Origin of the sequence: Bradyrhizobium elkanii USDA 76 (genome assembly GCF_023278185.1) — a bacterium.
In the GTDB taxonomy this organism is placed as follows: Bacteria; Pseudomonadota; Alphaproteobacteria; order Rhizobiales; family Xanthobacteraceae; genus Bradyrhizobium; species Bradyrhizobium elkanii.
Genome location: NZ_CP066356.1, coordinates 8197932 through 8310588, shown reverse-complemented (window position 1 = coordinate 8310588; position 112657 = coordinate 8197932). Strand labels below are relative to the sequence as shown.

111 protein-coding genes and 1 riboswitch (2 of these 112 only partly in view) are annotated in these 112657 nt (G+C 65.1%); of the genes, 79 read left to right on the top strand and 32 right to left on the bottom strand.

The features are described from left to right. The 4 genes in view from JEY66_RS39385 to JEY66_RS39370 are tightly spaced (at most 4 nt apart) and all read left to right on the top strand, a layout consistent with a single transcriptional unit that may run on beyond the window. Positions 1-517, top strand: partial view of a branched-chain amino acid ABC transporter permease gene (locus tag JEY66_RS39385; protein WP_018269575.1) — the 3' portion only. Its footprint begins 401 nt before the window's first position; the window shows 517 of its 918 coding nt (coding positions 402-918); its start codon lies off the left edge, out of view; it ends in the stop codon at positions 515-517. After that, on the top strand, positions 514-1461 hold the full coding sequence (locus JEY66_RS39380) for a branched-chain amino acid ABC transporter permease (protein WP_016841108.1): 948 nt from the start codon (positions 514-516) through the stop codon (positions 1459-1461). Before JEY66_RS39385 ends, JEY66_RS39380 begins: the two co-directional genes overlap by 4 nt. A 4-nt stretch (positions 1462-1465) precedes the next feature. Beyond that, positions 1466-2233 carry an ABC transporter ATP-binding protein gene (locus tag JEY66_RS39375; protein ID WP_026192159.1) on the top strand — a complete coding sequence of 256 codons (768 nt, stop codon included), beginning with the start codon at positions 1466-1468 and terminating at the stop codon, positions 2231-2233. Beyond that, positions 2226-2939, top strand: coding sequence for an ABC transporter ATP-binding protein (locus tag JEY66_RS39370; RefSeq protein ID WP_018269577.1), 714 nt, complete (start codon positions 2226-2228; stop codon positions 2937-2939). Before JEY66_RS39375 ends, JEY66_RS39370 begins: the two co-directional genes overlap by 8 nt. Positions 2940-3095: 156 nt before the next feature. Here the strand turns inward: JEY66_RS39370 and JEY66_RS39365 are convergent, their stop codons facing one another. Continuing rightward, positions 3096-4532, bottom strand: coding sequence for a glutamine synthetase family protein (locus JEY66_RS39365; protein ID WP_016841105.1), 1437 nt, complete (start codon positions 4530-4532; stop codon positions 3096-3098). A gap of 211 nt (positions 4533-4743) precedes the next feature. Beyond that, positions 4744-6102, bottom strand: a complete 1359-nt coding sequence (locus JEY66_RS39360; protein ID WP_018269578.1) for an aromatic ring-hydroxylating dioxygenase subunit alpha — start codon at positions 6100-6102, stop codon at positions 4744-4746. 112 nt (positions 6103-6214) lie between these two features. Here JEY66_RS39360 and JEY66_RS39355 point away from each other — a divergent pair, with 112 nt between their 5' ends. Then, a complete protein-coding gene (locus JEY66_RS39355; RefSeq protein ID WP_016841103.1) occupies positions 6215-7000 on the top strand; it encodes an IclR family transcriptional regulator domain-containing protein in 786 nt (261 codons plus the stop codon). Between the two features lie 153 nt (positions 7001-7153). Here JEY66_RS39355 and JEY66_RS39350 read toward each other — a convergent pair whose 3' ends face one another. Then, positions 7154-8128: a helix-turn-helix transcriptional regulator gene (locus JEY66_RS39350; protein ID WP_259171272.1), complete on the bottom strand. Its 975-nt coding sequence runs from the start codon at positions 8126-8128 to the stop codon at positions 7154-7156. Positions 8129-8226: 98 nt separating this feature from the next. Between JEY66_RS39350 and JEY66_RS39345 the strand changes: the two genes are divergently transcribed. The 4 genes from JEY66_RS39345 to boxB all read left to right on the top strand — a co-directional run bounded on the left by JEY66_RS39345 (position 8227) and on the right by boxB (position 14154). Then, the gene (locus JEY66_RS39345; RefSeq protein WP_018269580.1) at positions 8227-9759 is read left to right on the top strand and encodes a benzoate-CoA ligase family protein; all 1533 of its coding nucleotides are present in this window, start codon (positions 8227-8229) and stop codon (positions 9757-9759) included. Between the two features lie 146 nt (positions 9760-9905). After that, on the top strand, positions 9906-10715 hold the full coding sequence (locus JEY66_RS39340) for an alpha/beta fold hydrolase (protein WP_016844050.1): 810 nt from the start codon (positions 9906-9908) through the stop codon (positions 10713-10715). Between the two features lie 176 nt (positions 10716-10891). Continuing rightward, the gene (boxC, locus tag JEY66_RS39335) at positions 10892-12580 is read left to right on the top strand and encodes a 2,3-epoxybenzoyl-CoA dihydrolase (protein ID WP_016844051.1); all 1689 of its coding nucleotides are present in this window, start codon (positions 10892-10894) and stop codon (positions 12578-12580) included. Between the two features lie 122 nt (positions 12581-12702). Next, on the top strand, positions 12703-14154 hold the full coding sequence (boxB, locus tag JEY66_RS39330) for a benzoyl-CoA 2,3-epoxidase subunit BoxB (protein WP_026192160.1): 1452 nt from the start codon (positions 12703-12705) through the stop codon (positions 14152-14154). Positions 14155-14453: 299 nt separating this feature from the next. Here boxB and JEY66_RS39325 read toward each other — a convergent pair whose 3' ends face one another. Beyond that, positions 14454-15254, bottom strand: a complete 801-nt coding sequence (locus JEY66_RS39325; RefSeq protein ID WP_026192161.1) for an SDR family NAD(P)-dependent oxidoreductase — start codon at positions 15252-15254, stop codon at positions 14454-14456. A gap of 169 nt (positions 15255-15423) precedes the next feature. Continuing rightward, complete coding sequence (locus JEY66_RS39320; protein WP_016844054.1) at positions 15424-16482, bottom strand: polysaccharide deacetylase family protein; 1059 nt, start codon at positions 16480-16482, stop codon at positions 15424-15426. A 169-nt stretch (positions 16483-16651) separates the two neighbouring features. Between JEY66_RS39320 and JEY66_RS39315 the strand changes: the two genes are divergently transcribed. From JEY66_RS39315 to phoB, 13 genes are all read left to right on the top strand, one after another. Beyond that, entirely contained in the window at positions 16652-18046 is a 1395-nt protein-coding gene (locus JEY66_RS39315; protein WP_026192162.1) for an OmpA family protein, read from the top strand. A 2-nt stretch (positions 18047-18048) separates the two neighbouring features. Continuing rightward, positions 18049-18345, top strand: coding sequence for a hypothetical protein (locus JEY66_RS39310; protein ID WP_016844056.1), 297 nt, complete (start codon positions 18049-18051; stop codon positions 18343-18345). A gap of 108 nt (positions 18346-18453) precedes the next feature. After that, positions 18454-19044 carry a TetR/AcrR family transcriptional regulator gene (locus JEY66_RS39305; protein ID WP_016844057.1) on the top strand — a complete coding sequence of 197 codons (591 nt, stop codon included), beginning with the start codon at positions 18454-18456 and terminating at the stop codon, positions 19042-19044. Continuing rightward, the gene (locus JEY66_RS39300; protein ID WP_016844058.1) at positions 19041-19949 is read left to right on the top strand and encodes a haloalkane dehalogenase; all 909 of its coding nucleotides are present in this window, start codon (positions 19041-19043) and stop codon (positions 19947-19949) included. The genes JEY66_RS39305 and JEY66_RS39300 overlap by 4 nt, the downstream gene beginning before the upstream one ends. An 18-nt stretch (positions 19950-19967) precedes the next feature. Next, positions 19968-20198: a SelT/SelW/SelH family protein gene (locus JEY66_RS39295; protein WP_016844059.1), complete on the top strand. Its 231-nt coding sequence runs from the start codon at positions 19968-19970 to the stop codon at positions 20196-20198. A 330-nt stretch (positions 20199-20528) separates the two neighbouring features. Beyond that, a complete protein-coding gene (locus JEY66_RS39290) occupies positions 20529-21584 on the top strand; it encodes a putative bifunctional lysylphosphatidylglycerol flippase/synthetase (RefSeq protein ID WP_026192163.1) in 1056 nt (351 codons plus the stop codon). 84 nt (positions 21585-21668) lie between these two features. Next, positions 21669-22982 (top strand): ATP-binding protein, encoded by a 1314-nt coding sequence (locus JEY66_RS39285; RefSeq protein ID WP_026192164.1) that lies wholly within the window; start codon positions 21669-21671, stop codon positions 22980-22982. Positions 22983-23118: 136 nt separating this feature from the next. Continuing rightward, positions 23119-24129: a phosphate ABC transporter substrate-binding protein PstS gene (pstS, locus tag JEY66_RS39280; RefSeq protein ID WP_016844062.1), complete on the top strand. Its 1011-nt coding sequence runs from the start codon at positions 23119-23121 to the stop codon at positions 24127-24129. A 229-nt stretch (positions 24130-24358) separates the two neighbouring features. Continuing rightward, positions 24359-25348: a phosphate ABC transporter permease subunit PstC gene (pstC, locus tag JEY66_RS39275; RefSeq protein ID WP_016844063.1), complete on the top strand. Its 990-nt coding sequence runs from the start codon at positions 24359-24361 to the stop codon at positions 25346-25348. Between the two features lie 4 nt (positions 25349-25352). Next, the gene (pstA, locus tag JEY66_RS39270; RefSeq protein WP_016844064.1) at positions 25353-26198 is read left to right on the top strand and encodes a phosphate ABC transporter permease PstA; all 846 of its coding nucleotides are present in this window, start codon (positions 25353-25355) and stop codon (positions 26196-26198) included. Continuing rightward, complete coding sequence (gene pstB, locus JEY66_RS39265; protein WP_016844065.1) at positions 26195-27013, top strand: phosphate ABC transporter ATP-binding protein PstB; 819 nt, start codon at positions 26195-26197, stop codon at positions 27011-27013. The genes pstA and pstB overlap by 4 nt, the downstream gene beginning before the upstream one ends. A 102-nt stretch (positions 27014-27115) precedes the next feature. Beyond that, on the top strand, positions 27116-27832 hold the full coding sequence (gene phoU, locus JEY66_RS39260) for a phosphate signaling complex protein PhoU (RefSeq protein WP_016844066.1): 717 nt from the start codon (positions 27116-27118) through the stop codon (positions 27830-27832). 145 nt (positions 27833-27977) lie between these two features. Beyond that, the gene (gene phoB / locus JEY66_RS39255; protein WP_016844067.1) at positions 27978-28688 is read left to right on the top strand and encodes a phosphate regulon transcriptional regulator PhoB; all 711 of its coding nucleotides are present in this window, start codon (positions 27978-27980) and stop codon (positions 28686-28688) included. 239 nt (positions 28689-28927) lie between these two features. Here phoB and JEY66_RS39250 read toward each other — a convergent pair whose 3' ends face one another. Then, on the bottom strand, positions 28928-29440 hold the full coding sequence (locus JEY66_RS39250) for a GcrA family cell cycle regulator (protein ID WP_018269585.1): 513 nt from the start codon (positions 29438-29440) through the stop codon (positions 28928-28930). 487 nt (positions 29441-29927) lie between these two features. Here JEY66_RS39250 and JEY66_RS39245 point away from each other — a divergent pair, with 487 nt between their 5' ends. The 3 genes from JEY66_RS39245 to JEY66_RS39235 all read left to right on the top strand — a co-directional run bounded on the left by JEY66_RS39245 (position 29928) and on the right by JEY66_RS39235 (position 33255). Next, positions 29928-31136, top strand: a complete 1209-nt coding sequence (locus tag JEY66_RS39245) for an aspartate aminotransferase family protein (protein WP_018269586.1) — start codon at positions 29928-29930, stop codon at positions 31134-31136. Then, positions 31136-32062, top strand: a complete 927-nt coding sequence (gene argF / locus JEY66_RS39240; protein WP_016844071.1) for an ornithine carbamoyltransferase — start codon at positions 31136-31138, stop codon at positions 32060-32062. The genes JEY66_RS39245 and argF overlap by 1 nt, the downstream gene beginning before the upstream one ends. 191 nt (positions 32063-32253) lie before the next feature. Then, positions 32254-33255, top strand: a complete 1002-nt coding sequence (locus JEY66_RS39235; protein ID WP_016844072.1) for an Hsp33 family molecular chaperone — start codon at positions 32254-32256, stop codon at positions 33253-33255. A gap of 144 nt (positions 33256-33399) precedes the next feature. Here JEY66_RS39235 and apaG read toward each other — a convergent pair whose 3' ends face one another. After that, positions 33400-33798, bottom strand: a complete 399-nt coding sequence (apaG, locus tag JEY66_RS39230; RefSeq protein WP_026192166.1) for a Co2+/Mg2+ efflux protein ApaG — start codon at positions 33796-33798, stop codon at positions 33400-33402. Positions 33799-34071: 273 nt separating this feature from the next. On the opposite strand from apaG, the gene JEY66_RS39225 reads away from it, so the two are divergent. The 8 genes from JEY66_RS39225 (at position 34072) to JEY66_RS39190 (ending at position 43906) form a co-directional block, all read left to right on the top strand. Continuing rightward, positions 34072-35331 (top strand): OpgC domain-containing protein, encoded by a 1260-nt coding sequence (locus JEY66_RS39225; protein WP_026192167.1) that lies wholly within the window; start codon positions 34072-34074, stop codon positions 35329-35331. Further along, on the top strand, positions 35328-36110 hold the full coding sequence (locus JEY66_RS39220; protein ID WP_018269587.1) for an SGNH/GDSL hydrolase family protein: 783 nt from the start codon (positions 35328-35330) through the stop codon (positions 36108-36110). Before JEY66_RS39225 ends, JEY66_RS39220 begins: the two co-directional genes overlap by 4 nt. A gap of 18 nt (positions 36111-36128) precedes the next feature. Beyond that, positions 36129-37127 (top strand): SGNH/GDSL hydrolase family protein, encoded by a 999-nt coding sequence (locus JEY66_RS39215; protein WP_026192169.1) that lies wholly within the window; start codon positions 36129-36131, stop codon positions 37125-37127. A gap of 268 nt (positions 37128-37395) precedes the next feature. After that, complete coding sequence (gene glpK, locus JEY66_RS39210) at positions 37396-38898, top strand: glycerol kinase GlpK (protein WP_016844077.1); 1503 nt, start codon at positions 37396-37398, stop codon at positions 38896-38898. A 247-nt stretch (positions 38899-39145) separates the two neighbouring features. Further along, entirely contained in the window at positions 39146-41590 is a 2445-nt protein-coding gene (locus JEY66_RS39205) for a penicillin acylase family protein (protein WP_016844078.1), read from the top strand. Between the two features lie 371 nt (positions 41591-41961). After that, positions 41962-42219: a hypothetical protein gene (locus tag JEY66_RS39200; protein WP_125459323.1), complete on the top strand. Its 258-nt coding sequence runs from the start codon at positions 41962-41964 to the stop codon at positions 42217-42219. Between the two features lie 210 nt (positions 42220-42429). After that, a complete protein-coding gene (locus tag JEY66_RS39195) occupies positions 42430-43023 on the top strand; it encodes a GNAT family N-acetyltransferase (protein WP_016844080.1) in 594 nt (197 codons plus the stop codon). Positions 43024-43279: 256 nt separating this feature from the next. Further along, positions 43280-43906: a glutathione S-transferase family protein gene (locus tag JEY66_RS39190; RefSeq protein ID WP_016844081.1), complete on the top strand. Its 627-nt coding sequence runs from the start codon at positions 43280-43282 to the stop codon at positions 43904-43906. A 167-nt stretch (positions 43907-44073) separates the two neighbouring features. Here the strand turns inward: JEY66_RS39190 and maiA are convergent, their stop codons facing one another. The 3 genes from maiA to metF form a co-directional block, all read right to left on the bottom strand. After that, a complete protein-coding gene (maiA, locus tag JEY66_RS39185; protein ID WP_018269590.1) occupies positions 44074-44733 on the bottom strand; it encodes a maleylacetoacetate isomerase in 660 nt (219 codons plus the stop codon). 306 nt (positions 44734-45039) lie between these two features. Next, positions 45040-48894 carry a methionine synthase gene (gene metH, locus JEY66_RS39180; RefSeq protein ID WP_026192170.1) on the bottom strand — a complete coding sequence of 1285 codons (3855 nt, stop codon included), beginning with the start codon at positions 48892-48894 and terminating at the stop codon, positions 45040-45042. Positions 48895-48897: 3 nt separating this feature from the next. Further along, positions 48898-49812 (bottom strand): methylenetetrahydrofolate reductase [NAD(P)H], encoded by a 915-nt coding sequence (gene metF, locus JEY66_RS39175; protein WP_016840922.1) that lies wholly within the window; start codon positions 49810-49812, stop codon positions 48898-48900. Positions 49813-50202: 390 nt separating this feature from the next. On the opposite strand from metF, the gene JEY66_RS39170 reads away from it, so the two are divergent. Beyond that, positions 50203-51219 (top strand): LLM class flavin-dependent oxidoreductase, encoded by a 1017-nt coding sequence (locus JEY66_RS39170; RefSeq protein WP_016840923.1) that lies wholly within the window; start codon positions 50203-50205, stop codon positions 51217-51219. A gap of 148 nt (positions 51220-51367) precedes the next feature. On the opposite strand, the gene JEY66_RS39165 is transcribed toward JEY66_RS39170, so the two are convergent. Together JEY66_RS39165 and JEY66_RS39160 are read right to left on the bottom strand one after the other, a co-directional pair. After that, positions 51368-52228 (bottom strand): prephenate dehydratase, encoded by an 861-nt coding sequence (locus JEY66_RS39165; RefSeq protein WP_018269592.1) that lies wholly within the window; start codon positions 52226-52228, stop codon positions 51368-51370. 21 nt (positions 52229-52249) lie between these two features. Continuing rightward, positions 52250-52990: a 3-deoxy-manno-octulosonate cytidylyltransferase gene (locus JEY66_RS39160; protein ID WP_026192171.1), complete on the bottom strand. Its 741-nt coding sequence runs from the start codon at positions 52988-52990 to the stop codon at positions 52250-52252. A gap of 200 nt (positions 52991-53190) precedes the next feature. On the opposite strand from JEY66_RS39160, the gene JEY66_RS39155 reads away from it, so the two are divergent. The 6 genes from JEY66_RS39155 (at position 53191) to JEY66_RS39130 (ending at position 61671) form a co-directional block, all read left to right on the top strand. Next, positions 53191-53739, top strand: coding sequence for a c-type cytochrome (locus JEY66_RS39155; RefSeq protein WP_016842622.1), 549 nt, complete (start codon positions 53191-53193; stop codon positions 53737-53739). Positions 53740-54002: 263 nt separating this feature from the next. Then, positions 54003-55859, top strand: a complete 1857-nt coding sequence (locus JEY66_RS39150) for an extracellular solute-binding protein (RefSeq protein ID WP_016842623.1) — start codon at positions 54003-54005, stop codon at positions 55857-55859. 17 nt (positions 55860-55876) lie between these two features. Next, the gene (locus JEY66_RS39145; RefSeq protein WP_026192173.1) at positions 55877-57745 is read left to right on the top strand and encodes an extracellular solute-binding protein; all 1869 of its coding nucleotides are present in this window, start codon (positions 55877-55879) and stop codon (positions 57743-57745) included. Positions 57746-57748: 3 nt separating this feature from the next. Continuing rightward, positions 57749-58858, top strand: a complete 1110-nt coding sequence (locus JEY66_RS39140; protein ID WP_016842625.1) for a microcin C ABC transporter permease YejB — start codon at positions 57749-57751, stop codon at positions 58856-58858. Continuing rightward, a complete protein-coding gene (locus tag JEY66_RS39135; protein WP_018269594.1) occupies positions 58858-60042 on the top strand; it encodes an ABC transporter permease in 1185 nt (394 codons plus the stop codon). The genes JEY66_RS39140 and JEY66_RS39135 overlap by 1 nt, the downstream gene beginning before the upstream one ends. 3 nt (positions 60043-60045) lie before the next feature. After that, positions 60046-61671: an ABC transporter ATP-binding protein gene (locus JEY66_RS39130; RefSeq protein ID WP_018269595.1), complete on the top strand. Its 1626-nt coding sequence runs from the start codon at positions 60046-60048 to the stop codon at positions 61669-61671. Positions 61672-61850: 179 nt separating this feature from the next. On the opposite strand, the gene JEY66_RS39125 is transcribed toward JEY66_RS39130, so the two are convergent. Then, positions 61851-62693 carry a C40 family peptidase gene (locus tag JEY66_RS39125; protein ID WP_016842630.1) on the bottom strand — a complete coding sequence of 281 codons (843 nt, stop codon included), beginning with the start codon at positions 62691-62693 and terminating at the stop codon, positions 61851-61853. After that, on the bottom strand, positions 62686-64065 hold the full coding sequence (locus JEY66_RS39120) for a leucyl aminopeptidase family protein (protein ID WP_016842631.1): 1380 nt from the start codon (positions 64063-64065) through the stop codon (positions 62686-62688). Before JEY66_RS39120 ends, JEY66_RS39125 begins: the two co-directional genes overlap by 8 nt. Positions 64066-64271: 206 nt before the next feature. On the opposite strand from JEY66_RS39120, the gene JEY66_RS39115 reads away from it, so the two are divergent. Then, positions 64272-65069, top strand: a complete 798-nt coding sequence (locus JEY66_RS39115) for a tetratricopeptide repeat protein (protein WP_016842632.1) — start codon at positions 64272-64274, stop codon at positions 65067-65069. A gap of 356 nt (positions 65070-65425) precedes the next feature. Here the strand turns inward: JEY66_RS39115 and JEY66_RS39110 are convergent, their stop codons facing one another. The 9 genes from JEY66_RS39110 to JEY66_RS39070 all read right to left on the bottom strand — a co-directional run bounded on the left by JEY66_RS39110 (position 65426) and on the right by JEY66_RS39070 (position 74177). Further along, positions 65426-66400 carry a type II secretion system F family protein gene (locus JEY66_RS39110; protein ID WP_016842633.1) on the bottom strand — a complete coding sequence of 325 codons (975 nt, stop codon included), beginning with the start codon at positions 66398-66400 and terminating at the stop codon, positions 65426-65428. A gap of 9 nt (positions 66401-66409) precedes the next feature. Continuing rightward, positions 66410-67387, bottom strand: coding sequence for a type II secretion system F family protein (locus tag JEY66_RS39105; protein ID WP_018269597.1), 978 nt, complete (start codon positions 67385-67387; stop codon positions 66410-66412). 11 nt (positions 67388-67398) lie between these two features. Then, a complete protein-coding gene (locus JEY66_RS39100; protein WP_026192174.1) occupies positions 67399-68862 on the bottom strand; it encodes a TadA family conjugal transfer-associated ATPase in 1464 nt (487 codons plus the stop codon). Between the two features lie 24 nt (positions 68863-68886). Further along, positions 68887-70155, bottom strand: a complete 1269-nt coding sequence (locus tag JEY66_RS39095) for a CpaE/TadZ family protein (RefSeq protein WP_018269598.1) — start codon at positions 70153-70155, stop codon at positions 68887-68889. After that, positions 70152-70904: a CpaD family pilus assembly protein gene (locus tag JEY66_RS39090; RefSeq protein WP_018269599.1), complete on the bottom strand. Its 753-nt coding sequence runs from the start codon at positions 70902-70904 to the stop codon at positions 70152-70154. Before JEY66_RS39090 ends, JEY66_RS39095 begins: the two co-directional genes overlap by 4 nt. Before the next feature lie 8 nt (positions 70905-70912). Further along, positions 70913-72391, bottom strand: a complete 1479-nt coding sequence (locus JEY66_RS39085; RefSeq protein ID WP_085964768.1) for a type II and III secretion system protein family protein — start codon at positions 72389-72391, stop codon at positions 70913-70915. 2 nt (positions 72392-72393) lie between these two features. Next, a complete protein-coding gene (gene cpaB, locus JEY66_RS39080; RefSeq protein ID WP_016842640.1) occupies positions 72394-73188 on the bottom strand; it encodes a Flp pilus assembly protein CpaB in 795 nt (264 codons plus the stop codon). A gap of 127 nt (positions 73189-73315) precedes the next feature. Continuing rightward, entirely contained in the window at positions 73316-73840 is a 525-nt protein-coding gene (locus JEY66_RS39075) for an A24 family peptidase (protein WP_016842641.1), read from the bottom strand. Positions 73841-74012: 172 nt separating this feature from the next. Further along, a complete protein-coding gene (locus tag JEY66_RS39070; protein ID WP_016842642.1) occupies positions 74013-74177 on the bottom strand; it encodes a Flp family type IVb pilin in 165 nt (54 codons plus the stop codon). Between the two features lie 279 nt (positions 74178-74456). On the opposite strand from JEY66_RS39070, the gene JEY66_RS39065 reads away from it, so the two are divergent. The 5 genes from JEY66_RS39065 to JEY66_RS39045 all read left to right on the top strand — a co-directional run bounded on the left by JEY66_RS39065 (position 74457) and on the right by JEY66_RS39045 (position 78820). Further along, a complete protein-coding gene (locus JEY66_RS39065) occupies positions 74457-75287 on the top strand; it encodes a sterol desaturase family protein (protein WP_026192176.1) in 831 nt (276 codons plus the stop codon). A gap of 15 nt (positions 75288-75302) precedes the next feature. Continuing rightward, positions 75303-76748, top strand: coding sequence for a hypothetical protein (locus JEY66_RS39060; protein ID WP_018269601.1), 1446 nt, complete (start codon positions 75303-75305; stop codon positions 76746-76748). 195 nt (positions 76749-76943) lie between these two features. Continuing rightward, positions 76944-77450, top strand: a complete 507-nt coding sequence (locus JEY66_RS39055) for a pilus assembly protein N-terminal domain-containing protein (RefSeq protein ID WP_016842645.1) — start codon at positions 76944-76946, stop codon at positions 77448-77450. Between the two features lie 162 nt (positions 77451-77612). After that, a complete protein-coding gene (locus tag JEY66_RS39050; protein ID WP_016842646.1) occupies positions 77613-78182 on the top strand; it encodes a TadE/TadG family type IV pilus assembly protein in 570 nt (189 codons plus the stop codon). An 8-nt stretch (positions 78183-78190) separates the two neighbouring features. Further along, on the top strand, positions 78191-78820 hold the full coding sequence (locus JEY66_RS39045; protein WP_026192177.1) for a TadE/TadG family type IV pilus assembly protein: 630 nt from the start codon (positions 78191-78193) through the stop codon (positions 78818-78820). Positions 78821-78940: 120 nt separating this feature from the next. Here the strand turns inward: JEY66_RS39045 and JEY66_RS39040 are convergent, their stop codons facing one another. The 3 genes from JEY66_RS39040 to JEY66_RS39030 form a co-directional block, all read right to left on the bottom strand. Continuing rightward, positions 78941-79153: a cold-shock protein gene (locus JEY66_RS39040; protein WP_016842648.1), complete on the bottom strand. Its 213-nt coding sequence runs from the start codon at positions 79151-79153 to the stop codon at positions 78941-78943. A 279-nt stretch (positions 79154-79432) separates the two neighbouring features. Continuing rightward, positions 79433-79726, bottom strand: a complete 294-nt coding sequence (infA, locus tag JEY66_RS39035) for a translation initiation factor IF-1 (protein ID WP_016842649.1) — start codon at positions 79724-79726, stop codon at positions 79433-79435. 24 nt (positions 79727-79750) lie between these two features. Continuing rightward, positions 79751-81211, bottom strand: a complete 1461-nt coding sequence (locus JEY66_RS39030) for a DEAD/DEAH box helicase (protein ID WP_016842650.1) — start codon at positions 81209-81211, stop codon at positions 79751-79753. 522 nt (positions 81212-81733) lie between these two features. Here JEY66_RS39030 and urtA point away from each other — a divergent pair. The 18 genes from urtA (at position 81734) to JEY66_RS38940 (ending at position 99173) form a co-directional block, all read left to right on the top strand. Continuing rightward, positions 81734-83029 carry an urea ABC transporter substrate-binding protein gene (gene urtA, locus JEY66_RS39025; RefSeq protein ID WP_016842651.1) on the top strand — a complete coding sequence of 432 codons (1296 nt, stop codon included), beginning with the start codon at positions 81734-81736 and terminating at the stop codon, positions 83027-83029. 172 nt (positions 83030-83201) lie between these two features. Then, positions 83202-84743, top strand: coding sequence for an urea ABC transporter permease subunit UrtB (urtB, locus tag JEY66_RS39020; RefSeq protein WP_085964905.1), 1542 nt, complete (start codon positions 83202-83204; stop codon positions 84741-84743). A 235-nt stretch (positions 84744-84978) separates the two neighbouring features. Continuing rightward, positions 84979-86148, top strand: coding sequence for an urea ABC transporter permease subunit UrtC (gene urtC / locus JEY66_RS39015; protein WP_016842653.1), 1170 nt, complete (start codon positions 84979-84981; stop codon positions 86146-86148). Positions 86149-86152: 4 nt separating this feature from the next. Continuing rightward, positions 86153-86914 carry an urea ABC transporter ATP-binding protein UrtD gene (gene urtD / locus JEY66_RS39010; protein ID WP_016842654.1) on the top strand — a complete coding sequence of 254 codons (762 nt, stop codon included), beginning with the start codon at positions 86153-86155 and terminating at the stop codon, positions 86912-86914. A 4-nt stretch (positions 86915-86918) separates the two neighbouring features. Continuing rightward, on the top strand, positions 86919-87614 hold the full coding sequence (gene urtE / locus JEY66_RS39005; protein ID WP_018269603.1) for an urea ABC transporter ATP-binding subunit UrtE: 696 nt from the start codon (positions 86919-86921) through the stop codon (positions 87612-87614). Between the two features lie 49 nt (positions 87615-87663). Then, complete coding sequence (locus JEY66_RS39000) at positions 87664-88500, top strand: urease accessory protein UreD (RefSeq protein WP_018269604.1); 837 nt, start codon at positions 87664-87666, stop codon at positions 88498-88500. A gap of 28 nt (positions 88501-88528) precedes the next feature. Continuing rightward, positions 88529-88831: an urease subunit gamma gene (locus JEY66_RS38995; protein WP_016847281.1), complete on the top strand. Its 303-nt coding sequence runs from the start codon at positions 88529-88531 to the stop codon at positions 88829-88831. A 9-nt stretch (positions 88832-88840) separates the two neighbouring features. Next, entirely contained in the window at positions 88841-89146 is a 306-nt protein-coding gene (locus tag JEY66_RS38990) for an urease subunit beta (RefSeq protein ID WP_016847280.1), read from the top strand. 156 nt (positions 89147-89302) lie between these two features. Beyond that, positions 89303-89857, top strand: coding sequence for an HD domain-containing protein (locus JEY66_RS38985; protein WP_026192180.1), 555 nt, complete (start codon positions 89303-89305; stop codon positions 89855-89857). Position 89858: 1 nt separating this feature from the next. Continuing rightward, positions 89859-91574: an urease subunit alpha gene (gene ureC, locus JEY66_RS38980; RefSeq protein WP_018269605.1), complete on the top strand. Its 1716-nt coding sequence runs from the start codon at positions 89859-89861 to the stop codon at positions 91572-91574. A gap of 49 nt (positions 91575-91623) precedes the next feature. After that, a complete protein-coding gene (locus JEY66_RS38975) occupies positions 91624-91923 on the top strand; it encodes a putative quinol monooxygenase (protein ID WP_016847277.1) in 300 nt (99 codons plus the stop codon). 24 nt (positions 91924-91947) lie between these two features. Then, complete coding sequence (locus JEY66_RS38970; RefSeq protein ID WP_016847276.1) at positions 91948-92247, top strand: putative quinol monooxygenase; 300 nt, start codon at positions 91948-91950, stop codon at positions 92245-92247. A gap of 7 nt (positions 92248-92254) precedes the next feature. Continuing rightward, on the top strand, positions 92255-92872 hold the full coding sequence (locus JEY66_RS38965; protein WP_016847275.1) for an urease accessory protein UreE: 618 nt from the start codon (positions 92255-92257) through the stop codon (positions 92870-92872). Then, a complete protein-coding gene (locus tag JEY66_RS38960; RefSeq protein ID WP_016847274.1) occupies positions 92853-93590 on the top strand; it encodes an urease accessory protein UreF in 738 nt (245 codons plus the stop codon). The genes JEY66_RS38965 and JEY66_RS38960 overlap by 20 nt, the downstream gene beginning before the upstream one ends. Positions 93591-93744: 154 nt before the next feature. Beyond that, positions 93745-94383, top strand: a complete 639-nt coding sequence (gene ureG, locus JEY66_RS38955) for an urease accessory protein UreG (protein ID WP_016847273.1) — start codon at positions 93745-93747, stop codon at positions 94381-94383. Between the two features lie 434 nt (positions 94384-94817). Continuing rightward, complete coding sequence (locus JEY66_RS38950; RefSeq protein ID WP_016847272.1) at positions 94818-96479, top strand: CHASE domain-containing protein; 1662 nt, start codon at positions 94818-94820, stop codon at positions 96477-96479. A 179-nt stretch (positions 96480-96658) separates the two neighbouring features. Beyond that, complete coding sequence (locus JEY66_RS38945) at positions 96659-97687, top strand: cytochrome-c peroxidase (RefSeq protein WP_016847271.1); 1029 nt, start codon at positions 96659-96661, stop codon at positions 97685-97687. Between the two features lie 502 nt (positions 97688-98189). Beyond that, a complete protein-coding gene (locus JEY66_RS38940) occupies positions 98190-99173 on the top strand; it encodes a hypothetical protein (RefSeq protein ID WP_016847269.1) in 984 nt (327 codons plus the stop codon). Between the two features lie 20 nt (positions 99174-99193). Here the strand turns inward: JEY66_RS38940 and JEY66_RS38935 are convergent, their stop codons facing one another. Then, positions 99194-99559 (bottom strand): methylamine utilization protein, encoded by a 366-nt coding sequence (locus JEY66_RS38935; RefSeq protein ID WP_016847268.1) that lies wholly within the window; start codon positions 99557-99559, stop codon positions 99194-99196. A gap of 217 nt (positions 99560-99776) precedes the next feature. Here JEY66_RS38935 and JEY66_RS38930 point away from each other — a divergent pair, with 217 nt between their 5' ends. Beyond that, entirely contained in the window at positions 99777-102686 is a 2910-nt protein-coding gene (locus JEY66_RS38930; RefSeq protein WP_018269609.1) for an EAL domain-containing protein, read from the top strand. A gap of 87 nt (positions 102687-102773) precedes the next feature. On the opposite strand, the gene JEY66_RS38925 is transcribed toward JEY66_RS38930, so the two are convergent. Continuing rightward, the gene (locus JEY66_RS38925) at positions 102774-103322 is read right to left on the bottom strand and encodes a sigma-70 family RNA polymerase sigma factor (protein ID WP_016847265.1); all 549 of its coding nucleotides are present in this window, start codon (positions 103320-103322) and stop codon (positions 102774-102776) included. After that, a complete protein-coding gene (locus JEY66_RS38920; protein WP_018269610.1) occupies positions 103322-103525 on the bottom strand; it encodes a NepR family anti-sigma factor in 204 nt (67 codons plus the stop codon). Before JEY66_RS38920 ends, JEY66_RS38925 begins: the two co-directional genes overlap by 1 nt. 271 nt (positions 103526-103796) lie before the next feature. On the opposite strand from JEY66_RS38920, the gene JEY66_RS38915 reads away from it, so the two are divergent. Then, on the top strand, positions 103797-104609 hold the full coding sequence (locus tag JEY66_RS38915) for a response regulator (protein WP_016847263.1): 813 nt from the start codon (positions 103797-103799) through the stop codon (positions 104607-104609). 85 nt (positions 104610-104694) lie between these two features. Here the strand turns inward: JEY66_RS38915 and JEY66_RS38910 are convergent, their stop codons facing one another. Next, positions 104695-105918 (bottom strand): cytochrome P450, encoded by a 1224-nt coding sequence (locus JEY66_RS38910; protein WP_018269611.1) that lies wholly within the window; start codon positions 105916-105918, stop codon positions 104695-104697. 114 nt (positions 105919-106032) lie between these two features. Here JEY66_RS38910 and JEY66_RS38905 point away from each other — a divergent pair, with 114 nt between their 5' ends. The 3 genes from JEY66_RS38905 to JEY66_RS38900 all read left to right on the top strand — a co-directional run bounded on the left by JEY66_RS38905 (position 106033) and on the right by JEY66_RS38900 (position 107406). Beyond that, positions 106033-106755, top strand: a complete 723-nt coding sequence (locus JEY66_RS38905) for a TetR/AcrR family transcriptional regulator (protein WP_100213855.1) — start codon at positions 106033-106035, stop codon at positions 106753-106755. Positions 106756-106879: 124 nt separating this feature from the next. Next, on the top strand, positions 106880-107170 hold the full coding sequence (locus JEY66_RS45330; protein ID WP_334452720.1) for an EamA family transporter: 291 nt from the start codon (positions 106880-106882) through the stop codon (positions 107168-107170). Further along, a complete protein-coding gene (locus tag JEY66_RS38900; protein ID WP_016844399.1) occupies positions 107080-107406 on the top strand; it encodes a hypothetical protein in 327 nt (108 codons plus the stop codon). The genes JEY66_RS45330 and JEY66_RS38900 overlap by 91 nt, the downstream gene beginning before the upstream one ends. Before the next feature lie 26 nt (positions 107407-107432). On the opposite strand, the gene JEY66_RS38895 is transcribed toward JEY66_RS38900, so the two are convergent. Then, entirely contained in the window at positions 107433-107675 is a 243-nt protein-coding gene (locus tag JEY66_RS38895; RefSeq protein ID WP_016844398.1) for a hypothetical protein, read from the bottom strand. Positions 107676-107854: 179 nt separating this feature from the next. Between JEY66_RS38895 and JEY66_RS38890 the strand changes: the two genes are divergently transcribed. From JEY66_RS38890 to crcB, 4 genes are all read left to right on the top strand, one after another. Next, complete coding sequence (locus JEY66_RS38890) at positions 107855-108031, top strand: hypothetical protein (RefSeq protein ID WP_016844397.1); 177 nt, start codon at positions 107855-107857, stop codon at positions 108029-108031. Positions 108032-108068: 37 nt separating this feature from the next. Further along, on the top strand, positions 108069-108191 hold the full coding sequence (locus JEY66_RS45230; protein ID WP_256438828.1) for a hypothetical protein: 123 nt from the start codon (positions 108069-108071) through the stop codon (positions 108189-108191). A 61-nt stretch (positions 108192-108252) separates the two neighbouring features. Next, positions 108253-108313: riboswitch (Fluoride riboswitch) on the top strand. Between the two features lie 68 nt (positions 108314-108381). Further along, complete coding sequence (locus JEY66_RS38885; RefSeq protein WP_157183410.1) at positions 108382-108555, top strand: hypothetical protein; 174 nt, start codon at positions 108382-108384, stop codon at positions 108553-108555. Further along, positions 108552-108938, top strand: coding sequence for a fluoride efflux transporter CrcB (gene crcB, locus JEY66_RS38880; RefSeq protein WP_026192182.1), 387 nt, complete (start codon positions 108552-108554; stop codon positions 108936-108938). The genes JEY66_RS38885 and crcB overlap by 4 nt, the downstream gene beginning before the upstream one ends. A gap of 84 nt (positions 108939-109022) precedes the next feature. Here crcB and JEY66_RS38875 read toward each other — a convergent pair whose 3' ends face one another. Next, complete coding sequence (locus JEY66_RS38875; RefSeq protein WP_016844393.1) at positions 109023-109277, bottom strand: hypothetical protein; 255 nt, start codon at positions 109275-109277, stop codon at positions 109023-109025. 211 nt (positions 109278-109488) lie between these two features. On the opposite strand from JEY66_RS38875, the gene JEY66_RS38870 reads away from it, so the two are divergent. The 6 genes from JEY66_RS38870 to JEY66_RS38845 form a co-directional block, all read left to right on the top strand. Beyond that, positions 109489-109710, top strand: a complete 222-nt coding sequence (locus JEY66_RS38870) for a hypothetical protein (RefSeq protein WP_016844392.1) — start codon at positions 109489-109491, stop codon at positions 109708-109710. 167 nt (positions 109711-109877) lie between these two features. Next, positions 109878-110558 carry a transglutaminase-like domain-containing protein gene (locus JEY66_RS38865; RefSeq protein WP_018269613.1) on the top strand — a complete coding sequence of 227 codons (681 nt, stop codon included), beginning with the start codon at positions 109878-109880 and terminating at the stop codon, positions 110556-110558. 43 nt (positions 110559-110601) lie between these two features. After that, a complete protein-coding gene (locus tag JEY66_RS38860) occupies positions 110602-111528 on the top strand; it encodes a DMT family transporter (protein WP_016842984.1) in 927 nt (308 codons plus the stop codon). A gap of 83 nt (positions 111529-111611) precedes the next feature. Next, positions 111612-111794 carry a hypothetical protein gene (locus tag JEY66_RS38855; RefSeq protein ID WP_016842983.1) on the top strand — a complete coding sequence of 61 codons (183 nt, stop codon included), beginning with the start codon at positions 111612-111614 and terminating at the stop codon, positions 111792-111794. 135 nt (positions 111795-111929) lie between these two features. Further along, entirely contained in the window at positions 111930-112103 is a 174-nt protein-coding gene (locus tag JEY66_RS38850; protein WP_016842982.1) for a hypothetical protein, read from the top strand. 336 nt (positions 112104-112439) lie between these two features. Beyond that, positions 112440-112657, top strand: partial view of a hypothetical protein gene (locus JEY66_RS38845; RefSeq protein ID WP_016842981.1) — the 5' portion only. The gene runs 178 nt beyond the window's last position; the window shows 218 of its 396 coding nt (coding positions 1-218); it begins with the start codon at positions 112440-112442; the stop codon falls past the right edge of the window.

The window sequence follows — 112657 nt, the reverse complement described above, 5'->3', positions numbered from 1 at the left end:
CGGCGTCTACTATCCGGCCTACCGCCTCATGATCATCGTGGTCGCGCTGGCGGTCGCAGCAATGCTCTATCTCGTCGTGATGCGCACCCGCATCGGCATGCTGATCCGCGCCGGCGCCTCCAACCGCGAGATGATCGGGGCGCTCGGCATCAACATCAAGCTGCTGTTCACGCTGGTGTTCGGCCTTGGCGCGGCGCTCGCCGGCCTCGCCGGGCTGATGCAGGCGCCGATCCTCACCGTGCAGATCGGCATGGGCGAGAACATCCTGATCCTGGCCTTCGTCATCATCGTGATCGGCGGCATCGGCTCGATCCGCGGCGCGTTCATGGCCGCGATCTTCGTCGGCATCATCGACACGATGGGCCGGGCCTTCCTGCCCGACCTGCTGCGCAAGGTGCTGAGCGGGGCGGCGGCGTCCACCGCGGCGCCGGCGCTGTCCTCGATGCTGATCTACCTCCTGATGGCCATCATCCTTGTGCTGCGGCCCGAGGGGCTGTTCCCGGCGGCCAAACGATGATGCCGAAGTTCAACGCCTCCAATGCGGTCGCGGCGCTGATGTGTGCCGCCCTGATCCTGCTGCCGCTCTATTCGGCGGTCACCGGCAACATCTTCATCCTCACGCTGTTCACCCGGATCGTGATCTTTGCGCTCGCCGCCGCGAGCCTCAATCTGATCATGGGCTATGGCGGCATGATGAGCTTCGGCCACGCCGCCTATCTCGGCATCGGCGGTTATGCCGTCGGCATCCTTGCCGCCGAGGGCATCGGCTCCGGCTTCATCCAGTGGCCGGTGGCGCTCGCCGTCTCGGCGCTGTTTGCGCTGCTGATCGGCGCGCTCTCGCTGCGCACCCGCGGCGTCTATTTCATCATGATCACACTGGCCTTTGCGCAGATGGCCTACTACATCGCCTCGGCGCTGTCGCGCTACGGCGGCGACGACGGCCTCACCGTGTACAAGCGCAGCGATTTCGCCGGCCTGATCAACCTGTCGGATCGCAACCAGTTCTATTACCTCTGCCTGGCCTGCCTGTTCGGCGGCCTCTATCTGATCTGGCGCATCGTCAATTCGCGCTTCGGCCTCGTGGTGCAGGGCGTCCGCTCCAACGAGCAGCGCATGCAGGCGATCGGCTTCCATGCCAACCGCTACCGCCTGGTCTGCTTCGTGATATCAGGCACCATCTGTGGCCTGGCCGGCGCGCTGCTTGCCAACAACACCGATTTCGTCAGCCCCGCCGTGATGTACTGGACCCGCTCCGGAGACCTCATGGTGATGGTGATCCTTGGCGGCATGGGCTCACTGTTCGGTCCCGTCATCGGCGCGATCGTCTATCTCCTGCTCGAGGAGCTGCTGTCGCAGTTCACCGAATATTCGGGGCTGATCCTCGGTCCGGTGCTGCTCCTGATCGTGCTGTTCGCGCGCGGCGGCATCATGGGCCTGCTCGGGAGGATGCGCCGTGTTTGATTCCTTGCCTGATCCCTTGCTCCGCGTCGACAATCTGGTCCGTCGCTTCGGCGGCATCACCGCGACCGACAACCTCTCGATGGAGGTGGTGCCCGGTGAACTGCACGCGATCATCGGCCCCAACGGCGCCGGCAAGACCACGCTGATCAGCCAGCTCACCGGGCAGGTGATGCCGAACTCCGGCACCATCCGCTTTGCCGGCCGCGACGTCACGAACCTGCCGTCCTACAAGCGCAGCCGGCTCGGGCTGGCGCGCTCGTTCCAGATCACCTCGCTGCTGAAGGATTTTTCCGCGATCGACAATGTCGCGCTGGCGGCGCAGGCGCATGACGGCCACTCGTTCCGCTTCTGGGGCAATGCGCGCAAGGAACGGCATCTGCGCGAGTCCGCGCGTGCGGCGCTGGAGCGCGTCGGCCTCGGCGCGCGCGCCGATATCGTGGTCTCGCAATTGAGCCACGGCGAGCAGCGCGAACTCGAACTCGCGGTCGCGCTTGCCACCAGGCCGCAACTGTTGCTGCTGGACGAGCCGATGGCCGGGCTCGGCGTCACCGAATCGGCGCGGATGGTCGCGCTGCTGAAGGAGCTGCGCAAGGAAGTCACCATCGTGCTGGTCGAGCACGACATGGAGGCGGTGTTCGCGCTGGCCGACCGCATCACGGTGCTGGTCTATGGCCGCGTCATCGCCTGCGACGTGCCGGACGCGATCCGCAAGCACGACGAGGTCAAGCGCGCCTATCTCGGCGAACAGCATGCGGTGACGCGCCATGGCTGAGACACTGCTTGAAGTGGATGGCATCGAGACTTGCTATGGCTTGAGCCAGGTGCTGTTCGGCCTGTCGCTCAAGATCAAGTCGGGCGAGATGGTCGCGCTGATGGGCCGCAACGGCATGGGCAAGACCACGACGATCCGCTCGATCATGGGCCTGACGCCGGCGCGATCGGGTGCCATCCGCTTCGCCGGCGAGGCGGTGCGCGGCCTGCCGTCCTACAAGATCGCAAAGCTCGGGATCGGCCTGGTGCCGGAAGGCCGCCAGATCTTCCCCAACCTCACGGTGCGCGAAAATCTCGTCGCCGCGTCAGGCAATCGCCTCGGTGCCTCCGATCCGTGGACCATCGACAAGATCCACGCGCTGTTTCCGCGGCTCGCCGAACGCACGGGCAATATGGGCGTCACGCTGTCGGGCGGCGAGCAGCAGATGCTCGCGATCGGCCGCGCGCTGATGACCAACCCGAAGCTGCTGATCCTCGACGAGGCGACCGAAGGCCTTGCGCCTCTGATCCGCGACGAGATCTGGAGCTGCCTGTCGATGCTGAAGGGACGCGGGCAGTCGGTGCTGGTGATCGACAAGAATGTCGGCAACCTCGCCCGCATCGCCGATCGCCACTACATCATCGAGCGCGGCAAGACGGTGTGGAGCGGGACGAGCGAGCAGCTGATCGCCGAGCCGGATCTGCAGCACAAGTATCTGGGGATTTGAGGCGGGAGCAGGTGCGCTCACTCCATCCCCGTCATCCTGAGGAGCGCGTCTTCGCGCGTCTCGAAGGATGCACGGCCCGGCTGGTGGCCGTCGACCCTTCGAGACGCGCTTCGCGCTCCTCAGGGTGACGGGTCCAAGGGTGGTGCCGCGGCGAGGTCAAAACATCTCGAAATATTCGCGGTGCTCCCAGTCCGACACCTCGGCCTGGAAGCGTTCGATCTCCGCGTTCTTGATGAAGACGTAATAGTCCACGAACTCCGGCCCGAGCGCCTGGCGGAAGAACGGATCGTCGTTGAGCGCGAACACAGCCTCGCGCAGCGACTTCGGCAGCAGCGCGGCTTTGGTCTCGTAGGGCGTGTCGGCGGATGGACCTGGATCGAGCTTGCGATCGACGCCATCGAGGCCGGAAAGAATTTGCGAAGCCATATAGAGATACGGATTCGCCGCCGGCTCGCCGATCCGGTTCTCCAGCCGGGTTGCCGGATCATTCGTGCCGCCGAGCACGCGGATCATCACGCCGCGGTTGTCGCGGCCCCAGATCGCGCGGTCCGGCGCCAGCGAATAGGAGCGGTAGCGTTTGTAGCCGTTGATGGTCGGCGTCGTGAACACTGTCGAGGCCCGGGCGTGCTCAATCAGACCCGCCAGCCAGGCGCGGCCGAGCGCGCTGAGCGGCTCGCCCGTCTCCTTGGCCATGAAGACGTTCTCGCCACTCCCGCGCGACACCAGCGACTGGTGCAGGTGCCAGCCGCTCGCGAACACGTTCGGCAGTTTCGGCCGGCACATGAAGGTCGCGTGATAGCCGTGGCGGCGCGCGATCTGCTTCACCGCCGAGCGGAACAGCACCATGGTATCGGCCGGCTCGAGTCCCACGGTGGGTGCGAAGGTGAATTCGCACTGGCTGGGGCCGAACTCGACCTCGACCGAGCGCAAGGGCAGGCCGAGCGCGAGGACGTCGCGGCGGATGATCTCGAGCGCCGGCTCCATCAGATCGTAGCGCTGCTCGGTGAGGTATTGATAGCCGTGCGACAGCAGGCTGACCGACGGCGGCCGGCCGGGCTGGCCGGCATCCTCCGGCGCCATGTGGGCGTCGTCGAGCTTGAACAGATGGAATTCGACCTCGAGGCCGGCGACGAAATCGTAGCCGCGGCCGCCGAGCTGATCGAGCACCTTGCGATAGAGGTTGCGGGTCGCGAACGGCACCGGCCGGCCGTCGCTGAAATAGAGGTCGCAGAGCAGCCAGCCGGTGTTTTGCGCCCAGGGCAGCACGCGGAACGTGGTGGGGTCGGCGACCATCAGCACGTCGGCCGCGCCCTCCATCTCCTTCATGCCGAAGCCGCCGCCTGATGTGAACACCGGAAACACCGTCTTGTGCGAGGTGTCCTTGGCGAGCATCGTCGTGGTGATGGAGCAGCCGCCCTCGAGCGAGCGCACCGCTTCGCCGGCGATCAGCGTCTTGCCGCGCAGGATGCCGTGCTGGTCGGGGAACGACAGGCGGATGACTTCGAGGTTCGTCTCCTCGACGAGGCGGCGGAGGCGCTGTGCGGCCTCCTTCTGCTCATCCGACCACAGGCCGTGACGCTCGACGAAACTCACCGCATCACTCCTTTGTTTCTCCCTCGCCTCGCTCTTCGCGGGGCCGCGACGAGCAAAGCTCGCCCTGAGAGGGTCGGGGTGAGGAACTCTCTCCGCCGATTCGATCTATCGATAGACCTGTACCCCCTCACCCGGATCGCTGACGCGATCCGACCTCTCCCCGCAAGCGGGGCGAGGTGAAGGATATCGTGCCGCGTCACCGAAACCATCATCACTCCGCCGCCGTCAGATGATGCACCTTGCCGGCGATCTCGCGCGGCACGGGAGCGGCCCACGGCGCGCCGCGGCGGCGCTTGACGTCGACCTCCATCCAGTAGAGCTCCCAGCCCTGGGTCGGCCCGATGCCGTCCATCGTGGCCGGGCCCTGGATGCTGCGCGCGGAGGCCTCGTCGAGGAACAGCATCGGCTTCTCGCCGCCAGCAACCTTCTCGATCTCCTGCCGCAGCAGGCGGCGGTACTGCACGATCGCCTTGTCGCTCTGGCCGAGATGCTCGTTGGTGCGGTCCTGGATCGGGCCCATCGATTCCACCGCCCACTGGTCGTGCACGTTGATGTCGGTGCCCATGCCGGTATAGGTCTCGGTCGCCTGCTCGTGCGGATCGAAGCCGTAATCGTTGCTCTTGTTCTTGCGCGACTTGTAGTCGGGCAGCGTATAGAGCTCGAGCCGCTGGTCGCGCATCTTCTGCTTGTCGACCGGGGCCGCGTAGCTGGTGAAGATCGCATACCAGTAGCAATTCTCGTCGTCGACCGGCACGTGCCACTGCGTGATCGTCATCTCGGTCGACATCGGGATGACGAAGCCGTGCGGGAACAGCTGGTTGGTGACGCGCACATGGGTGCGCTCCGCGTCGAGCTCGCGCAGCGCAATCAGGCGCAGGCCGTATTCGGTGTGCTCGACATTGATGATCGGCCGGTCGTATTCGCGCAGGATCTTGGTCATCGGCATGTCGCTGCCGGCCGAGGCGCCGCGGAATTGCTTGCCGTACGCCGCCGAGGTGTCCTCGTCCTCGAAGAAGCGATGCAGGTAGGAGGCGTGCGCCGGATCGATGCCGACCTCGAGCGCCTGCAGCCAGTTGCAGTTCATGTGGCCCTTGAACGCGAACGTGTGGCTGCCGGGCGCGACGAAGCAGTCGAGCTCCGGAAAGGCGGGCGGGGCGCCTTCGCCCAGATAAGCCCACAGGATGCCGCTCTTCTCGACCACGGGATAGGAGCGCTGTTTGATGCCCTTGCAGAGCTGCGAGCCGGCCGGCTCCGCCGGCGTCTCGATGCACTGGCCGCTCGTATCGAACAGCCAGCCATGGAAGGCGCAGCGCAGCCCGCCATTCTCCAGCCGGCCGAAGGCGAGGTCGGCGCCGCGATGCGCGCAGTGGCGATCGATCAGCCCGTAGCTTCCGTCCTCGCCGCGGAACAGCACCAGATTTTCGCCGAGCAGCCGGACCGGCCGTACCGGGCGCGGCCCGTCCAATTCATCCACCAGCGCCGCCGGCTGCCAGTAGCTCCGCATCAGCTTGCCGCAGGGGTCCTTGCGCCCGGTGCGGGTGATCAGATCGTTCGCTTCCTGGCTCATCATGGCGGCGTCTCCCGGACTTGGATTTGTTCGCCTATTGAACGAATGTGCGAATTATGCCATGTCTGTTTCGGACAGCAAGCGCAATTTTTGAACCGTTCAAAAGCCGAGCCTCATGCCCAAGCTGAAACGGACCGACCAGGACGAGCGCGCCACCGATTTCGTCGAGGCGCTCGATCGCGGCCTGCGCCTGCTGCAGGTGTTCGGCACCGTGTCTGGCCCGGCAACGCTGAGCGATCTGGCGCGTGCCGCCGATCTGCCGCGCGCCACCGCGCGCCGCATCCTGTTCACGCTCGCGCATGGCGGCTTCGTTGCCACCGACGGCAAGCTGTTCACCTTGACGCCGCATGTGCTGACGCTGGCGGGCTCGTTCCTGCAATCCAACCAGGTGGTGACGGTGTTGCAGCCGGTGCTCGACCGCATCGCGACCGCAGCGCAGGAGATCGCCTCGCTGGCCTTGCTCGACGGCGACGACGTGGTGTTCGTGGCGCGCTCGAGCCCGACCCGGGTGTTCTCCGCCGGCCTCGACATCGGCTATCGGCTGCCGGCGTTCTGCACCTCGGTCGGCCGCGCGATGCTCGGCCGGCTCACCGATGCCGAGCTCGCGGCGCGGCTGAAGGCGATGCGCCGCGATCCGGTGACGTCGCAGACCGTCACCGATCCGAAGAAGCTGCTCGCCACCATCATCGCCGATCGCGCGCAGGGCTATTCACTGGTCGATCGCGAGGCCGAGCCGCATTTCCGCTCGATCTCGGTGCCGGTGCACCGCTACGACGGCACCATCGTCGCCGCGATCAACATGGGCGCGCATGTCGATCGTGTGCCGGCCAAGGAATTGATCGACCGCTTCCTGCCGTTGCTGCGCGAGGGCGCTGAGGATGTGAAGAGCCGGCTGCTGTAGGTCCATTGCGTTGGAGATCCCTCATGGTGAGGAGCGCGAAGCGCGTCTCGAACCATGAGGCCCGGCTAGTGGCCTCGTCCTTCGAGACGCTTGCTGCGCAAGCTCCTCAGGATGAGGGGATGAAGCGGTTGTGACGCGGTAGTGGTTGTCCGCTTACAGCGCCACGCTGCGCAGGCCGAACGAGCGCGCCTCGTTCTGCAGCACCGGCCGCACCGAATCGATCAGCCGCGCGGCGGCGGCGTCGACCGAAAGCCCGGCGGTGTCGACCACCGCGGATGCGCGGGCGTAGAGCGGCTCGCGGCTGACCAGGATGTTGCGCAATTCCGCCATCGCCGAGCGGTCGTCGGCCATCGGGCGCAGATCGCCCTGGCGGCGGACGCGGGCCATGTGCTCTTCCGGCTCGGCCTTCAGCCAGATCGTGTAGAACGACGACAGGATGAGGTCGAAGGTCAGCGCCTCGGAGACGATGCCGCCGCCGGTCGCCAGCACCATCAATTCCTTCCGCGCCAGCAGCTGCGTCAGCGCGGCCTGCTCCATGCGGCGAAAGCCTTCCTGGCCGTACAGCGCGATGATCTCGGCAACCGAGAGGCCGTTCTGCGCCTCGATCTCCTTGTTGAGCTCGACAAAGCTCCAGCCGATCTTCTTCGCCAGCATCCGCCCGAGCGTGGTCTTGCCGGCGCCGCGCAGGCCGATCAGCGCGATCCCGGAGAAGGAGGCGCGGCGTGGCGCCAGCGGGCTGCTGCCGGCCAGCATGTCCTTGGCCTGCGCGATCTGGTTCGGCGATGCCTTGCGGAGGAGGTCGCGGATCACGGCCCAGTCCGGCACGGGCTCGCTGGAGGGGATCAGGTCCTCGAGATGCGCGCCCATCGCGCCTGCGACACGGCGCAGCAGCACGATCGAGACATTGCCTTTGCCGCTTTCGAGCTGGGCGATGTAGCGTTCGGAAATGCCGGAAACCTTGGCGAGCACCTTGCGCGACATGCCGCGCAGGGCGCGCATGGTGCGCACGCGCTGGCCGAGCTGTTCGAGGAAGTCGGTTTCCGGGTCGTTGGCTGCGGTCATGATCCCTGTGCGACGCGCGGTCCTGACTGAATCAGACCGAGGTTCTAGGAAACATAGTGCCGACAAGGATTGACAGCAAGCCAACGTAGTGGCTTTGTATGAATTATAATTCTTAAATTCACAGGAGAGGGAAGCGTGGCACGTCCGGGTGCGAGGAGCGGAGCATGACTTACAACGCGGTCTCCTGGCTGCTCGACCGCAACGTCGATGAAGGCCGCGGCGACAAGGTCGTGTTCGACGATACGGTGTCGCGAATCACCTATGGCCAGTTGCAGCAGCAGACCCGCCGCGTCGGCAACATGCTGCGCCGGCTCGGCGTCCGCCGTGAGGAGCGGGTCGCCATGATCATGCTGGACACGGTCGATTTCCCGATCGTGTTTCTGGGCGCGATCCGCGCCGGCGTGGTGCCGGTGCCGCTCAACACGCTGCTGACCGCCGAGCAATACGCCTACATCCTCGGTGATTGCCGAGCCCGCGTGCTGTTCGTGTCGGAGGCGCTGCTGCCGGTCGTGAAGGACATCATCGCGCGGATGCCCGACCTCGAGCATGTCGTGGTCTCCGGCAAGGATGCGCACGGCCACAACAAGTTGTCCGACGAGATCGCGCGCGAGAGCGACGTGTTCGCCACCGCGCCGACCCATGCCGATGAGCCGGCATTCTGGCTCTATTCGTCGGGCTCGACCGGCATGCCGAAGGGCGTGCGCCATCTGCATTCCAATCTCGCGGCCACCGCGGAAACCTACGCCAAGCAGGTGCTCGGGATCCGCGAGGATGATGTCGGCCTCTCGGCGGCAAAGCTGTTCTTCGCCTACGGGCTCGGCAATGCGCTGACCTTCCCGATGTCGGTCGGCGCCTCGACGGTGCTAAATTTCGAGCGGCCGACGCCGGCGGTGATGTTCGCGCTGATGAACAAATATCATCCCAGCATCTTCTTCGGCGTGCCGACGCTGTTTGCGGCGATGCTCAACGACGAGGCGATGAAGGCGCAAGCCGCGGGCAATCGCCTGCGCGTCTGCACCTCGGCCGGCGAGGCACTGCCGGAATCGGTCGGCAATGCCTGGCGCGCGCGGTTCGGCGTCGACATCCTCGACGGCGTCGGCTCGACCGAGCTGTTGCACATCTTTCTGTCGAACGCGCCCGGCGACATCAAATACGGCTCGTCCGGCCGTCCGGTGCCCGGCTACAAGGTGCGGCTGGTCAACGAGCTTGGTGCCGACGTCGCGGACGGCGAGGTCGGCGAGCTGCTGGTCGATGCGCCCTCGGCCGGCGAGAGCTACTGGAATCAGCGCGCCAAGAGCCGCGCCACCTTCGAGGGCGCGTGGACCCGCACCGGCGACAAGTACACACGCGATGCCGACGGCCGTTACACCTTCTGCGGCCGCGCCGACGACATGTTCAAGGTCTCGGGCATCTGGGTCTCGCCGTTCGAGGTCGAGAGCGCGCTGATCACCCATCCTGCGGTGCTGGAAGCCGCCGTGGTGCCGGAAGCCGATCCGGAAGGCCTGCTGAAGCCGAAGGCCTATGTGGTGCTGCGGCCCGAAAGCTCGGCCGCCGGCCTGCACGAGGCGCTGAAGGAACACGTCAAGCAGAAGATCGGCCCGTGGAAATATCCGCGCTGGATCGATGTGGTCGACAATCTGCCGAAGACGGCGACCGGGAAGATCCAGCGATTCAAGTTGCGGGAACACGAGCACTAGCTCCTCGCGTCGTCCCGGCGAAGGCCGGGACCCATACGCCGCGGCCTTCGTTTCGAGAGACGCTGTTCAACGGCTTTGCGCAACAACTAACGCCTGTGGTTATGGATCCCGGCCTTCGCCGGGACGACGATGAGGAAGGTTCCAGCATGCAAAACCTAACACCCTCACGCTTCCTCAGCATCGACGGCGCCGAGCTCGAATACCGCATGATCGGTCCCTCGCCGGACGCGGCGCCGACCATCGTGATGCTGCACGAAGGCCTCGGCTCGGTCGGGCTGTGGGGCGACTTCCCCGAGAAGCTGCAGGCGGCGACCGGCGCCGGCGTGTTCGCCTATTCGCGCGCAGGATATGGCGCATCAACGCCGGCGAAGCTGCCGCGTCCGGTCGACTACATGCATCGCGAGGCGCTCGACGTGCTGCCGAAGCTGCTCGATCGGATCGGCTTCCGCCGCGGCTTGCTGCTCGGCCATTCCGACGGCGCGTCGATTGCGGCGATCTATGCCGGCGCGCATCAGGATCATCGCCTGCACGGCCTTGCGCTGCTCGCGCCGCACTTCATCGTCGAGGACATTTCGGTGACGTCGATCGCCGAGATCAAGACGGCGTATGAGACCACCAATCTGAAGGAGAAGCTGGCGCGCTGGCACAAGGACGTCGACAACGCCTTTTATGGCTGGAACGGTGCCTGGCTCGATCCGGCATTCCGCGACTGGGATATCTCCGACTATCTCGCCTATATCCGCGTGCCGGTGCTGATCGTGCAGGGCGCGGCCGACCAGTACGGCACGATGCGCCAGGTCGAGATCGCCCAGGAGGAGTGCTACTGCCCGGTCGACGTCGTGGCCATCGCTGGCGCCGGCCACTCGCCGCATCGCGAGGCGCCCGCAGTGACGCTCGAGGCGGTCACCGAATTCGCCGGCGCGGCGCTGCGCGACGACCCGGCACTGGCCGCCTGACCTTTGGTGCCGATGCCAGGTCATTGGCCGAGCGAGTGAATTTTGCGAACATGAAAAAAAATGCATGTTTTTGCGTTTTAAACTAGACCGGATCCAAAACATGCATTATTGTGCATGAAGACCTCGACGACGAACCTTCAAACGAACAACGGCAAGACAACAGATAAGGGTGGCCCATGGCTGGTGACGATCGCGTCCTTGCAGGCGGGGCGAAGTACATCGACTTCCAGACCGACCCGTCGCGCTACCGGCACTGGAAGCTCGACGTCGCCGGCGACGTCGCGACGCTGACCATGGACGTCGACGAGAACGCCGGCCTGTTCGAGGGCTACCAGCTCAAGCTGAATTCCTACGATCTCGGCGTCGACATCGAGCTTGCGGACGCCGTGCAGCGGCTGCGCTTCGAGCATCCCGAGGTGAAGGTCGTGGTGATGCGCTCGGGCAAGAACCGCGTGTTCTGCGCCGGCGCCAACATCCGCATGCTGGCGGGCTCGACCCACGCCCACAAGGTCAACTTCTGCAAATTCACCAACGAGACCCGCAACGGCCTCGAAGACTCCAGCGAGAATTCCGGTCAGAGCTTCATCACTGTCGTCAACGGCACCGCGGCCGGCGGCGGCTATGAGCTCGCGCTCGCCACCGACCACATCATGATGGCCGACGACGGCGCTGCCGCCGTCGCACTGCCGGAAGTGCCGCTGCTCGCGGTGCTGCCGGGCACCGGCGGGCTCACGCGCGTCGTCGACAAGCGCAAGGTGCGCCGCGACCACGCCGATTTCTTCTGTACCATCGAGGAAGGCATCAAGGGCAAGCGCGCCGTCTCCTGGCGCCTGGTCGACGAGATTGCGCCGAACTCCAAGCTTGAGGGCAAGCTGGCCGAGCGCGTCAAGGAATTCGCCGCGAGGTCGAAGCGCAACGGCACCGGCAAAGGCATTGCGCTGGCGCCGCTGACGCGGACCATCGACGACAGCGCGATCCGCTACGGCTTCGTCAGCGTCGACATCGATCGCGCAGCGCGCATCGCCACCATCTCGATCAAGGCGCCGGAGACCGCAGCGCCCGCCGGCATCGACGGCATGATCGCGCAGGGCGCTGCGTTCTGGCCGCTGCAGGTCGCGCGTGAACTTGATGATGCGATCCTGCATCTGCGCATCAACGAGCTCGAGATCGCGATGCTGGTGTTCAAGAGCCATGGCGACCGCGCCAATGTCGTGTCCTATGACGCGTTCCTGGAGGCCAACAAGGCGCACTGGCTGGTCAACGAGATCAGGCATTACTGGAAGCGCGTGCTCAAGCGCATCGACGTCACCTCGCGCACGCTGGTGACGCTGGTCGAGCCCGGCTCCTGCTTCGTCGGCACGCTGGCCGAGCTCGTGTTCGCCGCCGACCGCTCCTACATGCTGATCGGCCAGAAGCAGGGCGACAACCGTCCGCCACCGGCGATCGAGCTGACGGCGATGAATTTCGGGCCCTATCCGATGAGCCACGGCCTGACCCGGCTGCAATCGCGCTTCCAGGCCGACCCGTCGGATATCGAGCGCGCGCAAGGCGCGATCGGCAAGGCGCTCGACGCAGAGGAGGCCGAGGAGCTCGGCCTCGTCACCTTCGCGCTCGACGACATCGACTGGGACGACGAGGTCCGTGTGTTCTTCGAGGAGCGCACCTCGTTCTCGCCCGACGGCCTCACCGGCATGGAAGCCAATCTGCGCTTCGTCGGTCCCGAGACCATGGAATCGAAGATCTTCTCCCGCCTCACCGCGTGGCAGAACTGGATCTTCCAGCGGCCGAACGCGGTCGGTGAGGACGGCGCACTGCGCCGCTACGGCACCGGCCAGAAGGCGCAATTCGACATGACGAGGGTTTAGAGCAAACACCGCCGTCATCCCCGCGCAATGGCTTCGCCATTGTCGCTGGAGGTGCGAGCGCGAGCGCGCTCCTCAGGATGACGGCGGAGCAAGATGCGAGCCAGGATGAAAAGGAGGCTGCCATGAACATGAACATCATGAACGTCGATTACTCGACCAAGATTCCGAACAACGTGAATCTCGCCGAGGACCGCCAGGTGCTCAAGGCGCTGGAGGGCTGGCACCCCGGCTACATGGACTGGTGGAGCGACATGGGCCCCGAGGGCTTCCAGGAGTCGCTGGTCTATCTGCGCACCGCCTATTCGGTCGATCCGCGCGGCTGGGCCAAGTTCGATTACGTGCGGATGCCCGAATATCGCTGGGGCATTCTCCTTGCGCCGCAGGAAGAGAACCGCGTCATCCCGTTCGGCGAAGACTACGGCAAGCCGGCCTGGCAGGAAGTCCCCGGCGAGCACCGCGCGATGCTGCGCCGCCTGATCGTGATCCAGGGCGACACGGAGCCGGCCTCGGTCGAGCAGCAGCGCCACCTCGGCAAGACCGCGCCGTCGCTCTACGACATGCGCAATCTGTTCCAGGTCAATGTCGAGGAAGGCCGCCATCTCTGGGCGATGGTTTATCTGCTGCAGAAGTATTTCGGCCGCGACGGCCGCGAGGAGGCGGATGATTTGTTGCGCCGCCGCTCGGGCGACGCGGACAGCCCGCGCATGTTGGGGGCCTTCAACGAGGCGACGCCGGACTGGCTGTCGTTCTTCATGTTCACCTACTTCACCGACCGTGACGGCAAGATGCAGCTGCATTCGCTGGCGCAGTCGGGCTTCGATCCGCTGTCGCGCACCTGCCGCTTCATGCTGACCGAGGAAGCCCACCACATGTTCGTCGGCGAGACCGGCATCACCCGCGTCGTGCAGCGCACCTGCGATGCGATGAAGGAAGCCGGCATCACCGATCCGAACGACATTGCCAAGGTCCGCGCGCTTGGCGTGATCGACCTGCCGACCATCCAGAAGAAGCTGAACCTGCACTATTCGCTGTCGCTCGACCTGTTCGGCTCGGAAGTGTCGACCAACGCGGCCAATGCCTTCAACGCCGGCATCAAGGGCCGCTACAAGGAGACCACGATCGACGACGACCACCAGCTCAAGAGCTCGACCTATCCGGTCATGAAGATGGTGGACGGCCAGATCAAGATGGTCGACGAGCCGGCGCTGACCGCGCTCAACATGCGGCTGCGCGACGACTACACGCAGGATTGCGTCAAGGGCATGCTGCGCTGGAACAAGGTGATCTCGACCGCGGGCATCGACTACAAGCTGGCGGTGCCGAACACCGCCTTCCACCGCCAGATCGGCGAGTTCAAGGACGTCCATGCGACGCCCGATGGCCTCTTGATCGACGACGCCACCTGGGCCAAGCGCAAGAACGACTGGCTGCCGTCGACCGCGGACGGCGACTTCATCGCCTCGCTGATGAAGCCGGTGACCGAACCCGGCCAGTTCGCCTCCTGGATCTCGCCGCCCAAGGTCGGCATCGACAACAAGCCCGGCGACTTCGAATATGTGAGGATCGAGAGCTGATCGTCAGCTAGCAGTTCCTCTCCTCCCGGAGGGGCCGAAAAGGGGTAAGCCGAGAAGGTCCTGGCTTGCCCCTTTTCTTTTTGAGAGTTCGCTAGCGCGGGATGACGCGACTTCGAACCGCGCAACGGACCCCGCTTTACCTCGCCCCGCGTGCGGGAGAGGTCGGAACGCATCGCTAGATGTGTTCCGGGCGAGGGGGAGCTTCAGCGAGTTCAATTGCCGCCGAGTTGTGTGGAGACAGCCCCTCACCCCAGCCCTCTCCCCGCAAGAGCGGGGCGAGGGGGGCGCTTCCGTCGCGCTTACCCCGCGATCTCCAGCCCCGCGGTCGCGTAGACCACGCCGCCATCGACCGCGATGGTAGTGCCCACCACATAGTCGCCGGCGCGCGAGGCGAGGTAGATCGCGGTGCCCGCCATGTCCTCGTCGCTGCCGACGCGCTTCGCCGGCACGCGCTTGGCGACTTCGTCGGCGTGGTCGCGCGCGGCGCGGTTCATGTCCGACTTGAAGGCGCCGGGCGCGATCGCGGTGACGTTGATGTTGTCCTTGATCAGGCGGGTCGCCATGCGGCGCGTCAGATGGATCACCGCGGCCTTGCTGGCGGCATAGGAATAGGTCTCCATCGGGTTGACGAAAATGCCGTCGATCGAGGCGATGTTGATCACCTTGCCCGGCTTGTCGTGCGTCGCCGCCGCGCGCAGCGGCTTGGCCAGCGCCTTGGTCAGGAAGAAGATCGACTTGACGTTGAGGTCCATCACCTTGTCCCAGCCGCTCTCCGGAAATTCGTCGAAATCCGCGCCCCAGGCCGCGCCGGCATTGTTGACGAGAATGTCGAGCTTCGGCTCGCGCTTGATGATTTCGCCCGCGAGCTTCTCGCAGCCCTCGACGGTCGAGATGTCGATCGGCAGCGCGATGCATTCGCCGTCATAGGCGGCGGACAGCTCCTGCGCGGTCGCCTCGCAGGGACCTGCCTTGCGCGCGGTGATATAGACCCTGGCGGCACCCTGCGCGAGGAAGCCGGCCGCGATCATCTTGCCGATGCCGCGCGATCCTCCGGTCACCAATGCGACGCGGCCCTTCAGCGAGAACAGATCCTTGAACATGCGCTCCTCCATTGCGTTGCCAGTGGTTCTGGGCGCGGCCGGGGATCGAGTCAAGGAGAGGGAAGCTGCCCGTAGCCCGGATGCAGCGGGGCGAAATCCGGGAAAATGCTATCCGCGGACACGATTGCCCCGGATTGCGCTTCGCTGCATCCGGGCTACGGAAGGCGGATCACGCCGCGTCGATGCGGCGAAAGCCGTTCCATACGGCGGTGGCGGCGCCTGATGTCAGCACCGGCAGCAGGCGCGCGTCCTGGTAATTGCCGTTCAGCGAGACCCGCTGCAAGGCGGTCAGATGGTCGGCGCTTTCGGGAAACAGCATGCCCGGCCGCGTCGTCACCGCGGTCCGAAAGCCGATCGACCGGGCGAGGGCGAATTCACGCTGCCCGGCGGCGATCCGGTCACCATAGGGATAGGCGAGATGCAGCGCCGGCCGCTGCAGCGCATCCTCGATCCGCGCCCGGCTGGTCGCGAGCTCGAACGATGCGATCGTCTCGCTCTGCTTGGCGAGATTGCAATGGGTGATGGTGTGCGCGCCGATCGTGACCAGCGGATCGCCGGCAAAGCCGCGCAACTCGTCCCAGGACATGCAGAGCTCGCGCGCGATGCCGGTCTCGTCGACGCCGTGACGGGCGCACAGCGCGGAGATCTCGGCCTGCATCTCCTGCTCGCCGGGCAGTGAACGCAGCCAGTCGTGCATGCGGCCGAAAGCAGTACGCTTGGCCTGCGGTGTCGCGGTGTCGATCCCCGTCATGGCGCCGTCGATCGGCACCTCGATCGTGGACGCGGCCGCGATCACCCGCTCCAGCGCGATCCACCACAATCTGCCGCAGCCCTCGGCGAAATCGCTCGCGACATAGACCGTGAACGGGGCGCCGAACTCGCGCATCACAGGCAGTGCGAAGTCGCGGTTGTCGCGATAGCCGTCGTCGAAGGTAAAGCAGGCGAAGCGGCGCGCGAAATTCCGTTCGCTGAGACGGCGATGCGCCTCGTCGATGCTGATCACGTCGACGTCGAGCGCGCGCAGATGCGTCAGCATCGCGCGCAGGAAGTCCGGCGTGACCTCGAGATGATGGTTCGGCTGGAACGCATCGCCGCGCCGCGGGCGGACGTGATGCAGCATGAAGATGGCACCGACGCCGGCGAAGATCGGCCGCAGCAGGATATGCGCACCCGAGAAATACAACGCCTCCATGCCGGCACGGATCACGGTGTTGCGGAGTTGTTTCATGAGGGCGCTGGCCGGCCGATTTGCATTCCGCGGCAAACTTAGCGAAAGACCACTGAAGAAACTGTTATCCCGGTCCGACATGGCGCCCCCGCCATGGCGCGTCATTTGGGGTTTGACAGTCAGCCAAGGGTTTGTTTTCTCTCTGGTTCCCGACCCCGCAGGACGCTGAATGCACGGACTTTTCAAGTGGAGTAGCAAGTGGTGGCCGGGGGTGATTCCACTGGTCGTGTTTTGGGGTATTGCGGCCTGGACGAGCACCGCAACGGTCGAAGCGGACCTTGCCGCGCGCTCGAATGCCGCACTGAAGGACACCGTTCTCGACAAGCGCCGCATCAGCGTCGACGGCCGCGATGTGACGTTCGCGGCCAACGCCTTCTCCGAGGACGGCCGTCTCAGCGCGGTGGCGTCGGTCGAAGCCGTGCCTGGCGTGCGGCTGGTCAACGACGAGACCCGCCTTGTTCCCGAAGCCAAGCCCTTTGTCTGGTCCGCCGAACGCGACGTGGTGCGGGTCACGCTTGGCGGAAATGCGCCGCTGCCGTCGAGTAAAGGCAAATTGACCGAGGCCGCGAAGGCCAGCCTCGGCGGTGTCGAGGTGGTGGATCAGATGGTGCTCGCCCGCGGCGCGCCGTCGCGGTTCGACGCGGCGGCGCTGCTGTTGCTCGACCAGATCGGCAAGCTGAAGGAAGGCAAGATCACGCTGACCGACAACAAGGTTGCCCTCGTCGGCATGGCGCGCGAGCTCGGCGGACGCGAAGCGGTCGCTGCGGCGCTGAAGAACCTGCCGGAAGGCTATTCGATCGCCGCCAACGACATCAAGGCGCCGCCTTACGTGTTCCAGGCCTACAAGGACCCGGTCGCGGTGACGCTGACGCTGACCGGCTACGTCCCCGACAACAACGTGCATGCCGCGCTGGTCGCGGCCGCCGGCCGCAAGTTCTTCAGCGAGAAGGTGGTCGACAATCTCAAGGCCAGCATCGGCGCGCCGTCGGGTTTCGCCGCCGCGGTGGTGCCGGCGCTCGGCGCACTGTCGCGGCTGTCGACCGGAACGCTGGTGGTATCGGACCGCGAGGTGAAGCTGTCGGGCGATGCGCTCTACGATGCCGCCGCCGGCCAGATCCGCGACGGGCTCGGCAAGGATTTTCCGCAGGGCTGGCAGTACAAGGCCGAGGTCACGGTCAAGCCGGCGGCGGCCCCGGTCGATCCCACGGTGTGCCAGCAGCTGTTTTCCGAAATCCTCTCAAAGGGCAAGATCCGCTTCGAGTCGGGGAAGGCCGACATCGTGCCGGATTCCGCCGGCCTGCTCGACCGCCTGATCGAGACCGCGCTGCGCTGTCCCAATGCGACGATCGAGATCGCCGGCCATACCGACAGCGACGGCGAGGAGGCCGCCAACCAGGCGCTGTCGGAGCGGCGCGCGCAGGCCGTGGTGGACTACCTCGTGCGCGCCGGTCTGCCTGCCAGCCGCTTCACGCCGATCGGCTATGGCAGTGCGCAGCCGCTGGCCGGCAACGAGAGTGAAGACGGCAAGGCGCAGAACCGCCGCATCGAATTCGTGGTGAAGTAGCGATGACCGTGCTCGCGACATTCTTCTGGGGTTGGCTGCTCGGCGCGGCGCTGCTCGGCTTCTGCATGGGCTGGATCGCGGTGGTGCATCGGGCGCAGGGCGTCTCGAAGGTCTGGATGCGCTGGCTGGCGCTGCTCGCCGCCGCGCTGGTGGCGACGTCGTTCGCGCGGATCGTGCCCGGCCGGTTCGGCTACTGGCTCGATCTCTTCCTGGTCATGTTCGCGCTCTATCTCGTCGGCTGCGCGATCGGCTCCTGGCTGCGCGACTGGGTGGTTTCGCGCAGCAAGCCCGCGAGCTGACCGCAACCTCTTGATCCGGCAGGCCTGAGCGGCGTCGCCAAGCGCAGGGCGAGCCGTGTTCATTTTAGCGCTTGACGTTAATACGTACGTACGTATTAAATCTAGCCCATGCCAAAACCCTCTCTCCGCGATGCCATCCTCGACGCCGGCCTGAAGGAAATGTTCCGGACCGGCTATCACGGCACCAGCGTGCGTGACGTCACCGCCGCCGCCGGCGCGCCGCAGGGCTCCTTCACCAACCATTTCCGCTCGAAGGAGCTGTTCGCGTCCGAGGTGCTGGACCGCTACTTCCTTTATGTCCGCGGCCTCGTCGCCGAAGCGCTGGGCGACACGACGCTGACGCCGCGCGAAAGGCTGAGAAGCTATCTCGATCTGATCACCGGCAAGCTCGCGCATGACGGCTTCACACGAGGCTGCCTGATCGGCGATTTCAGCCTCGAGGCGTCGGGCTCGAGCGAGATGCTGCGCGAGCAGCTCGACGACATCTTCCGGGAATGGCGCGCGCCGTTTGCGGCGTGCATCGCGGAGGCTCAGGCCACCGGCGAGATCGCCGCCGACTTCGATCCCGATCAGCTGGCCGATTTCCTGCTCGCATCCTGGCAGGGCGCGATGCTGCGCATGAAGGTCGAACGCAGCGAGGCTGCGCTGACACGCTTCAAGACGATCGCATTCCAAACCGTGTTCAAGGAGTTGCCATGACCATATCCGCCGATATCAGCCTGCATCATCGCGCCGTGCTCGGGTCTACGATGGCCTACTGCGAGACCGGCCGCGGCGACGCGCCGCACGTGCTGTTCCTGCACGGCAATCCGACGTCGTCCTACATCTGGCGCAATATCATGCCGCTGGTCGCCCCTGTCGGGCACTGCATCGCGCCCGACCTGATCGGCTACGGCCAGTCCGGCAAGCCCGACATCGGCTATCGCTTCTTCGACCAGGCGGACTATCTCGACGCGCTGATCGACGAACTCGGCATCGCCTCGGCCTATCTCGTCGCCCAGGACTGGGGCACGGCGCTTGCCTTTCACCTCGCGGCACGCCGTCCGCAACTGGTGCGCGGGCTCGCCTTCATGGAGTTCATCCGCCCGATGCGCGATTGGTCGGACTTCCACCAGCACGACGCCGCGCGGGAGACGTTCCGGAAATTCCGTACGCCGGGCGTGGGCGAGGCGATGGTCCTCGACAACAATGCGTTCGTCGAACGCGTGCTGCCCGGCTCGATCCTGCGCACGCTCAGCGAGGAGGAGATGGCCGCCTACCGCGCGCCGTTTGCGACGCGCGAGAGCCGCAAGCCGACCTTGATGCTGCCGCGCGAACTGCCGATCGCCGGCGAGCCGGCCGATGTCGCGCAGGCGCTCACGGTGGCGCATGCGGCGCTCGCGGCATCGACCTATCCGAAGCTGCTGTTCGTGGGCACGCCCGGGGCGCTGGTGTCACCGACCTTTGCTGCCGAATTCGCCAAGACGCTCAGGCATTGCGCAGTCATTCAACTCGGCGCCGGCGCGCACTATCTGCAGGAGGATCATCCGGAGACGATCGGCCGTTCTGTGGCCGGCTGGATCGCCGGCGTCGAGGCCGCCTCCGCGCAGCGCCATGCCGCATGAGAGCACGGAGGGCGTGACATGAGGAATGTCTCGATCACCTTTTGCCGGCCGTGCGGCTATGAGAAGCGTGCGAAAGAGGCCGCGGCGCTGTTGCGCGAGCGCCTTGGCGTCGATGCGACGCTGATCCCCGGCAAGGGCGGCATCTTCGAGGTCAAGCTTGGCGACGAGGTGGTCGCCAGGCGCGCCAAGGGACATTTTCCCGATGCCGCCGAGATCGTCGCCGCGGTCACGGCCGCGCGGGATCGATGATCAGCGAAGCGCGTGTCGGCCGGGTAGCGGAAGATCATTCTCTATTCGGCCGGGCCGGTGCTTCACCGTAGTTTTCCGGATGGCCTTGCGAGCCGTTCGGCGGGCTAACTGCCGCACGCGCATGTCAAGTCTTGTCGAAGGCGGCGGGAAACGCGCATATTTGTGCACCCGCTGTCATGAATCATCCCTAATATCTTGAAGATGCGCGTTTTATTGTCTTTTGACGAATTCCACTCCGGTTTAAAACGCGCTACACGGGCCAGGGCACAGCGAAGCGCCGGCGGAGTTCGCCCGGGAGCCGTCGTCGCGGGATCGCAATTCGAGGTCTAGATGCTGGAAGCAATACGCAGGGCGATGGCGTTTCTGCGCCAGAAGCAAATCCTGCATCGGCTGGGTGTTGTCATCAGCATCGCCGTCATCGGCATCGCCTGCTACGTCCTGTATCACATGCTGCGCGGCATCGACACCAACGAGGTGCTCGAGGCCATCAAGAGCACCGAGCCGCGGCAGATTGCCTTGGCTGGACTGTTCGTCGCGGCGGGCTACTTCACGTTGACCTTCTACGATCTGTTCGCGGTGCGCGCGATCGGCCACGCCCATGTACCTTACCGCATCAACGCGCTCGCGGCCTTCACCTCCTACTCGATCGGCCACAATGTCGGCGCCAGCGTCTTCACCGGCGGCGCGGTGCGCTACCGGATCTATTCGGCGTGGGGGTTGAACGCGATCGACGTCGCCAAGATCTGCTTTCTCGCCGGGCTCACCTTCTGGCTCGGCAATGCCGCCGTGCTCGGGCTCGGCATCGCCTACCACCCGGAGGCCGCCGCCAACATCGACCAGCTGCCGCCCTGGCTCAACCGGGCGCTGGCATTCGCGATCATCACCGCGCTGGTCGCCTATGTGGTCTGGGTCTGGACCCAGCCGCGGGTGGTCGGCCGCGGCCCCTGGACGGTGACCCTGCCGGGCGGCCCGCTGACGCTGCTGCAGATCGCGATCGGCATCCTCGACCTCGGCTTCTGCGCGCTGGCGATGTACGTGCTGGTGCCGGACGAGCCAAATCTCGGCTTCGTCGTGGTCGCGGTCATCTTCGTGTCGGCGACCCTGCTCGGCTTCGCCAGCCACTCCCCCGGCGGCCTCGGGGTGTTCGACGCCGCCATGCTGGTCGGCCTCTGGCAGATGGACCGCGAGGACCTGCTCGGCGGTATGCTGCTGTTCCGGCTGCTCTACTATATTGCGCCGTTCGTCATATCTGTAATCTTGCTGACGTTTCGGGAGGTTATCGTCGGCGCCCGACTCAAACGGCTGCCGCAGGCTGATTCGGGTCCCCGCGCCGAGCCGCACCATGAGGCGGTTCTGGTTCGCAAGCGCGGTGACTCCGGGGTCTGATGAAGCGGCCCGATGCCTCCCGAGGGAAGGTCGATGTGACCGCACCTGGGCGAGACATGAACCGACGGGATGAAAGCCGCCGCGATGGCAATTGACGATTCATCTTCCTCAATCTTCTCGCCCTGGCCCGACCGGTTGCGCCACTCCGCGCTGATCCTGCTTGCCGCGGCGCTGGCCTTGAGCGTGGTGGTCGCGCTCGGCGAATTGTCGCTGGTGCGCGCCAGCGCCGTGTTCGTCTGCATCGCGGCCGCGGCGCTGGTGCCATGGCGGCTGCATGATGCCGGAACCTCGCGCGAGGATGTCCGCGGCGTCAATCCGGTCGAGGCCGCCGCCGTCAGCGCGGTCGTCGCCGGCATGCCGGACCCGGCCGTGCTGCTCGATCGCGCCGGCCGCGTCATCCATCTCAACACCGCCGCGGCGCAGCTCGCGCCCGCGCTGCGCAAGAACGAACTGGCGCAATTTGCCCTGCGTTCGCCGGAGATCATCACCGCGCTGCGCGAGGCGATCGCGACCACCGAGCCGCGCCGCGCCACCTACACCGACCACGTTCCGGTCGATCGCTGGATGGAACTGGTGATCACGCCGGTGCCGGTGCCGACCCAGTTCGGCGGCACCGAGAAGTGCATGCTGATGACCTTCCACGACCTGACGCCGCTGCGCCGGGTCGAGGAGATGCGCGCCGACTTCGTCGCCAATGCCAGCCACGAGCTGCGCACGCCGCTCGCCGCCTTGTCCGGCTTCATCGACACGCTGCAGGGGCCGGCGCGCGAGGACGCGCGGGCGCGCGAGCGTTTCCTCGGCATCATGCACACCCAGGCGACCCGCATGGCGCGGCTGATCGACGATTTGCTGTCGCTGTCGCGGGTCGAGCTGTCGGCCCATGTGCGGCCCGAGGCCTCGATCGATGTCGTGCCGATCATCCGCCAGGTCGCGGACGGGCTCGAGGCACTGGCCAGCGAGCGCCAGGTCGAAATCGAGGTCGACCTGCCTCAGGCCCCGGTCATGATTGCCGGCGACCGCGAGGAACTGCTCCGCCTGTTCGAGAACCTGATCGAGAACGCCCTCAAATACGGTGCCTCCGGGGGCCGCGTCATAGTGTCGCTGAATCAGGCCGTTTCGGGCGCATCGGGCGAGGGGGCTCCCGAAATCCGTGTCATGGTACGGGATTTCGGCCCCGGCATCGCCCCGGAGCACCTGCCGCGGTTGACCGAGCGCTTCTACCGGGTCGACGTCGGCGACAGCCGTAACCAGGGCGGAACGGGCCTCGGATTATCGCTGGTGAAACATATTCTTAACCGTCATCGCGGGCGCCTTTTGATCGAGAGCGTGCCGAAGAACGGCGCCGCTTTTACCGCCTGTTTTCCTCGGCCGAAGACCCCGTTACCAACCCAAAGCTAAGCGTTTTCAGCTGCTTAACGCTGTCATCCAACTGTCATCCAACCTTCGTAAAAGCAGCACCGACCGCTCCTAGATGGACCGGCGTGAGCGCGATCGGGCGCATTCGGCGCTTCGCTCACAGGATGGAGACCACCCCATGAATTTCATCAAAGCAATCGTCGCAGCCGGCATGGTCGCCGCTTCGACGTCGGCCTTCGCTGCCGATATTACCGGCGCGGGCGCGACGTTTCCGTTCCCGATCTATTCGAAGTGGGCTGACGCCTACAAGAAGGATACCGGCAATGGCCTGAACTATCAGTCGATCGGTTCCGGCGCCGGCATCAAGCAGATCCAGGCCAAGACCGTGACCTTCGGCGCCACCGACGCTCCGCTCAAGGCCGAGCAGCTCGAGAAGGACGGCCTCGTCCAGTGGCCGATGGTGATGGGCGCGATCGTTCCGGTCGTGAACGTCGAGGGCGTCAAGTCGGGCGAGCTGGTTCTCTCCGGCGAAGTGCTCGGCGACATCTATCTCGGCAAGATCACCAAGTGGAATGACGCGGCGATCGCCAAGCTCAACCCGAAGCTGACCCTGCCGGGCGATGCGATCACCGTCGTGCGCCGTTCGGATGGTTCGGGCACCACCTTCAACTTCACCGACTATCTCTCCAAGTCGAATGCCGACTGGAAGTCCAAGGTCGGTTCCGGCACCGCGGTCGAGTGGCCGGTCGGCGTCGGCGCCAAGGGCAACGAAGGCGTTGCCGGCAACATCAGCCAGACCAAGAACGCGATCGGCTATGTCGAATATGCCTACGCCAAGCAGAACAAGCTGACCTACACCGCGCTGGTCAACAAGGCCGGCAAGACCGTGCAGCCGACCATCGCCGCCTTCCAGGCCGCGGCGTCGAACGCCGACTGGGCCAAGGCTCCCGGCTACTACGTGATCCTGACCGACCAGCCGGGCGAAGCCTCCTGGCCGATCACCGCGGCGACCTTCATCCTGATGCACAAGGACTCGACCGACAAGGCGGCCTCGCAGGAAGCGCTCAAGTTCTTCAAGTACGCCTTCGAGAAGGGTGGCAAGGCGGCCGAAGAGCTCGACTACATCCCGATGCCGGACTCGGTCGTCAAGCTGATCGAGAAGACCTGGTCCTCGGACATCAAGAGCTAAGTCCGACGCTGCGACAGGACCTGTGCCGACTCGATCGCGGCACAGGTCGAGCGACCAAGACCCGGTCTCCATCACCGCGGCAACAAGCGCGGGATCGAGGCCGGGGTTCGCGCCTCAAGGGGCGTGGCTGGAACGACGACGCCCGGCCAAATGCGTCAGTGAAGATCGCTTCGGGGCGTAGCGGTTTGCGTGGCTTTTGCATACTAAAGAGGGGATTGGCGTGGCAGACATGGCTGTTCAGAGCGATGTGATGGAAGCCGCGGGACCTTACGATCGCGCCAAGGCCCTCAGCGCCTTCAAGCTCGGTGACCTCACCTTCTATTGGATCACCCGCATCTCGGCGATTTCGGTTCTGTTGATCCTCGGCGGCATCATCCTGTCGCTGATCGTCGGCGCCTGGCCGGCGATGAAGGAATACGGCTTCGCCTTCCTCTGGACGCAGCGCTGGGCGCCCTCGGCCGATCCGCCGGTGCTCGGCGCGCTCGGCCCGATCTACGGCACGCTGATCACCTCGGTCATCGCGATGCTGATCGCCATTCCGGTCGGCATCGGCATCGCCGTGTTCCTCACCGAGCTCTGCCCGCAAGTGCTGCGCCGCCCGATCGGCATCGCGATCGAGCTGCTCGCCGGCATCCCCTCGATCATCTACGGCATGTGGGGCTTCTTCGTGCTTGGCCCGTTCCTGGCGAACACGTTCCAGCCTTTCATGATCCGGATCTTCGAGGGCGTCCCGGTGCTGGGCGCGGTGTTCGCAGGCCCGCCGTCCTATCTCAGCCTGTTCAACGCCGCGCTGATCCTTGCGATCATGGTGCTGCCCTTCATCACCGCGATCTCGGTCGACGTGTTCAAGACCGTGCCGCCGGTGCTGAAGGAGGCCGCCTACGGCATGGGCTGCACCACCTGGGAAGTCGTTCGCAGCGTCGTGATCCCCTACACCCGCGTCGGGGTGATCGGCGGCATCATGCTTGCGCTCGGCCGCGCCCTCGGCGAGACCATGGCAGTGACCTTCATCATCGGCAACTCGTTCCGGATCTCGTCGTCGATCTTCGCGCCGGGCACCACGATCTCGGCGGCGATCGCTAGCGAATTCGCCGAGAGCGACGGCCTGCACCAGTCCGGCCTGATCCTGCTCGGCCTGCTGTTGTTCGTGCTGACCTTCTTCGTGCTCGCCGGCGCGCGGCTGATGCTGATGCGGCTTGAAAAGAAGGCGGGGAAGTAACGCCATGAACCCGATCTACAAATCCCGCCGCCGCAGCGACATCGTCATCCGCGCACTCTGTGTCGGCGCGGCGCTGTTCGGCGTCACCTGGCTGGCGCTGATCCTGATCACGCTGCTTTATAACGGCCTTACCGGCCTCAGCGTGCAGCTGTTCACCCAGAACACGCCGCCGCCCGGCTCGACCGAAGGCGGCCTGCTCAACGCCATCGTCGGCTCGCTCATCATGACGGTGATCGGCGTCGGCATCGGCGCGCCGCTCGGCCTGTTCGCCGGCACCTACCTCGCCGAATACGGCAAGCACGACAAGCTGACCTCGGTGATCCGCTTCATCAACGACATCCTGCTCAGCGCGCCCTCGATCATCATCGGCCTGTTCATCTATGGCGCGGTGGTGGTGCCGATGCGCGGCTTCTCGGCGATCGCAGGCAGCCTCGCGCTCGCGGTGATCGTGATCCCGGTCGTGCTGCGCACCACCGAGGACATGCTGCTCCTGGTGCCCAATCCGCTGCGCGAGGCCGCCTCCGCGCTCGGCCTGCCGCGTTCGCTGGTGATCAAGCGGATCGCCTATCGTGCGGCGCGATCGGGTCTGATCACCGGCGTGCTGCTGGCGACCGCCCGCGTCGCCGGCGAGACCGCGCCGCTGCTGTTCACCGCGCTGTCGAACCAGTTCTTCAGCCTGGATCTGACCAAGACGATGGCCAACCTGCCGGTGACCATCAACAACTTCGTGCAGAGCCCCTACGCCTACTGGAAAGAGCTGGCGTGGAGCGGTGCGCTGCTCATCACATTCACCGTGCTCGCGTTGAATATCGGCGCGCGTATCCTTGGTGCCGAAAGGGCCGCAAAATGACCGAGCTTTCCGTCTCCACGACTGCCGCGGGCCACGTTCCCCAGGTTCCGCTGCCGGAAGCGCCGCCGAAAGTCACGGTGCGCAACCTCAACTTCTATTACGGCGAGCACCACGCGCTGAAGAACATCAACCTGACGCTCGGCACCAACCGCGTCACGGCGTTCATCGGCCCGTCCGGCTGCGGCAAGTCGACCCTGCTGCGCATCTTCAACCGGATGTACGACCTCTATCCGGGCCAGCGCGCGGTCGGCCAGCTGATGCTGGACCAGACCAACATTCTCGACCCCAAGCTCGACCTCAACTTGCTGCGCGCGCGGGTCGGTATGGTGTTCCAGAAGCCGACGCCGTTCCCGATGACGATCTACGAGAACATCGCCTTCGGCATCCGCCTCTACGAGAAGATCTCGAAGTCCGAGATGGACGACCGGGTCGAGAAGGCGCTGCGCGGCGGCGCGCTGTGGAACGAGGTCAAGGACAAGCTGAACGCCTCCGGCCTGTCGCTCTCCGGCGGCCAGCAGCAGCGCCTGTGCATCGCGCGCACCGTGGCGGTGCGCCCCGAGGTGATCCTGTTCGACGAGCCGTGCTCGGCGCTCGACCCGATCTCGACCGCCAAGGTCGAGGAGCTGATCCAGGAGCTCTCCGAGGACTACACGATCGCGATCGTCACCCACAACATGCAGCAGGCGGCGCGCGTCTCCGACAAGACCGCCTTCATGTATCTCGGTGAGCTGATCGAGTTCGACGACACCAACAAGATCTTCACCTCACCGAGCGATCGGCGCACCCAGGACTACATCACCGGCCGGTTCGGCTAGAGCATGATCCGGAAAAGTGGGAACCGGTTTTCCGATCGGATCATGCTAAAATTCAGGACACGAAACCATGATCCCCGGGATCATGGTTGAGGGAGACAAGCGATGGCTTCTGAACATACCGCCAAGGCATTCGACAGCGATCTGCAGGAGTTGACGCGCCTGGTCGCCGAGATGGGCGGCCTGGTCGAGCGGATGATTACCGAGTCGGTCGACGCGCTGATCCGTCGCGACGTCGCGCTCGGCAAGCGCGTGGTCGCCGCCGACATCGAGATCGACAATCTGCAGCGCAACATCGAAGAGCGCGCGGTGCTGACGATCGCGCGCCGCCAGCCGATGGCGATCGACCTGCGCGAGATCGTCAGCGCGATGCGTGTCGCGACCGACCTCGAGCGGATCGGCGACCTCGCCAAGAACATGGGCAAGCGCGTCGCGGCGCTGGAGAGCGATTTCCAGCCGCTGAAGCTGATCCGCGGCCTCGAGCACATGACCGACCTCGTGCTGTCGCAGGTCAAGTCGGTGCTCGACGCCTACGCCGCGCACGACCTGCCGGCGGCGATGAACGTCTGGAAGGGCGACGAGGAGGTCGATGCGATCTGCACCTCGCTGTTCCGCGAACTGCTCACCTACATGATGGAAGATCCGCGCAACATCTCGTTCTGCATCCATCTGATGTTCTGCGCCAAGAACATCGAGCGGATCGGCGATCACGCCACCAATATCGCCGAGACCGTGTTCTACATGATCGAGGGCCAGCAGATCACCGACAAGCGCCCGAAGGGGGACATGACCACTTTTGCCACCACGGTGCCGGGCAACTGAGGCATGATCGGCAAGTGCGGGACCGGCAAGAGCGAAACTGGATGATCCTCGCGACAAATCGTTTCCGCGGGGACTATGCTCAAGGAAGTAAGCGTTTCGGTTTGCGTCTGGGCAACGGATCACCACAGAGAAAGAACTTAAACCGATGAGCGCACGCATTCTGGTAGTCGAAGACGAGGAAGCGCTGACGACGCTGTTGCGCTACAACCTCGATGCGGAAGGCTACGATGTCGAGACGGTGGGGCGCGGCGACGATGCCGACACGAGGCTGAAGGAGCGCGTTCCCGACCTCGTGGTCCTCGACTGGATGCTGCCGGGCCTGTCCGGCATCGAGCTGTGCCGTCGCCTGCGGGCGCGGCCCGAGACCAAGCAGCTTCCGATCATCATGCTGACCGCGCGCGGCGAAGAAAGCGAGCGCGTGCGCGGACTTGCCACCGGCGCCGACGATTACATCGTCAAGCCGTTCTCGGTGCCGGAACTGCTGGCGCGGGTGAAGGGCCTGTTGCGCCGCGCGAGCCCGGAGCGGCTTGCGACCGTGCTGACCTATGGCGACATCGAGCTCGACCGCGAGAAGCGCCGCGTGGCGCGCTCCGGCCGCCCGATCGATCTCGGGCCGACCGAGTATCGCCTGCTCGAATTCTTCCTCGAGCATCCCGGCCGCGTGTTCAGCCGCGAGCAGCTGCTCGACAGCGTCTGGGGCCGCGACATCTACATCGATGAGCGCACCGTCGACGTGCATATCGGCCGCCTGCGCAAGCTGCTCAATCCCGGCCGCGAGCAGGATCCGATCCGCACCGTGCGCGGCGCCGGCTACGCGCTCGACGACCGCTTTGCCAAGGCCGAGCCGCAGCCGTAACGGGCGCGTGGCCATCGCAAGCCGCATCACCGGCGTCGTCCCGGCGAAAGCCGGGACCCATACGCCGCGGCCGGCGTAATCGGCACGTGGCCAGACGGCTTTCTAACAACACGCATTAGTGATTATGGGTCCTGGCTTTCGCCGGGACGACGCCGGTGATGTAATGGGCCACGAGCCACAAAAAAATCCCCGCTTTCGCGGGGATTTGTTTTTGAGTTCTTCCGTCTTTTCCCGAGTGCTCACTTGATCTGCGGTTTCGCCGACGGCCGGCGGCGATCGGCGGCGGGCTGGTAGGCGACGCGCGAGTGATGTGCGCAATAGGGCAAGCCGGCGAGCGCCTTGCCGCCGCAGAAGAAGAATTCCGGGCTCGAGGGATCGCCGACCGGCCAGTGACAGGTGGCCTCGTTGAGCTCGAGCAGCGACAGCCGCTGGCTCATCGGCACCACATTGTCGTAGGAGATCGGATCGGGCTCCATCTCGACCTCGAAGGCGTGCGCCAGCGCGGTGTTGCCGCGCGACACCGGCCGCGCTACCCGCATCATGTGCTGGGCGGGGCGGGCCTTGCGCTGCCGCGGCGCGGCCGTGGAGGGTGCCTTGGCGCGGCCGGAGAGGCCGAGCCGATGCACTTTGCCGATCACGGCGTTTCGCGTCACATTGCCAAGTTCCGCCGCGATCTGGCTGGCCGACAGGCCAGACTCCCAGAGCTTCTTCAGCTGCTCGACGCGATCGTCGGACCAGGTCAATACAGTCATCGCATTCTTCCCTTCGCGTAGCGCCGGCCAATCATTGGAGCGGCGCTGCGAGCCAATCTGGACAAATATCCCTGCGGCCAGAATCCCTTAGCCCTCGCCGGGCACGGTGTTGCGCCCGAACGTTTACGCGAGACACGAAGGCTACTTAGAGGGTCCAGTACCGCCGCACGAGATGTCGTACCCGACAGGCCAAACGCTACAATATGGCGTGACTCTGGCGCAAGAGTCCGCGGCCGTGCGTCCACATGTTCCCACACAGTTAAGCATCGCGATGAGGCTTTTCCACCGCACCGGAATGCTCCGGATTGCGCTCGTTTCGCATTGCAGGAAGGCCACTTCGTGGCGATTGACACTTACTGACCGCAGCATAGAATGCCCACCACGTGCCGCCCGCAAAGGCGGCCGTTTTGTTTTCCGAAGCTGGCCGTTGCTGCGCTGGCGTCAAGGCGCGCGGCAATTGTCGGCTTAAAAACCGTCAGTGAACGCCATGACCAACGCTGCCACGTCGCATCTGCTCCCCGTCTTCGCCAGGGTCGATCTCGGCTTCGAGCGCGGTGAGGGCGCCTGGCTGATCGCAACCAACGGCGACCGTTATCTCGATTTCACCTCGGGCGTCGCGGTCAACGCGCTCGGGCACGCGCATCCGCATCTGGTCAAGGCGCTGCAGGAACAGGCGACCAAGCTCTGGCACATGTCGAACCTGTTCAAGAGCCCGGACGGCGAGGCGCTTGCCGCGCGGCTGTGCGAGCAGAGCTTTGCCGACTTCGTGTTCTTCTGCAATTCCGGCGCCGAAGCGATGGAGGGCGTGATCAAGCTGGTCCGCCACTATCACTTCTCCAAGGGCCATGGCGAGCGCTACCGCATCATCACCTTCGAGGGCGCCTTCCACGGCCGCACGCTGGGCACGCTGGCGGCGACCGGCTCGACGAAATATCTCGAAGGCTTCGGCCCGCCGATGGACGGCTTCGACCAGGTGCCGCATGGCGACATCGAGGCGGTGAAGAAGGCGATCGGTCCACACACCGCCGGCATCCTGATCGAGCCGGTGCAGGGCGAGGGCGGCGTGCGCTCGGCGCCGCAGGCGTTCTTCAAGGCGCTGCGCGCGCTCTGCGACGAGCACGGCCTGCTGCTCGCCTTCGACGAGGTGCAGACCGGCATGGGGCGCACCGGCGAGCTGTTCGCCTACAAGCGCACGGGCGTCACGCCGGATGTGATGTCGCTGGCCAAGGCGCTCGGCGGCGGTTTCCCGATCGGCGCGGTGCTGGCGACCGCGCAGGCTGCGGCCGGCATGGCGCCCGGCTCGCACGGCTCGACCTTCGGCGGCAATCCGCTCGCGGTCGCCGCCGCCAATGCCGTGCTCGACGTCATGCTGAAACCCGGCTTCTTCGAACATGTGCAGAAGATGTCGCTCTTGCTCAAGCAGAAGCTCGCTTCCGTCGTCGACCGCTATCCCGGCGTGCTGTCGGAGGTGCGCGGCGAGGGGCTGTTGATCGGCGTCAAGGCGGTGGTGCCGTCGGGTGACCTGATCGCAGCACTGCGCAACGAGAAGCTGCTCACCGTCGGTGCCGGCGACAATGTGGTGCGGTTCCTGGCGCCGCTGATCGTGACCGAGGCCGAGATCGATACGTCGATCACCGCGCTCGAGCGCGCGTGCTCTGTACTGTCGGCGGCGCAGCCGAAGAAGGCGGCGGGATAATGAGCAAGCCGGTCCGTCACTTCCTCGATATCAACGAGCTGCCGCTCGGCGAGCTGCGCAACATGCTGTCCGCCGGCGCCGCCATGAAGGCGAAGCTGAAGGCGCACGAGAAGGGCAGGAAGCCGCTCGAAGGCAAGACGCTGGCGATGATCTTCGAGCGCCCGTCGACCCGCACAAGGGTGTCGTTCGACGTCGGCATGCGCCAGCTCGGCGGTGAATCCATCATGCTGACCGGTGCCGAGATGCAGCTCGGCCGCGGCGAGACCATCGCCGACACCGCACGCGTGCTGTCGCGCTATGTCGATGCGATCATGATCCGCATCCTCAACCATGACGCGCTGCTCGAGCTCGCTGCCCACGCCACCGTCCCCGTCATCAACGGCCTGACCCGGCGTTCGCATCCCTGCCAGGTGATGGCCGACCTCATGACCTATGAGGAAAATCGCGGCTCGATCGAAGGCAAGACCGTGGCCTGGACCGGCGACGACAACAACGTGCTGGCCTCCTGGGCGCATGCCGCCGAGCGGTTCAAGTTCCAGCTCAATGTCGCGACCCCGCCGGAACTGTCGCCGAAGAAGCCGATGCGCGACTGGATCAAGGCGACCGGCGCGCCGATCATGCTCGGCAGCGATCCGGAAGCCGCCGTGCGCGGCGCCGACTGCGTCGTCACCGATACCTGGGTGTCGATGGGCGACAAGGAGGGCGAGCATCGCCACAACGTGCTGCGGCCCTATCAGGTCAATGCCAAGCTGATGTCGCTCGCCAAGCCGGACGCACTGTTCATGCACTGCCTGCCCGCGCATCGCGGCGAGGAGGTCACCGACGAGGTGATCGACGGGCCGCAATCCGTGGTGTTCGACGAGGCGGAAAACCGCCTGCATGCGCAGAAGGGCATCCTGGCCTGGTGTTTCGACGCGGTCGCGTAGCGCCCATTCAATGCTGTCGTCCCGGCGAAGGCCGGGACCCATACGCTGCGGCCGATGAAAGAGGCACAAGGGGAGACGCCTTGTGCCGCGACAAAATCCCGTGGTCATAGGTCCCGGCCTGTGCCGGGACGACGATCTCGCGTTGAGTGAACCCCTTTCGTTTTGCGGTCCGAGACCCCAGATAGAGCGCCATGGTTTCACAATCCCCCGACATCAAAATCACGCCCGAGGCGCCGGTTCGCGCGCCCTCAGCCGTTCCTGTCGACGATGCCGTGCTGGCCTTCGAGGTCGGCGCGCTGGACCTGCGCGGCCGGCTGACCCGGCTCGGCCCCGCGCTCGACGAGATCTTGCACAAACACGATTATCCGCCCGCGGTCGGCAAGCTGCTCGGCGAGGCGATCGTGCTGACCACGCTGCTCGGCTCGTCGGTCAAGTTCGAGGGCCGCTTCATTCTGCAGACCCGGACCGACGGTCCGGTGTCGCTCCTGATCGTCGATTTCCAGGCGCCTGACCGGCTGCGCGCCTATGCGCGCTACGACGCATCGCGCCTGAAGAATGGCCAGAGCTCGGGCGAGCTGCTCGGTAAGGGCCACCTCGCGATGACAATCGATCAGGGCTCGAACACCAGCCGCTACCAGGGACTGGTCGCGCTCGACGGCGGCGGCCTGGAAGAGGCCGCCCATGAATATTTCCTGCGCTCGGAGCAGATTCCGACGCGGGTGCGCCTTGCGGTCGGCGAGGAGATGCGCGGCGGCGAGGGCGGCAAGCTGCGCTGGCGCGCTGGCGGCATCCTGCTGCAATTCCTGCCCAGGGCGCCCGAGCGCGCCAAGCAGGCCGATCTGCATCCCGGCGATGCGCCGGAAGGCACCGCCGCGCATTCCGTGCCGGATGACGATGCGTGGGTCGAGGGTCAGTCGCTGATCTCGACGGTCGAGGATGTCGAGCTGATCGATCCCGATCTGTCCGGCGAGCGGCTGCTCTATCGCCTGTTCCACGAGCGCGGCGTGCGCGTCTTCAACCCGCAAACGCTGCGCGCGCAGTGCTCCTGCTCGCGCGATGCGGTGTCGTGTATGCTGAAGAGCTTCGCGCCGAACGACCGCGCCGAGATGGTGAAGGACGGCAAGGTCGTCGTGACCTGCGAGTTCTGCTCGTCGGTGTATGAGTTCACGCCGCAGGAAGCCGGCGTGGAGTAGACGCGTTCGTCATCGTAGCCCGGATGAAGCCAACGGGTCGCGCGAACGCGCGCCCGATGACAGGCTCCGCGAAATCCGGGGCCGCTCCAACCGCGCATGCACCTGTCCCGGATTGCGCTGCGCTCAATCCGGGCTACGCTGGCGTCAGTTCAACACCCTTTTCCCGCCAGGGCTCGGGCTATCCAACGAAAATGTCGGCACATCGATGTCGAAGCGCTCGCCGGCTTCGGTGACCATCTGGTAGCTGCCGGTCATGAAGCCGGAGGCGGTCGGCAGCGGCACGCCGCTCGTATATTCGAAGCGTTCGCCGGGCGCGAGCACCGGCTGCTCGCCGACCACGCCCTCGCCGCGCACCTCCTGGCGGCGGCCGGTGGCGTCGGTGATGATCCAGTGCCGCGTCCGCAGCTGCACCGTTTCCGGGCCCGAATTGACGATCACGATCCTGTACGACCAGAAATATTCGCGCCGGTCGACCGACGAGCGCTCCGGCATGAAGTTCGGCTCGACGGTGACTTCGATCTGGCGGGTAACGGCGCGGTACATGCGGCTCAATCCGATGGTCCTGGCGCATGGTCCGTTTTCGACCGGATCATGCTCGAACAGGGCGCCATCATAGCCAATTGAACCGCCGGAACCAATCGCCTGCCGGGCCGTGAAAAGGCGGCCCAAGGGCGGTCCGTTCATCGTGGTTTCAACATAGTTCCGCTCTAAAGCGCGGCCGCATGCCGCCGCACTCCGTGCTTTGTCGGCAACTCGCGGACCGATATTATCTTTTCAGCACGGCGTGCGGGGCGTCCGCAGCCGACACGGTGTTTGATGAGCTCGATTGCCGACCCCATAGCCGGTTCGCCGGTGGCTGACGCCAAGGCCGAAGTAAAGGCTGAGGCCGAGGCGAAGGTTGCTGCGCCCGCGATCACGCTGCCGGCGACCGGCGAGCGCGAGCTCCGCCTCGATCTGTTCCGCGGGCTCGCGCTGTGGCTGATCTTCATCGATCATCTGCCGACCAATCTTCTGACCTGGCTGACGATCCGGAATTACGGCTTCTCCGACGCCACCGAGATCTTCATCTTCATCTCCGGCTACACCGCGGCCTTCGTCTACGGCCGCGCCATGCTGGAGGGCGGCTTCGTGATCGCGACCGCGCGCATCCTGCGCCGGGTCTGGCAGATCTATGTCGCGCATGTCTTCCTGTTCACGATCTTCCTCGCCGAGATCTCCTATGTCGCGACCTCGTTCGAGAACCCGCTCTACAGCGAGGAAATGGGGATCATGGACTTCCTCAAGCAGCCCGACGTCACCATCGTCCAGGCGCTGCTGCTGCGCTTCCGTCCCGTCAACATGGACGTGCTGCCGCTCTATATCGTCTTGATGCTGTTCCTGCCGCTGATCCTGTGGCTGATGAAATGGAAGCCCGATGTCACGCTCGGCCTCTCGGTCCTGCTCTACGCGCTGACCTGGCAGTTCGACCTCTATCTCTCGGCCTATCCGAACGGCTTCTGGGCGTTCAATCCGTTCGCCTGGCAATTGCTGTTCGTGTTCGGCGCCTGGTGTGCGCTCGGCGGCGCGCGGCGGATGTCGCGCATCCTGTCGTCGAACATCACGATGTGGATCTGCATCGTCTATCTGGTCGCGGCGTTCTTCGTGACGCTGACCTGGTACGTGCCGCAGCTCGGCCACATCATGCCGAAGGTGATCGAGCAATGGATGTATCCGATCAACAAGACCGACCTGGACGTGTTGCGGTTCGCGCACTTCCTGGCGCTCGCCGCGCTCACCGTGCGCTTCCTGCCCAGGGACTGGCCGGGGCTGAAATCGCCCTGGCTGCGACCTTTGATCCTGTGTGGCCAGCACTCGCTTGAGATATTCTGTCTCGGGGTCTTCCTCGCCTTCGCCGGTCACTTCGTGCTTGCCGAAGTATCTGGCGGTGCCGCACTGCACGCCTTGATCAGCGTCTGCGGCATCCTCATCATGTGCGGCATGGCGTGGATCATTTCGTGGTACAAGCACTCCGCCGACAAAGGCGCCTCGAAAAAAGGCGCCGCCGGCAACGCCGATATGGCGGGAGGGGGAGCATGAAGTCCGCGCGGACGATGCTGGGCCTGACGCTGCTCGCAGCCTGCCTGACGGCCGGTTTGGCGGTGGCGCCCGCGCGCGCCGGCGACACGGCGGAGCCGGCACCGCCGCCGCCCTGCGACGTGCCCGCCTATCTGCTTTCGAGCGAGAGCTCGCTGCCCAAGGTCACCGACGCCATCAAGTCCAACCGGCCGCTCAACGTGCTGGTGGTCGGCAGCCGCTCCTCGACCATCCAGGGCAACGAGGCGAGCGCCTATCCGGCCACGCTGCACGCGGCGCTGAAGGAGGCGTTGCCGTCGTCGACGATCGATCTATCCGTAGAACTACAGGGAAAGAGCACCGCCGAGGAGACCGCGGGAACTCTTGTTAAGCTTGTTGAAGCAAAAAAGCCTACTTTGGTTATCTGGCAGACCGGAACGGTCGATGCTATGCGAGCGGTCGATCCCGATGATTTCCGTACCGCGATCAACGAAGGCGTTGTTGCGTTGCGGGACGCCGGGACCGACGTGGTGCTGGTCAATCTGCAATACAGCCCGCGTACGGAGACGATGATCTCTGCGCCGCCATATCTCGACAACATGAAGGTGGTGGCGCAGCAGCACGACGTTCCGCTGTTCGACCGGTTCGCGATCATGAAGCAGTGGAGCGACGCCGGATATTTTGACCTGTTCAGCACCTCGCATGGTGTCGATCTGGCCAAGAAGGTTCATGCCTGTCTCGGTCGCGCACTGGCGAAATTCGTGATCGATGCGGCCCATCTGGGCCCGGTGCAGCAGAATTAGAGGAAGCAGAGTAAGTAAATGCGTTTCGCCTTCCCTTTTCGCGCTTCCGCAGGGCGAGGTCTGTGCGCCGTGGCAGTGCTGGCGCTGCTCGCGCCTTTCGCGGTCGCGCCGTCGCGCGCGCAGACCGGGCAGCATGCGGCGCTTTCGTCCGACGGCAAGACCGAGGCTGCAAAGCCTGACGCGACGCAGCCCGCTGCGACGGCCGATGCGACCAATCCGCCGCAACCGAGCGTCGCCGCGAAGGCGTTCGACAAGGTGAAGCAGGCCGCGAAATCCGCCAGCGACATCTTCCACCGCGTGCCCTGTCAGCAGCCCAAGGGCGTGCCGAACAGCACCGGCTCGCTGCCGCATGTCGCGGCCAAGCTCGCCGCCGGCAAGCCGGTCGTCATCATCGCGTTCGGCTCGTCATCGACCCAGGGCTATGGATCGTCGGCGCCGGAATTCACCTATCCGAACCGGCTCGCCGGACAGTTGCGCCGGCAGTATCCCTCCGCCGACATCACCGTGCTCAATCGCGGCAAGGGCGGCGAGGACGCGCCCGAGATGATGGCGCGGCTGCAAACCGAAGTGATCGACGTCCATCCCGACATGGTGATCTGGCAGGTCGGCACCAACGCGGTGCTGCGCAACCTCGATCCTGCCGAGACCGCCAAGCAGGTCGAGGACGGCGTGGCGCGCCTTCAGGCGTCCGGCTCCGACGTCGTGCTGGTCGATCCGCAATATTCGCCGCGCGTCACCGAGCGTCCCGAAAGCGCGCGCGGCATGGTGAAGCTGCTCGGCCGCATCGCCGCCCTGCGTCATGTCGGCATCTTCCCGCGCTTCGAGGTGATGCGCGACTGGCACGAGAAACAGGCGATCCCGATCACCGATTTCGTCACTGCCGACGGCCTGCACATGAACGACTGGGGCTACGCCTGCTTCGCCCAGCTGCTCGGCGACGACATCATCCGCTCGGTCGGCGCGATCAAGATCGGCGTCAACGTCCCCGCCGACGTCAGGACCTACCGGCCGATGTGATCGGGCGCTGTCTCTCTCGTTGCGTTCGCTCTATCACCGTCACCCTGAGGAGGCCGCGCAGCGGCCGTCTCGAAGGGGCGACGGCCCGACTGTGGCCGTGCATCCTTCGAGACGCGCTTCGCGCTCCTCAGGATGACGCGGCTGGCAGCATTGCCGTCATTTGCCTTAGCCGTAACGCTAGCACCAATCTTGACCTCGCCGCGGTAATCCGCTCCCTTTGCGCCTGCACCAATTCCTCTCGGGATGAAGCTCTTTAAGGGAAACGCTCATGTCTTTCGTGCTGGCCATCGATCAGGGCACCACATCGTCGCGCGCCATGGTGTTTCGCGGCGACATCTCCATCGCCGCCGTCGCGCAGCAGGAGTTTCCGCAGCATTTCCCCGCCTCCGGCTGGGTCGAGCACGAGCCGGAGGACATCTGGACCTCGACCGTGATGATGTGCCGCGAGGCGCTGGAGAAGGCCGGCCTCAAGGCGAAGGACATCGCCGCGATCGGCATCACCAACCAGCGCGAGACCACCGTGGTGTGGGACCGCGCCACCGGACAGGCCGTGCACCGCGCCATCGTCTGGCAGGACCGCCGCACCGCCGACATCTGCGCAAAACTCAAGGCGGACGGCCATGAGCCGGCGATTTCGGCGAAGACCGGTCTCATTATCGATCCCTATTTCTCCGGCACCAAAGTCGCCTGGATCCTCGATCACGTGCCGGGCGCGCGTGAGCGCGCCGAGCGCGGCGAACTGCTGTTCGGCACCGTCGACTGCTATCTGTTGTGGCGGCTTACCGGCGGGAGGGTCCACGCCACCGACGCCACCAACGCCTCGCGCACGCTGCTGTTCAACATCCACACCGGCGCCTGGGACGACGATCTCGTCAGGCTGCTGCGCGTGCCGCGCTCGATGCTTCCCGAGGTGAAGGATTCCTCCGCCCGGTTCGGCGAGAGCATAGCCGATCTGTTCGGCGGGCCGATCGCGATCTCCGGGATTGCCGGCGACCAGCAGGCCGCGACCATCGGCCAGGCCTGCTTCGAGCCCGGCATGATGAAGTCGACCTACGGCACCGGCTGCTTCGCGCTGCTCAACACCGGCACCACGCCGGTGGCCTCGAAGAACAAGCTGCTCACCACGATCGCCTACCAGCTCGGCGGCCAGCGTACCTATGCGCTCGAAGGCTCGATCTTCGTCGCCGGCTCCGCGGTGCAGTGGCTGCGCGACGGGCTCGGCATCATCAAGCACGCCGCCGAGACCGGGCCTCTTGCTGACAAATCAGACTCCATGCAGAGCGTCTATCTGGTGCCGGCCTTCGTCGGCATGGGCGCGCCGTACTGGAATCCGCGCGTGCGCGGCGCGCTGTTCGGGCTGACTCGCAACACCGGTCCGGCCGAGCTCGCGCATGCGACGCTGGAGAGCGTCTGCTACCAGACCTTCGATCTGTGGGCCGCGATGCGCACCGACTGGCCGGAGGCCAATGCCGCCAACACCGTGCTGCGCGTCGACGGCGGCATGACCGCCTCGGACTGGACCATGCAGCGGCTCGCCGATCTGCTCAACGCCCCGGTCGACCGCCCGATGATCCAGGAGACCACGGCGCTCGGGGCCGCCTATCTCGCCGGCCTCGATGCCGGCGTCTATCCGGAGCCCGCCAAGTTCGCCGACAATTGGCGGCTCGAGCACCGCTTCAGGCCGGCGATGAGCCAGGCGACGCGCGAACGCAAGCTCGCCGGCTGGGCCTGTGCCGTGAAGGGCGTGCTGGCGAGCGACGAGGGGGAGTAGTAATGATCTGATGTTGCGGCAAGCTCGCTGCACCTCTCCCGCTTGCGCGGGGAGGTCGCATTGCATCGGAGATGCAATGCGGGTGGGGGCTCTCCCCGCATCATGACCAGTCCCATCGCAGCGACACCTCCACCCCGGCCCTCTCAGCGCGAGCTTTTGCTCGTCGCGACCCGCAAGCGGGAGAGGGGGCGCACCACCACTGCGGCTGAAGACGCCTCACAACCAATAACAACCATCGGAGAACAACATGAACACGGATCTCAACCGCGTCGCCAAGCTACTCACCGCCGCACTCTGCGCCGCAATACTCACGGCACCCGCCACCGCACGCGAGAAGCCGAGCCCGCTCGTCGCAGCGCGCGAGGTCAAGACCGACGTCGCGGGGCTGAAGGCGCCGGGGCAGATCCTGGTCGATGTCTGGGGCATCCCGCACATCTATGCCGGCAACGAGCACGATCTGTTCTTCCTGCAAGGCTTCAACGCCGCGCGCGACCGGCTCTGGCAGATCGATCTCTGGCGCAAGCGCGGGCTCGGCCTCTTGGCGAAGGACTTTGGCCCCGCCTATGCCGAGCAGGACAAGGCGCTGCGTCTGTTCCTCTATCGCGGCGACATGAATGCGGAATGGGCCGCCTACGGCCCGAAGGCGAAATCCTATGCGGAGGCGTTCGTCGCCGGCGTCAATGCCTATGTCGCCGACGTCCAGGCGGGCAAGCGCGCGCTGCCGATCGAGTTCAGGATCGCAGGTACGATGCCTGACCTGTGGTCGGCAAAGGATGTCGTGCGCGTCCGCAGCCATGGCCTGACCCGCAACGTCGCCTCCGAGGTGAAGCGCTCGCGGGTGGCCTGCGCCGCAGGCCTCGATGCCGATCGCTTCCGCGTCAAGCTGGAGCCGGCCTGGACCACCAGGATCCCCGATGGCCTCGATCCCTGTAGCGTGCCGAAGGCGGTGCTCGCCGCCTACGATCTTGCCACGCGGCCGGTGAAGTTCGCCGCGCCGAAGGACCAGAAGGCGGCCCTGGCGCATGATCCCGACACGTACCTCGCCGAGGCCGACCAGCAGCGCGACACCATCGGGTCCAACAACTGGGTGATCGCGGCATCGCGCACCGCGACCGGACGTCCGATCCTCGCCAACGATCCGCATCGCGAGCACTCGGTGCCGTCGCTGCGCTACATCGTCGGGCTCAACGCGCCCGGCATCTCCGTGATCGGCGCCGGCGAGCCGGCGCTGCCGGGCATCTCGATCGGCCACAACGACACCATCGCGTTCGGGCTGACCATCTTCAACGTCGACCAGGAAGACCTCTACGTCTACGAGCTCAACCCCGACAATCCGAACCAGTACCGCTACGGCACCGGCTGGGAGGACATGCGGATCGTGCACGAGAAGGAAGCGGTGAAGGGCGAGGCCGACCGCGAGTTCGAGCTGAAGTTCACCCGCCACGGCCCGGTGATTTTCGCCGACGCCGACAAGAAGCACGCCTTCGCCGTGCGCTCGATCTGGTTCGAGCCGGGCACCTCGGCCTATTTCGGCTCGTCCGATTACATGACCGCGAAAAGCTGGAACGGCTTCCTCGGTGCGATGCGGCGCTGGGGCGCGCCGTCGGAGAACCAGGTTTATGCGGATATCAGCGGCAATATCGGCTGGGTCGCCGCCGGCAAGACGCCGCGCCGCGCCAGTTTCGACGGCCTGATGCCGGTGCCCGGCGACGGCCGCTACGAGTGGCAGGGCTTTCTGTCGCTCGACGAGCTGCCGAAGCTGTATCAGCCGAAGCAGGGCTTCATCGCCACCGCCAACCAGATGAACCTGCCGGCGGATTATCCGGTGGGTGAGCGCAGGGTCGGATTCGAATGGGCCGACGGCGCGCGCTGGCAGCGCATCACCGAGGTGCTGCAGGCCAACAGCAAGGTGACGCTGGCGGACGCGATGGCGCTGCAGAACGACGACACCGGCATGCTCGCGCGGCGCCTCGTCGCGCTGCTGAAGCCGCTCACGTCGGATGATGCGAACGTCAAGAAGGGCCTCGATCTGCTCAAGGCGTGGGATGCGCGCGACGCGGCCGACAGCGCGGCCGCCGCGGTCTACGAGGTGTGGATCGCAAACCATCTCGGCCCGGTGTTGCTCAAGACCACCGCGCCGAAGGCTGCCGAGCTGATCGCGCCGGAAGCCTCCAGCATCTCCGCCATTGTCGGCTATCTCGAAAAGCCCGACGCCGCGCTCGGCAACGATCCCTCAGCCGAGCGCGACCGCGTGCTGCGCGACAGCCTCGGCGAGGCGGTCGCCGACGTTGCCGACAAGCTCGGTCCCGATGCGTCGACCTGGCGCTGGGGCCGGCTGCACGTCGCGCAATTCAATCACGCGCTGATGCCGCTCGCCGACAAGGCGACCGCGGCGCAGATGCAGGTCGGCCCGCTCGCCTTTGGCGGCGCCGCCAACGTGCCGCGCGCCGCCACCTATCGCCGCTCCGACTATCATCTGATCTCCGGCGCTTCATTCCGCATGGTGCTCGATGTCGGCAACTGGGATGCGAGCCGCGCCGTCAACACGCCCGGCCAATCCGGCGATCCCTTCAGCGGCCACTACCGCGACCTCGCGCCGCTGTGGGCGACGGGCCAGTATGTGCCGCTGCTCTACAGCCGCGGCGCGGTGGAAGCCGCAACCGCGGAAGCAATCACGCTGACGCCGAGGTGAGGGGCGCGCCACCGACTCCAGTGTCGTCCCGGGTCATCGACCCGCCTCGCCGAAGCTCGAAGAGTGAAAGCGGAAGCGCGATCCGGGACTCATCGGTGCGAATGCCGACGCGGACTGCGGCGATCAGCCACTATTCACTTTGTGCCATCAACGCCGCGGCGGCGCATCTGGATCACTACAAGTTGACGTTTGCGAGTTGCGCACGGACTTCCCGCGACGCTGTGCGCGGGGGTCCAAGAAGCGTTGGCTTCTGCCTGCTAGTCTGACCGATCGTGATCGCCGCCGGACTGTGGCGGTTTTCACATTCGGTGCGAGCACGTATTTTCTGGAAGCGATTGAAAGCTCAGCTGGTTACTTCACAGGAGCTGACCATGACGAAAATCATTCTTGTTTCGATCGCAGTTGCTTCTCTCTCCACGGCGGCATTTGCCGATGCACGGACGGCACAACACCGGACCCACCAACGCCTCGTGATGGGTACCGCACTGAGTCCTGCCGTGCTCAACGCCAACGCCAGTCTGAATGGCGATGTCAGCGACCGCGCGATGCATATGCGGAATCTTCGCGAGTCCGGTTACAACCCGAAGAACGATTTCGACGCGAACGGCAACGTGTGGGTTGGCAATTAACCGAGTGCGGGAGGGCCGGGGGAGCCCTCCCTCAAAGCGCGTTCAAGCTGGTTATCCCGCTCGTTGGACCTGGCCGCTCGAATGAGGAGCAGCGGATAGGCTGGCTGCCTCGTCTGTTTTTCCTGACCAGGCACTGTGCGCAGCGTCGCATTGCATCTGCAGCGACGTGCGGTTATCTCGCGCCGACAGCTTGGAAACAAAGGTCGCTTAATGCTGCTGCCCGACGGTTACTCCGACATCCCCCACGGCAAAATCGCTGCCGTCGTCACCCATCTGGAAATGACCGCCCGCCCGCTGCGCCGCGACGATCCGCCCGGCGCGTGGCGCCTGCGCAAGGTCGAGCCGCCCGCGCTCGACTGGTATCGCGATATCTATCGCCGCGTCGGCGAGGAGTGGCTGTGGTTCACCCGCACCGCGCTCGATGATTCCGATCTCGCCTCGAGGATCCACGCCCCCGGCAACGAGCTCTACGGGCTGGCCGTCGACGGCAATGACGAAGGCCTGCTCGAGCTCGATTTCAGCGTGCTTGGCGAATGCCAGCTGCTCTATTTCGGCGTCACCGCAAAATTCATCGGCACCGGCGCCGCGCGCTTCCTGATGAACCACGCGCTCGAGATCGTCTGGTCGCGCGACGTCAGCCGCGTCTGGGTGCACACCTGCACCTTCGACCATCCCTCGGCCGTCGCATTCTACCAGCGCTCCGGCTTCCGTCCGTTCCTGCGGCAGATCGAGGTGGCGGATGATCCGAGGCTCGACGGCAAACTGCCGCGCGATGCGGCGAGGCATGTGCCGGTGATTGGGTAGCTGCTCTGCCGTCGTCCCGGGCAAGCGTAAGCGCGACCCGGGACCCGTTGCGCACCAGGCCGGAACGGCACGCTGAGCGAGCAACGGCTGCCTCAGCGGAATTAACGGCAGGCAATGCTTCATTGGAATGACTCCGCATGTTGCAACGCGACGCAACCCATCTAGGATGGTGCAAAGCGCAACCTTTGACCCGGCGTGGCTGCTACACCTCTGCTTTGAGGCGCGGCGTGCTGAGGCATGACCGACGAGATGACAGATGTTTTTGATCGGCCAGTACGACTCGCCCTTCGTCCGCCGCACCGCGATCGCGCTGCGGCTCTATGGATTGCCGTTCGAGCACAAGCCGTGGTCGACCTTCGGCGATGCCGAGAAGGTTGCGGCCTACAATCCGCTGCGGCGGGTGCCGACGCTGGTGCTCGATGACGGCGAGGCGCTGATCGAGAGTAGTGCGATCCTGGATTATCTCGATGAGCTGGTCGGGCCGGAGCGGGCGATGATCGCGCGCTCGGGGCCCGAGCGGCGCAAGCATCTGCGCATCACGGCGCTGGCGACCGGGCTCGCCGACAAGGCGGTGAGCCTTGTCTATGAGCGCGTGCTGCGCAAGGAGCAGTTGAAACTCTGGGTCGAGCGTTGCGAGGCGCAGATCGCGGGCGTGCTCGCGGTGCTGGAGCAGGAGCGCGCGGCGGTGCCGTCGCCATATTGGCTGGGTGATCGCATCGGTCATGCCGACATCGCGGTGGCCTGCGCGCTGCGCTTCACCGGCGAGGCGCATCCGCATCTGTTCGACGCGCGCTACCCGGCGCTCAAGGCCCACGCCGCGCGCTGCGAGGCGCTGCCGCCGTTCCAGGAGATCGTGCAGCCACTGGCGCCGCCGAGCGGTTAGGGCGGCGTACCGTCATCTCCCTCCGTCGTCATTCCCCGGTGCACAGTTGCGCACTCACAGCCCGTGCAACACACTCAGTGTCGTCCCGGGCTTCGCCGGGACGACGGTCGAGAGAGAACCGCGCGCACGCCTGCGCCTCTGCCTGTCCCTTGCAACGCGCTCGCAAACTACTTCGGCCGCATCGCTTCCGGTGTATCCGGCTGCGCGGACGGATGCGCCTTGGCGAATTCCGGCAACGCCATGGCGGTCTCGTGGATGCGCTTCACGGTCGGCCAGGGCGACAGGCTGATCTGCTGGTTGATCGCCGCCGTGACGTGGCCGACTAGGCAAATGTCGGCAAGGGTGGGCGCATCGCCGTGGCAGAACCGGCCGGTTGCCTTGTGGCCGGCGAGGTGGCCCTCGAGCGCGGCCAGCGTCTCGACCGTCCAGTGCCGCCGCCAGGCGTTCTGCTGGCTGTCGCGCAGATCGAGCTCGCGATCGAGATAGCGGCGCACCCGCGGTGTCAGCAGCGGATGGCCCTCGCAGGCGACGATCAGCGCCAGCCCGCGCACCCGGGCGCGGCCGAGCGCATCCGCCGGCAGCAGCGGCGGCGTCGGAAAAGTCTCGTCGAGCCAGTCGATGATCGCGAGCGACTGGAACAGCACCGTGCCGTCGTCGGTCACCAGCGCCGGCAGCGCCATCTGCGGATTGATCTTGCGATAGGCGTCAGTGCGATGCGCGTCCGCATCGAGATCGACGAAGGCGACATCGGCGGCCACGCCCTTGAGGTTGAGCGCGATCCGCACCCGAAAGCTCGCCAGCGAGCGCCAGAAGGAGAAGAACTGCATGGGGAATTCTCTCTGCGCCACACGACGAAGGCCGTAGCCCGGATGAAGCACAAGCGAAATCCGGGTCCGGTCGTCGTTCGGTCGCAGTTTATCCCGGATTACGCTTCGCTGCATCCGGGCTACGGCGCTTCACCCTCCCCTGGAGGGGGAGGGTCGTATCGCATCGCGCGGAGCGATGCGATACGGGGTGGGGTGACGGTCTCTCCGCTGAAGCGGTGCCCGAGTGGAGGGATCACCCCACCCCGGTGCGCATTCCGCTTCGCTCCATGTGCACCGACCCTCCCCCTCCAGGGGAGGGTGAAAGAGCTATCCCGCGCCCACCTTCTTCTTGCGCCAGGCGAGGTGCACGGCGCAGGTGCAGCCCTGCGGATGCGAGGCCAGCTCCGCGTCGTTGGCAGGCGTCGCGGCGGGCGCGATCGCCGGTCCCTTGGCGCCGTCCTGCGCGGGGATGTAGTTCAGCACCGGCGCCAGCCAGCGTTCGATCTCGGCGACCGTCATGGCCTTGCGCGCGGCGTAGTCCTCGACCTGGTCACGTTCGATCTTGCCGACGCCGAAGTAGAAGCTTTCGGGATGCGAGAAGTACAGGCCCGAGACCGACGAGCCCGGCCACATCGCAAAGCTCTCGGTCAGCTTCACGCCGGCGGTGTTCTCGGCATCGAGCAGCGCGAACAGCGTCCGCTTCTCGGTGTGGTCGGGCTGCGCCGGATAGCCGGGCGCGGGGCGGATGCCGTCATATTTCTCGAGGATCAGTTCGTCCGCCGACCACGCCTCGCCCGGCGCATAGGCCCAGAACTCCTTGCGCACGCGCTGGTGCATGCGCTCGGCGAAGGCTTCGGCCAGGCGATCGGCCAGCGCCTTGCACAGGATCGAGGAGTAGTCGTCGTTGGCGTTCTTGAAGCGGTCGGCGACCGCATCCTCGCCGATCCCCGCGGTGACGACGAAGCCGCCGATATAGTCGGGCACGCCGGTCTCGACGGGCGCGATGAAGTCGGACAGCGCGGCGTTGAAGCGGCCCTCGCGCTTCTCGAGCTGCTGGCGCAGCGTGTGGAAGGTCGCGATCTTCTGCTTCCGCGTCTCGTCGGCATAGACCTCGATGTCGTCACCGACGGCGTTCGCCGGCCAGAAGCCGACGGTGGCGCGGGCGGTGAACCACTTCTCCTTGATGAGCGTGTCGAGCATCTTGCGCGCGTCGGCATAGAGCGAGCGGGCGACTTCGCCGACCTTGGGATCGTCGAGGATCGCCGGGAAGCGGCCGGTCAGCTCCCAGGTCTGGAAGAACGGCGTCCAGTCGATGTAGTCGGCGAGCTCGGCGAGATCGTAGGCGTCGAAGCTCTTCAGCCCGAAGAAGGCCGGCTTCTTCGGCGGCGCCGCCGCGAAGTCGATCGCGACCTTGTTGGCGCGGGCCTCGCCAAGCTTCAGCCGCTTCTTGTCGGCCTGGGCGCGGAAATGCGCCGTCGAGATTTTTGCGTATTCGGCCCGCACCTCGGCGGCGTAGGCCTGCTTCTTCTCGGCCGACAGCAGCGAGGAAGCGACGCCGACCGCTCGGCTCGCATCGTTGACATGCACGACCGGGCCGCCCGGATAGTTCGGGTCGATCTTCACGGCGGTGTGCACGCGGCTCGTGGTGGCGCCGCCGATCAAAAGCGGCAGGTTCATGCCCTGCCGTTGCAGCTCGCCGGCGAGGAAGCTCATCTCGTCGAGCGAGGGCGTGATCAGGCCGGACAGGCCGATGATGTCGGCACCCTCGGCCTTCGCGGTCTCGATGATCTTGTTGGCGGGCACCATGACGCCGAGGTCGATGACCTCGAAATTGTTGCACTGGAGCACGATGCCGACGATGTTCTTGCCGATGTCGTGGACGTCGCCCTTCACCGTCGCGAGCACGATCTTGCCCGCGGCGTTGCGGCCGCCGGTGATGCCGTTGGCGAGGTTGCGGGCCTTCTCCTCCTCCATGAACGGCATCAGATAGGCGACCGCCTGCTTCATCACGCGGGCCGACTTCACGACCTGCGGCAGGAACATCTTGCCGTCGCCGAACAGATCGCCGACCACGTTCATGCCGGCCATCAGCGGCCCCTCGATGACGTCGAGCGGACGGGACGCGTTCTGGCGCGCGGCCTCGGTGTCCGCTTCGATGAACTCGGTGATGCCGTGCACCAAGGCGTGGGACAGCCGCTTCTCGACCGGCCAGTCGCGCCAGGCGAGATCGGTTTCCTTGGTCTGCTTCTCCTTGCCGCGGAATTTCTCGGCCAGCGCCAAGAGTCGCTCGGAGGCGCCGGGATCGCGGTTGAGGATCACGTCCTCGCAGGTCTGGCGCAGCTCGGGATCGATGTCGTCATAGACGATCATCTGTCCGGCGTTGACAATGCCCATGTCCATGCCGGCATGGATCGCGTGATACAGGAACACCGAGTGCATCGCCTCGCGCACCGGCTCGTTGCCGCGGAACGAGAACGACAGGTTGGAGACGCCGCCGGAGATGTGGGCGCCGGGCAGGTTCGCCCGGATCCAGCGCGTCGCCTCGATGAAGTCGACGCCGTAATTGTTGTGCTCCTCGAGGCCGGTCGCGATCGCAAAAATGTTCGGATCGAAGATGATGTCCTCGGGCGGGAAGTCGAGCCGGCCGACCAGGATGTCGTAGGCGCGCTTGCTGATCTCGGTCTTGCGCTTGAACGTGTCGGCCTGGCCGGTCTCGTCGAATGCCATCACCACCACGGCGGCGCCGTGGCGCTTGGCGACGGTCGCTTCATGGATGAACTTCTCCTCGCCCTCCTTGAGCGAGATCGAGTTCACGATCGGCTTGCCCTGGATGCATTTCAGGCCGGCCTCGATGACGTGGAATTTCGAGGAGTCGACCATCACGGGCACGCGCGCGATGTCGGGCTCGGCGGCGACGAGGTTGAGGAACGTCACCATCGCCGCCTCGGAATCGAGCAGGCCCTCATCCATGTTGACGTCGATGACCTGGGCGCCGTTCTCGACCTGGTCGCGCGCGACCTGCAGCGCGGCGGTGTAGTCGCCGGCGGTGATCAGCTTGCGGAATCGTGCGGAGCCGGTGACGTTGGTGCGCTCGCCGACATTCACGAACGGAATGGCGTCGGTCAGCGTGAACGGCTCGAGGCCGGACAGCCTGAGCCGCGGTGCGATCTCGGGCACCACGCGCGGCTTGTGCGGGGCGACGGCCCTGGCGATCGCCGCGATATGGTCGGGCGTGGTGCCGCAGCAGCCGCCGACGATGTTGACGAGGCCGGCAGCGGCGAACTCGCCGATCAGCCGCGCCATGTAGTCCGGCGTCTCGTCATATTGACCGAATTCGTTGGGCAGGCCGGCGTTCGGATAAGCACACACGAGCGTGTCGGCGACGCGGCCGATATCGGCGATGTGCGCGCGCAGATCCTCGGCGCCGAGTGCGCAGTTGAAGCCGATCGTGATTGGCCTCGCGTGCCGCACCGAATGCCAGAACGCCTCGGGCAACTGGCCGGAGAGCAGGCGGCCGGACTTGTCGGTGATGGTGCCGGAAATCATTACGGGCACGTCGATGCCGCGCTCCTCGATGATCTCGGAGATCGCGTACAGCGCCGCCTTGGCGTTCAGCGTGTCGAAGATGGTCTCGACCAGCAGCATGTCGGCGCCGCCGTCGAGCAGGCCCTTGGCCTGTTCGCCATAGGCCTTGCGCAGATCGTCGAAGGTCACCGCGCGATAGCCTGGATTGGAGACGTCGGGCGAGATCGAGGCGGTGCGGTTGGTCGGGCCGAGTGCGCCGGCGACAAAGCGCGGCCTGCCGTCCTCGGCGCTCACCCGCTCGGCGGCCGTGCGCGCCAGCCGGGCGCCCTGCAGGTTCAGCTCATAGGCGAGGTCCGACATGTCGTAGTCGGCCTGCGCGATCGAGGTCGAAGAGAAGGTGTTGGTCGCGACGATGTCGGCGCCGGCGCGCAGATAGGCGGCGTGGATGTCCGTGATCGCCTCGGGCTGGGTCAGGATCAGCAGATCGTTGTTGCCCTTGATGTCGCGGTGGAAGTCCGCAAAGCGCGCGCCGCGGAAGGCGGCTTCGTCGAATTGCAGGCCCTGGATCATCGTGCCCATGGCGCCGTCGAGCACCAGGATGCGCTCGCGGGCAGCCGCGAGCAAAGCGTTACGCTTGGGGGAAACGGGAACGGACATGTGTCAGGCAGCTTTCTGGGCACCGTTCGGCCGGATGCCGAGCAGGTGGCTGATCGCGAACACGAGGTCCGCGCGGTTCATGGTGTAGAAGTGGAAGGTGTCGACGCCGTGCTTGAACAGCTTCTGCACCTGGCCGGCGGCGACGGTGGCGGCGACCAGCTTGCGGGTCTCGGCGTCGTTGTCGAGGCCCTCGAACTTCTCGGCGAGCCAGTCCGGCACGCTGGTGCCGGCGCGCGTCACGAAATTGCGCGCCTGCTTGAAATTGTGCATCGGCATGATGCCCGGCACGATCGGAATCTCGATGCCGCGCGCGCGCACCCGGTCGACGTAGCGGTGGTAGAGGTCGTTGTCGAAGAACACCTGGGTGATCGCGCGCGTCGCGCCGGCGTCGACCTTGGCCTTCAGCGTGTCGATGTCGGCGTCGAAATCCTTCGCTTCCGGATGCTTCTCGGGATAGGCGGACACCGAGATCTCGATGTCGGCGTGGCGCCGCTTGATCCCGGCGACAAGCTCGGCCGAGCTCTGGTAGCCGTCCGGATGGGTGAAGTAGGGCGTGCCGATGCCGCCGGGCGGATCGCCGCGCAGTGCGACGATGTGACGGACGCCGACCTCATGATAGCGGTCGACGATGTCGTCGATCTCGCCGCGCGAGGCGCTGACGCAGGTCAGATGCGCAGCCGGCAGCAGATCGGTCTCACGCAGGATGCGAGTGATGGTCGAATGGGTACGCTCGCGGGTCGAGCCGCCGGCGCCGTAGGTGACCGAAACGAAGTTCGGCGTCAGCGGCGCCAGGCGATTGATCGTCTCCCAGAGATTGCGCTCCATCTCCTCGGTCTTCGGCGGGAAGAACTCGAAGGAGATTTTCGGCGCCTTGGGCGCACGCGGTGCGTTCGGCACGGAGGAAATGGTCTCGGTCATGATACGCAAAGGCTCCGCAACTGGAGGGCAGACGTCCGGCCTGGATATGAAGACCCTAAGATAAGCCAAACGCGTGGGATCAAACAGCCCATCGGATATGGGAAATTGCCCATTCGTGGTGCAGATTTGTCAAAAATTGACTATCGAGAATGTCTGGTGGGCAAGCCATTGGCTTCGCGTTGATAGTACTAAGATATTGAAAATATTTAAATAATAATGATTTTGCAAGTGATTGGAGGTTCGAAATCGATTGTGGGTAGCTTGGTGCATCAATGAATTGTTGTATATCGTCCCAAAATCGGTGGCTGCCCGCGCCGATGTTCCGCTGCGGGACTGGTCTGCGCGGTCGGGGCCTTTGTCGCCTCGTGGCGTCACACTAGGTTGACCGCCATGATTCCGCTCTCCGTCCTCGACCTGTCCGTCGTCACCACCGGCACCAGGCCGGCCGCTGCGCTCCGCAACAGCATCGACCTGGCGCGCCATGTCGATGGTCTCGGCTACACACGTTATTGGCTCGCCGAACACCACAACCTCGCTTCCGTCGCGAGCCCGGCGCCCGATCTGATGATCGGGCAGATCGCGGCGGTGACGCAGCATATCCGTGTCGGCTCCGGCGGCGTGATGCTGCCCAACCACGCGCCGCTCGTCGTCGCCGAACGCTTCAAGATGCTGGAGGCGCTGTTTCCCGGCCGCATCGATCTCGGCCTCGGCCGCGCGCCCGGCACCGACGGGGCCACCGCCTACGCGCTGCGCAGCCGGCTCGATCGCCGCGAGGGCGATGATTTCCTCGAGCGGCTGCACGAGCTGACCTTGTGGGAGACGCGCGATTTCCCACCCGGCCATCCCTATAACAATGTGGTGGCGATGCCGGACGACTCGCCGCTGCCGCCGATCTGGCTGCTCGGCTCGAGCGACTATTCCGCCGAGCTCGCCGCACAGGTCGGGATGGGCTTTGCATTCGCGCATCATTTTGCCACTCACGACGCAATTGCGGCGATGACGAATTACCGCGCGCATTTCAAGCCGTCGGGCTGGCGCGCGACGCCGCAGGCGATCCTGGCGGTCGCCGTCGTCACGGCGGAGAGCGACGCCGAGGCCGAGCGGCTTGCAATGTCGATGGATCTCAACCGGCTGCGCCGCGACCGCGGCCAGTATCTGCCGCTGCCTAGCGTCGAGGAGGCAGAAGCCTATCCCTACACCGACGCCGAGCGCGCCTCGATCGCGCGCAACCGCGCCCGCCTCTTCGTCGGCAGGCCCGCAACCGTGATGACGAAGCTGGAGCCGCTGATCGCGGCGACCCAGGCCGACGAGCTGATGGTGATATCAGCGGTCTACGACCACGCGGCGCGGAAGAAGTCGTACAGCCTGCTCGCCGAGGCGTTCGGGCTGGAGAAGAGGGCGGCATAATGACCGTCGTCCCGGCGAAGGCCGGGACCCATACGCCGCGGCCCCAGTTGTTGCGCAAGCTGGTTGCCGCCTTGCTGCCTACGAACGTCGGTGGTTGGGTCCCGGCCTGCGCCGGGACGACGCGCGGAAAAGATTGCGTTCGTGCGACTCAGTCCTGCGTCTCGCTGAAGGTCGCGCGGAACGGGTGGCCGGGATAGACGCCCACGATGCGGAATTCGCGCGAGAAGAATTTCAATTCCTCGATCGCAAAGGCGAGCCCGCGGTCGTCGGGGTGGCCGTCGACATCGGCATAGAATTGCGTGGCGAAGAAATTGCCGTCAACCATGTAGCTTTCGAGCTTGGTCATGTTGACGCCGTTGGTGGCAAAGCCGCCCAGCGCCTTGTACAGCGCGGCGGGCAAGTTGCGCACCCGGAAGACAAAAGTCGTGACTAGCGGCCCCGAGCCCTGCGCGGCCCATTTGGCCTCGCGCGCCAGCACCACGAAGCGGGTGGTGTTGTGGGCTTCGTCCTCGATGTCCTCGGCGAGAATGTCGAGGCCGTAGATATCGGCGGCGAGGCGGGAGGCGATCGCCGCCACGCTCTTGTCGCCGCGCTCGGAGATGTCGCGGGCGCTGCCGGCGGTGTCGGCGGCGACGATCGGCTTGATGCCGAGCTTGCGGATGACGCGGCGGCACTGGCCGAGCGCGTGGACGTGGCTCTCCACGCTCTTGATGTCGGCGAGTTTGGTGCCATTGATCGCCATCAGCTGGTGGCGGATCGGCAAGAACCATTCGCCGACGATGAACAGGCCCGAGGCGGGCAAGAGATGGTGGATGTCGGCGACGCGGCCGGCGACCGAATTCTCGATCGGGATCATGCCGAGATCGGCCTCGCCCGAGGAAATCGCCGCCAGCGCGTCCTCGAAGGTCGGGCAGGGCATCGGCTCGGCGTCGGGATAGGCCTCGACGATCGCGATATGGGAATTGGCGCCAGGCTCGCCCTGGAACGCGATTTTCAGCTTCTTGGTCATGGGTGGCCTTTTACCAGCCGATCAGGCTTTGGAAAGTATTCTGCGGGCGGTTTCGAGGTCGGCCGGGGTGTCGACGCCGCGCGGGACGGTGTCGACGATGGTGATGTCGATCCGCATCCCGGCTTCCAGTGCGCGGAGCTGCTCGAGCTTTTCCTGCTGCTCCAGCGGCGAGGGCGGCAACGCCACGAACCGCTCCAGCGCGGCGCGGCGGTAGGCGTACAGGCCGATATGATGGTAGCGCGGCCCGTCGCCATAAGGCGCGGTGGCGCGGGTGAAATACAGCGCGCGCAACCGGTTCGGCCCGATCGGCGAGCCGACGGCCTTGACGACGCTGGGGGCCTGATCCTCCTCCTCGCTATGGATGCGCGAGGCCAGGGTCGAGATGTCGACTGCGGGATCGTCGAGCGCCGGCATCACGCTGCGGATGGTCTCGGGGCTGATGGTCGGGAAATCGCCCTGCAGATTGACCACGATCTCGGCATGGCCGCCCGGGTCGAGGGTCGTCATCGCTTCGTAAATCCGGTCCGAGCCGGACGGGTGGTCGGAGCGGGTCATCACGACCTCGCCGCCGGCGGCCTTCACCGCTGCAGCGATCTCGGCCGTGTCGGTCGCAACCGCAACCCGGCCGATGCCCGCCGCCTCGGCCCGCCGCAGCACATGGACGATCATCGGCACGCGGGCGATCTCGAGCAGCGGCTTTCCTGGCAGCCGGGTGGCGGCCATGCGAGCCGGAATCAGCACCAAGGTACGGGGTTGGGTCATTCGTGTCGGGGCCCGTCCGGCCTGCGGAAATTGCCGGGGAGGAGGTTGAATTCGGCGCGTTTATACGGGTTGCCAGAGCGCGGGCAAACCGATATCTCAACCCTGCTTGGGGCGGTGCGATAAGGCCGATTCCCAGGTCTCTCCCCGCGGCCGTATTCCCGGCCTGAAGTCGACATTCAAGGCCCGGAGCCTGACCCGAAATGGACTCCTTCGAACTCAACAAAATCCTCGGTGCGGTTCTCGGCACCTGCATCGTCGTCCTGGTGATGAGCTTTGCCGCCAGCGCGAAATTCGCGCCGAAGCTGCCGGAGAAGCCGGGTTTTGAGATCGCGGTGAAGGAAGAGTCCCATGGCGGTGGCGGCGAGGCCGCTGCGGCCTCCTCCGAGCCGATCGAGAAGTTGCTGCAGACCGCGTCCGTCGAGAAGGGCGCGGCGGCCGCCAAGAAGTGCCAGGCCTGCCACACCTTCGAGAAGGGCGGTCCCAACCGCGTCGGTCCGAACCTGTTCGGTGTTGTTGGCGAGAAGAAGGGCGAGGGCCGCGGCTTCAATTTCTCGGCCGCGATGAAGGGCAAGGGCGGCGAGTGGACCTTCGACGACCTCAACAAGTTCCTGACCAACCCGAAGGGCTTCGTCCCGGGCACCGCGATGGGCTTTGCCGGCGTGCCGAAGGACAGCGAGCGGGCCGACATCATCGCCTATCTGAATTCGAACTCGGAGCACCCGGCTCCGCTCCCGACCGCCTCGAAGTAACGATTTGCTTCGCGCAAGCATGCGGATGAAACGGCCAGGCAATGCCTGGCCGTTTTCGCATGGGGAATCCGCTGTCGCGGGGTTGTTATCGGGACGTTTCGCCGCACCGATATTGTTCCCGGGCCAATATCATGAGGAAAAAGCAACGTAATTTGTCGAACCGTTGCCTTATATTGGGTCCCATGTAAGCGGGGCCGCAAGCAGGAAGACCGAATTTGGCGATCACCCGACGACACCTCCTTCAAGGCAGCGCACTGGCGGCAATGGCTCCGGCGCTCCGACTCACCCCCGGCCTGTCGGCGATCACGCCGGCCTTCGCCGACGACGCCCCCAACGGGCTGAAATGGCGGCACGGCCTCTCGACCTACGGCGAAATCAAATATCCCGCCGACTTCAAGCGCTACGACTACGTCAAGCCGGACGCGCCGAAGGGCGGCGTGGTGCGGCTGTTCCAGCCCGGCACCTATGACAGCTTCAACCTCGTCGTTGCGGGGTTGAAGGGCTCCGTCTCGGCGGCTGTCGCTCGCATCTACGACTCGCTGATGGAGGCCTCGCTCGACGAGCCCGATACCTATTACGGCGAACTCGCCGAGGCGGCAGCCTTTCCCGATGATTTCTCCTACGTGATCTACCGCCTGCGGCCCGGATCACGCTGGCACGACGGCAAGCCGGTCACGCCGGAGGACGTGATCTTCTCCTTCGAGGCGTGGAAGGCGAACAGCCCGATGTTCAGCGCCTACTACCGGCATATCGTAAAGGCCGAGAAGATCGGCGATCGCGACGTCAAGTTCACCTTCGACAGCGCAGGCAACCGCGAGCTGCCGATGATTACCGGCCAGCTCACTATTTTGCCCAAGCATTGGTGGGAAGGCACCGACGCGCAGGGCAAGAAGCGTGACATCACCGCGAGCACGCTGGAGCCGCCGCTCGGTTCGGGTCCCTATCGGATCAAGGAGTTCGTCGCCGGACGGTCGGTGGTGCTTGAGCGTGTCAAGGACTACTGGGGCAAGGACATTCCGATCGCGATCGGACAGAACAATTTCGACGAGCTGCGCTACGAATATTTCCGCGACGACACGGTCGCGCGCGAGGCGCTGAAGGCCGACCAGTTCGATTGGTACGGCGAGCGCAGCGCGAAGGAGTGGGCGTCGGCCTACGACGTTCCGCCGGTGCGGGAGAAGCGGTTGCTCAAGGAGCTCTTCACCGTCCGCAATCAAGGCCGGATGCAGGGCTGGGTGTTCAACCTGAGGCGCCCGAAATTCGCCGACCCCAGACTGCGCCGCGCCTTCAACTACGCGTTCGATTTCGAAGAGATGAATCGCGTGCTTTCGACCGGCGACTATCATCGCGATTCAAGCTATTTCGACGGCATCCCCGACCTCATGGCGACCGGCCTGCCGGAAGGCAAGGAGCTCGAGATCCTGGAGACGGTGCGCGACAAGGTGCCGCCCGAAGTCTTTACGACACCCTACAAGGATCCGGTCGGTGGCACGCCGGAAAACGTGCGCGCCAATCTGCGCGAGGCGACGCGGCTGTTGAAGGATGCCGGCTTCGAGATTCGCGACCGCAAGCTGGTCGATTCGTCCGGTCAGCCGTTCACGGTCGAGATACTCGGCAACAGCGGCGATTCCGGCATGGAGCGGATCGCCCTGTTCTACAAGCCGAGCCTTGAGCGTCTCGGCATCACCGTCAATCTGCGTGCCGTCGACACTGTGCAATATCAAAATCGGGTCCGCGAATACGATTTCGAGATGGTCACCCAGGTCTGGGGCCAGTCGATCTCGCCCGGCAACGAGCAGCGCGACAATTTCGGCTCGCAGGCGGCCGACCGGCCAGGCTCCAACAATCTCCCCGGCATCAAGAATCCGGCCGTCGATGCCATCATCGAGCGTATCATCTTCGCCAACAGCCGCGCCGATCAGGTCGCCGCCGCCAAGGCGCTGGACCGGGTCTTGCTCTGGAACTTCTATCTTGTTCCACACTTCAATTACGACAAGCAGCGCTATGTCTATTGGGATCGCTTCAGCCATCCCGACCCGCTGCCGAAATACGCTGTTTCGGGATTCCCAAATCTTTGGTGGTACGACGCCGACAAGGCGGCCAAGCTCAAGCGTTCATAAAACTCAAGGATCCGCGCATGGCGCTATTCTCCCGTCGGCACGCACTCGGTCTCGGCATCGGTGCGTTGAGTGCTGCAGGCTTGCGTGCTGCACCGGCGGTGGCCGACAACGGAGCCGAGATGCACGGCATGTCGGTGTTCGGCGACCTGAAATATCCGGCGGATTTCAAGATCTTCGACTACGTCAATCCGAAGGCGCCGAAGGGCGGGGCGTTCTCAATGATCCCCTCGACCCGTGCCTACAACCAGTCCTTCTTTACGTTCAGTTCGTTCAACGCGTTCATCCTCAAGGGTGAAGGCGCGAAGGGCATGGAGATGACGTTCGATTCGTTGATGGCACGCGCGGGCGATGAGCCTGACGCGATGTACGGCCTGGCCGCAAGATCGGTCTCGATTTCTCCCGACAAGCTCACCTACCGCTTCACGATGCGGCCCGAGGCTCGCTTTCACGACGGCTCGAAGCTGACTGCGCAGGATGTCGCCTTCTCGCTCAACACGCTGAAGGAGAAAGGGCATCCGTTGATCGTGGTGCAACTGCGCGATTTCGTGAAGGCCGAGGCGCCCGACGACGGCACCGTGATCGTGACCTTTGCGCCTAATCGCGCGCGCGACGTGCCGCTTTATGTTGCGGGTCTGCCGATCTTCTCGAAGGCCTATTACGCGAATCGGCAGTTTGACGAGTCCACACTCGAAGTTCCGCTGGGCTCCGGGCCGTACATGGTCGGCAAGTTCGAGGTCAATCGTTACGTCGAGTATAACCGCCTCAAGGATTGGTGGGCAGCCGACTTGCCGGTCAATCGCGGCAGTTACAATTTCGACACCGTGCGCTACGAGTTCTACCGTGATCGCGATGTCGCGTTCGAGGGCTTCACAGGCAAAAATTATCTGTTTCGCGAGGAATTCACGTCCCGTGTCTGGGCGACGCGGTACGATTTCCCGGCTATCAAGGACGGGCGGGTCAAGCGCGAGACATTGCCGGACGAAACACCGTCCGGTGGGCAGGGTTGGTTCATTAACACCCGTCTCGACAAGTTCAAAGACCCGCGCGTTCGCGAAGCGCTAATCTATGCCTTCGATTTCGAATGGACCAACAAGACCATCATGTACGACGCTTACGCGCGCAGCGTCTCGCCTTTCCAGAATTCGGACATGGTGGCTGGTGGACTACCCTCGCCCGAGGAGTTGAAACTGCTCGAGCCATTCCGCGGCCAAGTGCCGGATGAGGTGTTCGGCGAGCCCTTTGTGCCGCCGGTGTCGGATGGATCGGGACAGGACCGCGCACTGCTGCGAAAGGCGACGCAGTTGCTCAACGATGCAGGATGCGTCGTCAAGGATGGCAAGCGGCGATTGCCTAACGGCGACCCGCTTACGATCGAGTTCCTGCTCGATGAGCCGACTTTCCAGCCGCATCACGCCAGCTTCATCAAGAATCTCAAGCCGCTTGGCATCGATGCCAACATCAGGCAGATCGACGCAGTGCAGTATCGTGCGCGTGTCGAGGCTTTCGATTTTGAGGTGACGACCCAGCGTATATCCATGTCGGCGACGCCGGGTGACAGCCTGAGGCCTTACTTCTCGTCCCAGGCTGCGACCACCAAGGGCTCCTACAATCTGGCGGGCGTTGCCAACCCGGCGATCGACGCATTGATCGAAAAAGCTATCGCTGCCGAGACGCGAGCGGACTTGACCTTTGCCTGCCGTGCGCTCGATCGCGTCTTCCGTGCCGGCCGCTATTGGGTGCCGCAATGGTATTCCAACAAGCACCGCGTCGCCTATTGGGACCAGTTCGGGCATCCGGAGAAGCCTGCGAAATATGCGGGCGTCGGCGCGCCCGAGAACTGGTGGTATGATGCGGCCAAGGCCGCGAAGCTCGAGCAGGCGAAGTAGCCGATGAGCGCCTATATCGCCCGACGTATCTTCCTGATGCTGCCGACGCTGCTTGGCATCCTGTTCGTCTCCTTCGTGGTCGTGCAGTTTGCTCCCGGCGGTCCGGTCGAGCGTGTCATCGCGCAGATCAACGGCGCCGACACCGGCGGCACGTCGCGCGTGTCGGGAGGCGGCGGCGATTTCGGCGCGCAGCGCGGCCAGGGCGCGGGCGCCGGCGCGGCCATCAACTCGAAATACCGCGGCGCGCAGGGCCTCGATCCCGATTTCATCAAGAAGCTCGAGGTGCAGTTCGGCTTCGACAAGCCGGCGCCGGAGCGGTTCGCGCTGATGGTGTGGAATTTCGCGCGGTTCGACTTCGGCAACAGCTATTTCCGCAGCGTCAGCGTGCTGCAGCTGATCAAGGAGAAGCTGCCGGTCTCGATGTCGCTCGGCATCTGGATGACGCTGCTGACCTATCTGATCTCGATCCCGCTCGGCATCCGCAAGGCGGTACAGGACGGCTCACGGTTCGACACCTGGACCTCGGCGGTGATCATCATCGGCTTTGCGATACCGGGCTTCCTGTTCGCGATCCTCCTGATCGTGCTGTTTGCCGGCGGCTCATTCCTCAATATCTTTCCGCTGCGCGGCCTGACCTCGGACGGCTGGGCGCAATTCCCCTGGTACTGGAAGATCATCGACTATTTCTGGCACCTGACGCTGCCGCTGGTGTCGATGGCGCTCGGCGCCTTCGCCACCATGACCCTGCTGACCAAGAACTCGTTCCTCGACGAGATCCGCAAGCAATATGTGATGACCGCGCGCGCCAAGGGTTGCAGCGAGCGCCAGGTGCTGTACGGCCACATCTTCCGCAACGCCATGCTGATCGTGATCGCGGGCTTTCCGGGCGCGTTCATCCACGCGTTCTTCTCCGGCTCGCTGCTGATCGAAACCATCTTCTCGCTCGACGGGCTCGGCCTGCTTGGCTTCGAGAGCGTGTTGAACCGCGACTATCCGGTGGTGTTCGGGACGCTGTTCATCTTCTCGCTGGTCGGACTGGTGGTCAATCTACTCTCCGATCTCGCCTATATGTGGATCGATCCCCGGATCGATTTCGAAGCGCGGGAGGTCTGATGACGATGCTCGCGCCCCAACCGGTCGAGACCTCGACGCAATCGCCGCTCGGCGAGGCGGTGCCCGCCACGCGGCACGGCTTTTCGCCGTCGCCGCTGAACAGGCGGCGCTGGCAGAACTTCAAGGCCAATCGCCGCGGCTACTGGTCGTTCTGGATCTTCCTCGTGCTGTTCGTGGCGTCGCTGTTCGCCAATTTCATCGCCAACGACAAGCCGCTGGTGGTCAAATATGACGGGAAGCTCTATTGGCCGGTGATCTTCACCTACGCCGAGACCACCTTCGGCGGCGACTTCGAGACCGCGGCCGATTATCGCGATCCCTATTTGCAGAAGCAGATCGCCGCCAAGGGCGGCAGCATGATCTGGCCGCCGATCCGCTACTCCTACGACAGCCGCAACCTCGACCCGCCGACGGCGGTGCCGTCGAAGCCGACCTGGCTGTTGACCGAAGAGCAGTGCAAGGACGTGGTGAAGCGCAAGGGACTGACCGGCTGCCGCGACCTCGAATACAACTGGCTCGGCACCGACGATCAGGGCCGCGACGTCGTCGCGCGGCTGATCTACGGCTTCCGCATCTCGGTGCTGTTCGGCCTGACGCTGACCATCCTGTCCTCGATCATCGGCATCGCCGCCGGCGGCGTGCAGGGCTATTTCGGCGGCTGGACCGACCTCATCTTCCAGCGGCTGATCGAGATCTGGACCGCGATCCCCTCGCTCTATCTGCTGCTGATCATCTCGGCGGTGCTGCCGCCGGGCTTCTTCATCCTGCTCGGCATCCTGCTGTTGTTCTCCTGGGTCTCGCTGGTCGGTCTGGTGCGCGCCGAGTTCCTGCGCGGCCGCAATTTCGAATACATCCAGGCGGCGCGCGCGCTCGGCGTGTCCAACGGCGTGATCATGTTCCGCCATCTGCTGCCGAACGCGATGGTCGCGACCATGACGTTCCTGCCTTTCATCGTCTCGTCCTCGGTGATGACGCTGACGGCGCTGGATTTCCTCGGCTTCGGCCTGCCGCCCGGCTCGCCCTCGCTCGGCGAGTTGCTGTCGCAGGGCAAGGCCAACGTGCAGGCGCCGTGGCTCGGCCTCACCGGCTTCTTCTCGGTCGCGATCATGCTGTCGCTCTTGATCTTCATCGGCGAAGCCGCGCGCGACGCCTTCGATCCGCGCAAGACGTTCTCGAAGGGCTGACGCATGGACGCGACCAACCAGCCCTTGCTCGATGTCCGCGACCTCTCGGTCGCCTTCGGCCGTTCGCTTGCGGTCGACGGCATCTCGTTCTCGATCAAGCGCGGCGAGTGCGTCGCGCTGGTCGGCGAATCCGGCTCGGGAAAATCCGTCAGCGCGCTGTCGGTGCTGAAGCTGCTGCCCTATCCGACGGCGTCGCATCCCACCGGCGCGATCCGTTTCCGCGGCCGAAACCTCCTGACCGCGTCCGATCAGGAGATGCGCGAGGTCCGCGGCAACGACATCTCGATCATCTTCCAGGAGCCGATGACCTCGCTCAATCCGCTCCAGACCATCGAGACCCAGATCGGCGAGATCCTGTCGCTGCACCGGGGCATCAGCGGCACCGCGGCGCGGGCGCGGACGCTGGAGCTACTGGGCCAGGTCGGCATCCCCGAGCCGGAGACCCGGCTCAAGAGCTATCCGCACCAATTGTCCGGCGGCCAGCGCCAGCGCGTGATGATTGCGATGGCGCTCGCCAACGAGCCCGATCTGCTGATCGCGGACGAGCCGACCACGGCGCTCGACGTCACCGTGCAGGCGCAGATCCTGGCGCTGCTGGCCGAGATCCGCGCCCGGCTCGGCATGAGCCTGTTGTTCATCACCCACGATCTCGGCATCGTCCGCCGCATCGCCGACACCGTCTGCGTGATGAACAGCGGCAAGATCGTCGAGCAGGGCCCGGTCGAGCAGGTCTTCACCGCGCCGAAGCACGCCTATACCCAGGCGCTGCTCGCGGCCGAGCCCAAGCCCGATCCGGCGCCGCCGCAGCCGGGCGCACAGGTCGTGATGTCGGCGGACAATCTCAAGGTCTGGTTTCCGATCAAGCGCGGGCTGTTGCGCTCGACCGTCGGCCACATCAAGGCGGTCGATGGCGTCAGCCTCGCGGTGCGCAAGGGCGAGACGCTCGGCGTGGTCGGCGAATCCGGCTCCGGCAAGACCACGCTCGGGCTCGCGCTGCTCCGGCTGATTTCATCCGATGGTCCGATCGTGTTCCTCGGCAGCGACATCCAGGGCCTGCGCTTCAAGCAGATGCGGCCGTTCCGCCGCGATATGCAGATCGTGTTCCAGGACCCGTTCGGCTCGCTCAGCCCGCGCATGTCGGTGGCCGACATCATTGCCGAGGGCCTCGAGGTGCACCAGAAGCAGCTGTCGCGCGAGGAGCGCGAGGCGCGGGTGATCAAGGCTTTGAAGGATGTCGGGCTCGATCCCGACTGGCGCTTCCGCTATCCGCACGAGTTCTCCGGCGGCCAGCGCCAGCGCATCTCGATCGCGCGCGCGGTCGTGCTGGAGCCGAATTTCGTCGTGCTGGACGAGCCGACCAGCGCGCTCGACATGCTGCTGCAGGCCCAGATGGTCGACCTGCTGCGCGACCTGCAGCGCAAGCGCGACCTCACCTACATGTTCATCTCGCACGATCTGCGCGTGGTCGCCTCGCTGGCGAGCCATTTGATCGTGATGAAGTCCGGCAAGGTCGAGGAGGAGGGACCGGCCTCCGAGCTGTTCAAGAACCCGAAGAGCGACTACACCCGCGCGCTGTTCGCCGCCGCGTTCCGCATCGAAGCGGCCGGCGACGGGGCGGTGGCGACGTAGCTATCCTCGTCGTTCCACGTCATCCCCGCGCAACGGCTTCGCCGTTGTCGCTGGAGGTGCGAGCCTTGCGGCGCAATTGCGCCGCTGGGCGAGCCTCGAAGGGGGGCGTGGCCGGACTGGGGCCGTCGATCCTTCGAGACGCGCTTCGCGCTCCTCAGGATGACGGGAATGTATATTGCTCAAAACCGCTTGATCGCGAGGACTTCGCTGCCGGCGGCCTTGATCCTGGCGATCGCGGCGTGCGTGCTCTCCACTGCCGTTGCCATGTGATGCGCGTTGGCGTGCACGATCGTCGTGGCGTCGCGCACGATCGCGACATGGCCCTTCCAGAAGATCAGGTCGCCGCGTTGCAGCTGCTTCGATTCGGCAGACGTCAATTCGCGGCCGAGCCCGTCCTGCTGCATGTCGCTGTCGCGCGGGCAGCCGGTGCCGGCGGCGGTCAGCGCGATCTGCACCAGGCCGGAGCAATCGATGCCGAGGCTCGATTTGCCGCCCCACAGATACGGTGTGCCGACGAATTGCTCGGCGATCGCGACGAAATCACCTGCCATCGTGGCGAGCGGCGCGAGATGCTGCCGCGGCAGGTGCCAGCCTTCGCGGGTCACCGCGAACGCGCCGTCCTCGCGGACGATCGCAAGCTTCGTCCCCAGCGCCAGCGCCTCGACCGGCGGCTGCTTGATCGACGGGCCCGGAAACGCCAGCGTGCGCAGCGCCGTCACCTTGTGCGTCGGGACGGCGCCGGGCGTCGTCAGGGCGGCCTCGGGAATCCACCCGACATAGCCGTCATCGGCGAGCTGGCCCCAGGCCCAGCCTTCGCCGTTGCGATCATAGACCGTGACCCGCTCGCCCCGGAGCGCCTGCGTCATCTGTTCGGCATCGGCCGCGGGGGCCTGGCGCAGCGGCGCGATGGCGTCAAAAACCTCGAAGGCCTCGCCCTCGACGAAGCGCAGGGCCTCGACCTTGCCCTCGAGATATTTCGCGGCGAGGTCGGCGCGGGCCGGCGTCAGTCTGACATCATGCATAGCGCTGGCTCAGCAATTTGTAGATCGCGCGCGCGGCCTGGCACTCGCCGCCTTCGGGACGGCCGGGCTTTGCCGACGGCGTCCAGCCGTAGATGTCGACGTGCAGCCAGCTCCTCGCGTGCTCGACGAAGCGCTGCAGGAATAGCGCGCAGGTGATCGAGCCCGCGAAACCACCCGACGGTGCGTTGGTGATGTCGGCGGTCTTGGAGTCGAGCCAGGCGTCGTAGGCCGGCCATAGCGGCATCCGCCACAACGGGTCGTTCTCGCTCTTCGCACAAGATGCAACGTCGCCGGCGAGCGCCTCGTCATTGGTGTAGAACGGCGGCAGATCCGGGCCCAGCGCCACCCGCGCGGCGCCGGTCAGCGTGCCCAGGTCGATCAAGAGATCGGGCGTCTCCTCGTCGGCGAGCGCCAGCGCGTCGGCGAGCACCAGCCGCCCTTCGGCATCGGTGTTGCCGATCTCGACAGTGATGCCCTTGCGCGACTTGAAGATGTCGAGCGGGCGGAACGCGTTGCCAGCCACCGCGTTCTCGACCGCCGGGATCAGCACGCGCAGCCGCAGCTTCAGCTTCGCGTCCATCACCATCTGGGCCAGCGCCAGCACGTTGGCGGCGCCGCCCATGTCCTTCTTCATGATGAGCATGCCGCTCGAAGGCTTGAGATCGAGCCCGCCGGTGTCGAAGCAGACGCCCTTGCCGACCAGCGTCACCTTCGGATGGGCGGGGTCGCCCCAGCTCAGCTCGATCAGCCGCGGCGACCGCGTCGACGCCATGCCGACGGCGTGGATCAGCGGGAAGTTCTGCGCGAGCTCGTCGTCGTCGATGCAATTGAAGGCAGCGCCGAACCGCGTCGCGAGGTCGCGCGCCACCTCGGCGAGCTCGGCCGGTCCCATGTCGTTGGGCGGCGTGTTGATGAGATCGCGCGCCAGCGCCGCGGCATCCGCCATCCGGGTGATCTCCGCCGTGTCGATGCCATCGGGCGGCACCAGGCGGACCTCGGGAATCTTGTTCGTGCGATAGCGGCCGAAGCGATAGCAGCCGAGCGCGAAGGCGAGGGCGGCAAGTCTGGTGTCATGCGGTGCATTGGCGAAGCGGTAGACGCCCGGCGGCAGCAGGCCGGGCAGGGCGCCGGGCCGGAACGGATCGTGCGCCTTGTGGTCGGCGTCCTCGAGACCGAACAGCACCTGCGCGATGCCGCCGTCTGCCGCCGGCAGGACGAGCAATTTGCCGGGCTTGGCCGCAAAGTCATTGGCCGCCGCGAACTGGCGCGCCGGCGCCGGCAGTTCGCCCCGAATCGCATCCCATGTCGCCTTGGTGACGAAGGTGATCTGCGTGGGGGCGGTCGTGGGGGCGGTCTCGAACACGGATGGCATGCGGCTCTCGGCTGTTCTGGCGTCGTTGGTGGGCTACTACACGCCTTTCGCCACAGATGGTAGCGCGCCAACCGTTCACGCGACGTGCAGGGCCGGAACCGGCGGGCCGGTTATCACGCCGCCAGTTAACCAGACGTTAGGGTTAACAGTCTATTGCTGGCACGCTCGGCTGGAACCGTTCGCCCGATTTCGTGAGTCACAGTGCCATGCGTCGACAGTCCAATCTGACCCGGCATCTCGCTTCCGCAGCCCTCCTGACGGTCCTGGCCGCAGGGCTTGGCGGTTGCCAGACCATGTCCGACGTGGCGGGATCGATCACGTCCCGGTCCGATCCGACGCCCGATGATCCGCGTCGCGCCGTCGAGGTCTATGGCGAGCGCTATCGCAAGAATCCCAAGGATGTCGCCGCCGCGGTCGGCTACGGCCAGGCCCTGCGCATGACCGGACAGCGCTCGCAGGCCTGCGCCGTGCTCGAGCAGGCCACGATCGCCAACCCCGGCAACAAGGCGCTGCTCGCCGCCTATGGCCGCGCGCTGGCCGACAACGGCAATTCGCAGGCTGCATTCGACGTGCTGAGCCGCGCGCACAGCCCGGACAATCCGGACTGGCGGATCCTGTCGGTGCAGGGCACCACGCTCGACAAGATGAACCGGCACGAGGAGGCGCGGCGCTATTACGCCAGCGCGCTCAGGCTGGCTCCGGACGAGCCGTCGGTGCTGTCCAATCTCGGCCTGTCCTACATGCTGACCAAGGATTTGCCGAAAGCGGAAGAGACGCTGCGCCAGGCCTATGCCAGCGCCCGCGCCGACACCCGGATCCGGCAGAACCTTGCGCTGGTCGTCGGCCTGCAGGGCCGCTTCGCGGAGGCCGAAACGATCGTCAAGGCGGACCTGCCGTCGGATGAGGCCGCGGCCAACGTCGCCTATCTCCGCGACATGCTGAACCGCAAGGACGGGCCGCGGACCGCATCGCGCGCGGCGCCCGTCGTCGCCAAGGACGACTAAACCAAACGTGGCAGCTCGACCTCCCCTTGAAAAGGGGAGGTCGCTTTGCTCGCCAGAGCAAAGCGGGTGGGCATCATCTCTCTCCACGAGAAGCGGTGTCTGCGGTTGGCCCCCATCCCGACCTTCCAAGGGCAGGGCCATCGCATAGGCGCCCGATCCCTCCACAAACTCGTCATGCCCGGCCTTGTGCCGGGCATCCACGTCTTGGCTTCCGCGTAAGAAAGACGTGGATGGCCGGGACAAGCCCGGCCATGACGAATATGGAAATGGCAGCGAAGATGTTCGCTGCCGTTTGCGATCGCCACGCCTTCTAGGGGGAAGGAGAAGGCTGCCTGTGCGGTCCGCTGCGGCGCAGCTCAATGCATGGTGGCGATCTTGATGTAGGACGGGCCGAGGATCACGATGAACAGGCAGGGCAGGAAGAACAGGATCATCGGCACCGTCAGCTTGGGCGGCAGTGCCGCGGCCTTCTTCTCGGCCTCGTTCATCCGCATGTCGCGGTTTTCCTGCGCCATCACGCGCAGGCTCTGGCCGAGCGGCGTGCCGTAGCGTTCGGATTGCTGCAGGGCCATGCACACCGACTTCACGCCTTCGAGGCCGGTGCGGCGCGCCAGGTTCTCGTAGGCGGTCTTGCGGTCCTGCAAATAGGACAGTTCCGCGGTCGTCAGCGCAAACTCCTCCGACAGCGCGACCGACTGCCCGGCGATCTCGTTGGCCACCTTCCGGAATGCGACCTCGACCGACATGCCCGACTCGATGCAGATCAGCAGCAGGTCGAGCGAATCCGGGAAGGCGCGCTTGATCTGGAGCTGGCGCTTGGTGATCGCGTTCTTCAGGAACAGCATCGGCGCCTGCAGGCCGGCATAGGCCGCGCCGACGCAGATCCCGATCTTGAGCGTGAGCGACCAGTTCGCGCCGGCAATGAAGAACGTATAGATGATCGCGCCGATCAGCATCAGGATCGGCGTGACCGCGCGCGCCGCCAGAAAATAGACGTACGGAGCGTGGCCGCGATAGCCCGCCATCACGAGCTTCTCGATCGCCGCTTCCTGAGCCAGCCATTTGGTGAGGTTCAGGTCATCCACCATCTTGGAGACGGCCTGCTTCGGCGTCTGGCGCAGCGTCACCTTTTCCGACTTGGAGAGACGGTCGCGCTCGCGCTGCCGGAGGCGCTCGCGCTCGCTGGCGACCGCCTTCATGCGCTTGTTGAGATCGCCGCCGGCGAGCAGCGGCATCACCAGCGTGTAGACCGTCGCGCTTGTCGCGAAGAAGGCAAGCAGCATGGTCATGAACCTGACGTCGTGGAGCTTGGCGACCAGAAAATCAATCATGCTGCACCGTCAGAAATCGAAGTTGATCATCTTCTTCATCACCAGCACGCCCATCGACATCCAGATCGCGCAGGCGACCAGCATGAGCTGGCCCATCGAATTGGTCCACAGCAGGGCGATGTAGTCCGGCGTCGTCAGGAACACGAGGATCATCACGATCGGCGGCAGCGAGCCGATGATGGCGGCGGAGGCCTTCGCTTCCATCGACATCGCCTGGATCTTCTCGGCCATCTTCTTGCGGTCGCGCAGCACCCTCGACAGGTTGCCGAGCGCTTCCGACAAATTGCCGCCGGACTTCTGCTGGATCGCGATCACGATGCCGAAGAAGTTGGCCTCCGGCAGCGGCATCCGCTCGTAGAGCCGGGCACAGGCTTCGCCGAGCGGCATGCCGATCGCCTGGGTCTCGATGATGGCGAGAAACTCGCTGCGCAGCGGCTCCGGCGCGTCGTTGACGACCGCCTTGAGCGACTCGAACAGCGGCAGGCCGGCCTTGATGCCGCGCACGATGACGTCGACGGCGTCAGGCAGCGCCTTCAGGAACGCCTTTTCCCGCCGCTTCTTCAGGAAGCCGAGCAGCCAGCGGGGTACGCCGAGACCCATGGCAAAGCCGATGCCGGCCGCCCCGAGCATGCCGCCGCCGGCCAGGAATGCCGCGCCGAACCCGAACAGGCCGAGAGCGCCGGAGATCATCCAGAACTTCTGCTCCGACCACTCCAGTCCCGCCTGCGAGATGCGCAGGCCGAGGGGGACTTTCTTGTCCTTCTGCCGCCGCGCCTCGAGCTCCTTCAACGATCCTTCGACCTGCTCGCGGCGGGAGCGTTGCGTGCGGTCGGCATTTCGTGTCGTCGTGGGCTCGCTGCGCGCCACCGACGCGCGCCGCGACTCGGCCTTCTTCTCCCCCGAAAGGTAGGGATACAGGAAGACCCAGGCGATGCCGCCGACCGTCGTGGCGGCGAGGAAGGCGAGAGCCAAAGTTTGCGTCTGCATCCTGCGTTCCCCTAGACCGGCGCCGGCGCGTCGGAAGCGTCCAGCGCCGCCGCAAGCCGCTTCTCTTCATTGTAGTAGCGCGCACGCTCCCAGAAGCGCGGCCGGCCGATGCCGGTCGAGCGGTGCTTGCCGATGATCTTGCCGTTGGCGTCTTCCCCGACCACGTCGTAGAGGAAGATATCCTGGGTGATGATGGTGTCGCCTTCCATGCCCATCACCTCGGTGATGTGCGTGATGCGGCGCGAACCGTCGCGCAGGCGCGCGGCCTGCACGATGATGTCGACCGAGGCGCAGATCATCTCGCGAATGGTGCGAGACGGAAGCGAGAAGCCGCCCATGGTGATCATGGATTCGCAGCGCGACAATGCTTCGCGCGGATTGTTGGCGTGCAGCGTGCCCATCGAGCCGTCGTGGCCGGTGTTCATGGCCTGCAACAGGTCGAACGCCTCGGGGCCGCGGACTTCGCCGACGATGATGCGTTCCGGGCGCATACGCAGGCAGTTGCGGACCAGTTCGCGCATCGTCACCTGGCCCTCGCCTTCGATGTTCGGCGGCCGGGTCTCCAGCCGCACCACATGCGGCTGCTGCAGCTGAAGCTCGGCGGCGTCTTCGCATGTGATGATGCGTTCGTCGTGCTCGATATAGTTGGTCAGGCAGTTCAGCAGCGTGGTCTTGCCCGAGCCGGTGCCGCCGGAGATGATCACATTGCAGCGGACGCGGCCGATGATCTGCAGAATGGTCGCCCCTTCCGGGGTGATCGCGCCGAACTTGACGAGCTGCTCCAGCGTCAGCTTGTCCTTCTTGAATTTGCGGATGGTGAGCGCGGGCCCGTCGATCGCCAGCGGCGGCACGATGGCGTTGACGCGGGAACCGTCGGCGAGGCGGGCGTCGCAGATCGGCGAGGATTCGTCGACGCGCCGGCCGACCTGGCTGACGATGCGCTGGCAGATGTTGAGAAGCTGCTGGTTGTCGCGAAAGCGGATGCCGGTGCGCTGGATCTTGCCGGCGACTTCGATGAACACGGTGCCTGCGCCGTTGACCATGATGTCGGCGATGTCGTCGCGCGACAGCAGCGGCTCCAGCGGGCCGTAGCCGAGCACGTCGTTGCAGATATCGTCGAGCAGCTCCTCCTGCTCGGCGATCGACATCACGATGTTCTTGATCGCGATGATCTCGTTGACGATGTCGCGGATTTCCTCGCGCGCCGATTCGCTGTCCAGCTTGGCGAGCTGGGCAAGGTCGATCGCCTCGATCAGGGCGCCGAAGATCGTCGCCTTGACCTGGTAGTAGTTGTCCGAGCGGCGGGCTTCGACGGCGGGAGCAGGCGGTGGCTTGCTCGGCGCCAGCGGCGGCGACGAGATCGCCGGTGCGGCGGACTCGCGCGACATCGCCGGCGCGCCGGCAGGCTCCGGCGCCTGAAACGCGGGCTTGGGTGCCCGCACGTCCCCATCGTTTCCGCTACGCTTACCAAACACGACGTCGTGACTCCACGCGGACCACTATTTGGACCGCAGCTTTTCGAGCAGGGGCGACAGGAAGGACCCCCTCGGCTTCTTGGTCTCGCCGCGGCCTGTCAGCCGCTGCGCCATCTGCAGAAACATCTCGACCGCGCGGTGATTGGCGGAAATCTCGGCGATCATCTGGCCGTTATTGGCGGCCGAACCGAAGATCTGCGGATCGAACGGGATGGCGGCGATCGGCTGGCTTTCGATCGCCTTGGCGAACTCGCCGGCCGCGATCTCGGGACGCTTCGGCACGCCGACCTGGTTCAGGCAGTACAGCGGTGCGCGGTCGTTGGGCCGCGACGCCTTCAGCAGGTCGAACATATTCTTGGCATTGCGCAGATTGGCGAGATCGGGCGCCGCCACAATCAGGATGTCGTCGGCTGCGATCAACGCGCGCTTGGTCCAGCCGGACCATTGATGCGGCACGTCGAGCACGATGCAGGGCATCGTGGTCCGCAGCGTATCGAAGATCGCATCGAACGCCTCGGCGCCGAAATCGTAGACCTTGTCGAGCGTCGCCGGCGCCGCCAGCAGGCTCAGATGGTCGGTGCATTTCGACAGCAGGCGGTCGACGAAGGCGGTATCGACGCGGTCCGGCGAGAACACGGCGTCGGCGATGCCCTGCGCGGGATCCTGGTTGTAGTTGAGGCCGGCGGTGCCGAAGGCGAGGTCGAGGTCGGCGACCACGGAATCGAGCGCCAGATCGCGGGCAATCGCCCAGGCGACATTGTGGGCGATGGTCGAGGCGCCGACGCCGCCCTTGGCACCGACGACGGCGACGATGCGGCCGACCGCCTTGGCTTCCGGCGCCGAGAACAGGTTGCAGACCGCGCGCACCACGTCGATCGCATGGGCCGGCGCGATGACGTAATCGCTGACGCCGCGGCGCACCAGCTCGCGATACAGCGTGACGTCGTTGACGCGGCCGATCACGACCACGCGGGTGCCGGCGTCGCACACCGTTGCGAGCTGATCGAGGCCGGCCAGGATGTCGCCGCGGCCCTCGGTCTCGAGGATGATGACATTGGGCGTCGGCGCCGAGCGATAGGCCTCGATGGCGGCCGCCATGCCGCCCATCTGGATCTTGAGGTGAGCCTTGGCCAGCCGGCGATCCTCGCCCGCCGACTGCACGGCGGCAGCGGTCTCGACCGTTTCGCAGAACGCCTGGACCGAAACCCGTGGCGCCGGAGCAATATGGTCGTCCACGGCCTGCGGCGGGGCGTCCGTCTGCTCTTCGGAGTTTTGCTGCGCGTAGGTGATCATTTTCCTGTGTCGCTTAGCTTGGCCCTGTCGGACTCGGGATAACTCGTGGCGGTGGTGGTGCCCTTGCGATACTTGTCGAAGGCGATGTTACGACGCGACGTATAGGCAGGGGTCTCCGCGCGCGGCTGCACGAGGTCGGTCGGGTCTTCGACCATGGCTGCAAGGTTGCGCTGATTGGCGCAGCCGAAATTGTAGTACTGCTTGTTCTCGATGTAGGACCCGTTGTGGATCGACGGGCCGAGATCTTCCGGCCAGAGGCCGCACGGCCCGGCGACCGCTTTCATCTTCGGATAGTTCACGCGGATCGCGGGCATCTGGCGCGGATCCTCGGGACGGTATTTGCGAACGAGGATCCCGCGCGGCGGCACGCCGGCGGCGGCGAACGTGGCCTGGATTTCGCGCAGCGATTCCTGGGCGGTCCGTGCGTTCGGCGTGTCGGCGGGAACGTCGATGGTGACGGCGCCGGTTCCCTCGCGCATCCAGTCCTGCGCCATCCCCATCACCTCGGCGCGCTGCTCCGCAGTCAGGCCGCCGCGGCTGCGGCCGACGAAGACCACGATCGAGCGATCCGCCTCGGTGACCGCGATCGGGTGACGCTGGCGATAGTCGGCCGGCGCGTTCACCATCGCGAAGCTGTTGTCGGCGGCGTGCTGGCAGGCGCCCAGCGTCACCGCGAGGCTGACGAGCGCCCCGGCGAGAGCGATGCCGCGCTGGTAACCGGCGGATGTCCTGGATGTGGTCTGTGTCATCGTCCGCCTCAGTCCGTAATGAAGCCGTAAGTGCCGCGGTAATTCCGCGCCGGCTCGGTGCGGCCGGGCACGCCGTAGACGCGATTGATGCTGCCGAGCAGGTCGGCCTGCGGATCGGACGCGTTGGCGAAGCCGTCATCCGGACGCGACAGGTCCTTCTGCGCCACCGCGCGAACCACATAGGGCGTCACCAGCACCATCATCTCGGTCTGGTTGTTGACGAAGTCCCGGCTGCGGAACAGCGTTCCGAGCACCGGCAGCGACGCCAGCCCGGGCAGGCCGTTGATCGCCTGCTTGGTCTGGTCCTGGATCAGGCCGGCCATCGCCATCGAGCCGCCCGAGGGAATTTCCAGCGTGGTCTCGGCGCGCCGGGTCTTGATCGAGGGGATCGTCGTTCCGCCGGCGCCGCCGGTCAGCGAGTTCTCGGTCGAGACTTCCGACACTTCCGTCATCACGCGCAGGCTGATCCGTCCCTCGGTCAGCACCACGGGCGTGAAGTTGAGCGAAATACCGAATTTCTTGAAGCTGACGGTCTGAACGCAATTCCCGATCGCGCCTCCCGTCGTCGTCTGACAGGTCACGCCGGTCGGAATTGGAAATTCGCCGCCCGAGATGAAGGTTGCCGATTCGCCGGAGATCGCGGTCAGGTTCGGCTCGGCGAGCGTCCGCACCACGCCCGCGCTTTCCATGGCGCGGAGCGTCGCCGACACCGACGGAGCCGCGCCGAACGATGTGGTGAGGGCGTTGCCGGGCACCAGCGCCGCGTTGTTCGCCGTGAACGGGTTGTTGTTGGTGAACTTCACCACGGTGGTGCCGTAATTGAGGTTCGCGGTGAGGTCGATGCCGAGCTGCTTGATCAGGCTGCGCGAGACCTCGGCGACCGTCACCTTCAGCATCACCTGGTCGCGGCCGCGAACGGTGATGGAGTTCACGACCTTGTCGGCGCTGCCGACCAGCCGCGTGGCGATCTCGCCGGCCTGCTGTGCTTCGATCGGGCTCGCCGCGCTTCCGGTCAGCATGACGCCCTCGCCGACACCCTCGATCTGGATATCGGCATTCGGCAGTGCGGCGCGCAGGGCCGCGCGCACGCCGTTGAGGTCGCGCTTGACGGCGATGTCATAGGCCGCGATCTGCTGGCCGGCGGCGTCGAAGAACACGATGTTGGTCTGGCCGACCGTCGCGCCGATGATGTAGGCGCGCTGCGCCGAGCGGACCACGGCATTGGCGATCTTGGGATCGGCGACCAGCACGTCCTTGATGTCCCTCGGCAGATCGATCACCACCGATTTGCCGACGCCGAGTGCGAGGAAGCGGGCGTTCATCTGGCCGTCGGCCGCGGCGGGAGCGGCGCGGTAGTCGCCCGCCACCACCGGCGTCAGCGCCGGGTTGAGCGTGAGCGCCGCGATGGCCGAGAACGACAATGCGCGGACCATGAAGGCCCGCATCGTCCGTTGAGTTGCCCCGCCCTTCATCACCTGTGTCCTCATGGTCACTTCTGCATCGTTGCCTGGTTGGCAACGCCAAAGCGGATGACGTTGATGGTCTCACCGCGTCTTTGGTGGTTGTCGTCGGTCCTGACGTCGGTCCCGTTGTTGTCGGCGATGCTGCGCAGCGCCAGCGACAGGACGCCGCTCTGGCGCGCGCGCGCCAGAGTCTCGGTCTGGTCAGGCTTCAGCTCCAGCGTCACCGTCTTGCCGATCAGTGCGTTGGTGCCGTCCTTCTCCTTCGGCGCCTGGTCGATCGCAAGGACGCGGATATTGGTCAGGATGACCTCGGAATTGACGATGTCGGCGGCGTTGCGGTCGGGATTCTTGTCCCGCTTCGACAGCAGGACGTCGACCCGGTCGTTCGGCAGGATGAAGCCGCCGGCACCGGTCTCGGGCGAGATTTCAGTCGATACCGCCCGCATGCCGCTCGGCAGGATCGCGGCCATGAAGCCGCTTCCGTCGGCCTTGACGAGCTTCTGCTCGCGGATCGGCTCGCCCTGGATGAACGGGGCGCGCGCGATCGAGCCGGTGACGTCCTTGATGGCGTCGGCGTGGCTGTCCTTGCGCATGAAGCTGGCGCTGGCGGTCGCCGCCGGCCAGGTCTGCCACTGCAGATCTTCGGCCTTCACTGCCTGGCCGAGGCCGATGTCGCTACGTGCGACCAGGATGTCGACGGTCGGCAGCTGCGCAACCGGCGGAGGAGCCGCCGGCTTGTCGTCGCTTCCGCTCGCCAAATAAAGCGCCGCAAGGCCGGCGCAGCCTGCAATTGCCAGGACCAGAATGCGGGCCTTATCCATTACGCTTCACTTTCCACATGACGCCGCGACGCTGCCGCCGCCGTGATGGGAGTTGACCAGCTATTCGTCAAAGCATGGTTAATGAGGCGTATCTAAATCGCCTTAACGAGCGGTTACCGCTGCTTTCTCAACGCATGGCGAAGTGCGCGAGATCGATCGTCTTGATCCAGTCCGTCTCGGGATAGATCAGGAGGGCGCCGAGGGCGAGCGCGATGCCGTAGGGAATTCCGGTCTGCTTGTCGTGCAGGCGGCTGAGCCAGGCCTGGGACGCGAGCGGGTAGGGCAGAGGCCATTGCCGCAGCTGCAGCAAGAGCACGGTCAGCGCACCACCGAACAGCGACGCAAAGACCAGATAGGGCAGCAGATGCTCGAACCCGAACCACAGGCCGGCCGCGGCCGCGACCTTGGCGTCTCCGCCGCCGACCCAGCCCATCGCGAACATGCCGAACGCCACCACGAGAACCAGCGCGCCTGCGCCGGCATGGGTGAGGATCTCGTGGACGCCCATCCCGGTCAGCGGCGCCAGGACAAAGAAGCCCGCCACCAGTGCCAGCGAAATCCGGTTCGGGATCGTCATGGTCAAGAGATCGCTCGCCGCCGCAAAGGCCATCAGGGCCGGAAACAGCATCAAGCGTGCGATGTCGAGGATCATGAATTCATGCCGTCAAGCTGGAGCTGCGGTCGAGACCCGACGCTAGCGGCCAATGGTGAACAATCGGAAAACGATCGCCGGCACCATCAACGGAGGCTGCCGATCGGCCCCCGACAAATAGCAAAGGTCCCGGGATCGCCGGGACCTCTGCTGCGAATTCGTCGAAGCCGGCTTACTTCAGCGAGCCCGAGATCGAGTTGAAGGTACCCGAGAGCTTCGTGCCGACGCCGTTGACTGCAGCGATGATCGCGATGGCGATACCGGTGGCGATCAGGCCGTACTCGATGGCGGTCGCGCCCGATTCGTCCTTCACGAAGCGCGAAACGAGGTTCTTCATAAAATCACTCCTGTGTACACGTGGCTGGTCGAACTAGATTTGGTCTCGCCGGCGTTCTCAGCACCGTGACCATTGCGGCACCCTAGTGTTGGACGATTTCGGCGCAGTTAATTTGATCGCATAAACTCTGCGGGAACCCGCAGTTGTTGCGCACAGTAAATTTGGCATTAAGCGGTCCGCTAAAATTGCAGACTGTTGCTGCGATCGGGCGCCTGGGCCTATTCACGGCTCCTTAAGCGCACATCTATACCCATGGGGCTTCCGCAATATGAGGCTGCCATGTCCACCCTTCCGATCGAAGTCATCGAGATGCTCGGCCAGACGATGATGAGGGTGGTGCCGATCACGATCGGCCTCGCGTTGTTCTTCACGGTGCTGACCCACTTCTGGGCCTGCAATCCCGGCAAGCCGTGGTGGCAGAAGCGCGAGCTGGTCACGGACATCTGCTACTGGTTCTTCGTGCCGGTATTCGCCCGCGTGCTGCGCATCGGGCTGCTGGTGGTGGGCGCGGCCGCGGTGTTCGACGTGCACGGTGCCGACGAGCTGATCTCGTTCTACGAAAACGGACACGGCCCGCTGGCGCAGCTGCCGCTCTGGCTGCAATCGATCATCTTCCTGGTCGCTTCCGACTTCATGCTGTACTGGCTGCACCGGATGTTTCACGGCGGCGGCTTCTGGAAGTACCACGCCATTCATCATTCCTCCGAGGATCTCGAATGGATCTCGGCGGCGCGCTTCCATCCCGTCAATCTGCTGATCGGCACGATCTCGGTCGACGTGATCCTGCTGATGGCCGGCATCTCGCCGAACATCATGCTGTGGGTCGGTCCTTTCACTACATTCCACTCCGCCTTCGTGCACGCCAACCTGAACTGGACGCTCGGTCCGTTCAAATATGTGATCGCCACGCCGGTGTTTCATCGCTGGCATCACACCGCGCTCGAGGAAGGTGGCGACACCAATTTCGCCGGCACGTTTCCGCTCTGGGACATTCTGTTCGGGACATTCCGCATGCCCGAAGGCAAGCTTCCGGATGATTACGGCGTCGACGCCGAGCAGGGCGTGCCGGCCGAAATCGGCGGACAGCTGGCCTATCCGTTCCGTCATTGACCGGACCGTGCGCGCATGAGTGCTGAGACCGCAACCGTCCCGCAGGCGCGGTCCTCGGTGTTCGCCGAAGTCCCGGCCTGGTTCTGGATGGCGTGCGGCGTCTATGCGCTGCTGCTGGTCGTCGGCGACAGGCTGCTCGCCGATTCCGACACCTACTGGCAGATTGCCGTCGGCCGGTGGATCCTCGACCACCGTGCATTGCCGTCGGTCGATATCTATTCCTTCACCAAGGCGGGTCAGCCTTGGGTGTCGTCGTCCTGGCTGGCGCAGGTCCTGTTCGCGAAGGCCTACGACCTTGCCGGGTGGACCGGGCCCGCGGCGCTGGCCGCGGCCTGCAGCGCCGCCACCTTCGCACTGCTCACCGCCATCCTCGGCCGCGCGCTGCCGGCGATCCATGCCAGCCTGATCGCGCTGGCGGCGCTGGTGCTGACATGCGGGCATCTGCTGGCCCGTCCGCATGTGCTTGCGCTGCCGATCATGATGGTCTGGGCGAACGGACTGATGGTCGCCAGCGAACGCCGCGAGGCCCCCTCGTTCTGGCTGCTGCCGCTGATCGCGCTCTGGGCCAATCTGCATGGCGGTTTTCTGTTCGGCCTGGTGCTGGCCGGCGCCTTCGCGCTCGATGCGCTGTGGAACGCCGCGCCGGCGCAAAGATGGCCGCTGGCGCTGCGCTGGGCCGCATTCGGTCTCGGCGCGCTGGCCGCGTGCTGCGTGACGCCCTATGGCTGGGGGACGATCCTCGCCTCGCTCAGGATTCTCAGCCTCGGTGAACTGCTGCATCTCATCGCGGAGTGGATGCCGGCGAGTTTCAGCCACGTCGATGCGTTCGAGCTGACCATTCTCGGCCTGATCGGCGGGGCGCTCTTTTGCGGGGTGAGGCTGCCGCTGCCGCGGATCGCCCTGGCGCTCGGCCTGCTGCACATGGCGCTATCCCATGTCAGGAATCTCGAACTCTTTGCTCTGCTGCTGCCGCTGGCCGTGCTGACGCCGGTGGCAACCCAGTTCGGCCTGCGTGCCGCAGGCGTGGTCCGGCTGAAGGCCATGCCGGCCGCGATGCTGATCGCCGCGCTCTGCGTCTCGACCTGGTTCGTTGCGGCGCGTTGGGACATGTCGCCGCCGCCGATCCATTCGCCCGCTGCCGCCGTCGACGCGCTGAAGGCGCACAACGTGCAGCGCGTGCTCAATGATCTGCAGTTCGGCGGCTATCTGATCTGGCGTCAGGTGCCGGTGTTCGTCGACGGCCGTGCCGAGCTTTACGGCGAGAGCTTCGAGATGGCCTATTACCGTGCGCTCCAGCTCAAGGACGTCAACGGCTTCCTCGATCTGCTCAAGACCTACAGAATCGATGCGGTGATGCTCGATCCGGCAACGCCCGCCTCCAGATTTCTCGATCACATCGCCGGATGGCAGCGCCTCTACGCCGACGATCGCGTGGTGGTGCATGTGCGTGCTGCCGGCTAGGCGGCGGTCCCGCAGGGGCATTTTTCCGTGGGATCACCGGGCCGGTGGCCGATCCGTTCCGGAAGTCGCGGCATCCGCGCAATTCGGCGATCGATTTTTGCTCTTCTTAAATGAATTGTCGTCAGATTTGCCTGCGTCGGGCGCCGGTCCGCTGCGTATCGCTTTTGCCGGCTTGTTAACGTCCCGGGGTAGGATATGTCGTTTCAGTCCCAGCGTATTCGCGCCGTCGCGCGCATCGGATTCATCTCGCTGGCCGCAGCCGTTCTGCTGTGGCCCGCATTCGCAACGGCAGCGCCGGATCCGGACCGGATTGCGGTCAATGTCGATCAGGCCAAGCTCGTCAAGCTGCCCGGCGGCATCTCCACCATCGTGGTCGGCAACCCGCTGATCGCTGACGTCACCCTGCAGAATGGCGGCGTTGTCGTCGTGACCGGCAAGGGCTACGGCGCGACCAACTTCATCGCACTCGACCGCTCCGGCCAGGTGCTGGTGGATCGCCAGATCCAGGTCGAGGGTCCGACCGACCAGCTTGTTACCGTCTATCGCGGCGTCGATCGCGAGACCTACAGCTGCATGCCGGTCTGCCAGCGCCGCATCACCCTCGGCGACGGCGAGACCTACTTCAAGTCGACCATGGATCAGGCAGGCTCGCTCAACAGCCAGGCCTCCGGCTCGGGCGCGGCCGCGAAGCCGCAGAACTAGCGTGTCCGCGCCGGCGTTTCACACGCCGGGGCAGCCGCCGGCCGTTCATCCGACATGGTTAAGAAAAGCCTGACGGATCGGGTCACTCTGTCCCGATCCGGCGAAATACTTCGACAATGAGTCTTGGGTAGTTGTTGTCGCCATGTTGATCCGGGGTCGTTGATGCCGCTGCCCGCTCATTCTTTTGCGCGCCTCCTCCATCGCTTTCGCAGAAACCGCCGCGGCGCGACCGCGGTCGAATTCGCGATGGTCGCGCCGCTGTTTTTCGGACTGCTGTTTGCGATCATCGAAGTGGCGATGATCTTCTTCGCGAGCCAGGTGCTGGAGACGGTGACGCAGGATTCGGCGCGCATGATCATGACCGGTCAGGCGCAGGGCGCAAGCTATACCCAGCAGCAGTTCAAGAACTTCGTCTGCGGCCAGGTCAGCGCGCTGTTCGATTGCGCCAACGGCATATCGGTCGACGTGCGCAGCTATCCCGCTGCGACGGGCTTCAGCAGCGTCAACATCGCGCCTCCGATCGATTCCAACAACGCATTCATTCCGACCATGAAATGGTGTCCCGGCAAGGACGGCGACGTCGTGGTGGTCCGGCTGTTCTATCAGTGGCCGCTGTTCGTCACCAAGCTTGGCTTCAATGTCGCCAACCTCGCCAACGGCAAGCGGCTGCTGACCGCGACCGCGACATTCAAGAACGAGCCATCCGGGACCGCCGGGGCGACATGCTCATGAATAACGTCATGAAAGCCCGGGCAGCGGCCTTGCTGCGCTCCGTCGCGGCCCTCTGCAATGACCGCCGGGGCCTTGCCGCCGTCGAGTTCGCTTTCGTCCTGCCGCTGATGCTGGTGCTGTTCTTCGGCACCGTCGAGTTTTCATCCGGTGTCGCGGTCGACCGCAAGGTCACCTTGATGGCGCGCGCCGCGTCGGACCTGACCTCGCAGTCGACGCAGGTGGTGGACGCCGACCTGCAGAACTTCTTCAGCGCCAGCGTCGGCATCATGACGCCGTACGATCCGACGCCGACCAAGGTCACCTTGTCGGAAATCTACGTCGATGCCTCGAAGGTCGCGCGGATCCAGTGGAGCAAGGCCGGGGTGATGGCCACGGGCGCCACGCAGGCCACATTGACGGCCTCGAGCCGCAGTCAGGGCGATGTCGTGACCAGCGTCGTGCCGGCGGCGCTGCTGGTTGCGGGCACCTATCTGATCTTCAGCGAAGTCAGCTACAAATACGTTCCGACGGTCGGCTATGTGATGGCCAAGAGCGGCATCAATCTCACCGACGTCGCCTTTACGAGGCCGCGGCAGTCGGTTTGCGTGTTCTACGCCCCGACGTCCGCCACGATGCCGACGACCTGCTCGACCTATTAGAGCTTTTCGAACGACGCGGACGCCGGTTGGCAATCCAGACAAAAAGGGCCGCATCCGAAGATGCGGCCCTTGATGCTTTAGCGACAATTTCCTGGAGCTTCGCGCTTCCGGGAAATCGGCTTATCCGGCGGCGCGCAGATTGTCGGCCGAGGATTTGCCGGAACGGCGGTCAGCCACGATCTCGTAGGAGATCTTCTGGCCTTCACGCAGAGTGCCAAGGCCGGCGCGCTCGACTGCACTGATGTGCACGAACACGTCGTTCCCGCCTTCATCCGGCTGGATGAAGCCGTAGCCCTTGGTCGCGTTAAACCACTTCACGGTTCCCATGCTCACGTGGGTAGTCCCTTCTCAGATATACAAGTTCAAGACCCGCTGATCGGCGGGGTGGTGAGATCGAATTTTTGGAAGGGTCGTCAGCGTCTGAACCGGCTGTACCGGTATTGGCTAATGTCGTCCGGCCGAAAATCGATGGGTAGGATATTATTCGATAGAAGGCTTCAAAACAATCCTGAAAACAATCCTGACGTGCGCGATTTTTTGGCCGGCGCAGCCGCCGGCCAATTGTGCGCAGGACATCAGGACGTCATGCCCGCAGCGGTTGCAATACCCCGCTTATCGGCGGCGGAACTGGCCGCCGCGCTGGGCTCCGCCCCGCGGCGGGCCGCCGGGCGCGCCGCTCGGACGTTCGTCCTTGTGCCGGAAGATCAGGCGCCCCTTTTCGAGATCGTAGGGCGACATTTCGATCGTAACACGGTCGCCGGCCAGCGTCTTGATGCGGTTTTTCTTCATCTTGCCGGCGGTGTAGGCGACGATCTCGTGCCCGGCATCGAGTTGCACCCGGTAACGAGCGTCGGGGAGGATTTCGGTCACCAGTCCTTCGAACTGGATCAGCTCTTCCTTAGCCATAGGTTTCTCCAGATCGAGCGACGGCTAGTGCTTCGGTCGGTTGTTGCGGTTGTGTTGCGGATTCGGCCGGCTCTCGCGATGCAAGAAGGCGACGCCCTGAATGCCTTCGCTGTTGCCGGCCTGCGACGGACGCGGCGACTCGCCCCGGCTCGTCTGCGGCGCGCCATTATTACCACCTCGACGGCGGCGGCGGCGAGGGCCTTTTGCGCCTGGAGCGGCCTCATTCCCACGGACATTGTGCGCGCGGGGCGCAGAACGGCCGCCCCGGTGCGGGTGGGTGGCCTGCGCCGGCGCGGCGGCCTCGCGGCCCCCCTGTGTCCGGCGGTCTTCCCGCGGCACGGTAATGCGGATCAGCCGCTCGATGTCGCGCAAATAGCCCATCTCCTCGGCACCGGCGATCAGCGAGATCGCGACGCCGTCGGCGCCGGCGCGCGCCGTGCGGCCGATGCGGTGGACGTAGGTCTCCGGGATGTTGGGCAGGTCGAAATTCACGACGTGGCTGACGCCGTCGACGTCGATGCCGCGGGCGGCGATATCGGTCGCCACCAGCGTGCGGATCTCGCCGGAACGGAACGCCGCCAGCGTGCGCTCGCGGTGGTTCTGCGACTTGTTGCCGTGGATCGCATTGGCCTCGATCCCGGCCTTGGCAAGGCTCTTCACCACCTTGTCGGCGCCATGCTTGGTGCGGGTGAAGACCAGGGCGCGGTTGACCGGTTCCTGCTTCAGCAGCTGGGCGAGAACCGTCGGCTTGGCCGCGAAATCGACCTGGATCGCGCGCTGGGCGATGCGATCCACCGTCGAGGCCACCGGCGTCACCGCCACGCGGGCCGGGTCGCGCAGCATCGCCTCGGCGAGCTCGGCGATGTCCTTGGGCATGGTGGCCGAGAAGAACAGCGTCTGGCGCCGGATCGGCAGCTTGGCGACGATTTTCCTTATGTCGTTGATGAAGCCCATGTCGAGCATGCGGTCGGCCTCATCGAGCACCAGGAACTCGACCTGGTTGAGCTTCAGGCCGTTGCTGTGCACGAGGTCGAGCAGGCGGCCGGGGGTGGCGACCATGACCTCGACGCCCTGCATCACGGCGCGGACCTGGCGGCCCATCGGCACGCCGCCGATGGCGAGCGCCGAGGACAGCCGGATGTGGCGGCCATAGGTGTTGAAGCTGTCGAGGATCTGGCCGGACAGTTCGCGGGTCGGCGAGAGCACCAGCACGCGGCAGCTCTTGGGCTGCGGGCGGACGCGGTTTTCAAGCAGCCGGTGCAGGATCGGCAGCGCGAAGGAGGCGGTCTTGCCGGTACCGGTCTGGGCGATGCCGACGACGTCGCGGCCGGCAAGGGCTAGCGGGATGGTCTGGGCCTGGATGGGGGTCGGCGTGAGATAATTCTCTTCTCGAAGCGCGCGGGCGATGGGATCGGCGAGGCCGAAATCCTGAAAGGAGGTCAAAAGGTGGTTCTTTCCATAAAAGCCGTCGTCGTCCCGGCCCATATCGGCCGGAAGCGCAGGAAGGCATTCGGGGACACCCGCGTGTCTGGGGCGTCAAGCTGGGTTAGCTGGAAGGCGAGCCAGAAGCCGCTTGGGGCAGCTTGAACACGCAGCTCGCGAAGGCACCGCGACTCTCGCGGGCATGGCGAGGATATGGACCAGGAACTGGGCGGTTTCAAGATCAGATCGCCGTCTTTGGTGCCCGAGGTCGCTGAACCATCGCGCAAACTGTCACAAATCGGTGCCGGAAATTTAGCCAAGACGGCGATTTTGCCTACAAAATAATCTTATTGCTCTTTCGGCAGTCAAATTGACGGCTCAATGATTGAGCAAACGGCTTCCGTATTTGCCCGGAACCGAGGAAATTATCCAGCCGGTTCATCGGCTTACATGGCCCCCGTACCGTGGCACAGTTCTTGCGATTCCCTTAACCGCAGGCGGCCAAGCGGCCGTTCGCAGCGTTCCACGCCTGCGTCAGGGAGACGACATTTCATGCTTACTCAGCTTTCTCACAAAATAACGACGATGACCCGCCGCCGCGCGCTCGCGGCGACGGCCGGCCTGGTTTTGGGTCTGGCTGCGTCCTCGTCCCTCGCGCCCGCGCAAGCGGCTGACGACACCATCAAGGTTGGCATCCTTCACTCGCTGTCGGGCACCATGGCCATCAGCGAAACCACGCTGAAGGACACGATCCTTTTCCTGATCGACGAGCAGAACAAGAAGGGCGGCGTGCTCGGCAAGAAGCTCGAGCCCGTCGTGGTCGACCCCGCCTCGAACTGGCCGCTGTTCGCCGAAAAGGCCCGCGAGCTGATCACCAAGGACAAGGTCGCGGTCGTGTTCGGCTGCTGGACCTCGGTGTCGCGCAAATCCGTGCTCCCGGTGTTCAAGGAGCTGAACAACATCCTGTTCTACCCGGTGCAGTATGAGGGCGAGGAGTCCGAGCGCAACGTGTTCTACACCGGCGCCGCGCCGAACCAGCAGGCGATCCCGGCGGTCGACTATCTGATGAAGGAAGAGAAAGTGAAGCGCTGGGTGCTGGCCGGCACCGACTACGTCTATCCGCGCACCACCAACAAGATCCTGGAAGCCTATCTGAAGTCGAAGGGCGTCGCCCAGGACGACATCATGATCAACTACACGCCGTTCGGTCACTCCGACTGGCAGACGATCGTGGCCGACATCAAGAAGTTCGGCTCGGCCGGCAAGAAGACCGCGGTGGTCTCCACCATCAACGGCGACGCCAACGTTCCGTTCTACAAGGAGCTCGGCAACCAGGGCATCAAGGCGACCGATATCCCGGTGGTCGCGTTCTCGGTCGGCGAAGAAGAGCTCGCCGGCATCGACACCAAGCCGCTGCTCGGCCATCTCGCCGCCTGGAACTACTTCGAGTCGATCAAGACGCCCGAGAACGAGAAGTTCATCAAGGCGTGGCAGGCCTACACCAAGAATCCGAAGCGCGTGACCAACGATCCGATGGAAGCGCACGTGATCGGCTTCGACATGTGGGTCAAGGCGGTCGAGAAGGTGAAGTCGACCGATCCCGACAAGGTGATCGACGCGCTGCCCGGCATCGAAGCCAAGAACCTGACCGGCGGCACCTCGAAGATGCTGCCGAACCACCACATCACCAAGCCGGTGTTCATCGGCGAGATCAAGGGCAACGGCCAGTTCGACGTGGTGTGGAAGACCCCGGGCCTGGTTGCCGGCGATGCCTGGTCGAAGGAGCTCGAGGGCTCCAAGGACCTGATCGGTGATTGGGTCGGCAAGAAGTGCGGCAATTACAACACCAAGACCAACAAGTGCGGCGGCCAGGGCTCCTGATAGGGCGCGCCTGACCTGACAACGACACAACACAACCTTCCAAAACCGGAGAAGGCGGCACTGTTCGCCGCCTTCTCCCCACACTCCTGCCGGGGTTATTCACGTGTTCGCCAATTGTATTGATCGCTTTCGTACTCTGTTTCTCTCGATCCTGCTGCTGAGCTGCCTCATCATGCCGGCGCTGGCTGGCCCGTTCGAGGATTCGGTCGCCAAATTCGCCAATGACGAGTTCTCCGACACGGAGGCTGCGATCGGAGAGGTCGCGGCATCGGGCAATGCGCTCGCCTCGCCGATCATCAGCGCGCTGCAGGACGGCCGGCTGTCGGCCGATCCCGACAGCAAGAAGGTCTTCATCACCCAGGCCGACGGCAAGATCGTCGACGCCACCACGGGGGCCGCTGTCGACAAGCTGCCCGACAACGCCGCCGCCGTTCGCCTCAACAACCGCCTGCGCCGCACCGTGGAAGCCGCGCTCGGCGGCCTGACCTTGCTCTCGCCCGATCCGGCCAAGCGGCTGGCGGCGGCGCAATCGGTGTTCAAGAGCCACGAGGAGAACCTGCTGCCGACGGCCGAGGGCGCGCTCGCCAAGGAGAGCGTCAAGTCGATCAAGCAGGCTTTCGCCGAGGCGCGCGCCGCCATCATCCTGTTCAAGTCGGATGCATCCGACAGCGACAAGCTCGACGCCGTCGCCGTGGTCAAGGCGCGCGGCGACCAGGAGGCGCTGGCGCTGCTCACCGGCCTCGGCGATCAGCCGCCGCTGGTCGCCCAGGCGGCGGCAACCGCCGTCACCTCGATCCAGAGCAATCTCGCGATGTGGTCGATGGTGCAGAATGCCTGGTACGGCCTGTCGCTCGGCTCGGTGCTGCTGCTCGCCGCGATCGGGCTTGCCATCACCTTCGGCGTGATGGGCGTCATCAACATGGCGCATGGCGAGATGGTGATGCTCGGGGCCTACACCACTTTTGTGGTGCAGGAGGTGATCCGCACCCGCTATCCCGCACTGTTCGACTATTCGCTTCTGATCGCGGTGCCGCTCGCCTTCCTGGTCGCCGGCTTGATCGGTGTCGTGATCGAGCGCACCATCATCCGCTTCCTCTATGGCCGTCCGCTGGAGACGCTGCTCGCGACCTGGGGCCTGTCGCTGGTGTTGCAGCAGGCGGTGCGCACCGCGTTCGGTCCGACCAACCGCGAGGTCGGCAACCCGTCCTGGATGAGCGGTGCCTTCGAGCTCGGCCAGATCACCATCACCTATAACCGGCTCTGGATCCTCTGCTTCACGCTCGCGGTGTTTGCCATCCTGCTGGCGATGCTGCGCTACACCGCGCTCGGACTCGAGATGCGCGCGGTGACCCAGAACCGCCGCATGGCGGCCTCGATGGGGATCGCCACCTCGCGCGTCGACGCGCTGACCTTCGGCCTCGGCTCGGGGATCGCCGGCATCGCCGGCGTGGCGCTGTCGCAGATCGACAATGTCAGCCCGAATCTCGGCCAGAGCTACATCATCGACAGCTTCATGGTCGTGGTGTTCGGCGGCGTCGGCAATCTCTGGGGCACGCTGGTCGGCGCCTTCACGCTCGGCATCGCCAACAAGTTCCTGGAGCCTGTCGCGGGCGCGGTGCTCGGCAAGATCGCGATCCTGGTGCTGATCATCCTGTTCATCCAGAAGCGGCCGCGCGGCCTGTTCGCGCTCAAGGGGCGGGCGGTGGAAGCATGACCTGCTTTGAGCAACCAATGGCTGCCCCGAAGCGCGCTGCAACTCCCTCTCCCGCTTGCGGGGGAGGGTTGGGGTGGGGGTCTCTCCACACGGTAGACTCCCGACATGGAGAGACCCCCACCCGCCGCGCGCTGATGCGCGCCATAGCCGAAGCTCCGCTTCGGCGTCTCCCTAGAACGGCCGCCCAAGGCGGCCTGCGCTCCCCCGCAAGCGGGAGAGGCAAGGGAGTTGGCCGATGACGCCGCACATCCTCACCCGTTCGCTCGACCGCGCGGCGACCGCGTTCGTCCTGATCGTCGCCGCGATCGGCGTGCTGATCCCGTTGTCGAACCTGCTGCTGCCGCAGGGCTCGATGTTCCAGGTGCCGACCTATCTGGTCGCGCTGTGGGGCAAATATGTCTGCTACGCCATCCTCGCGCTCTCGATCGATCTGATCTGGGGCTATTGCGGTATCCTCTCGCTCGGCCACGGCGCGTTCTTCGCGCTGGGCGGCTACGCGATGGGCATGTACCTGATGCGCCAGATCGGCAGCCGCGGCGTCTACGGCAACCCGGTCCTGCCGGACTTCATGGTGTTCCTGAACTGGAGCAAGCTGCCCTGGTACTGGTACGGCTTCGACAAGTTCTGGTTTGCCGCGCTGATGGTGCTCCTGGTCCCGGGTCTGCTCGCCTTCTGCTTCGGCTGGCTCGCCTTCCGCTCGCGCGTCACCGGCGTGTATCTGTCGATCATCACCCAGGCGATGACCTATGCGCTGCTGCTGGCGTTCTTCCGCAACGATTTCGGCTTCGGCGGCAACAACGGGCTGACCGACTTCAAGGACATCATCGGCTTCAACGTGCAGGCCGAAGGCACCCGCGCGGCGCTGTTCCTGCTGAGCTGCCTCGCGCTGATCATCGCTTTCCTGATCTGCCGAGCGATCGTGACCTCGAAGCTCGGCAAGGTCCTGATTGCGGTGCGCGATGCCGAAAGCCGGACCCGGTTCCTCGGTTATCGCGTCGAATCCTACAAGCTGTTCGTGTTCACGCTGTCGGCCTGCATGGCCGGCGTCGCCGGCGCGTTGTACGTGCCGCAGGTCGGCATCATCAATCCGAGCGAGTTCGCGCCCGCCAACTCGATCGAGGCGGTGATCTGGGTCGCGGTCGGCGGCCGCGGCACGCTGGTCGGCGCTGCGCTCGGCGCCGTCGTCGTCAACTACGCCAAGACGTTCTTCACCTCGGGGCCGCTCGCACCGTACTGGCTGTTCATGCTGGGCGCGCTGTTCATCCTGGTGACGTTGCTGCTGCCGAAAGGCATCGTCGGCACCTTCAGCAGCTGGCGCGAGACGCGGCGCAGTGCGGCCATCGCGGCCGACAGGGACAGCGCGGCGCGCGAAGACGGCGTCGGCGCACCGAACCCGGCGGAGTAGGCAGATGAACGTCATGGATACCCGCGCCACCTCGGCCATGCTCTACCTCGACGGCGTGCACGTCTCGTTCGACGGCTTCCACGCCATCAACAATCTGTCGCTGGCGCTCGAGCCCGGCGAGATGCGCGCCATCATCGGTCCGAACGGCGCCGGCAAGACCACGATGATGGACATCATCACCGGCAAGACCAAGCCGGACGAGGGCACCGTGCTGTTCGACGGCACGGTCGATCTCACGCGGCTCGACGAGACCCGCATCGCCGAGCTCGGCATCGGCCGCAAATTCCAGAAGCCGACGGTGTTCGAGAGCCAGACCGTGCAGGACAACCTGCTGCTCGCGCTCAATGTCGATCATTCCGTGCGCGGCACGCTGTTCTGGCGCGGCAGCAAGGCCGAGTCCGAGCGCATCGACAAGGTGCTCGAGACCATCCGCCTGACCGATGCGCGCAACCGCCTCGCCGGCAGCCTGTCGCACGGCCAGAAGCAGTGGCTCGAAATCGGCATGTTGCTCGCGCAGGACCCGAAGGTGCTGCTGGTCGACGAGCCGGTCGCCGGCATGACCGATGTCGAGACCCATCTGACCGCGGAGCTTCTGAAGGAGATCAACAGGAACCACACCATCATGGTGGTCGAGCACGACATGACCTTCGTCCGCGAGCTCGGCGTCAAGGTGACCTGTCTGCATGAGGGTTCGGTGCTCGCCGAGGGTTCGATCGACCAGGTGTCGTCGAACGAGCGGGTGGTCGAAGTGTATCTGGGGCGCTAGGGCGATGCTGAAGATCGACAACATCAACCTCTACTACGGAGCGGCGCAGGCGCTGCGCGGCGTGTCGCTGACCGCCGAGCCGGGCAAGGTGACCTGCGTGCTCGGCCGCAACGGCGTCGGCAAGACCTCGCTGCTGCGCGCCATGGTAGGCCAGTATCCGATCGCCTCCGGCACGATCAATTTCGACGGCAAGGACATCACCGCGCTAAAGCCCTATGAGCGGGCGCGGCGCGGCATCGGCTTCGTGCCGCAGGGCCGCGAGATCTTTCCGCTGCTGACGGTGGAAGAGAACCTGAAGACCGGCTTCGGTCCGCTCAAGCGCGAAGACCGCAACATTCCCGACGACGTGTTCTCGCTGTTTCCGGTGCTGGAGACCATGCTGGGCCGCCGCGGCGGCGACCTTTCCGGCGGCCAGCAGCAGCAGCTCGCGATCGGCCGGGCGCTGGTGATGCGGCCAAAGCTCCTGCTGCTCGACGAGCCGACCGAGGGCATCCAGCCCTCGATCATCAAGGACATCGGCCGCGCCATCTCCTATCTGCGCAACCTCGGCAACATCGCGATCGTGCTGGTCGAACAATATCTCGACTTTGCCTGCGAACTCGGCGACAGTTTTGCCGTGATGGACCGAGGTGCGGTGAAATACGCCTGCGACCGCGCAAGCCTCGATCCTGCCGAGATCAGCCGCCAGATGGCGCTGTGAACAGGATGTAACGCCGCCTGTTGTGGCGCGCGAAGGGAGCGTCGGGGGAATGCGGACCGGGATCGCAGGCGCGGCAGCGGCGACGTTTGCGGCAAACCGCGCCCAGGGTGCGGTCCGGTTCGGCGTGCATCTGAAAGACGGCGCCACCCGCCGCGGCGACCTGCATGAGTCGGGCTCGCTGCGCGTCCGCTTCCCATCGCCGGAGGACGACGGTCTCTCGGCCATGTTCGTCAACACCGCCGGCGGCATTGCCGGCGGGGACCGCTTCGAGATTGCGATCACGGCCGACGAGGGCGCTCGGCTGACCCTGACCACGGCGGCGGCTGAGAAAGTCTATCGCGCACCGGCAGCGGCGGCACGGCTCGACATCGCGCTGACCGTTGCCGCAGGCGCGCATCTCGCCTGGCTGCCGCAGGAAACCATCCTGTTCGACCGTGCCCGCATTCACCGCGGCTTCGACATCGACCTTGCCGAGGGTGCTTCGCTCCTGCTCTGCGAGATCGTGGTGTTCGGCCGCGCCGCGATGGGCGAGACCATGCGCCATGGCGAATTCGTCGACCGCTGGCGGATGCGGCGCGGCGGCCGGCTGGTGTTTGCCGAGACCATCCGCCTCGACGGCGAGATCGGCGAGAAGCTGGCAAGGCCGGCGATCGCGGGGGGCGGCTGCGCGATCGGCACCACGCTGATCGTGCCGGGCGACGAGGCGCTGGTCGCGCGCATCCGCGAGGCGTCGGACAGCTTCGGCGGTGAAGTCGGCATCTCCGCCTGGAATGGCTTTGCAATGGCGCGCTTCTGTGCCCAAGATGCCGCCCGGTTGCGCGCCGACATGATGACGGTGCTCGGCCGCGCCTCCGCCGTGCCGCTGCCGCGGCTGTGGCTCAACTAGACCTTCCAAGAACGATCAGAGTGCTCGCATGAATTTGTCTCCCCGCGAAAAGGACAAGCTCCTGGTATCGATGGCGGCCATGGTGGCGCGGCGCCGGCTCGAGCGCGGCGTCAAGCTGAACCATCCGGAAGCGGTGGCCTTGATCACCGATTTCATCGTCGAGGGCGCGCGCGACGGCCGCACCGTCGCCGATCTGATGCAGGCCGGCGCCAAGGTCCTGACCCGCGCGCAGGTGATGGATGGCATCCCGGAGATGATCCACGACATCCAGGTCGAGGCGACATTCCCCGACGGCACCAAGCTCGTCACCGTTCACGAGCCGATCCGGTAGGAGCGCGACATGATCCCCGGCGAACTCTTCATCAAGGACGGCGAGATCGAGCTCAATGCCGGCCGCAAGACCGTGACGCTGTCGGTCGCCAACACCGGCGACCGTCCGATCCAGGTCGGCTCGCACTACCACTTCTTCGAAACCAACCCGGCGTTGAAATTCGACCGCAAGAAAGCCCGCGGCATGCGCCTCGACATCGCCGCCGGCACCGCCGTCCGCTTCGAACCCGGCCAGACCCGCGACGTCCAGCTCGTCGCGCTCGCCGGCAAGCGCGTGATCCATGGTTTTCGCGCCGAGGTGAAGGGGAAGCTGTGATCCGATGTGAGGTGAGCACACTCTTCAGGCTCCCTCCCCCCTTGCGGGGGAGGGTTGGGGAGAGGGGTAAGCCCCGGACGCTGACCGCAGAGGTTTGGCAACCCGGTGCAACGCGGATCTGCAACGCTCGCCTCTGCAGAGGAGCGCTGTAGCAGCATGCTCCCCCCAGTCCGCATAGTCTCCGAAGCCGCCGAGCTTGCCGCACGTCGTCACAACGGCATGGCGCGCAAGGGGCGGGGCAGCGAGCCTTACATCAACCATCTCGCCGAGGTCGCGAACCTGCTGGCGCAGGTGACCGATGGTGCCGATGCCGAGCTGGTGGCGGCGGGCTGGCTTCACGACACCATCGAGGACACCGAGACCACGCGCGAGGAGCTCGCGCAAAAGTTCAGCGCACGCGTCGCCGATCTCGTGGTCGAATGCACCGACGACATGAGCCTCGCGAAGCTGGTCCGCCGGCAAAAGCAGATCGAGGATGCTCCGCACAAATCTCCCGATGCAAAGCTGATCAAGACCGCCGACAAGATCAGCAATATCGGCGCGCGGATCGTGCCGCATCCAAGCAAGGACGAGCGCGACGATCTCGCCGACTATGCGGCCTGGGCCGACCAGGTCGTTGCCGGCTGCCGGGGCATCAATCCGCGGCTCGACCGCATTTTCGACGACACCATTGCGCGCGCCAGGGCCGCGCTGGCTGAAACTGGGGGCTGACATGTCCGTGAAGATCAAACGTTCCGTCTATGCCGACATGTTCGGGCCGACCACCGGCGACAGGGTGCGGCTCGCCGACACCGACCTGATCATCGAGGTCGAGAAGGATCTCACCACCTATGGCGAGGAGGTGAAGTTCGGCGGCGGCAAGGTGATCCGCGATGGCATGGGGCAGTCGCAGGTGACCAACGCGCAAGGCGCGGCCGATACCGTGATCACCAACGCGCTGATCGTCGATCACTGGGGCATCGTGAAGGCCGACGTCGCGATCAAGGAGGGCATGATCGCGGCGATCGGCAAGGCCGGCAATCCGGACATCCAGCCCAATGTGACCATCATCATCGGCCCCGGCACCGACGTGATCGCCGGCGAGGGCAAGATCCTCACCGCGGGCGGTTTCGACAGCCACATCCATTTCATCTGCCCGCAGCAGATCGAGCACGCGCTGATGAGTGGCGTCACCTCGATGTTAGGGGGCGGCACCGGCCCGTCGCACGGCACCTTCGCCACCACCTGCACGCCCGGTCCGTGGCACATGGGGCGGATGATCCAGTCGTTCGACGCCTTCCCGGTCAATCTCGGCATCTCGGGCAAGGGCAATGCCTCGCGTCCGGCGGCGCTGGTCGAGATGATCAAGGCCGGCGCCTGCGCGCTGAAGCTGCACGAGGATTGGGGCACCACGCCGTCCGCGATCGATACCTGTCTCTCGGTGGCCGACGATTACGACGTCCAGGTGATGCTGCACTCGGACACGCTGAACGAGTCCGGCTTCGTGGAGGATACGATCAAGGCTTTCAAGGGCCGCACCATCCATGCCTTCCACACCGAAGGTGCCGGCGGCGGCCACGCGCCCGACATCATCAAGGTTGCCGGCCTCAAGAATGTGCTGCCGTCCTCGACGAATCCGACAAGGCCGTTCACCCGCAACACCATCGACGAGCATCTGGATATGCTCATGGTGTGCCATCACCTCGATCCGTCGATCGCCGAAGACCTCGCCTTCGCCGAAAGCCGGATCCGCAAGGAGACCATCGCCGCCGAGGATATCCTGCACGATCTCGGCGCGCTCTCGATGATCTCGTCGGACTCGCAGGCGATGGGGCGGCTCGGGGAGGTCATCATCCGCACCTGGCAGACCGCCGACAAGATGAAGAAGCAGCGCGGCACGCTGCTGCAGGACAAGGGCAACGACAACGACAATTTCCGCGTCAAGCGCTACATCGCCAAATACACCATCAACCCCGCGATCGCGCACGGCGTGTCGAAGCTGATCGGCTCGGTCGAGAAAGGCAAGCTCGCCGACCTCGTGCTGTGGTCGCCGGCGTTCTTCGGCGTCAAGCCGGACTGCGTCATCAAGGGCGGCTCGATCGTTGCGGCGCCGATGGGCGATCCCAACGCCTCGATCCCGACGCCGCAGCCGGTGCATTACCAGCCGATGTTCGCCGCCTTCGGCAAGTCGCTCACCGCGTCCTCGGTGGTGTTCACCTCGAAGGCCGCGGCGAGCGGCGGTCTCGCCCGCAAGCTCGGCATCAGCAAGAAGCTCTACGCGGTGCAGAACACCCGCGGCAGGATCTCCAAGAAGAGCATGATCCACAACGACGCGACGCCCGAGATCGAGGTCGATCCCGAGACCTATGAGGTACGCGCAGACGGCGAGCTGCTGACCTGCGCGCCGGCCGAGGTTCTGCCCATGGCACAACGCTATTTTATGTTCTAAAACCGCTCCCGGTATCCAAAGCCAAAACAGAAAACCGGGAGGAATTTCCGTGATTTACGTCGTCGCCACGCTGACCATCAAGCCCGAGACCCGCGCCGAATTCATCGCCGCGGCGACGGCCTGCATCAAGGAAACCCGCAAGGAGCCCGGCAACATCGCCTACGATCTGCATGAGAGCGTCACCGACCACAGCAAGATGGTGTTCGTCGAGCAGTGGGAGAACGCCGACGCCCTGGTGCCGCATCGCACCGCCGAGCACATGAAGACGTTCGGCCGGGTCGCGGTGAAATGCATGGCCGCGCCGCCGAAGATCGAGGTGATCACGCCCGAGAAGGTCGACGTCCGCTAAAACAAGAAGAACAGGAGCAACAGCATGATCTATGTCATCGCCACCACGCCGATGAAGCCGGAGAACAAGGACGACTTCATCAAGGGGCACAAGGCCTGCACGGTCGAGACCCGCAAGGAGAAGGGCTGCATCTCCTATGACGGCAATGTCAGCGTCAACGATCCCAACCTCTATGTGGTGGTCGAGCGCTGGGAGAGCCGCGAGGATCTCAACGCCCATGCCAGGGCGCCGCACATGAAGGTATGGCGCGAATATTCCGCTAACATGAAGACCGGGCCGACGGTGATCGAGATCATCAGCGACGCCAAGGTCGAGAAGCTCTGAGGCATCGATGATCCGCGCCACCAAAGTCCTGGGACAGCATCGCTGGAAGGAAGCGGCAGCCGACACCGTCGTGCTCGATTTCGACGACCGGCACCGGCGGCGGATGGTGATGTCGGGGACGCGCGGGCTCGAATTCCTGCTCGATCTCGAAAACGCCGTCGCGCTGCGCGGCGGCGATGCGCTGGTGCTGGAGGACGGCCGCCTCGTCGAGGTGGTCGCAGCTCCCGAGCCGCTCGCGGAAATCCGCGGCAGCGATCCGCATCATCTGATCCGGGTCGCCTGGCATCTCGGCAACCGTCATCTGCCGACGCAGATCATGCCGAAGGGGTTGCGCATCCGCAGGGATCATGTGATCGAGGCGATGGTGAAGGGGTTAGGGGCCCGTGTCATCGAGATCGAGGCGCCGTTCGATCCCGAGGGCGGCGCCTATGCCGAGCATGCGCATGCCGACGAGCACGCGCACGGTCACACCGGGCACGATCATGCCCACAGCCATGCGCGTGATCACGGTCACCACCATGGCCATGATCATGGGCCTGACCATGACCACCACCATCATCATGATGAGCATTGCGAGCATGCCCATCATCACCACGACCACTCTCATGCTCATGACCACAAATGAGCCTGATCCCGCCGCGCTGCGCGGCGGGATGGCGGAGGACGAGGCGGCCGCGCTGTACCGGCTGATGACGTGGCTGTCGCCGTCCTTTCCGGTGGGAGCGTTCGCCTATTCCAGCGGCATCGAATGGGCGGTCGAGGCCGGCGACATCACCGATGCCGCGTCGCTGCGCGATTGGCTCGCCGCGATGCTTTCCGATGGCAGCGGATTTTGCGACGCCGTGTTTCTCGCGCAGAGTTTCCGCGCGGCTTTGCAGCCCAATCATGCCGGGCTGAAGGAGATCGCCGAGCTTGCCGCGGCCTTCGTGCCGTCGCGCGAGCGGCGGCTCGAGACCACGACGCAGGGGCGCGCCTTCATCGAGATTGCCGGTGCCGCCTGGAATTCACCCGGCCTCGACGCGATGATCGCGGCTTGCGACGGACCGATCGTCTACCCGGTCGCAGTCGGCCTCGTCAGCGCCGCGCACGGCATTCGGCTTGCGCCGGCGCTGCACGCCTTCCTGCATGCCGTGCTCTCGAACTGGATTTCCGCGGGCAGCCGGCTGATCCCGCTCGGGCAGACCGACAGCCAGCGCGTGCTGGCCGATCTCGAGCCGGTCGTTGCCGCGACCGCGGCGCGGGCCGGCGCCGCCTCGCTCGACGATCTCGGCAGCGCGACCTTTCGCGCCGATCTCGCAAGCCTGCGTCACGAGACGCAGTACACGAGGCTGTTCCGGTCATGATGGTCTCACCGTCGTCCCGGCGAAGGCCGGGACCCATCACCACCGGCCTCTGTGGTTATGCAAGTCTGCGGCCTCAGCTTCGCGCAACAATTCAATTCAGTGGTAATGGGTCCCGGCCTGCGCCGGGACGACGATAACGGAGAGAGCACCTGATATGCCCACTTCCCACGGCCCACTTCGCGTCGGCGTCGGCGGTCCGGTCGGCTCCGGCAAGACCGCGCTGATGGACCTGCTCTGCAAGTCGATGCGCGAGCGCTACGACATCGCCGCGATCACCAACGACATCTACACCAAATGGGATGCCGAGTTTCTGGTGCGCTCCGGCTCGCTGACGCCGGACCGCATCGCCGGTGTCGAGACCGGCGGCTGTCCGCACACCGCGATCCGCGAGGACGCTTCGATGAATCTCGCGGCGGTCGCCGACATGCGGGCGAAATTCCCCAACCTCGATCTGGTGCTGATCGAATCCGGCGGCGACAATCTGGCGGCGACCTTCTCGCCGGAATTGGCCGATCTGACGATCTACGTCATCGACGTTGCCGCCGGCGACAAGATCCCCTCCAAGGGCGGTCCCGGCATCACGCGATCCGACCTCCTGGTGATCAACAAGATCGATCTTGCACCCCATGTCGGTGCGTCGCTCGAGAAGATGGACACCGACGCCAGGCGGATGCGCGGCGAGCGGCCCTTCGTGATGACCAACCTGAAGAAGAGCGACGGCCTCGATCGCATCATCAGCTTCATCGAGACCAAGGGCGGCCTTCGGTCGCAGGGCAAGGTCAAGGCGGGCTGACGTTAATCATTGTGGCGGTGCGATTCCTTATCCCCGCCATCCTGAGGAGCGCGCAGCGCGTCTCGAAGGATGAACGGCCCCGCTGGTGGCCATGCATCCTTCGAGACTCGCTCGGCTCGCACCTCCAGCGACAAAGGCGAAGCCTTTGCGCGAGGATGACGGGGTGAGCCTTTGGCCGATCACGGCCGCCGCAAAAAAGCTGCGCAATAGCCGGAACAATTTCCAACTTTGACGATTAGCAACCGTTGGCGCCGCCAAAGACCGCCGGGTGGCGTCGTCGTTAATGTTGCCGACCGGCTCCTGTTGCGGACCGATGATCGCTATTCCATATTACTTAGCGGCGGGCTTTCATCGCATCCTGATTTGTCGCCGCCCTCGCAGAAGCCAGATGCCTTCCGTCCCCTTTCGCCACCCCCTGATTGCCGAGTAAGCGTGTGGTTCGACTGGGCTTCATCGTTGCCTTGATTGCACTGATCGGAGTTCTGCTCTCCGGTCTTGCCGCCTATCGGGTGCACGATCAGGAGCTCGCGATCGACGGCATCGCGCTGGCGCGGGCGATCGACGTCCATGCCAGCCTGGTGCAGGACCGCCTGACCGAGCGCGAGCTGCTGGCGCGGGTGGCCTCGGGGCTGTTCCGGGCGCCGTCGATGGTGAAGGCCAACATGCTGCAGCCGCTGCGCTCGGCGATCTACGCCTTCAAGACCGATTTCGTCGTCGCCGCCTGGATCGCGCGGCTCAAGCCGGACGAGCTCGCCGCGGCGGAGGCCGAGCTGAAGGCCAACGGCTTCACCAATCCGACCATCCGGGATTTCGACGACCAGGCGCTTGACCTCAAGGCGCTCGACAAGCCGATCAACGTGCTGATGGACGTCGAGCCGCGCAATCCGGAGACCCTGAGCATTCCGGGCCGCGCCTTCGACCGCCACTCGGTGGTGGGCCCGATGCTGGCGCAGGCGATGGCCAACGCCAAGCCGGTGGCCTCCGACCCGGTGCCGTTGTTGCGGCAGAACGGCCCGGTCGGGGTCGTGCTCGCCGCGCCGGTGTTCCAGGAGGGCGCATCCGAGCCGGCCGGCTTCATCACCTTCTCCTATGAGTTGTCGTCGCTGATGCTGACCAACGACGACAGCTCGCTGTTCGCGGTGGCGCTGAAGGACCCGCGCGACTCGAATGACGAGTTCACCGCCAACGAGCAGGGCATCGTCACCTCGCGCGCGGTGCGCCAGGACGGCCCGGTGCCGTCGATGGTGCGCACGGTGACGTTCGGCGGCCGTGACTGGTCGCTCGACTATTACGCCAAGAGCAACGCCACGGTGCGTGCGCAGCAGACCGCGACCATCGTCGCGGCGATCGGCCTCGCGCTGACCGGCATCGTCTGCGGCCTGTTCGGCTATGTCGCCTACAACAATTTGCGCCTCAGCCGCGAGATCGAGGTCCGCATCGGCTTCGAGCGCCGGTTGACCGCCGTGATCGACGAGCTCAACCATCGCGTCAAGAACATCCTCGCGGTGATCCAGTCGATCGTGACCCGCACGCTGCGGCACGGCGCCGATATCGACGTCGCGCGCGAGCTCCTGATCGGGCGCATCCACGCGATGTCGAACGTCGTCACGCTGCTCAGCGAGAGCCAGTGGCAGGGCGTCAAGCTGAAGGGCCTGTTCGAATCGCGCTCGATCCCGCATGCCGACCGGATCGCGGTGAACGGTCCCGACATCACGGTCAGCGCTCGCGCCGCGCAATCGCTGTCGCTGCTGTTCTTCGAGCTCGCCTCGCATTCCGACGAAGGGCTGTCCCTGGTCGGCAAGCACCCGCACATCGTCGCCAATTGGGAGGTCGTCGGCGACGATGCGGACGTGGTCTTCCATTTCCGCTGGGAGGAGTTCAACACCAGCCAGGCGACGCGGCGGGTCGACAGTGACTTCGGCCTGATCCTGCTCGACCGTGTCGCGCCCGAAGCGCTCGGCGGCACCGCGAAGCGCTACTTCACCGACGTCTCCTATGTCTATGAGCTGACCGCGCCGATGGACACCGTCGTCGACATGACCGAGCGCGACCGCACCGAACAGTTCTCCGCGCCGCTGCGCCCGGTGAAGAAGTAGCGGCTGCCTCAGGTTGTGTGATCATGACGCCGCGCGGATTGATCGAAATCAGGCGCGCGCGCAGACCCCCGCGTCATCGTGACCAATGCCCGGCATCCGTAACAGACCGCAACCGTTTGTTAAAACTTCGTTGAACTTGCTTGGGCATATACCGAGCAGGATACCGTCTGAGGACCCCGATGAGGCTTTGGGTCAGCCTGACCTTGCTCGCGGCAGTTTTGCCGGTAGGGCTGTCGCTTGCCTTGACCCCGGCGACGGCGCCGGGCGACCCTGCGACAATCCGTGCCAGCTATCGGCGGCCGGACGTCGTTCCGTTCCCGAGCAGCAATCCCTATTCGGAGGCGAAATCCACCCTTGGGCAGCTGCTGTTCTTCGATCCGCTGCTGTCGAGGTCAAAGACGCACTCCTGCGCGAGCTGCCACAGGCCATCCCTTTCATGGGCCGACGGCCTTCCGCGCGCCATCGGTGAGGATCCCAAGGGCCTGCCGATCCGCTCGCCGACATTGATCGATGTGGCCTTCTTCGAGCCGTTGGGATGGGACGGCAAGTTCAAGGATCTGGAATCCGTTGCGTTCGGGCCGATCCTCAGTCCGGCGAACCTGAACATGACCGAGCCGGAATTGATCGCGCGACTGTCGGCGATCCCCGGCTATGTCGATGCCTTCGCCCACGCGTTCGGAGACGGCGCGATCACGCGGCCGAGGATCGAGGCGTCATTGGCGACCTTCGAGCGCTCCATCGTTGCAGGCGAGGCTCCGTTCGACCGTTGGATCAAGGGCGACGATACCGCCATCAGCAAGCCAGCCCAGCACGGCTTTGAGCTTTTCAACGGCAAGGCGCGTTGCTCGGCTTGCCACAGCGGCCCGTCGTTTTCCGACGGATCCTTCCAGGATATCGGTACCGCCAAGGGCCATGACATCGGGCGCGGCCGTTTCTTTCCGACCTCGGCGAAGCTGAAATATGCGTTCAAGACGCCGACATTGCGCGACGTCGCGCGCCGCGCGCCCTATATGCACGACGGATCGGTGGCGACGCTGGAAGATGTCATCGAGCTCTACAACAAGGGCGGGATCGATCGGCCGAGCCGATCGCCCGACATCAAGCCGCTGTCCCTGACGGCAGGCGAGAAGAACGATCTCATTGCCTTCCTGCAAACCCTGACCGCAACGGCCCCGCCGGTGGCAGGAGTCCCCAAACTGCCGCGCTGACCTCGGCCCAACGCGGTTCAGACGAGGTTCGTTCAGGACAGGTGCGGCAGCGCCGCGCCCAGGAGGCCGAGCCCGACGATCACGAATGCGCCCGCGCAGGTCTCGAGTGTCGCTGTGCGCGCACCGGACGATCTTGTCATGTAGGCGAGGGCCGACCCCACCCCGATACTTACGACGCTCAACGCTCCGAACACTTTACCGGCCTCCCGATCCGATTTGTCCGGATTTCACTACGACAGTTGAATTGAGCTCCCGTGCCGGAATTAGCTAAAATTTGAGGGAACCGGCTGTAAATACTGCACTAAGGGACAGGCCGGGGGCTCGCCAGCCCTGATTAACCACAATGCAACCATGGGCTGTCCCGGCAGGCGCAAAGCGTAAAATTTGATATAAGTTAAACAAGTCCTTAAGTGTGTGGGCGGTTGGTTCAATGTTTAGTGGATGGGCGCGAGATACCGTCTCGGCGGTGCGCTCCTTTTTCGCCACGTGCCTTGCAGCGGTTTTGTTTTGTGTCGTCGCCGCGCGCAGTGCCGAGGCACATGTCAAATGGTTTTGTGCTTACGATGTCGCCGGTCAGCCCCGCGGACTCGAGAATGTCCTTTGCCTGGACTTCGAGCTGCTGCTCGGTGTCGCGGTCTTCTGGCTGTTTGCGGGTTGCCTGATCGAGCCCACCTCGCTGGGTGATGCCACGATCCGGGTGATGGACCGCATCACCGAGGGACTGCGGCTGCGCACCGAATTGATGATGCGCGCCGTCTGCGCGTTCTTCTTCATCTCGATCTGGGCCGTGGGCGGCATCCTGCTGACGCCCGAGTTGAAGACGACGTCGCCGTACGTCGGCGCGCTGCAGCTTGCGATCGCTGCCGGGATGCTGTCACGACGCACGCTGCCGCTGTCGGCGGCGGGGATGGTGGTCCTGTTCGGGATCGGCGTGCGCGACTATGGTGTCTTTCACCTCGCCGATTACCCGATCTTTCTCGGTGTTGCCGCCTATCTTGCGCTCGTCGGGCTGAACAAGGATCTGTTCGGAATCCGGCCGATCGACGTGATGCGCTACGCCGCCGCGGTGACGTTGATGTGGGCCTCGGTCGAAAAATGGGCCTATCCGGAGTGGAGCTTCCCGCTGCTGATCGAGCATTCCGCGATGACGCTGGGCTTCGACAACGAGTTCTACATGCGCGCCGCCGGCATGGTGGAATTCACGCTCGCCTTCGCCTTGATCTGGACGCCGCTGATCCGGCGCTGCGCCGCCACCGTGCTGACGGGGATGTTCATCAGCGCGTGCTTCGAATTCGGCAAGATCGACACGATCGGCCATTCGGCGATCATCGCCGTCCTGCTTGCGATTGTCGCCGACAACAAGGTGTTGCCGCGCGACCGTCGTGCGCCGTGGCTTGCCCCGGTTGCGCTCGGGGCCGCGCTGTCGGTGACCTTGTTCGTCTACTATTTCGGCCACGCCGCGATCTTCAAGACCTCGGTCCTGTAGATCGCCGCCGCCTGGGGCGGCTATTTGGCGACGTGGACGGCGAGCTTCATCTTCGGATGAATGCCGCACAGCACCGTGTAGTCGCCGGGCACCGAGAAGGTGACGTCGAACTTGCTGCCCGGCTGCTGGTCGCCCGAGTCGAAACTGAACGTCTCGGTGCTCAAATAAGCGTGATGCAGCAGTTCACCGTCATCGTTAACGAATCGTAAAACCTCGCCCCGCTTGATCGAGATCTGCGCGGGTTTGAATTCACGATCCTTCTGCGAAATGACATAAGGGGCTGCGCCCAAAGCGGCTCCCGCAAGCGCTCCAGTAACGATCGCCGCCGCAAATGGCACGCGGCCGAACTGGCTTTGGCGCAAGGCGCGCAACAAGCCTGACTGCATGAGACCCCCGCTGAAGCTCGAACACCAAATATCGGCTATCCCGGGCTGCAAGTGTGGCTCCGGGATTACCTGTAAGGGTGATTATCGCCAGCTGATCTTAACGATTTCAGCATGAGTTCCAGTCACTACTAAGGCAATTTTGAGCAGACAGTTATTTTCCGCAGTGCTGCGCGTTTCTGCGTAGCTTGAGTATCGAGCACTACGGCGAAACGCGGGCATGGACAGCCTATTTGGCAACCTCAAGGTAAAGAGCGGTGCGGCCTTTCGGTTCGCGGCCGGCTGCCTTTCGCGTCTTGCCCTGACCAAGGGTTCGATCCGCAGCCAGATTCTGATTTTTTGCCTTGCGATGAGCGCCGTTGCGGTCGCCCTCGGCGGATACTCCATCCTCGGCATCCGCCATGCCGGCGATCTGGTGGCCAAGACGTTCGACGAATCCCTGATGTCGATCAACTATGCACGCGCGGCCGGTGCGGATTTCGCCACGATGCGGGTCGCCTCGTCGCAGCGCCTGCTGACCACGGATCCGGAGATCCGCGCCAATCTCGATGGCCAGATTGAAAAGCTCGCGAAGACGCTCTCGGAAGACCTGGCGATTGCCGCCGATCGGTCGCAATCCTCGCGCGCCGCGCAAGCCGCCGCAAAGGTTCAGGAAGCCGCCGACGCCTGGATGGCGCTGCACCGACGCGCGGTCGGATCGTCCACAGAGGGAAGCGCGGCGGCCGATCCGCGCGAACCGGGCGCGACGGTCGGCGATGTCGATCGCTACTCCAAGATCGTCAGCCAGCAGGTCGAGCTGCTGGTCAACTATACGGCCGGCGACGGCTTTCTGTTTCGGCAAAAGGCGCTCTCGACGATCAAGCGGGACCTGCAGCTCAACGTGGCCGGGCTGACCGTCGCGCTGTTTCTGTCGGCCCTGTTTTCCTGGCTGCTGGCGCGCCGCATCATCGGACCGGTCGCGATCGCATCGCGGGCCGCGCGAAGCATCGCCGGCGGCGACCTCGACGCGACCATCCCGAAGGGCGGTACCGACGAGCTTGGCACGCTTCTGACCGCCATGGAAACGATGCGCGACAACATCCGGCGGATGGTCAATCAAGAGGTATCGCAACGCCGCTCGGCGCAGGCACGGCTTTCCGATGCGCTTGAAACGTCGCGTGAGGGCGTCGTGCTGCTCGACGCGGATGGCCAGGTCGCGCTGGCCAACTCGCGCGCGAGTGAACTCATCCGTCTCTCGCCGCAGCTTCTGCAGTCGAATCCGCTCGATGCCGCCAGGCTGGCGCCGGCCGATGGTGACATCGACGGCTTTGCGAGCGAGGCGCAGCTTTCGGATGGACGCTGGCTGCGTGTCAGCCGCAGCGAGACGCAGGAGGGCGGCGTCGTCCTCGTCTACAGCGACATCTCCGCGCTGAAGCAGCAGAAGGCCGAGCTGCATGAAACCAATCTGCGGCTCGACGCGGCGCTCACGCACATGTCGCAGGGGCTGTGCCTCTACAACAGCGAGGCGCGGCTGCAGGTCGCCAACCGCCGGTTCTGCGAGATCTTCGATATATCGCCGGAGCTTGTCATTCCCGGAATGACCATGGAGGAGGTGCTCGACCTGAGCATCGCCGCCGGCAATCATGGCGAGCGGACCGTCGCCGACCTGCTGGCGGAGCGCGAGCGTTCGATGGCCCAGCACGACGGCAACTATCTGCAGCATCTCAGCGATGGACGGATCATTGCGATCGCGCAACGGCCGACGTCCGATGGCGGCTGGCTCGTCACCTGCGAGGACGTCACCGAACAGCAACGGGCGGAATCGCAGATCGCGTTCATGGCCCGGCACGATGCGCTGACCAAGCTGCCGAACCGGACGTTGCTGGCCGAACGGATCGAGCTGGCGGTTGCGCAGGTCGGCCGCGGACTCGGCTTCGCGGTGTTCTGCCTCGATCTCGATAATTTCAAGCAGGTCAACGACACGCTCGGGCATCCGGTCGGCGACGAACTGCTGTGTGCGGTCGCGGACCGGCTCAACGCCTGCGTCCGTGAGGTCGACACCGTCGCGCGTTTGGGCGGCGACGAGTTCGCGGTCATCCAGTGTGGCGTCCAGGGCGGAGACGAGGCCGAACGCCTCGCGCGCCGCGTCGTGGAATGCGTGGGTGCGCCCTACGAGCTGAATGGGCATCGCGTCGTCGTCGGATGCAGCGTCGGCATCTCGATGTCGCCGGGCGACGGCACCACCGGCGAGAAGCTGCTGAAGAACGCCGACGTCGCTTTGTACCGCGCCAAGATGGAGGGCCGCGGCACCTGGCGTTTCTTCGAGCCTGCGATGGACGCCAGCCTGCAGCGACGCCGGGCGCTCGAGCTCGACCTTCGCGAGGCGATGGCCAAGGACGAATTCTCGTTGTACTACCAGCCGCTCTACGATCTTCATCTCGACCGCATCTGCGGCTTCGAGGCGCTGCTGCGATGGCATCACCCCAAGCGCGGGATGGTGTCGCCGGACCAGTTCATCCCGATCGCGGAAGAGATCGGCCTGATCGGCCCGCTGGGAGAATGGGTGCTCAATCGCGCCTGCGAACAGGCGACGACCTGGCCCGGCGAGATGAAGCTCGCGGTCAACGTCTCCGCGGTCCAGTTTCGCGATGCCGACTTCATCGACGTCGTTGTCAACGCGCTCGCGGCGTCAAAATTGTCGCCGCGCCGGCTGGAGCTCGAAATCACCGAGTCCGTGTTCCTCGCGAACAGCAACGAGACGCTTGCAACGCTGCACAAGCTGAAGGCGCAGGGGCTGCGCATCGCGCTGGACGATTTCGGCACCGGCTATTCCTCGCTGAGCTATCTGCGCAGCTTCCCGTTCGACAAGCTCAAGATCGACAAATCCTTCGTGCGCGACGCGACCGCGACGCATGGATCGAAGTCGATCGTTCGCGCCGTCATCAGCCTCGGCAGAAGCCTCGGCATGACCACGATCGCGGAGGGCATCGAGACCGTCGAGCAGCTGGATCATATGCGGGCCGAAGGCTGCAACGAGGCGCAGGGCTTCCTGCTCAGTCATCCGGTCCCGGTGACCGAAATCGCAGCCAAGATCCTCGAATTGAGAAACGGCTTCAAGCCGGCCTCCGTCAAGACGGCGCTGGCCAGCTGACGGCGCGCTGAGCGTCACCGGCCCTTGCAGGCCAACATAAAAAGGCGGCCCGCGGGCCGCCTTTCCTGTTTATCGTCGTGGTCGCGCTCAGCCGCCATTGCCGCCGATCACGGCGCGCACGGTGTTGTCGGGACCGAAATCCTCGGCGCTGTCGACATAGAGCAGCGCGGAGAGCTTCGATCGCGCGCGGTTGACGCGGCTCTTGATGGTGCCGACCGCGCAGCCGCAGATCGCCGCGGCATCCTCGTAGGAGAAGCCGGACGCGCCGACCAAAATCAGCGCCTCGCGCTGGTCCTGCGGCAGCTTTTCGAGCGCGGCGCGGAATTCCTCGAACTCCAGATGCGCCGCCTGCGAAGGCTGGCTCTTCAGCGTCTTGGCATAATTGCCCTCGGCATCCTCCACCTCGCGCCGCCGCTTCCGGTAGTCGGAGCGAAACAGGTTGCGCAGGATGGTGAACAGCCACGCGGGGAGGTTCGAGCCGGGCTGAAACGAGTCGATATTGGCGATCGCGCGCAGCAGGGTCTCCTGCACCAGATCGTCGGCGCGGTCACCATTACCGGACAGCGAGATCGCGAACGCGCGCAGGCTCGGGACCGACGCAAGGATATCGTCGCGAAGTTCATTCGTGAGAGGCATTAGTCCCCTCCATTGTTCTTGTCGGTATCGCCCCCGGCGACGGCCGCCGCCGCTGCCTCCGGCCCGTCGAGTTTGCGGATCAGCTCCGCAAAGCGGTCGGGTACGCCCTGTCGCACCACGTCATCGTACATGGCGCGAAGCTGGTGGCCGATTCTCGATTGAATCTCGGCGTTGAGACCGCCCTGCTTCTTTACTTCCTTCATGATGTGATCCACGCTTCCCCGGGAGTTAAGTCTCTGATTTCCAAGTTGTTTCCTCGAAAAAAGAGGCTGGCCGCGTTGCCTCGTCGATCTGGAGCTAATGCAAAGTTGCGCAGAAAGTTCCGGAATGCTGGAACTATTTCACGGAACTTTTTCGGCTTTCGCGCGTAGTCGGGCATGCAGGGGAACCGGGGTCGTTCCAGAATTGGATTCTGTCGCCCCCCAGAGAACGGGTTTCAGGCCGCCAGGCCTCACGAACAAGGATGGAGTGGGAATGTCCCGATCGCAGATCGTTGCCGAACACCTTCCGCTGTTGCGCCGTTACGCTCGCGCACTGACCGGAAATCAGGCGTCGGGGGACGCCTATGTCGGGGCCATGCTCGAGGCCCTGTTGCAGGATGGATCGTTGCTGGACCAGACCCACGGGCCGCGCGCCGGCCTGTTTCGGCTGTTCACCCAGATCTGGAATTCGGTGTCGGTGAACAACAACGACAATGCCGACGTGGCGACGCTGTCGCTGCCGCCGGAGCGGCGGCTGTCCAACATCACGCCGCTGCCGCGCCAGGCCTTCCTGCTGCTGTCGCTGGAGGGCTTTTCGGAGGAGGAGGTCGGCTACATTCTCGGCACCGATATCGCCGAGACGCGCAAGCTGACCGATGCCGCCGGCCGCGAGATGGCCGCCGAGATCGCGACCGACGTCCTGATCATCGAGGACGAGACCTTCATCGCCATGGACCTCGAGAGCCTGGTGAAGAATCTCGGCCACAACGTCATCGGCGTTGCGCGCACGCATTCCGATGCGGTGGCGCTCGCCAAGAACAAGAAGCCCGGCCTGATCCTCGCCGACATCCAGCTCGCCGACGGCTCGTCGGGCCTCGATGCCGTCAATGAGTTGCTGCGGACCTTCGAGGTGCCGGTGGTGTTCATCACCGCCTATCCCGAGCGCTTCCTGACCGGCGAGCGGCCGGAGCCGGCGTTCCTGATCTCAAAGCCGTTCCAGCCGGCGATGGTGTCGGCGGTGGCGAGCCAGGCGCTGTTCTTCCAGCGCAACTCGCGCAACCGCACGCCGCGCGCGGCATCGGCATGAGCTGAATTTACGCAAGCGGCAAAATCCAGACCGGCGTGCCGAAAGGTACGCCGGCCTTTTTTTGAGCAGGCCTTCGCTAGCGACGTTACTTCGGCGTCACGCGGACCGGCATTGTGCCGAGCGCCCGCAGGCCCGAGCTGTCGCGGAAGGCTGTGGGGCCTGCAATTTCGAACTGCTTGACGCGGCTGGCGAGCGCTGTGATCACGGCCTCGGCTTCCAGCCGCGCCACCATCTGCCCGACACAGCCGTGGATGCCGACGCCGAAGCCCATGTGTCCGGAGAGCCGCCGTCTGACGTCGAATTGGTCGGCATGCTCCCAGCGCGTCTCGTCGCGGTTGGCGGAGGCGAGCAGCAGCAGCACCTTCTCATGCTTGCCGATCCTGACGCCTGCGATCTCGGTGTCATGCGGCGTGGTGCGGAACACGAACGGCGCCGGTGAATCGAAGCGCAGGGTCTCGTCGAATGCCGCGCGCGACAACGACGGATCGGCTGCAAGCAGCGACCATTGCTCGGGATGGCGCGCAAGCGTGTACAGCGCCATGCCGATTGCGCTGATCGTGGTGTCGAGCCCGGCCGAGAGCAGCGAACGCACCAGCAATGGCGCTTCCTCCGCGCTGATCTCCCCGGCGTCGGCCGCCTCATAGACCTGCGCGCCAAAACTGCCCGGGCGCAGCGCCTCGCGCTGGCAGCGCGCCGCGACCCAGGGCAGCACGCGCGGCGCCTCTTTCATCAAATCGCGAAAATAATCGTTCTCAGGCCCGAAGCCGGCAAACACCATCGCGCCATAGGTCAGGAAGTTCTCGCGGCCCTCCTGGTCGATGCCGAGCGCGTCGGGAAACACGCTGACCGGAAACACCTCGGCGATGTCCTTGATGGCGTCAAACGATCCGCGCTCGACCAGCCCGTCGACCAGCCGCGTCGCCATCGCCTTGAAGTCATCGGCAAGCCGCCGCATCGCGCCGGGCGAGAGGATCCGCGCCAGCACCGCACGGGTTCGGGTGTGCAGCGGCGGATCGGCTTCCAGCACGATGCTCGGCGGCCGCCACGGCTTTTCCTTGAAGTGGTTCGCGAGCCCCGCGCCGCCGGCGTTGCTGAAATTGACATGGTCTCCGAAGATCGTCTTGACCTCGGCAAAGCGCGGCACCGCCCAGATGTCATATCTGGTCAGGCGGACGACCGGCGCCGCGGCACGCAGCTCCGCATAGGTGCCGTAGGGATCGGCCCGCGTCCCCGGGCTGAACGGATCGAAATCGCTGCGGACAATTTCGCCTGCAAGGGAGCTCGCAAGGGGGCTCGCATGGATGCTCATCGGATCCTCCCGTCTTGTCATTAGTTAATTGACCATAGTCAATTAACTTGCATATTGCAAGGGCGGGTTGCCATTGGGGCGGGTGCGCGGCATGGAGGCGCGAGGCAGATGGGGATGTCGATCGTGGAGCGAGCCAAAGGCGCACGGCGCTTTCAGCGCAGGGCGCGCCAGGAGGCCGACAAGGAGGCGCTGAAGGCGCTGATCCTCGAGACCGCGCGCAAGGAGTTCGCCGCCGGCACGCTGGAGACCGTATCGATCCAGAAGATCGCCGACGCGATCGGCTACTCGAAGGGCACCGTCCTCAAATATTACCCGACCAAGCTGCTGCTGCTGCTCGCGGTGAAGCAGCAGAATCTCGAGGCAGTCGCCGAACGCCTCGAGCGGGTCCGCGCGGAGACGGTCGACAGCGATCTGCAGCTGCGGCGCGTGATGGAAACCTATCTCGATTACTGGGCCGACAATCCCGATCACTTCCGCTCACTGTTCTCGATGTCCGGTACGATCGAGGACCGCCGTTTTCCCGACGGCGTCTATTTCGGCGAGACCGAGATCGCGCGCCGCAGCTACGAATTGTTCGTGGTCTCGGTGCGGGAATTTCTGGCGGCACATGGCGCCGAGCCGGCGCCTGGCCTGCCGCAGCGGCTCGCGACCGCGCTGCTGGCGGCGACCCACGGCGTGGTCGCGCTGACGCTCGGCACCCCGACCATGAAACTGCCCGACATGCGCGGCACCGGCCGCCTGCTCATCGCAAGCCTGATCGATGCCTGGACGGCGAGGCTTGCCGCCGCGCGGAAAAGCGACGGCTGGCCGCGGGTCACGATCGGCACCTTCGCCTGACGGAAGGGTGTCCGAAGGTCGACGCCCGGTTACTCGCGCGTGCCACGCGTCCCTGCATACGCGATGCGCCCTTCATCCGCGAAGCGATGTGGAATCCCGCGCCTTCGCCTGCTAAGCGCGGCCCATGGATACGACGCAGCGCGATAGAACGGTGGGCTTTCTCTGCCTGGTGGTGACGGCCCTCGGCTGGGCCCTGAACTGGCCGCTGATGAAGCTGTTGCTGCAGCAATGGCCGCCCCTGTTCGCCCGCGGACTTGCCGGCACCTGCGCGGCGGTGATCCTGGCCACGCTGGCGCTGGCCCGCCGACATCGGCGTCAACGGGCATGCTGCTGGTGCCGGTCATCGGCGTGGTGTCGGCCGCGATCATTCTTGGTGAGCCGCTGGGGCTACGCGAGATCGGCGCCATGGCGCTGACGCTCGGCGGCGTGACACTGGCGCTGCAGCGGGCCCGACGCAAAGCAGGGAACGGACATCGGCGCATCGCGTTCTCCCGAAAAGGGAGCTTGGCCATGCGCAAAGCGATCGCGCGGCTCGATGCGGAGCAGAGGGCACAACTGCTTTATCTCGCAGATCTCGGCACGGCGATGTTCACGTCGGCCCTCGTGGTGTGCATCCTGAAGGCGATTGTGGACCTGTTCGCCGCGGGCTGAACCGCCACGTCTGCGCCAACGCGCCGTCAATCCTCTTGCGGCGCTTCGCTCTGGGTGTGCCCATCGGGCCCCCGGTCAAACACCCCGTAATCGCTCGATTTCACCCCTGCCGCCCCATCGGTGCCAACGCCGGCCAGACCGAGCTTGAGCAGCTCGCGGACCGCCGCAGCGCGGGTCGGCATGCGGTGCTTGAACCGGAAATCGTCGAGGGCTGCCAACTCCTCTGGCGACAGCATGACCTGAAGCCGTTCAGCGCGAAGCTCATTCATCGCAAAACACCCAGACTTAGCTTGTTGAGTAATTTGCTAAACCGTCAAACTCGCGTTGGGTTCCACCGGTTGAGACAAAGACGCCGATTGAGTATAATTATGAAGTTAAATCAATAACTTAGGTAAAAAACAAAGGAACGATCCGGCGGCCCATCTCGTTATGTCGGTGGAGAGATGCCATGGCCAACCAAGTCAAGCTTCCCCGCAAGCTGTCCGAGGAGCCGGAGGCCCCGAAGCCGCGGCGCCCGAGCCACGCGCAAGTCATCGAGCAACTGGACCGCTGGGCCAACAGCCCCGGTCTTCAACCGCCAAAGGTCGATAATGCAGAGGACGATTCAAAAGCGGAAGCGATCTGAACCCCACACATTCGAGCAGCGCCTCGAGGAACATCGCGTGCGACTTGAAAGCCGGCTCGCTCAATTGCCGCGCGGAGCTGAGCGCGAGCAGATTGTCGCGCGCATCGAGCAGCTCCAGACAGCCGTCGAACTGAACGCGATGCTGTCGACGACCGGCTAAGCCGAGAAGCGACACGGTGGAGCGGCCACTTGCTCCTGCCGCTCCGCTCGCCTACCATCGCCATGTTGGTGGGGATGGAGTCCCCCGATAACCGCCGCGAGGCTGATGACTCCTACCGGGCGCGACAGCGTCGGTAGGAGCATGCGCCACCGCCGACCCGCCGTGTCCCGCGAATGAGAAGGGACAGCGCATGACGGGTCTTCCAGGTTCACTCTCAATCGCATTGTCGCTGGTCGGGTCGATCTGGCTCGTCGGTGTCGTCGCCCTGCTGATCGACGCGCCGGGCGAACTGGTCGCCGCGACCTTCGTGTTTGGGGTGCTGGCGGGCTTCGTCGAATGGCGAGCCGGAAAGGTGAAGCATTGAACGTTCAGTTGTTGGCGGCGGTCGCGATCGGCGGTTCGCTGGGATCGGTCGCACGCTATCTGGTGGCGATCGGCGCGGGACGCCTGGTCGGCACGGAATTTCCCTGGGGCACGCTGGTGATCAATATCGTGGGCTCGTTCCTGATCGGCGTCTTGGCGGAGTCGTTCGCGCTGAGCTGGAATGCCAGCCAGGCGATACGGGTGTTTCTCACCATCGGCATTTGCGGCGGCTTCACCACCTTCTCGACCTTCTCGCTCGATGCGATCGTGCTGATGCAGCGCGGCGAGCTATGGTCGGCCGGCGCCTATATCGCAGCCTCCGTCGCGCTCTCGATTCTCGCGCTGTTCGGCGGCCTGCTGCTGGTGCGGGCGTTTGCTGCGTAATGGTCAACGCCGCGCTCCCCTTTCCGTCATCCCCGCGCAAAGGCGAAGCCTTTGCGCGGGGATGACGGGTCGTCTCGCCAGACGCTAATCGGTCGGATGGCGGCCGGTGCGCGGATTGATCGGCGACGTCGGGCGCCGCCGGAGCGCCTCGGGCAGGAACGGCTCGCCGCGCTTCGGCGAGGGGTCGGCACGCACATCGGCGGCCCATTGCGCGCGTTCGTGCGGCGTCTGGTTGTCGTCGAAGGTTCGCTTCACATCGACCCCGCCGACGGGATCGTTGACGCCGTTCCGGCTGGCGGGACGGTCGACGCCGCTGTGGATGTCACTGGAGTTGCCCATCGCGGCCTCCGAGCTCGGTTGATCAAGGTCTGATCTGCAAGGTTTGATCTGGACCAACGTGGCCCGCGCAGGCGCCGTTCCAAACAAGCGCCGTTCCAAAAAAGTGAAGGGCCGGAGGTACCGTCTGCCGCCCGGAATCCTTGGCGCGTCCGGGGCCAGCCGGTAGGATGGAACCCGGATGGTAGCCAGGGACCAAGGGAAAGACCGGGGAATGAAGCACGTCGACGTCGCGGTGATTGCTGCCACGCTGTGGCTGCTGGCGTCGATGGTGCTGGACATCGTGACGCCGAAGTCGATCACCGCGCTGATGATCGCCGCCGCGCTCGCGCCGCCGTTCCTGATCGGGATCGGCATCCATTTCGCACGCCAATATTTCAAGGCGAAGCGGCGCAGCTACCCGTCACCGCGGTTGGACGAACACTTCGAGAACTAGAGCATTTTCGAGCGAAGTGGGCGCCGGTTCGCGTGAAGAAGACGCGTCAAAACCAAAATCCGGAGCCCCGTTTCGATCTATTCGGAGCGGGGCTTCGGCGGGGCAGGGCTGCGGGAGCGCCGCACCTGCTGCATTGAACTGCGCAGATGGCTTGCTAAGCTTGTGCCATGACCGAGCATCTCCCCGATACGATCAGCCGCCTCTACACCGACCCTGGCGAATATGTCGACAGCGACCATCCCGCCGTCGAGGCGTTCGCCCGCGCCGCCGTTCCGTCTGACGCCAGCGCGCGCGACAAGGCGCGTCGGCTTTACACCGCAGTGCGGGACGGCATCCGCTACAACCCCTATGTCAGCATGCGCTCGCCCGAGAGCTACCGGGCCTCCAGTGTGCTCGCCGCCGGCAACGGCTACTGCGTCGGCAAGGCGGCGCTCTATGCCGCGGCCTGCCGGGTCCACGGCATTCCGGCGCGTGTCGGCTTCGCCGATGTGCGCAACCATCTCACCACCGAGAAGCTGCGCCAGAGCATGGGCTCGGACCTGTTCACCTGGCACGGCTTCACCGAAGTGTTCGTCGACGGCGCCTGGCGCAAGGCGACCCCGACCTTCAACGACACGCTGTGCGCCAAGCTCGGCGTCAGGCCGCTCGATTTCGACGGCCACGCCGACGCGCTGCTGCATCCCTTCGACGGCGAAGGGCGCGCCTACATGCAGTATGTCAACGACCACGGCAGCTATCACGACGTCCCCGCCAAATTCCTGATGCGCGAGATGGCGCGCGAATACGCCAACATGCAGGGCGAGGATCTCGCCGGCCGCGACATGGAGCGCGAGGCGGCCGAGCAGTAGCGGACGTGTGAGCCGATCGCGCGCCGGCTGAGGGGGCGGTGTCATGGATGCGGAGCCGCCGAAAGCGCAGGTCAGCCGCCCCGCCAAAGGCTGGGAGGACGCGGTCGCGCTCACCGGATTCATCCTGGTCGCGGTCGGGCAGGCCTCCAATCAGGTTCTGGCGCGCGGGCTTGCCGGCTCGGTGCCGCCGTTTTCGCTGGCCTTCTTCCGCTGGAGCATCATCGCCATCGGCCTCGCGCCGTTTGCGATCGCAGCGATCCGCGGCGGCAAGATCCCGCTGGCGCAGAACCTCTGGCCGATCCTCGCCGCCGGCTTTCTCGGCATGTTCCTGTGCGGCGGCCCGGTCTACATCGCCGGCATCACGACCACGGCGATCCACATCGCGCTGATCTTCGCGCTGTCGCCGATCATGGTGCTGCTGATCTCGGCGGCGCTCGGCATCGAGCATATCGGTCCGCTGCAATGGCTCGGCACGGCACTGGCGCTCGGCGGCGCGCTCCTGATCGTCTCGGGCGGTCATCTGGAAACGCTGACGCAATCGAGCGCGGCCTGGGGCGATCTCCTGGTGGTGTGCGCGATGCTCGGCTGGTCCGGCTACACGCTGCTGCAGTCGCGCGTCGCGCCGCGCGCCTCGCTGCTGGCGCGGGTCAGCCTGTTCTCGGCGGCCGGCGCGCTGTGCTCGCTGCCGCCGGCGCTGCATGAGATGTGGGCCACGCCGGCGGAGGTGTTCAACACCCGGGCGTTCGAGGCCTATGTCTTCGCCGGCCTCGTGCCCGGCCTGATCGCCTATGCGGGCTTCGCCTGGCTCGGCGCGAGATTCGGCTCGGTGCGGAGCTCGCTGGTGCTCTACGTCGCACCGATCGCGAGCGCGCTGCTGTCCTGGATCATCCTCGGCGAGCCGCCGAAGCTGATCCATCTGGTTGGCGGTCTTTTGATCCTCGGCGGCGTCTGGGCGAGCCTGCGCAAATAGACCCGGTTCCTTCCCAAGGTGCAACCTTTTCCGGCCTCGTGCGTTGAATCCAGCGTTGATTCAAGAGCTTAGTCGGAGGTCGTATGAATCTTACTCCCCAGCAGCGCAAGGACCGTGATGCGCAGCGTCAGCAAGACGCATCGCAGGCGATGAAGGAGCATCGCGCCAACGAGAAGGCGTTCTACGACAACTTCCAGCGCCTCAAGGCCGAGCGGCAGGCGCGCGAAGCCGCGGAGTCACGGAAGGCGCAATCCGCTTCGAAATAAGCGCCAGGAGCCACACCAATCATCCGGATGGCCCGGATCTGACCGAACGAGAAGGAGCGGAAGCGAGGGGGCGAGCACGGTGCAAACGAGCTCGCCCCGAAGACGAGAAATCTCCAGGTTTATGGAGGACGTCAGATGTACTTTGCCGATCAGAAAACGATCACCTGCAAATGCGGTGAGCCCTTGAGCGAATTGATGCTCGTCGACGACCAGACAACCGGAATCAAGTTTCACGTCGGCCGTTGCCCGTCATGCCGTGAAGTGACGGTTGTTCGATCCCAGGACATGCCATCGAACGACAATGCCTGACGCGGACGGTCAGGACCGGGCCTTTGGTTTCAGGTTTTCGATTGCGACCGTTGAGCGACAGGCCGGCTGACATATGTTCGCGGCATCCCAAAAAAAGAGCAGGGCGCGACCGGCATCACCACGGTCGCGCCCTACGTCGCCGGTCAATGGGGCAGGGGGAATAACCGGCTCTTCCAAAGACTCGCAGACCCCCTGAGTCGTTCCGGGCAAGTGAAAATATTTTCGTACACGGTTAAGTGATGGCCGGACGCGAGAACCCCGCGGGTTTCGTTCGCGTTGTGTCCGGGATCGCCAAGGGATCGTCGAGCGAATTTCCATGGGGCGAGGGACATCACCATGTCAAAGATTCAGATGGGAATTTTCGCTGCGCTGGCGGCTGGGCTGACGCTTGGCGCCGTCCAGCTGGCATCTGGCCACGATCTCATCGGCGGCCAGCAGGTCACCACCGCACTGGCGCCGGAGAGCGCCGTCAATCGCGCCGCCAAGACCGACCGTGCCACGGCTCAAGTCACCGGCCTGCCGAGCCGGACTGTTGCGCTGAAGGTCGAGCGGCT

Bases quoted from the DNA above. Each gene is read 5' to 3' on its own strand.
- JEY66_RS38935 (WP_016847268.1), bottom strand. From the start codon at position 99,559: ATGCAGTCAGGCTTGTTGCGCGCCTTGCGCCAAAGCCAGTTCGGCCGC.
- JEY66_RS38885 (WP_157183410.1), top strand. From the start codon at position 108,382: ATGACGGGTCTTCCAGGTTCACTCTCAATCGCATTGTCGCTGGTCGGG.
- ureG (WP_016847273.1), top strand. From the start codon at position 93,745: ATGCCCACTTCCCACGGCCCACTTCGCGTCGGCGTCGGCGGTCCGGTC.
- JEY66_RS39380 (WP_016841108.1), top strand. From the start codon at position 514: ATGATGCCGAAGTTCAACGCCTCCAATGCGGTCGCGGCGCTGATGTGT.
- JEY66_RS39285 (WP_026192164.1), top strand. From the start codon at position 21,669: ATGGCAATTGACGATTCATCTTCCTCAATCTTCTCGCCCTGGCCCGAC.
- urtD (WP_016842654.1), top strand. From the start codon at position 86,153: ATGAACGTCATGGATACCCGCGCCACCTCGGCCATGCTCTACCTCGAC.
- maiA (WP_018269590.1), bottom strand. From the start codon at position 44,733: ATGCAGTTCTTCTCCTTCTGGCGCTCGCTGGCGAGCTTTCGGGTGCGG.
- JEY66_RS39290 (WP_026192163.1), top strand. From the start codon at position 20,529: ATGCTGGAAGCAATACGCAGGGCGATGGCGTTTCTGCGCCAGAAGCAA.
- urtB (WP_085964905.1), top strand. From the start codon at position 83,202: ATGCCGGCGCTGGCTGGCCCGTTCGAGGATTCGGTCGCCAAATTCGCC.
- JEY66_RS38860 (WP_016842984.1), top strand. From the start codon at position 110,602: ATGGATGCGGAGCCGCCGAAAGCGCAGGTCAGCCGCCCCGCCAAAGGC.
- JEY66_RS38895 (WP_016844398.1), bottom strand. From the start codon at position 107,675: ATGAATGAGCTTCGCGCTGAACGGCTTCAGGTCATGCTGTCGCCAGAG.
- JEY66_RS39120 (WP_016842631.1), bottom strand. From the start codon at position 64,065: ATGCCATCCGTGTTCGAGACCGCCCCCACGACCGCCCCCACGCAGATC.
- JEY66_RS39220 (WP_018269587.1), top strand. From the start codon at position 35,328: ATGAAGTCCGCGCGGACGATGCTGGGCCTGACGCTGCTCGCAGCCTGC.
- JEY66_RS38925 (WP_016847265.1), bottom strand. From the start codon at position 103,322: ATGCCTCTCACGAATGAACTTCGCGACGATATCCTTGCGTCGGTCCCG.
- pstB (WP_016844065.1), top strand. From the start codon at position 26,195: ATGACCGAGCTTTCCGTCTCCACGACTGCCGCGGGCCACGTTCCCCAG.
- JEY66_RS38930 (WP_018269609.1), top strand. From the start codon at position 99,777: ATGGACAGCCTATTTGGCAACCTCAAGGTAAAGAGCGGTGCGGCCTTT.
- JEY66_RS38875 (WP_016844393.1), bottom strand. From the start codon at position 109,277: ATGGGCAACTCCAGTGACATCCACAGCGGCGTCGACCGTCCCGCCAGC.
- JEY66_RS39065 (WP_026192176.1), top strand. From the start codon at position 74,457: ATGTCCACCCTTCCGATCGAAGTCATCGAGATGCTCGGCCAGACGATG.
- JEY66_RS39045 (WP_026192177.1), top strand. From the start codon at position 78,191: ATGAAAGCCCGGGCAGCGGCCTTGCTGCGCTCCGTCGCGGCCCTCTGC.
- JEY66_RS39130 (WP_018269595.1), top strand. From the start codon at position 60,046: ATGGACGCGACCAACCAGCCCTTGCTCGATGTCCGCGACCTCTCGGTC.
- JEY66_RS38965 (WP_016847275.1), top strand. From the start codon at position 92,255: ATGATCCGCGCCACCAAAGTCCTGGGACAGCATCGCTGGAAGGAAGCG.
- urtE (WP_018269603.1), top strand. From the start codon at position 86,919: ATGCTGAAGATCGACAACATCAACCTCTACTACGGAGCGGCGCAGGCG.
- urtC (WP_016842653.1), top strand. From the start codon at position 84,979: ATGACGCCGCACATCCTCACCCGTTCGCTCGACCGCGCGGCGACCGCG.
- JEY66_RS39140 (WP_016842625.1), top strand. From the start codon at position 57,749: ATGAGCGCCTATATCGCCCGACGTATCTTCCTGATGCTGCCGACGCTG.
- pstS (WP_016844062.1), top strand. From the start codon at position 23,119: ATGAATTTCATCAAAGCAATCGTCGCAGCCGGCATGGTCGCCGCTTCG.
- JEY66_RS39095 (WP_018269598.1), bottom strand. From the start codon at position 70,155: ATGATCACCTACGCGCAGCAAAACTCCGAAGAGCAGACGGACGCCCCG.
- JEY66_RS39070 (WP_016842642.1), bottom strand. From the start codon at position 74,177: ATGAAGAACCTCGTTTCGCGCTTCGTGAAGGACGAATCGGGCGCGACC.
- JEY66_RS39055 (WP_016842645.1), top strand. From the start codon at position 76,944: ATGTCGTTTCAGTCCCAGCGTATTCGCGCCGTCGCGCGCATCGGATTC.
- JEY66_RS39300 (WP_016844058.1), top strand. From the start codon at position 19,041: ATGACCATATCCGCCGATATCAGCCTGCATCATCGCGCCGTGCTCGGG.
- JEY66_RS38870 (WP_016844392.1), top strand. From the start codon at position 109,489: ATGAAGCACGTCGACGTCGCGGTGATTGCTGCCACGCTGTGGCTGCTG.
- JEY66_RS39145 (WP_026192173.1), top strand. From the start codon at position 55,877: ATGGCGCTATTCTCCCGTCGGCACGCACTCGGTCTCGGCATCGGTGCG.
- JEY66_RS39190 (WP_016844081.1), top strand. From the start codon at position 43,280: ATGTTTTTGATCGGCCAGTACGACTCGCCCTTCGTCCGCCGCACCGCG.
- boxB (WP_026192160.1), top strand. From the start codon at position 12,703: ATGAACATGAACATCATGAACGTCGATTACTCGACCAAGATTCCGAAC.
- JEY66_RS39345 (WP_018269580.1), top strand. From the start codon at position 8,227: ATGACTTACAACGCGGTCTCCTGGCTGCTCGACCGCAACGTCGATGAA.
- boxC (WP_016844051.1), top strand. From the start codon at position 10,892: ATGGCTGGTGACGATCGCGTCCTTGCAGGCGGGGCGAAGTACATCGAC.
- JEY66_RS39000 (WP_018269604.1), top strand. From the start codon at position 87,664: ATGCGGACCGGGATCGCAGGCGCGGCAGCGGCGACGTTTGCGGCAAAC.
- JEY66_RS38960 (WP_016847274.1), top strand. From the start codon at position 92,853: ATGCTCATGACCACAAATGAGCCTGATCCCGCCGCGCTGCGCGGCGGG.
- JEY66_RS39050 (WP_016842646.1), top strand. From the start codon at position 77,613: ATGCCGCTGCCCGCTCATTCTTTTGCGCGCCTCCTCCATCGCTTTCGC.
- JEY66_RS39030 (WP_016842650.1), bottom strand. From the start codon at position 81,211: ATGGGCCGGGACGACGACGGCTTTTATGGAAAGAACCACCTTTTGACC.
- JEY66_RS39075 (WP_016842641.1), bottom strand. From the start codon at position 73,840: ATGATCCTCGACATCGCACGCTTGATGCTGTTTCCGGCCCTGATGGCC.
- JEY66_RS39115 (WP_016842632.1), top strand. From the start codon at position 64,272: ATGCGTCGACAGTCCAATCTGACCCGGCATCTCGCTTCCGCAGCCCTC.
- JEY66_RS39085 (WP_085964768.1), bottom strand. From the start codon at position 72,391: ATGAGGACACAGGTGATGAAGGGCGGGGCAACTCAACGGACGATGCGG.
- cpaB (WP_016842640.1), bottom strand. From the start codon at position 73,188: ATGGATAAGGCCCGCATTCTGGTCCTGGCAATTGCAGGCTGCGCCGGC.
- JEY66_RS39205 (WP_016844078.1), top strand. From the start codon at position 39,146: ATGAACACGGATCTCAACCGCGTCGCCAAGCTACTCACCGCCGCACTC.
- JEY66_RS38920 (WP_018269610.1), bottom strand. From the start codon at position 103,525: ATGAAGGAAGTAAAGAAGCAGGGCGGTCTCAACGCCGAGATTCAATCG.
- JEY66_RS39090 (WP_018269599.1), bottom strand. From the start codon at position 70,904: ATGACACAGACCACATCCAGGACATCCGCCGGTTACCAGCGCGGCATC.
- JEY66_RS38905 (WP_100213855.1), top strand. From the start codon at position 106,033: ATGTCGATCGTGGAGCGAGCCAAAGGCGCACGGCGCTTTCAGCGCAGG.
- JEY66_RS38900 (WP_016844399.1), top strand. From the start codon at position 107,080: ATGCTGCTGGTGCCGGTCATCGGCGTGGTGTCGGCCGCGATCATTCTT.
- JEY66_RS39295 (WP_016844059.1), top strand. From the start codon at position 19,968: ATGAGGAATGTCTCGATCACCTTTTGCCGGCCGTGCGGCTATGAGAAG.
- JEY66_RS39320 (WP_016844054.1), bottom strand. From the start codon at position 16,482: ATGAAACAACTCCGCAACACCGTGATCCGTGCCGGCATGGAGGCGTTG.
- JEY66_RS38855 (WP_016842983.1), top strand. From the start codon at position 111,612: ATGAATCTTACTCCCCAGCAGCGCAAGGACCGTGATGCGCAGCGTCAG.
- JEY66_RS39245 (WP_018269586.1), top strand. From the start codon at position 29,928: ATGACCAACGCTGCCACGTCGCATCTGCTCCCCGTCTTCGCCAGGGTC.
- JEY66_RS39135 (WP_018269594.1), top strand. From the start codon at position 58,858: ATGACGATGCTCGCGCCCCAACCGGTCGAGACCTCGACGCAATCGCCG.
- pstA (WP_016844064.1), top strand. From the start codon at position 25,353: ATGAACCCGATCTACAAATCCCGCCGCCGCAGCGACATCGTCATCCGC.
- JEY66_RS39110 (WP_016842633.1), bottom strand. From the start codon at position 66,400: ATGATTGATTTTCTGGTCGCCAAGCTCCACGACGTCAGGTTCATGACC.
- phoU (WP_016844066.1), top strand. From the start codon at position 27,116: ATGGCTTCTGAACATACCGCCAAGGCATTCGACAGCGATCTGCAGGAG.
- urtA (WP_016842651.1), top strand. From the start codon at position 81,734: ATGACCCGCCGCCGCGCGCTCGCGGCGACGGCCGGCCTGGTTTTGGGT.
- JEY66_RS39200 (WP_125459323.1), top strand. From the start codon at position 41,962: ATGACGAAAATCATTCTTGTTTCGATCGCAGTTGCTTCTCTCTCCACG.
- ureC (WP_018269605.1), top strand. From the start codon at position 89,859: ATGTCCGTGAAGATCAAACGTTCCGTCTATGCCGACATGTTCGGGCCG.
- JEY66_RS38995 (WP_016847281.1), top strand. From the start codon at position 88,529: ATGAATTTGTCTCCCCGCGAAAAGGACAAGCTCCTGGTATCGATGGCG.
- infA (WP_016842649.1), bottom strand. From the start codon at position 79,726: ATGGCTAAGGAAGAGCTGATCCAGTTCGAAGGACTGGTGACCGAAATC.
- JEY66_RS38970 (WP_016847276.1), top strand. From the start codon at position 91,948: ATGATCTATGTCATCGCCACCACGCCGATGAAGCCGGAGAACAAGGAC.
- phoB (WP_016844067.1), top strand. From the start codon at position 27,978: ATGAGCGCACGCATTCTGGTAGTCGAAGACGAGGAAGCGCTGACGACG.
- JEY66_RS39310 (WP_016844056.1), top strand. From the start codon at position 18,049: ATGACCGTGCTCGCGACATTCTTCTGGGGTTGGCTGCTCGGCGCGGCG.
- JEY66_RS39325 (WP_026192161.1), bottom strand. From the start codon at position 15,254: ATGTTCAAGGATCTGTTCTCGCTGAAGGGCCGCGTCGCATTGGTGACC.
- JEY66_RS39370 (WP_018269577.1), top strand. From the start codon at position 2,226: ATGGCTGAGACACTGCTTGAAGTGGATGGCATCGAGACTTGCTATGGC.
- pstC (WP_016844063.1), top strand. From the start codon at position 24,359: ATGGCTGTTCAGAGCGATGTGATGGAAGCCGCGGGACCTTACGATCGC.
- JEY66_RS39235 (WP_016844072.1), top strand. From the start codon at position 32,254: ATGGTTTCACAATCCCCCGACATCAAAATCACGCCCGAGGCGCCGGTT.
- JEY66_RS39305 (WP_016844057.1), top strand. From the start codon at position 18,454: ATGCCAAAACCCTCTCTCCGCGATGCCATCCTCGACGCCGGCCTGAAG.
- JEY66_RS39160 (WP_026192171.1), bottom strand. From the start codon at position 52,990: ATGACCCAACCCCGTACCTTGGTGCTGATTCCGGCTCGCATGGCCGCC.
- JEY66_RS39250 (WP_018269585.1), bottom strand. From the start codon at position 29,440: ATGACTGTATTGACCTGGTCCGACGATCGCGTCGAGCAGCTGAAGAAG.
- JEY66_RS39125 (WP_016842630.1), bottom strand. From the start codon at position 62,693: ATGCATGATGTCAGACTGACGCCGGCCCGCGCCGACCTCGCCGCGAAA.
- JEY66_RS38915 (WP_016847263.1), top strand. From the start codon at position 103,797: ATGTCCCGATCGCAGATCGTTGCCGAACACCTTCCGCTGTTGCGCCGT.
- metF (WP_016840922.1), bottom strand. From the start codon at position 49,812: ATGACCGAGACCATTTCCTCCGTGCCGAACGCACCGCGTGCGCCCAAG.
- JEY66_RS38890 (WP_016844397.1), top strand. From the start codon at position 107,855: ATGGCCAACCAAGTCAAGCTTCCCCGCAAGCTGTCCGAGGAGCCGGAG.
- JEY66_RS39355 (WP_016841103.1), top strand. From the start codon at position 6,215: ATGCCCAAGCTGAAACGGACCGACCAGGACGAGCGCGCCACCGATTTC.
- JEY66_RS39150 (WP_016842623.1), top strand. From the start codon at position 54,003: ATGGCTCCGGCGCTCCGACTCACCCCCGGCCTGTCGGCGATCACGCCG.
- apaG (WP_026192166.1), bottom strand. From the start codon at position 33,798: ATGTACCGCGCCGTTACCCGCCAGATCGAAGTCACCGTCGAGCCGAAC.
- JEY66_RS39170 (WP_016840923.1), top strand. From the start codon at position 50,203: ATGATTCCGCTCTCCGTCCTCGACCTGTCCGTCGTCACCACCGGCACC.
- JEY66_RS39195 (WP_016844080.1), top strand. From the start codon at position 42,430: ATGCTGCTGCCCGACGGTTACTCCGACATCCCCCACGGCAAAATCGCT.
- JEY66_RS39315 (WP_026192162.1), top strand. From the start codon at position 16,652: ATGCACGGACTTTTCAAGTGGAGTAGCAAGTGGTGGCCGGGGGTGATT.
- argF (WP_016844071.1), top strand. From the start codon at position 31,136: ATGAGCAAGCCGGTCCGTCACTTCCTCGATATCAACGAGCTGCCGCTC.
- JEY66_RS38985 (WP_026192180.1), top strand. From the start codon at position 89,303: ATGCTCCCCCCAGTCCGCATAGTCTCCGAAGCCGCCGAGCTTGCCGCA.
- JEY66_RS39165 (WP_018269592.1), bottom strand. From the start codon at position 52,228: ATGACCAAGAAGCTGAAAATCGCGTTCCAGGGCGAGCCTGGCGCCAAT.
- JEY66_RS38945 (WP_016847271.1), top strand. From the start codon at position 96,659: ATGAGGCTTTGGGTCAGCCTGACCTTGCTCGCGGCAGTTTTGCCGGTA.
- JEY66_RS45330 (WP_334452720.1), top strand. From the start codon at position 106,880: ATGGATACGACGCAGCGCGATAGAACGGTGGGCTTTCTCTGCCTGGTG.
- metH (WP_026192170.1), bottom strand. From the start codon at position 48,894: ATGTCCGTTCCCGTTTCCCCCAAGCGTAACGCTTTGCTCGCGGCTGCC.
- JEY66_RS38850 (WP_016842982.1), top strand. From the start codon at position 111,930: ATGTACTTTGCCGATCAGAAAACGATCACCTGCAAATGCGGTGAGCCC.
- JEY66_RS39225 (WP_026192167.1), top strand. From the start codon at position 34,072: ATGAGCTCGATTGCCGACCCCATAGCCGGTTCGCCGGTGGCTGACGCC.
- JEY66_RS38865 (WP_018269613.1), top strand. From the start codon at position 109,878: ATGACCGAGCATCTCCCCGATACGATCAGCCGCCTCTACACCGACCCT.
- JEY66_RS38990 (WP_016847280.1), top strand. From the start codon at position 88,841: ATGATCCCCGGCGAACTCTTCATCAAGGACGGCGAGATCGAGCTCAAT.
- JEY66_RS39215 (WP_026192169.1), top strand. From the start codon at position 36,129: ATGCGTTTCGCCTTCCCTTTTCGCGCTTCCGCAGGGCGAGGTCTGTGC.
- JEY66_RS39105 (WP_018269597.1), bottom strand. From the start codon at position 67,387: ATGCAGACGCAAACTTTGGCTCTCGCCTTCCTCGCCGCCACGACGGTC.
- JEY66_RS39340 (WP_016844050.1), top strand. From the start codon at position 9,906: ATGCAAAACCTAACACCCTCACGCTTCCTCAGCATCGACGGCGCCGAG.
- JEY66_RS39060 (WP_018269601.1), top strand. From the start codon at position 75,303: ATGAGTGCTGAGACCGCAACCGTCCCGCAGGCGCGGTCCTCGGTGTTC.
- JEY66_RS39360 (WP_018269578.1), bottom strand. From the start codon at position 6,102: ATGATGAGCCAGGAAGCGAACGATCTGATCACCCGCACCGGGCGCAAG.
- JEY66_RS39155 (WP_016842622.1), top strand. From the start codon at position 53,191: ATGGACTCCTTCGAACTCAACAAAATCCTCGGTGCGGTTCTCGGCACC.
- glpK (WP_016844077.1), top strand. From the start codon at position 37,396: ATGTCTTTCGTGCTGGCCATCGATCAGGGCACCACATCGTCGCGCGCC.
- JEY66_RS38910 (WP_018269611.1), bottom strand. From the start codon at position 105,918: ATGAGCATCCATGCGAGCCCCCTTGCGAGCTCCCTTGCAGGCGAAATT.